Genomic DNA, 115,343 nt, shown 5'->3' on the forward strand with positions numbered 1-115,343 from the left:
TAGCCAAACAAAAAATAGAAGAAAGCGATAAAAGGTTTCGTAATACAGTAAGACAAGCTCCCGTTGGTATTACTATTTTACGTGGACCTGAATATGTGGTTGAAATGGCTAACGAAGCTTATCTCAAAATTGTTGATCGAACGGAAGAATCTTTTGTTGGGAGACCTTTGTATGATTCGCTTCCAGAAGTAAAAGAAACTGTTAGCGTTTTACTAGACAATGTTTTGAATACTGGAATTCCGTTTCACGGAATTGAAGTTCCTGTACCTTTAAACCGATATGGCAAAATCGAAACTTCTTATTTTGATTTTCTTTATCATCCGCTGAAAGAAGAAAACGGAACAATTTCAGGAATTTTGGTAACCGTTACCGAAGTAAGCGAAAAAGTTGAAGCCAGAAAAAAAATCGAACTTAACGAAGATCGTCTTAAAATTGTTGTTGAAGCCAGCGAATTGGGAACTTGGGAACTTAATGTAAAAACAGGACATCTCACCTATTCTGAAAGATATCTGGAAATCATTCACGGCTATACCGAAGAATCTTTGTTAACTCATCAAGAATTATTGGCGCATCTTCATCCTGATGATGTGCATCTTAGAAATGAAGGATATAAAGAAGCTTTAAAATCAGGTTTTTTAAATTACGAAGCTCGTGTAATTTGGAAAGATCAATCGATTCATTGGGTTGAAGCGAAAGGAAAAGTTTTTTATGATGAAAATAATGATCCATCAAAATTAATAGGAACAATTCGGGACATTACCGAAGAAAAAAAATACAACCAGAAAATAGAAGAAAGCGAAAAGAAATTGCGAAATCTTATTATGCAATCGCCTGTTCCAAAAGCCATTTTCCGCGGAAATGATTTTGTGATCGAAATGGCCAATTTTGTGCTTTTGAATAATATTTGGAAAAAAGAAGAAAGTGAAGTTCAAGGAAAAAAACTATTAGAAATATTCCCAGAACTTAACAATCAGAAATACGCACATTTATTAAAACAAGTTTACGAATCTGGAAATGTCTATTCTGAATCTGAATCTTTGCTTTTTATTGATAATAAAAAGTACGGTGATCAATACTACGTAGATTTTGAATTTGCACCACTCCGCGAAAGCGATAATTCGATTTCTGGAATTAGAATGACGCTTATTGATGTTACCGAAAAAGTCGAAGCCAGAAAAAAAATCGAAGAAAGCGAGAAAAGATTCCGTTTACTTACAGAAAGCATTCCGCAGTTAATCTGGGAAACTGATGCTGAAGGAAAAGCTCTTTTCACCTCTGGGAAATGGCTAGAATATACCGGAGTCGAACCTGGAATTGAAGGTTCTTGGCAAAAAATGATTCATCCAGATGATTTTGAAGAAAATGTAAAAATCTGGCAACATGCACTCGCAACCGGTGAAATGTATCGCTGCGATGTGAGAATGCGTAGAAAAGATGGATCTTACAGATGGCATACCGTTATTGGAGAACCTGTTTTTGGACTCGACAATAAAATCATAAAATGGGTCGGCGCTTTTACCGATATTCATACCGAAAAAGCTTTTACTCATGAACTTGAACAACAAGTTACAGCGAGAACTAGAGAGCTAATTCAGATTAACGAATCGCTTCGAAAAAGTGAAGAGCGTTATCATTTGATGGTAGAAGAAGTTCAAGAATATTCCATTCTATACTTAAATTCAAAAGGTATTGTAGAAAATTGGAATGTTGGAGCCGAAAAAATTAAAGGCTATAAAGCAGACGAAATTATCGGAAAATATTTTGGCATTTTTTATACTGCCGAAGATCAAAAACATAAATTGCCTGAAGAACTTTTAGAATTGGCAAGAGAAAAAGGAAAAGTAATTCACGAAGGCTGGCGTGCACGTAAAAACGGAAGTTTATTTTGGGCAAGCGTAGTTATTACCGCGGTTCATAATAAAAAAGGCGATGTTATTGGTTTTTCTAAAGTAACGCATGATTTAACCGAAAGAAAAAAAGCCGATGATAAATTAAAAATGAATGCACTAGAACTAGAGCAAAAAAACAATGAACTAGAAGAAATGAACAAAGAGCTTCAGTCATTTGCTTATATTTCGAGTCATGATTTGCAGGAACCGCTTCGAAAAATACAGACTTTTGCTTCGCAGATTATTGATAAAGAATCGGAAAATTTATCAGAAAACGGAAAAGATAAATTTAAACGAATGCAAAACGCTGCACAACGAATGCAGACTTTAATTAATGATTTATTGGCCTATTCTAGAACAAATAGTCAAGAACGTGTTTTTATAAAAACAGACCTCAGCCAAATTATTAAAGAAGTAAAAGAAGATTTAACCGAAGAATTAGAACAAAAAAGCGCCATAATTGAAATCGGACATACTTCTGAAGTTGATATTATTCCGTTCCAGTTTAAGCAATTGCTTTATAATTTGATTAGTAATTCGCTGAAATTTTCAAATCCTGATATTCCGATTATAATTAGAATCAAAAGCAAAATAGCATTAGGCCAAGATCTAGGGGAAGAAAAACTGATTGCAGCAAAAAAATATTGCCATATAGAAGTTTCGGATAACGGAATTGGTTTTGAATCCCAATACAACAAAAAGATATTCGAAGTGTTTCAGCGTCTACATGGTAGAGATCGCTACAATGGTACCGGAATCGGACTCGCAATTGTAAAAAAAATTGTAGAAAACCACAACGGAGTCATTACTGCTTCTGGCATTCACAACGAAGGAGCTTCTTTTGATATCTATATTCCTGTAAATTAAATTTATTTTATAAAAAAAAGGAAACTTCATTTAACGAGTTTCCTTTTTCCATTTCAAAACGAATTGAAATTATCTCAAACAAATTCTTATCTAGTATAAACAGTAATTACACCAGTTGTTTTATCTTTAATTTTAAGCTCTTTGTTAGTAAGGTTCATGATATCACTAGTTGAACTAATGTTTCCAACCGTAATAGTCAAATCGTTATGAGATCTTACATAAGTACCAGTAGTTTCTGTAAGAGCACAATCAGAACCGTTATAATCACCAATAACCGCTGCGTTACTTAATCTTAGATCCAAATAATCTTTATTACATCCTGCTGCATTCTGAGGTGCATCAATTAACACTTCTTTTCCATCAACAATTGTCCCAGTTTGGCTTAGACTATACTTCCCTTGAAGTGGAATTATTGTTTCTCCATCATTATCGTCGTTACTACAAGAAGTTACGAACATTCCCGCGCCTAAGGCTAATACGAATAATATGTTTCTATTTTTCATGTTTGTTTGTTTTTTATTAATTTAATTCAATAATGCTAAATTAAAAGTAAAAACCTACAAAAAATTTCATGATTTTAGGAATATATTACATAAATCGCATTTTTTAAACAATGTTTTTTTTTCTATTACAATGACTAATAATTAATGTATTTTAGATAAATATTAACAACCCATTAATTTTACAAAATGAAGAAACTATTACTATTTAGCATTTTTGCTCTATTAAATTTTGCAACGTACTCCTGCACTGCGGATGATAGTCAAACAAGCGAATCTAAAACAGAAATCAAAAAAAATACTTTGTCTGTGGATAATGCCAAAGCAAATATAGGACCGGATGATGATCCTATTACTGTGCCACCACCACCTAAAAAACCTTAAACTACAGTTGTCTAACCTAAATTTATTTTAAAGTGAAAAAATTACTTTTATTCAGTGGTATTGTATTGTTAAGTTTTGCAACTCATTCTTGCACTGCTGATGACACAGAAACAACAAGCGCAAAAACTAAAGTTGTAAAAGAAAAACCTATAACCGAAGCACAAGCAGATGGTCCTGGCGATGGCACTATTACGCCGCCGCCGCCAGAGGATAATTAATTTTATAACGCAATTTTAAAGGAAGTACCGAAAATGTACTTCCTTTCTTTTTTTATTAATTGCATTTTGGTCTATCAGACAGATATCGATTGATAATATATTGTGTAATTGGTTTTAAGAATCTTTGCGTGTTTTCTGGATAAGGCGCAGATTGATTATAGCATTCTATAGAGTTTCCAATCTTAATATAAAAAACTTTCGCTCTACCATTATCATCAAAAAAATCAGTTGTATCACATACTTCAATTTTTCTTAAATTAAAATATCTCGCATCATAATAAGTTTCGCAATAGCCATTATCAGATCTTGCTATTTTTTCATAATGATCGTTTGTCCATTGCATGCAATCTTTTTGTGACATGCTCAAGTAAATGATTATACTTAATACAGCAAGAAAAGCTGCAATTACAAAATATTTTTTCATTCCAGATTTTCCCACATCTTTCCCTCCAATCTTAACGGGAGTTGAAATATCTGATATCCCTATTGGAGTTGTTTCCCAGTCTTGATGTTTATCTTGTTCTAGTTCTCTAGTTTCATCTTGCTTTACTTCTTCATTTTTATCTTTTTCTACCTCATCATTTTTTAAACTAGGAGAATGTTCGTTTTCTATCTCAACAATTAAAGTGTTAGAAAAATTTTCATTTTCAGGAGTTCCGGTATCCCTTAACACTTCAATTAATCTTTTTTCGTCCTCATCAAGTTGTTTTCTATACTCGTTAAAAGGTCTTGGCTGAAGATCTACCAATATTGCAGCCAGTTGAATAGTGTCTTCAGCGGGATTCTCTGTTTTACCTAAAAGAAAACGCTTAACTGCTTCTAATTTATTCAGTTCATCCTCTCCAAACTGATTTTTCTTATCCTTATCAAATGGAAAATCAAAAAAAGATTTAAAAGCAATTAAGTCATCTTTATTACTATTTGCGTCAAATCTTTTGACGCACAAATTTCTAAGATTTGCTGATGTTGGAGAATTCAGATTATTAGAATATTCTCCATTTTTTTCTTCTTCATATTTAGCTTTAATAGCTTTTTTATAATCTTCAAAAGTAATGGTTGGCATAGGCATTTGAACTTTTTAAAACTTTATCTAAAGTACTTTACTCAACTTTTTGTGACTTTCTGGAACTTCTTCTGACTTTCAAGAAAAACATTCGACTTTCCTGACTTTCTGGTCAATACAGGCTCAAAACGGTTGTTACTTTGCCTCAACAAAATTAGTTATCGCTTTGATCTGCAGGTCAAAAGCAAATGTACAAAACTAGTTCATGTACCAAGTGTGGAAAACCGTAAGACGGATTTTATTCCGGGAAGTATAGATGAAAATCTTACGGTTCTACACACTTCACTTCCCAAACAAAATTTGGTATTGCCATTTAAAAACCAACCTGGAAAAAGATTTCAGGCAGCAATACCCCTTGTTCAACTTTTAAACTTTAAAAAAATGAAAACATTATATTTATGGGGAGCGTGCGCGCTATTGTCAACTACATTATTCTCTTGCTCTGCTGATGAATTAGAATCTTCAGAACAAAAAACTGAAATAAAAAAAGAAATTCCGACAGAGGGACAAGCAAGTGAACCCGATGGTCCCGGTGATGATCAAACTAATATTACGCCACCAAAAAAATAACAAATAAAATTTGTTGTTTTCAATAAATTGCTAAATTCGGGGAAAGTACGATTTATGTTACGATCCCCGTTTTTTTGTTTCTTTATTTTTCTCCTTTTAATTTCTTGTGAGGAGAAAACAAGCACATTAATCAAACCTGAGAAATCGAAAAAAGAAGCAAAACTTCTACAAGAAAAAGCGACAGATCAGTTCCTAAAGAGCAACTACAACAATGCTTTTTATCTTTTTAATAAATCAAAAATTGCTTTTGAATTTTATAAAGACAGTACAAATATTGTTTACAATTTAATTCGGATGGCAAACATCCAACAAATAAATGGCGATTATTATGGGAGCAAAGAAACCTTAACAGAGGCACTGCCTTATTCAAAAATTAACAATAGCTATATGTCGGCAATCAATAATTCCTTTGGAATTGCCGATAAAGAACTTTCTATTTACGATGATGCTATTTTTTACTACAATCAGGCTATAAAAGTTTCGCAAGAGCAAATCGACAAACAATCTCCTCTCAACAATATTGCTGTTGTTTATATTAAACAGAAAAAATATGATAAGGCTATTAAAATTCTAGAAGGAATTTTAGAAACAAAAGCATTCGATAATTTTATAAAAAGTAAGGCAAGAGTAATCGATAATCTTGGATTTGCTTATTATAAAAAAGGCTTAAACGAAAAAGGACTTCTACTAATGAATGAAAGTCTGGACTTAAGAAAAAAGAATGACGATGTTTATGGAAGCATAGAAAGTTATCTTCATCTCGCAGAATTTTATTCTCAAACTGATGTTCAAAAATCAAATGAAAAAGCAAAAAAAGCTTATGAAATTGCGACCCAACTCAATAGTGTTGATGAACGTTTAAAAGCACTCACCTTTCTAATTTCTAATGGATCTGAAGTAAAATATGGCAAAAAGTATATTGCAATAAATGACAGCATCATAAAGGTTAGAAACAATTTTAAAAATAAATTTGCCAAAATTAAATACGATTCTAAAAAGGAGAAAGACGAAAACCAAATACTGCGATTGGAAAAAGCCGAGACTTCTCTTGCACTGCAAAAAGCACAGTATCAGAAGATCTTTTTTATAATTGGCATTACATCGCTTTTTCTCTTATTGCTTTACTTGAGAAAGTTTTACGAGAACCGCAATCGAATTGAAAAAATAAAAACAGCCTACGACACCGAAACCAGAATTGCCAAAGATATTCATGATGAGCTGGCAAATGATGTTTTCAATACCATTACTTTTACACAAACTCAGTCTCTTGAAAATGAAAGCATTAAAGAAACTCTAATTCAAAAACTGGATCATATTTATTCGCGAGTTAGAGGAATTTCTAGAGAAAATAATAATGTAGACATTAAAACAAATTATGCGCTCAATTTAAAAGAAATGCTTTCTACCTATAATAATGAGCATACAAACATTATCATTAACAACATTGAAAAAGTAAATTGGGATTTAATTGACGAAATTAAAAAAGTTACCATTTATAGAGTTTTACAAGAATTAATGGTAAATATGAAAAAGCATAGTCAAGCTTCATTGGTTGTTGTAAAGTTTGACAGTAACGGAAAAACAATTTTTATAGACTATACAGATAACGGAAAAGGTTGCGAAAAATCAAAAATCGTAAAAAATGGTTTGCAAAATATGGAAAACCGTATTTTGTCTAGTAAAGGAACTATTACTTTTGACACTGAACCTGATAAAGGTTTTAAAGTAAAAATAACAATGCCTAAATAAAACCTATGTTTAAAAAAGTAATTATTGCCGAAGATTTTGAAGAATTCAATTTAGCTGTAAAACAAACTTTGAGTGATTTCGACATTGTCAATTTTCAACATGCAAAATATTGCGATGATGCTTTACTAAAAATAAGAAAAGCCATTCAGGATAATGAACCATACGATTTATTAATTAGTGATCTTTCGTTTAAAAAAGATCATCGCGAAGTAAAAATCGGCAGTGGTGACGAATTGATTCAAAAAGTTCGAGAATTGCAGCCTAACATTAAAATTATCGCTTACTCTGTTGAAGATAAAAGTGTTCGTATAAAATCTCTTTTCGAGGATTCTGAAATTAATGCTTTTGTACTAAAAGGCAGAAATAGTATCGAAGATCTCAAAAAAGCTATAAACATAATTTCGGCTTCTGATCAGAAATTTATTTCGTCCGAAGTTGCTTCTGCGCTACAAGAAAAAGGCAACTACGAAATAGATGATATTGATATTAAAATTCTAAAATATTTGTCTGATGGAACATCACAGGATGAGATTATAGAAATTTTTAAAAACAGCGATACAAAACCACATAGCAAAAGTGCTATGGAAAAAAGATTAGCAAAACTAAAAGACTTTTTTAAAGCAAATAATACAGTTCATCTTGTTTCGATTACAAAAGATATGGGAATAATTTAAATTTCTTTTTCTTCAATTATAAGCTCCTTTGGGAGCTTTTTTTATTTCCAAAATTTAAATTTTAAGGATTATGGATTTCCGTAAAATACTGGTTTTGTTTGGTTTTACTTTTGAATCGTAATCAATTTAAAATTAAAAAAATGAAAAAATTAGCTGTTTTATTTAGCCTATTCTTCCTAGTCTTAGGAGGAAGTATTGAAGCTCAAAGTGGTCATTACAAAAGCGGAAAAGGTAGTTCTCATAAAGGTGGGAAATACAAAAACTCAAGCACTAATAATCACTACAAAAAAAGAAAATAATTATTTCAGACTTCGATTGACATGAAAATTAAGGACTGGTCGAGAGAAGTTTCAACAATCAGAAAATTTCTAATCAACTAAACTTAAAAATTATGGGCTTTCGATTTCAAAAAAGAATCAAACTTGGAGGCGGACTCGGATTAAATGTAAGTAAATCTGGAATTTCTCCAAGTTTTAGAACGAAAATGGGAACTTTTAACAAAAATGGATATTCTACTAAAACAGGCATTCCTGGAGTACGATACCAAAATAACGGATGCCTTGTCCTATTTGTCTTCACAGGACTTCTCGCATTTTTAATCTATAACCTTAAATTTTAATTATTATGGGATATCGAAAAGGATATTACAGAAAAGACGGAACGTACGTTCAAGGACATTATGCCAATAACAGATCCAAATTTTCAAACAAAAATAACGGATGCATGCTTTTGGTTTTGGTTTTTATTGCCTTCAGTTCAATAATTTCTTGTTCAGATTCAGGAGATTCAACAGAGATAACTTCTGGTTCTAGTTCAGGATCCAGCTCAAATTCAAGTTCAAACTGCCCTACTAAAACCTGCGGTGATTTTAAAAGTCAAGCCGATGCTCAAAAAACTTTTGAAAGCTACAAAAAATGCTACAAAAATTTGGATGGAGATGGAAATGGAAAAGCTTGCGAACATTTAAAATAACTAAACAAAAAAACATGATAACACTAGAACTAAAAAGTCACTTTTTGAGATTATATCAAATGGCATTATCTGATGATCAATTTGATGTATTAGAACTTCAAATGCTGTATCATTTTGCAGACGAAAGAGGAATTCCAAAAGAAGAACTTGACAAGCTTTTTCTAAACCCAGTCCATACCGAATTTATTGTTCCAGAAACTTTAAATACCAAAATTGAGTATTTATACGATCTCACTAGAATTATTTGGGCAGATGGAAAAATTACAGATGATGAATTAAATATGTTGAGAAAATACTGCCGAAAATTTGATTTTCTAGAAGAAAACATTAATGATTTATCGGACTACTTCATTGACTGCGTACAGAAAAATATTGGAAAAGAAGAAATTATTAGTCAATTAAACGCTTAAATTATGAAACCACTAACACATTTATTTAGTTTAAAAAAATCTGAGAATTCTTCCTTCAAAGTTTTAGAAGAAAATGAAGAAGACAGAGAACAAATTAGAATTACATATTATCAGAGCGGTTTTGCCGCTTCTGTAAAAGCTACAGGAAAACCAATTGTTTTAAAGGCATGCCTGCAAAATTTATATATGAGTTTTGAAGATCAGTGCCGAAAACAAAAAATGGAACAAGATAGACTAAAACAACCATACCGAGAAGAACAGGAAAAAAACAGAACAGAGCTTAAAAAATCCGAAGCTGCTATTGGCATTTTTGAGAAAAAAGAACAAGACATAACTGAAAGTATTGATCAGATAAAAAGCGAAATTATTGAAGTAAAACGTAATCCTGATAAATACGGAATTGAAGAAGGAAAGGGGCTTAAAGCACAATTTTATATTGGACTTATCCTTCTTTTGCCTATTACACTATATGTTTTAGTCTTTTATATTTCGGCTTCTTATTCTGCATTTTTCAAAGAATTTTCAAATGATAGCTTAACTGCTGCGATTTTCGATGCCGATGCTTTTACAAATGCATTTAAAGCAAGCTGGCTAGAAGGGGTTTTAGTTACCACAATTCCGTTTGTCTTTATGGGGTTGGGATATGTAATTCATATGGTTCAAAAAGGAAAAGGGATAAAAAATATATTGAGACTTGTTTCGCTTTTTGCTATTACCTTTTTATTCGATTCTCTTTTGGCTTATATCATTGAGAAAAAGATCTACGAATTTAACAAGACAACAGAATCATCTCCATATAATTTAAACATTGCTTTGGGCGAACCTGAATTCTGGATGATCATTTTTGCTGGCTTTGTAGTTTACATTATCTGGGGACTTGTCTTTGATTTTGTAATGAAAGAATTTGAAAATATTGACAAAATCAGAGCTTTTATAAGAGGTAGAAAAGAAAACTTACTTAATCTAGAAAAACTTAAAACAGATAACTTAAATAAAATCAATGGTTTTAAAGAGCAAGTCGTGGCTATAAACGGAAAAATATCCGAATTGCAGTCTAAAATTGATGGTTTCGTATTTCCTGTAAAAGAATATCTTCATTATCACCATCAATATAAAGAAGGCTGGTTTCAGGCAATTGGCACCGAGTTAGCCTTACCCTACAAAGAAAAGGAAGAACTCTTGCAAAGCTGCGAACTTTACTCTGAGGAACATTTGAGAAAATTAAATTTAATTGATCCTGACTTTCAACATTTAGTATATTCTAAAAATTAATAACTATGAAAAATACTTTACATAAATCACTTCTATTCTTATTATTGATTTTAGTTTTTTCATGCAAAGAAGAAACTAAAAAAGAAGAAAAAGAAACCACTATTAAAACGTCTGTTTCAGAAAATTATAATATTAGCATACTTGTTGATTTATCTGATCGAATAAGCCTTAAAAAAAATCCAAATCCTTCAATGGAAATATATCAACGAGACTTAGGATATATTAAATCGATTTCTGAGGCTTTCACTGAGCATTTAAAATCAAAAAGAATGAGACAGATTGACGATAAAATGCAATTATTTTTTAATCCCGAACCTGAGAATGCAGAAATTAATTCCATTTCGAAAGACTTGAGAATTATTGTTACTAAAGACAACGCTTCAAAAGAGTTACTTAATTCTATTAATGACAACTATTCCTCAAAAACTACTGTTATTTATGAATCGGCAATTAAAGATGATAAATATATTGGCTCAGATATTTGGAATTTTTTCGACAGTAAAGTACAAGATCAATGTATTGACAAGAACTTCAGAAACATCTTAGTTATTTTAACCGATGGATATATGTTTTATGAAGGAAACCAAATCAAAGACGGCAATTTATCCAGTTATTTAACACCTCAACTTATTAAACAAAATGGCTTAAGTACAAATGGTTGGGAAAAAAAGTTTGAAAAAGGAAACTTTGGTTTCATTAAAATTAATGCCGACTTGTCTGATCTTGATGTCCTAGTTTTAGGAATAAATCCAAGTAAAAATAATCCTTTCGAAGAAAAAATAATAAAAGCTTATTGGACTAAATGGCTTTCTGAAATGAAAATAAAACATTTCGAAATTAAAAATGCCGACTTACCTTCTAATATGGATAAAATCATTAAAGATTTTATTTTAAAGAAAGAATAAAATATCAAACCAATATGCTTTAAAGAGGAACTTCATTGTCCTCTTTTTTGTGTTTAAATCCATCTCTAAGAAAACTTCTCTTCAAAATTTTACTCGATTACGGATTTCCATAAAATACTGGTTTTGTTTGGTTTTACTTTTGAATTACAAATCAATTTAATACTAATTAAAACTAAAAAATTATGGAATACAAGGTAGTACCATTCGTTGCATCAATCGATCCAAAAAAAGGAAATTCAAATCATGTTGCTGAGCAACTTGAAAACCTGATAAAAAATTTCACAAATCAAGGCTGGGAATATGTACGTTTGGAAAGCGTATCAACATTTGTTCATCCTGATAGTGGATGTTTTGGATTAGGTGCTAAACCAGGCTACACAACAAATAGTCAAATGGTTGTTTTTCAGAAAAAATGAAATATATCATCTTATTAATTATTAGATGCTACTGGCTTTTAATTCCTCAATCTAAAAGAAGAAAGTGCATTTTTAAAAAATCTTGTTCAAATTATGTTTTTGAAATAAGTCAAAAAGACGGATTTATAAAGGGAATAAAAGCATTTCAATTTAGATTCCAAAACTGTCGGGGAAACTTTTCAATTTTTAAGAACCCAATAGATAACAAAATTCAAATGATTCTTCCTTCTCAATTAATAATTGACAAAGAAGAAATAGCCGATAGACTTATTGACTAAACTAAAAATATGAGAGAAAAAAAGTCCTTTCGAAAATAATATTAAATAGTATTATCCGATGAGATGCTATCGCTTCATAAAACAGAAGTAAATCCCGTATAAGTACTCACTTTAAAGAATATAATTCTAAGTAGATTTATCGCAACTAACTAAATACCACATTGCCTATGCTAAAAAACTACTCCCTACTATTCTTATTTCTTTTTATATTTTCTTGTAAAAAAGCTGATGCTCCGCCTCCACTGCCGCAAGTAAATTCGTTCTACAAAAGTGCCGTTACAGCAGACGACCGCAAAACTATTACTGCAGAAGAAGCCAAAACGTATCATGTCAATACTGCATTTAAATACGAATACAGAACTGGACATCCGGGACATTATAAGTACAACTATCATGTAAAAGGAGTAAACATTCATGGCGATTCTGTTTTTGGAAACATTAATACAGAAGGAAAATATGGTGCTGGAATTCTAATAACAGATAGTATACCCGAGCTAGAAATTTCTACAGAATGGATTTCTCACGGAAAACTAAAAGCTCTCGATAAAAAAGGAAACGAATACAATCTAATTGTCAAATAAACTAATGAAATATACTTTACTCTTACTTTTTGTTTTTTGCACTTCTTTTTCTTCTATAGAAACAAACGTTTTTATTTGTGGACCTAGTGGTGCAAAAAAGTATCATTATAACGAAAATTGTCGCGGTTTAAGCTCCTGTAGTCATGGAGTTGTAAAAACATCTCTTAAACAAGCACAAGGTTTAGGATTGACACTTTGTGGGTGGGAAGATTAAAAACCTCCTCACCCACATATTTTAACTATTTGATAATAATCACTTTACAATAAATTCACATTAGTTTTATTAATTTGATATAAAACTAATCGTTATGAAACTTTTTAATCTAAAATTTCTAGTATCATTCAAAGAATGGCTTTTCTTGAGAGCAATGCAATCTTCTTTCCTACATTAATAAACAACTTAATTATAAAGGAAAATACGATTGAATGAATAAAGTCGAAAGCTCATTTCTGAATAAAAACCAATTTGGTGAAGATTTCTTGTGGGGTGTCTCAACTGCCGCTTTCCAAATTGAAGGTGCGCATGATTCGGACGGAAAAGGTTCTTCTATCTGGGATGTTTTTACTTCTCAAAAAGGAAAAATTAAAAACGGTCATCATGCCATAACCGCCTGCGATTTCTACAACTCTTATCAGGACGATATTAATCTAATTAAGGAACTTAATATTCCTAATTTTAGATTTTCTATCAGCTGGCCCAGAATTATGCCAACTGGTGTTCATCCTGTAAACCAAGCGGGAATCGATTATTACAATAAAATCATAGATTCGCTACTGGCTTCTGGAATCGAACCTTGGATAACTCTTTATCACTGGGATTTACCACATGATCTGGAAGTAAAAGGAGGTTGGACAAACCGAGAATCTGTTTCGTGGTTTAAAGATTATGTCGAAGTCTGTGTACAGTATTTTGGCGATCGTGTCAAAAACTGGATGGTCATTAACGAACCTTCCGTATTTACGGGAGCAGGTTATTTTTTAGGTATTCACGCGCCAGGCAAAAAAGGAATTACAAATTACCTAAAAGCCATGCATCATGTTACTTTGGCAACTGCAGCTGGAGCTAAAATAATTCGAGAGCGAATTTCGGATTCTAATATCGGAACTACATTTTCGTGCACGCATATCGAACCTGCAACAGAAAACACAAAAGATGTCGAAGCTGCTAAACGAGTAGATACTTTATTAAACCGAACTTTTATAGAACCTATTTTAGGATTAGGTTATCCGCAGAAAGATCTTCCAGTTCTTAAAAAACTTAATAATTACATTTTAGAAGGCGATTTAAATAATCTCGATTTCGATTTTGATTTTATTGGTTTGCAATGTTATACTCGTGAAGTTGTAAAATCGGCAATGCTGATTCCGTATATTGGTGCAGAATTAGTAAGTGCCGAAAAACGAAATGTAATTTCTACCGATATGGGTTGGGAAGTTTATCCGCCAGCAATGTATCATATTCTTAAAAAGTTTAATGAATATGACGGAATCAGAAAAATCATTGTAACTGAAAATGGCGCCGCTTTTCCGGATACTGTAAAAAATGGAAAAGTTCATGATATAAAACGGACACACTACATTCAGGATCATTTAGAACAGATTTTAAAAGCCAAACAAGACGGTTTAAATGTCGATGGTTATTTTGTCTGGACTCTAACTGATAATTTTGAATGGGCTGAAGGATACAATGCCAGATTTGGGTTGATTCATGTCGATTTCGAAACACAAAAACGTACTATTAAAAATTCAGGGTTGTGGTTTAAAGACTTTTTATCTTAAAACCTATTCTCAAAAAATAGAAAAAGCCTTTCGTACTAATAATTGCGAAAGGCTTTTTTATTTGAAATAAGATTATCTTTTAACGAAATCTATATTTATAATTCTGTTTTAAAATTCCAACATGAATCTTTCCATTGGTTTTTAAATGAGTCGTCATCATGATATATTTTTCTTCGGGATATTTCACCTCAAAATTAAAGGTTGTATCTCTTACTTTCACTTGAAGCAAATGTTTTCCTTCACTAGAGGTTGATAGTCCAACTGTTTCGTAAGTTGGCAATGCCTCTGTTGCTTTTAAATTAATATCTTGAACTTTCTCTTTATCCAGAAATACTTCCAGTTTTAAATTGTCCAATTTCATATCGGTTGGCTGTTCAAATGAGACAACATATTTTTTACAGCTTACGGTGCATAAAACGATTAATAGTAAGAGAAGCTTTTTCATAAATAATGTTTTTAACTGATACTAATAGATTCAAAATCTATTTTTAATTTTATAAATATAGATAATTTTATTGCAAATCGATTACTTAGAAAAGCAAGTTTTTCGGTCTTTGCAACTAGTTTTTACTCCATTAAAAATGGTCAAAAAAAATACACTTTTTTAGCTAAAAAAAGTGCTATTTCATTGATTTTTATTAGGTTTAACGGGATTTTTTTCTTATCTTTATAGTGTAAATAACAGTAAATATATGCCGAAAAACAGACTTTTTAACTACCAAAATTACACTTCACAAAACCATTCTTTTTCCCGCTTTACGCATTTTATTTTTCAAAATGCTTTTCCGTTTCATTTCGAAACAATTTTTTCTAATCTTTTTTCTGCACCAAGTATATGCAGGCTGAAGAAACTAGAGCAACTGCTCCAACCGCAATCGTAATTATTTTGCGAGGATATATTTTCTGAGCCAGTTTTTTAGAAAATAGATTCCTAAAATTCCATAAAAGATTTCCTTTTTGAGGAACTTCTTTCGACTCTTCATGTTCATTTTTCACTAAAACCATTTCTTCTATGCCATTATTATCGATTTCGCCCGTTACATTCTTAACGACACTTTTAGTTTGTTTTGCTTCTTCAATTCTACATTTTTCATTGAACTTTTTAAAAGGGCGCGGCTGAAAATCGACAATCACGGCGGCAAGATTTATCGCATCAATATTTGACGGATCCGTTTCTCCCTTAAAGAAAGTTTCAATTGGCCTAAACTTATCTTTTTGATCCTTAAACTTATTCTTTTGAGTATGATCAAAATCTAAGCACAATAAATTCCTAAAAACATTCAAATCGTCTTGGGTTGGTTTATCTTCAAATATAATCCAACACAAATCGCGGAGTTTTCCGCGCGAAGGGTTGTATAAAAAATCAAAATATTCGCCCTCTTTTTCGATCTCATATTTAATTTTAATCGCCTTTTTATATGCTTCTAATGTATTATTCATCTTACCTCTTTTAGGAACTTCTTTTGACTTTCTATTTTCATTTTTTAACTAAAACTTTTTATATGCCTTTATTTTCGAATTCTAGATTTAAATGCTTTTTCAGCACTTTCAATTTCTGTTCCAATTTCTATATTTTTTCTATATTTTTTTTTGCCGTTCAAACCAACTTTTGAACAACTTATTGCATCTATTATAATATAGAGATTCGATTAAAATTAAATAATAATTAACCCAAAAAAGGCCTTCTATTTTAGTTTTATTGGGAATTCTCGGGAATCTCAGGAAAACGCAGGAATTCCGGGAATCCCTTGTCAACAGTGATCTAAAAGTGCCTTTACTTTGCATCAGAAATTAGTTCAAGTTTTGTCTGCAGACTAAAACAAAAATATAAAACTAGTTCTAATTAACATTGTGGAAAACCGTAAGACCGAGTTTATTCGGGAAGTATAAATTACGTCTTACAGGTCTACACGATCTACTTCCCAAAACCAATTTTGGTATCGCATTCCAAGATCTGGATCAACTCCGGACAGCCATACCTATGTCTAATTTCTAAAATAAACTAAAATGAAAAAACTAATACTATTTATCGCTTTTGCGCTATTGTTCACGATATTTTCTTGTACTCCTGATGAGTATGAGGCACAACCAAAAAAGAAAATTGAAAAAGTTGGCACACCGTCAGCAGAGTATAATGAGGGTCCTGGTGACAAAGGAAATGGAAATCCGCCACCACCAGGTCCATAATAAAAAAAAGTTTTTAGTATCTAATTAATTACTATTTTCGGGGAAAGTAAATTTAAATGTTACGATCCCCGTTTTTTTATTGTATTATTTTGCTTTTGCTTTTTTCCTGCGAAGAAAAAAAGCCTGTTAATCCTGATAATGAATCTATTCGGAAAGAGGCACTCTTTTTACGGAACAAAGCCATTGAAAGTTTTGACAAACAAGATTTTAATACTTCGTATAATTTATACAATAAATCAAAGGCACTTTATGAAATCATAAAAGACAGTGCCAATATCTCATATATCCTTCTTAAAATCGCGGATATTCATCAGAGGAATGGAGATTATTATGGAAGCAAAGAAATTATAACCGAGGCATTACCGTATATAAAAAAAGGAGTTTATTCTGCGAGTGCAAATAATGCGTTAGGCATTGCAGACAAAGAACTTTCTCTTTATGACGATGCTATTTTTTACTACAAAAAAGCAGCAAATGAATATACAGATCTACTTTTAAAACAAGCACCTATACAAAATATTGCAGCTGTATATATTTATCAAAAAAAATATGACAAAGCAATTCCGATCTTGGACTCTCTTTTACAATCTCTTTCTAGTAAAGATTTAAAAGAGAAAGCTACACCATATGACAAGGCTATACTACTAGACAATTTAGGATATGCCTACTTTAAGAACGGAATAGATGATAAAAGTTTTCATTTAATGAAGGAAGGTCTGCAAATTAGACTTGATACTAAGGACACCTACGGAAGCATTGAAAGCTATCTCCATCTTGCTGATTATTATTCTAAACAAAACAAAACAAAATCAGACGAAAATGCTCTTTTAGCTTATAAAGCTTCTACACAACTGAATAGCATTGACGAAAGATTAGAAGCGCTTCAAATACTAATTTCAAATGATAATAGCCTTAACACGGCAAAATATATCCAAAAGTATTTTACGTTAAACGACAGCATTATTAAAGTTCGAAACAATTTTAAAAATAAGTCTGCCAAGATTAAATACGATGCAAAAAAAGAAAAAGACGAAAACGAAAAACTACGTTTAGAAAAAGCAGAAAATCAATTATCACTTCAAAAAGCCAAATATCTTAGAATTGTATTTGTAATTGTTTTTTTCTTTTTGGTGATTTTAATTGCAATTTTAATTCGCTATTATAAAAATAAAAATAAGGCAATCGAATTTAAAAGTTCGTACGACACCGAAACGAGAATTTCAAAAAAAATACATGATGAATTGGCAAATGATGTATTTCAAGTAATTGCTTTCGCCGAATCTCAACCATTGGCCAAAGAAAATACCAAAGAGAATCTTCTCCAGAAGTTAGATGATATTTACGGACGCGTTCGAGGAATTTCAAAAGAAAACAATAAGATCGAAACGGGCAAAGATTTTACCAAAAGCATCAAGGAAATGCTTTCTGCTTACAATACTACTGAAAGAAATATTATTGCTACAAACTTAGAAAGCGTAGAATGGGAAGATGTTGATGATATAAAGAAAATTACCATTGGGCGCGTTTTACAAGAATTAATGGTAAATATGAAGAAACACAGTAAGGCCTCTCTTGTTGTAATAAAATTTGAAAGTGATCCAAAATCAATTCTAATACGTTACACCGATAACGGAATTGGCTGTGAAAAAACGAAGATTTCTAAAAATGGTCTCCAAAATATGGAACACCGTATTCAGACCGTTAAAGGAACTATCGAATTTGAAACAGAACCCGAAAACGGATTTAAAGCTAAAATTGTCATTCCTAAATAAACAAAAGCCTTTCAGAATATTTCTGAAAGGCTTTTTCTTCAAAAAACAAGTAATTTTTAAATTACCTTGCGTTAAACTGCCTCTTTCAAAACAGCAACAGCTTCTTTCCAATTATTTACTCTCAAATAATTCTCTTTTTTGACATTATGAAATGCTGTAAACATAATAGGCTTACCCATGCAAAAATCTAAATTCTTTGGATGATCATCGATTAGATAATCAGTATTGATAATGGTTTTGCTTCCGCATAAAACGATATTTTGCCATTGAATAAAAGGAAAATGTTCTGCGAGCCATTCTATTTTTTCATTCAGCGAAAGCGGAAATTCTGTCGCCGCAGATACAATATAAATCTCAAAATTTTCCTGTAATAACTTTAAGCTTTCTACCGCATCATCTATTACTGGCAAGGTTCTAAAAAAATCTTTAGAGTTTAAAACACTGCGTACTTTCTCTCGGCCATAAAAAGCTTCTTCTTCTGTCAAACCTTGAATTTCTTCTCTTAAAATTGTTATTCCGAAATCTCTTTCGAAGTAAGTTATTAGGTGTGCTTCTACATCAGCAAGCACTCCGTCCATGTCGACTGCAATTGATTTCTTTTTCATTGTAAATTTATTTTGCCACTAAATTATGCAAAAATTGCAATAAACAGCAAAATATTGCAATTTTTTATTTATTTTTGCAATATAAAACCGCAAAACAAATGAGAAAGGAAGAACGACAGCAGACAATTTTAGAATATTTATCTAAAGAACATCGGGTAACTTCGGTAGAATTAAGTGAGTATTTGAGTGTTTCTGAAGACACAATTAGACGTGATCTAAAAGAACTTTCAGATCAAGGGCTTTTAAAAGCTGTGCGTGGTGGTGCGGTTGCTCCTTCTCCAATGCCTTTGCATTACAGAAAAAGAGAAAAACACGATCTTGAAAACAAAAAGATTATTGCAGAAAAAGCAATTTCTTATCTAAAAGATGGTCAAGTAGTTTTTATTGATGGAGGAACAACTTCTTTGGCTCTTGTAGCAAGTTTTCCACATGATTTAAAACTCACTGTTATAACAAACAGTTTTCCTGTTGCTGTTTTGGTTGAAGATTTGCCCAACATTGAATTGATTTTTGCCGGAGGAAAAATGTGTAAAACCTCTTTTACAACTTCGAGCATGGAATCACTAGATTTTTTTAGAAGTTTTAGAGCAGATGTTTGCATTTTGGGAACATGCGGTATCCATCATGAACGTGGTCTAACTGGAATTTTATACGACGATTCTCAAATCAAAAAAAATATGATTCAGAATTCGAATTTCATAATTGCTTTGGGTTCAAGTGAAAAAATCGATACCGGAGAAACTTATTTTGTTGCGCATTTAAAAGACATTGATGTTTTGGTAACTAATATTTCGCCTGACGAAGAAATATTAAAACCGTATAAAAAACAAGTAACGGTTCTTTAGCCAAAACAAAAAAAGCCTTTCAGGATTTTACTCCCAAAAGGCTTTTTTACTACAAATTAAGTGGCAATTTTATTTCCATCCACCGCCCAAGTCTCTGTAAACATGGACTGCAGCATTTAATTGTTCTTTTTTAGTATCGATTAATTCCAATTTAGCTTCTAATGCATCTCTCTGCGTCATTAAAACTTCGAAATAATCTACTCTTGCCGATTTAAACAAATCGTTTGAAACGTCAATAGAAGCATTTAAGGCATCAACTTGTTTTGATTTAAGATCGTAACCTTTTTGAAGATTCTCAATCTTAGACATTTGATTTGACACTTCTAAATAAGCATTTAAAACCGTACGATCGTAATTGTATAATGCTTGAATTTGTCTTGCATTTGCACTTGCAAACTCTGCTTTAATTGCATTTCTATTAATCAAAGGCGCAACAAGATCTCCTGCCAATGAGTACAATAGCGATTCTGGCATTGTAAACAAATAAGAAGGTTTGAAAGCATTTACCCCAATTGCAGCTGTAATATCCAAAGAAGGATAAAACTCAGCACGAGCTACTTTTACATCTAATTTTGCTGCTACTAATTCTAGTTCTGCTTGTTTTACATCTGGACGATTCTCTAACAATTGAGAAGGAATTCCAGAACTTACAGCCGCTGGTAAAAGACTTAAGAAATTAGTATTACTTGTTCTTTTAATTTCCTGCGGATATCTTCCAAGCAAAAAGTTGATCTTGTTTTCTGTTTCTTTTATCTGCTGTAAGATATCAAACTCCATACTTTGCGAAGTTAAAACCTCAGCTTCAAATTTCTTAACTCCAAGTTCTGTTGCTCTTGCAGCTTGTTTTTGAACTTTTACAATTTCTAAAGCATTAGTTTGCAATTTGATAGTTTGTTTTACAATATCTAATTGATTATCTAAAGCTAATAATTCATAATACGAATCGGCAACTTCGGCAATAAGGTTTGTAATAACAAAATTTTTACCTTCAACAGTAGCCAAATATCTATTTAAAGCTGCTTTTTTAGAATTGCGAAGTTTTTTCCAAATATCTACTTCCCAGTTTGCATAAGCGGCAATAGTAAAATCTCCAAGCGGATCTGGCATCTCTTTACCTGGTTTAATTTCAGTTGTAGCATCACCCGCTCCTTGACTTGTATATCTACCCACTTTTTCTACTCCAGCTCCAGCACGTAAACCTGCAGTTGGCAGTAAAAGTCCTTTTTTTACACGAATATCATTCTTTGCGATTTCTATTTCCTGTAAAGTAATATTTAGTTCTTGGTTATTTTTAAGAGCAGCATCAATTAAATCAACTAGATTCTGATCTTTAAAATAATCTTTCCAGTTTAATGCCGCTGTATTATTGTTTGCATCTTGTGTTTGAACAGTTGCACCAAACGAATCAGGAACTGGCGTACTTGTAGTTACTGCTGCTTCAGGTGCAGGGGTTTTACACCCTGCAACTGCTAGACATGCAGCTAATACAATACTATATTGATATGTTTTAACTTTATACATGATTGTTATCAATTTCTTCTGTTAATGGGTTTTCTTCTTCATGTTTTACCAATTTGTGTTTTTCGGCAATTTTAGCAAATATGAAATACAAGCCCGGAATTACAAAGACACCACAAATGGTTCCAATAAGCATACCTCCTGCCGCCGCAGTACCAATTGTTCTGTTACCTATTTTACCTGGACCAGTTGCAAATGCAAGCGGTAATAAACCAGCAATAAAGGCAAACGAAGTCATCAAAATTGGACGGAACCTTGCTTTTGCTCCTTCCATTGCTGCATCCAAAACAGATTTTCCTGCTGCATGTCTCTGGATCGCAAACTCGACAATCAACACGGCATTCTTACCTAATAAACCGATAAGCATTACCATGGCAACCTGAGCATAGATATTGTTTTCTAATCCTGTTAATTTCAATAAAAGGAAAGCTCCAAAAATACCCGCTGGTAAAGAAAGAATTACTGACAATGGCAAAATAAAACTTTCGTATTGAGCTGCTAATACCAAGTAAACGAATCCTAAACAGATTAAGAATACCCAAATAGCTTGATTACCTTGTGCCACCTCATCGGCAGAAATACCTGCCCAGTCAATGTCATATCCTCTCGGCAATTTTTCAGCAGCTACTTTCTGAATCACTTTAATAGCTGTACCAGAACTAAATCCTGGAGCTGGCGAACCACTAATTTGTGTTGAGGTATACATGTTATGACGTGTGATTTCTGAAAGTCCATACACTTTTTCTAATTTCATAAAAGCAGAATAAGGCACCATTTCATCACGGTCGTTTTTAACATACAATTTCAAGATATCATCTGGCTGTGCACGATATTCTGGCGAAGCCTGAACAATTACTTTATAGTTAATACCAAATTTAATAAAACTGATTTCGTAATTACTTCCCACAAGAGTTGACAGCGTATTCATGGCATTTTCAATAGAAACACCTTTTTGCTGTGCCAAGTCGTTATCAACTTTCATCATGTATTGAGGGAAACTAGAACTGTAGAAACTAAATACGTTTGACAATTCTGGCTGTTTGTTTAATTCAGCCACAAACTCATTATTTACCTGTTCCATTTTCTTGTAATCTACAGAACCTGTTTTATCTAGTAAGCGAAGTTCAAATCCTCCAGCAGCACCATATCCTGGTACAGCAGGCGGTTGGAAAAATTCGATATTAGCTCCTGTAATATCTTTACATTTTTCCTCCATTTCATGCATGATCTCCAAAACAGATTCTTTTCTGTCGCTCCAGTCTTTAAGGTTAACCAAACAAGTTCCAGAGTTAGATCCTGTACCTTCAGATAAAATCTCATAACCTGCCAATGAAGAAACCGATTTTACTCCATCAATATCTTCTGCAATTTTTTGAACTCGTTCTGCAATACTATTAGTTCTTTCTAAAGATGAACCTGGTGGTGTCTGAATTACAGCATAAAACATTCCTTGGTCCTCATTCGGAATAAAACCAGAAGGAACATTGCTACTAATGATCCATGTTCCAGCACAGAAACCTAAAAGCGCTACAATTGTAACCACTCTTCTGTCAACAATTTTACCTAATAGGTTTTGATATTTACCTTGTGCTAAATTGAATTTTTCGTTGAAAGCATCAATAAATCTATTTGCAGGAGTTTTCTTTTTAGGTACGCCGTGGTTATTTTTTAGCATCATCGCACAAAGTGCAGGCGTTAAAGTCAAGGCCACAATACCAGAAAGAATAATCGCAGTTGCCATAGTTACAGAGAATTGTCTGTAGAATACTCCAACAGGTCCCGACATGAACGCAACCGGAATAAATACTGCAGCCATTAAGAATGTAATTGCAATAATAGCTCCCGCAATCTCGTGCATGGCTTGTTTAGTTGCTTTAAATGGCGAGAGATGTTCTTCTTCCATCTTGGCGTGGACGGCCTCAATAACCACAATCGCATCATCGACCACGACCCCAATCGCTAATACAAGTGCGAATAGCGTAATTAAGTTCAACGAAATATCAAAAAACGTCATGAACACAAACGTTCCTACCAATGATACTGGAACCGCGATAGCCGGAATAACCGTAGAACGCCAGTCTCCTAAGAAAAGGAAAACTACTAAACCAACCAGAATAAATGCCTCAACAAGAGTGTGAATTACTTTTTCGATAGAAGCATCAAGGAATTTAGAAACGTCATATGAAATTTCGTAATCCATTCCTTTTGGAAATCTTTGTTTGATTTTTTCCAGTTTTGCTTTTACCTCTTCAATAACCTGATTCGCATTACTTCCAAATGATTGTTTTAATACGATTGCTGCTGATGGTTTTCCATTCAAATTAGAATAGATATCATACATCGAGCTTCCAAATTCAACTTTAGCAACATCTTTCAATCTTAAAAGCTCTCCATTTGGATTTGCTTTTACCACAATATTCTCATATTGCTCTTTTGTTGTATAACGCCCAGAATATTTCAATACATATTCGAATGCTTGAGAACGTTTACCAGAACTTTCACCCGTTTTACCAGGAGAAGCTTCCAAACTCTGACTTGATAATGCTTCCATTACCTCATCAGCAGAAATTTTATAAGCCAACATACGGTCCGGTTTTAACCAGATACGCATTGCATATTCACGTGTTCCTAAGATATCTCCAGAACCAATACCATTTACCCTTTTTAATTCAGAAAGTACGTTAATATCGGCATAGTTATACAAGAACTTCATGTCGGTATTTTTGTCTGTACTGTAAAGGTTCACGTACATCAACATACTCGGTACTTCTCGTGTAATTTTAATACCCTCACGAATTACCAAAGGAGGAAGTTTATTGGTAACAGAAGCCACACGGTTCTGAACGTTAATTGCAGCTTGGTTAGGATCTGTACCTAAGTTAAAAACTACTTTGATTGTTGCTTCACCATCGTTTCCGGCATCTGAAGCCATATATTTCATTCCCGGAACACCATTTAAGGCTCTTTCCAAAGGAATAACAACTGCCTTGATCATCAACTCACCGTTAGATCCAGGATAATCTGCCGTAACGTTAACCATTGGAGGTGAAATTGTCGGGAATTGTGTAATTGGTAAATTTAAAACCGACAATATCCCTAAAAAGACAATAATCAACGATATCACTATCGAAAGAACAGGTCTTTGAATAAATTTATTAAACATTTTTGTATATTTTAATGATTAAAACCCAGTAAACCTATTCTGCTTTTAAGCGTAAATTATTGATTACTTTGTTAGGAGATTGGTAATCGTATTTAATCTTGTCGTTTTCTTTTACTTTCTGAACACCTTCAAGTAAGATTTTATCATTCTCTGTAATACCGCTTCTGATTACATACAAATCAGGAATCTCTCCCGTAATAGTGATTTCTCTTGAGCTTACTTTATCATCTTTACCTATTACAAAAACATATTTTTTATCCTGTATTTCGTAAGTTGCTTTTTGTGGAATTATGATAGCATTCTTAAGAGGAACATTCATCTGAACTTGTCCTGTTTCTCCATTTCTAAGTAATTTTCCAGAATTAGGGAATCTTGCTCTGAAAGCAATATTTCCGGTTTCATTATTAAATTCACTTTCTATAACTTCAACATTTCCTTTCTCTTTGAAAATATCTCCATTAGCCAAAACTAAATTCACCTTATTATCAGCACGATCCTTTATATTCGTTTCATAGCTAATATATTCTGGTTCAGAAACATTGAAGTATGCAAACATCTGACTGTTGTCTGAAAGACTCGTCAACAATTCCCCTTCATCAATTAAACTTCCTAGTTTTAAAGGAATACGGTCAATTGTTCCATCAAATGGAGCTCTAATTTCTGTGAATGATAAATGTAATTTTGCTAGTGCCACTTCAGCTTTTGCAGATTGTAATTTTGCTTGAGCAACACTCAATTCGTTTTTAGAAACGATATTTTTATCAGCCAATAATTTTGAATTTTGCAATTCAATTTCTGCCGATTTTTGTTCAGCTTGTGCTTTAAGCAATTCAGACTGATACATGTTTGGCATAATTTTGAACAACAGCTGTCCTTTTTTTACAAATTGCCCTTCATCAACATATATATTTTGTAAAAAACCTTTTTCTTGGGCACGAAGTTCGATATTTCGAACTGATTTTATTTGTGAAACGTATTCTTTGGTAAATGAAGTATCAATTTTAACCGGATTAGTAACGGTAAATTTTTCAACTTCTTCTTTTTCTTCTTTTTTAGATGTACAGCTCGTTAAGCACACCAAGGCCATTAAGCCTGTGAACACAATGATTTTTTTCATGATTTAGTTTGGAAATTAAGCGATTGAATGCTTTGGAATGAAAATTCCTTTGGATGTTAAAATGCATCAGTCAGCCGTAGCCCAGACCTTAACTTTCATATAAGCAGAAGTAGAAAAATATACAACAGCAAGATACGCAGATCGTAACTCAGGTAACCGATGTATATTGTAAAATCAAATTCTTAGTACTCTCTGAGTAATGTAGATAGGATTTGAATGCCCAAAAACAGGCGTAGAAATTTTAAAACGATTTGAATCATTCGCTGCAGACTGATCTGAAAGTGCCAGATACAAAGCGTCTACCAAACTATACGAAGCAGTAAAATACTTATTCGTAAGTAAATTAATATCATCACCGCCTCCTAGAAGATCTTCTTCAAGATCGATATCAGCATCTTCAATTACAGAACTACCGCGATCTTGACTAGTGAACTTAACTCTATGTTTATGTTCAAAATTGTGATGATGTGAAAGTGTACTAGCATTAAGATATTGGCCTCCGCCGAACAGAAGCAAATTCATGAATACTAAAAATACTATTAACTTTCTCATTTGGGTGCGAAAGTAGTAAAAGAATTAAAACAAAAAAAGATTTTTTAAGAAGGTTTAACAATTACATAAAACGAAAACGTTTTCATTCGTTTAATATTTAGCAATATTCTAGTCTATTATCTTACAATTATTACCATATATTTAAAAACCAACTATTTAGAACTAAACTCAAAAAAGAATAATTTCCATAATTGTAAACTCTTGACCCGCTTTTTCAAAAGTTTTAAAAGTATTTTTCATTCCAAATTTCTCGTAAAATGCTTTTTTATTGGTTCTAGCATTGCACCAAACTTTTTTCAGTCCCTTCTTTTTCGCAAATTCCAGTATTTGTATTAAAAGCTCAGAGGCAATTCCTTTTCCCTGGTATTCTTCTAAAGTTGCGAGTTTTCTAAACTGCATTTCTTCTCCTTCAATAAAACATGAAACTATAGAAACTAATTTATTTTCTTCAAAAACTCCAAAATGAAATCCTAAATCATCTTCTTTAAGTTGGACAAATTCAAAAGGTTGATCTGGCCACATTACCTCGTGTCTTATCTGCCAAGTATCGGACGCGTTTATTGTTTTAATTTCCATATTTCTTAAATCTTCTCAAAAATAATTCATTTTGAATTGATTGTAAAAAAGCAAAGAAAAAATATTGATGTTGTTAATTTTCAAAACATTACAAAAAAATAAAACAGATAAATCATTCATTTTTAATCTATTATGCTTATTTTTATAGTACCAAAATCAAATAAACCCTGTTATGAAAAAATTCTTTTTAGTAGCATTTTTATGTATTTGTGCAAATGGATTTGCACAGTTAATACAAATCGGACCACAAATTTCGACAAATATTACTTCTGTTAATACCAAAAATTTCAGCTCCGACCATACTAATACAGGAATTGGCGCTGCAGCATTTGCTAGGTTAAATCTTGCACTTTTTTATGCTCAGGGAGAATTTGGATATGCTCAAACCAATTTTAGTGTTTATCAAGATGCCATTGGAGAAACCGAATTTAAACTTGCAGGAACAGATGCGTCATTAATTGCAGGGCTTAAAATTATTCCGCTTGGCAAATTGGGAAATGTAAGGCTTTTTGTTGGGTACAACTGGAAAAATTATTCTGATATAAGTAGAAGCAATAATCTCAATTCTGTAACATTCGAAAAAAACAATCACAGTATTCTTGGAGGCGTTGGGGTTGATGTCTGGAGATTGACTTTTGATTTAAGATATCTTGCGGGACTTAGTGATATTGACGCTTCTAGTAATGGCGAAATCAAAACTGGGGTTACAAATTTTTCGCTTGGATTTAAATTTCTATAAAAATGCCTCCAAATAGTATCTAACTTTTTGGAGGCAGTTCAAATAATTCTCTTTTTTATTTATTTCTAGATTTTAATGTAATAACTTTCTTCATTATTACCTTCAATCTTTTCTACTCTTTCTATTCTTTTAACAGCAACATTCACAACATGAAGCACATTTGCTCTTTCATCGATATTGCAATTCCAAATTGTTCCGTCTGAAAGTATAATTTCTGAAAATAATGAGACTGTATTATTTGAATCATTATAAATTAAGTTTTCTGTTTTTATCATTTTTTTTATTTTAGTCTTTTTGTCGACTTCAAAAAACAATATTGAATCTTCTTTAATTTCAATCACTTCATCAAATAAAGTTTCACCAGTAGAATCATCTAATGCAGATACCCAAACTGGCTGGTTTCCTGAACGTTTCCAAGTTCCAATTGCTTGATCTAAAATTTCCTTTCTTAAAACCTCACGTAATGTATCTACCATTTTCCCTGATTCTTGAGCGATCTCATTTTCAGGTTTAATTTTAGCTGCTAAAGAAAACAAATCGATAGCTTTTACAAAATCGGCTTTCTTATAGTAGGAAACAGCTAGTTCATATTTATTTTTTTGAAATGTTGCCTTTTGATCATTTTGTCCAAAAAACTGAAAGGTAGTTAGTAAAACAAGTAGGACAAATGTATTTTTCATGTTATTTTGTTTTTTTAGGGCATGCTAACATAATATATTTTACACAAATCCTTTTACGGTTTTCCGTATTTTTAATATTTATAATTATTTTAAATAAAAAATGCCACTTCATTAAAATAAAATGGCATTTTTAAACATATCGTTAAACTTCAACTAGTTTATTTAACATAAAAAATATTGTTTTCTGGAGTTGCATCCATGAAAATTCCTCCATCAAGTTCTATTTTTTCTATTTTTTTTGTGCTTTTCAAAACTATCTTCGCTATTTTCTCATTTTTTTCCCAAATAGCGGGTGTTTGATGTACAATTGCTTTCGATTTATCTGCATAAGTAATTACAACATCAAACGGAATTGCAAAGCCTCCAATATTTTCTACTGTTATAGTTTTCTTATCGGCAGAAAGGCCCTTTACTGCAATATCTAAATAATTGTTTGTAAAGAACCAATTATTGAAAAACCAATTTAAATTCTTTCCTGTTGCTGTATTAAATGAATTAAAGTAATCCCAAGGAATTGGATGTTTCCCGTTCCAAGTATCCATATAAAAATGAAGTGCTTTTTTAAACATATCATCTCCCAACATATCTTTCAAAGCTAAGTAAGATAGAGAAGCTTTACCATAAGAATTATTTCCATAACCAGCTCCAGAAACCTGAGTTGACATTGTTATAATAGGCTGATCTTGCTCTGCAGAACGATCCTTAATATAACTTTTTACTCTAAAATCTTGGTAAAATTTATCTGCTGCTTCTTTTCCATGCTCAGCAATTCCAATTAAATACTCAAAAGTTGTTGCCCAACCTTCATCCATAAATGCATAACGAGTTTCGTTAATTCCCATATAAAATGGAAAATAGGTATGAGCTACTTCATGGTCTTGAACTAATTGTGCAAAAACAGGATCATCCATCTGAGAATCATTACACATCATAGGATATTCCATATCTGCGAAACCTTGAAAAGCTGTCATTTTAGAAAACGGATACGGAACGCCTGGCCAATTGTTAGAAAACCAGTCTAAAGCATATTGGTTATTTTTTACTGAGTTTACAAAATCAGTTCCTTTAACATTATAGGCTGCCTGAATACTTGCACGACGATTTGTTTTCTTATCTACTACAACACTGCTAGCATCCCATAAATAGTGATCGCTTAAACCAAAGCAAACGTCAGAGATGTTTTTCGCTTCAAATTTCCAGATATTCCAATCGTATTGTTTCGTTACAACTCCGCTTTTCATTTCTTGCTCATTAGCTATATGCAAAATTTCATCTGTTGTGTATGATTTTTTTAAGCGTGAAGCAAATTCAGGTTGTAAAACCTCATCTGGATTTAACAAATCTCCTGTTGCATACACCACATAATTTTTAGGTGCTTTTACAGAAAAAATATAATCGTTGAAATCATTGTAAAATTCTTGACGGTCTGTATGCGCTAATCTATCCCATCCGTTATAATCATCAAAAACAGAAACGCGAGGATAACTGTAGGCTACAAAAAATGTTGTTTCGTCAATCTGCCCTTCTCTACCACTTTCTTTAGACAAAGGATAATTCCACTGAATATTAATAATTGTTTTTGAATTTGGTAAAATTGGTTTTTGCAATTTCACATTTCCAACAGTTCCCCAATTTTTAGCGTCTTCTTTGTAAACTTCATTTTCAATTTTTAATGAAGTGATCGTTAATCCATCGCTTAAAAAATCGTTGCTTACTTCACCACCTCTTGGAGAAGAAGGTTTATGCAGATTATTTACAAAACGGATCACTAAGTTTCTTAAAGTATCCTTGCTATTGTTTTCGTAAATAATACTTTCAGTCCCGCTGACTAATCTTGTTTTTGGATCAACTGAAATTTCCATATTATATTTTCCACGGTTCTGCCAATAGTTTGCACCAGGTTTTCCATCTTTAGAACGTGTGCCGTTCTCATAAGCTTTTTTCATGTTTCTAGGCATATAAAGCTCTTGTGCAAAGCTATTTTGGGCAAAAAAAACAAATGCTATTAATGCAAACTGCAAAAATTTCTTTTTCATAAGTGACTTTTGAATCTTTAAATTATTTCTTTTATAAGACTGCTGTTTTAAAACAATGTTACAAATTTAATTATTAATTGTGAATGGTGAATTGTAAGTTGTGAATTGTAAATGGTGAAATGTGAGATATAGAAAAACTTCATTTTATATTTTACATCAAACTTTTACAAAAAAAACTAAAATCTTAAAAACTTAGAATCCTTAAAAGAAAAAAAACTTAGAATCTTAGCGTCTTAGATCCTTAGAATCTCTAAAAAAAACCTTAGCCACTTTAAAAGAAAAACCGTCTATCACCAAAGGCAACAGACGGCATCTACAATTAATATATAACCTTGATGGCTACAAAATATAATCGGTATTAATAAAATTCGATTCTTTGCTGTTAAGCAATTCCTGCAGAATCTCATTATTATAATCGATATCTTTTGAAGCTACAAACGTACGAATTGAGAAAGAACGCAAAGCATCTGGAATACTCAAAGTTCCTACTGCAGAATCTTTTCTTCCTGTGAAAGGGAAAGCATCTGGCCCTCTTTGGCAAGAACTGTTGAGGTTTACTCTACAAACTAAATTAACCAAAGCATCAATTAGCGGTGCAAGCGTTTTAATATCTTTACCAAACAAACTTACTTGCTGTCCGTAATTTGATTCTGCCATATCTTTTAAAGGTTCTTTAATATCTTTAAACGAAAGTACAGGAACAACTGGTCCGAACTGCTCTTCGTGATACACGCGCATTTCTTTATTTACTGGATATAAAACTGCTGGAAAAATATAATTATCAGTATGTTTTCCTCCTTTTTCATTAATCACTTTAGCTCCTTTGTGAAGAGCATCATCAATTAATCCTTGAATATATTTTGGTTTATCTGTTTCTGGAAGTGGCGTTAATGAAACTCCTTTTTCCCACGGATTTCCGAAAAGTAAACTGTCTACTTTTTCAGCAAAACGTTTGTTGAATTCTTCCGAAATTGATTCGTGAACATACAACACTTTTAAAGCCGTACAACGCTGTCCGTTAAAAGATAAACTTCCTGTGATACATTCTTGAATAGCCAAATCTAAATCGGCATCTGGAAGAATAATCGCTGGATTTTTAGCTTCTAAACCTAAGATTAAACGCAATCTATTTTTGTTTGGATGCTGATCTTGTAAAGCAATCGCCGATTTACTGTTTCCAATTAATGCTAAAACATCAATTTTTCCAGATTTCATAATCGGAGAAGCCACTTCACGCCCTCTACCATAAACAATATTGATTACACCTTTTGGAAAACTGCTTCTGAAAGCCTCTAACAATGGCGAGATACATAAAACACCATGTTTAGCAGGCTTGAAGATTACTGTATTTCCCATAATCAAAGCTGGAATAAGCAATGAGAAAGTTTCATTTAAAGGATAATTATATGGTCCAAGACATAAAACCACTCCAAGAGGCCCACGGCGAATCATAGCATTTACGCCTTGCACTTTTTCAAAATGCGAACTGCGTCCGTTTAATTCTTTATAACTCGCAATAGTATCGTAAATATATTCTACTGTTCTGTCGAATTCTTTTTGTGAATCTCCAAGGTTTTTTCCAATTTCCCACATCAAAAGTTTTACTACTTCTTCGCGGGTTTCTTTCATTTGCTTCACAAATTTTTCCATGCATTTAATACGATCCACTACTTTCATAGTTGGCCATAAACCTTGCCCCATATCGTATGCATTGGTGGCAGCTTCGACAACTTCTGCTGCTTCTTTTTCTCCCATAAAAGGAATAGATCCTAATAAAGTAGGCGAATACTTTTCAGTTGAAGAAATAGTAGAAAACACAGGTGTGGTTTGCCCTGTCCATTGTTTCAATTCTCCATTTACAAGATAAGTATCTTGATTTATCAAACTTTTAATCTGATATTCTTCTGGTATAAAACTCATAATTTGGTTATTTAATGGTCTGGTAATTCATTTTCAAAAGAAAAAAGAGGCTTTTTTAGTGCCTCTTCTTCTTTTATGGTTGTACTGTTTCGCCTTCCCAATCCAGGATTCCTCCAAGCAGATTGTAGGCGTTTTCGATACCCAATTCGTTCATAATCTGACACGCTTTTGCGCTTCTAGCTCCAGAACGACAGTATACGTAATAATTTTTATTTTTGTCTAATTCTTCGATTTCATAGATAAATGCCTGCCCTTTATTGATATCAATATTTAGAGCATTCTCAATGTAGCCGTCATTAAATTCGTCTTCAGTTCTTACATCAAGTATAACTGCATTTTCGTCAGCTTCTAACTGAGCAACCCAATCTTCTTGTGATAAATTCATAATAAAATGTGTTTTTGTAAAATTACGACGTTTCTCTATATGAAAAACGTACCAAATGCGATTTCGATTATTATTCTCAGAAAACGTTTTAGAGAAAGTATTATAATCAGTGAATTACAAATTTAGTTACTATTTTTAAAAATTCAGCCTACAAAATCGATAGAAAATAGGATTTTTTCATTTTCATAAAATTAATCTTAAATCTAGTTTTCTGATAATTATTCCCACTTCAAACCATTATCTTTGCAAACAAATACATTTTTTAATTCGATTTTGACAAATATATTCGCCACGAATTACACGAATTGACACTAATTTATTTGTAAAAATTAATGCAATTGGTGGCAAAAAAAATCTACAATATGCAACATTCATTAAAAACCATTTTTCCTAATTTCTCTAATGAACTTATAGCTACAATAGAAGAAAATGGAAGTCTTCAGGATTTTAAAGCTGGAACCATTTTAATGCGTACCGGACAGTATATTAAAAATACTGTTTTGATCATTAAAGGAAAAATTAAAATCTATCGTGAAGGAGAAGATGGCGGAGAGTTTTTAATGTATTATCTACAACCTGGACAAGCTTGTGCCATTTCGATGATCTGTACTGCTAAAAGCGAAAAAAGCCAAATTATGGCAAAAGTCGTCGAAGATGTTACCGTAATGATGATTCCGTTGCAATTGATGGATAAATGGATGATGGAACACCGTTCTTGGTACGAATTTGTAATTGAAACTTATCGAAGCCGTTTTGAAGAAGTTCTCGAAGTCGTTGATAATATCGCTTTCCGTTCTATGGACGAAAGATTAGAATTCTACTTAAAACGTCATTCTGATGCTTGTGGTTGTTCTGAAGTAAATCTCTCACACCAAGAAATTGCAACCGAATTGAATACTTCACGAGAAGTCGTTTCCAGATTACTCAAAAAAATGGAACAGCGAGGTTTGGTCAAACTCAACCGAAACCAGATTGAGTTATTGAAATAGTTATTTTAGACACAGATTAAAAGGATTATTAGGATTTCTTTTTATTAAGAATAGAAAAATCCATCTAATCCTTTCAATCTGTGGCTAAAATATTTCCTGTTGTCAAGCTGAACGAAGTCGGAGTCTCGCAAAGCATTTCGACTTTGCTCAGCCTGACAAAATAATTCGTGAAAATTTGTGCAATTCGTGGCTAAAAAAAATCTTCTGTGATAAATGTTACTGTAGGTTTCTAATTTCCGAGGCAACTTTGCATTAAAATAAATGCAATGGAATATTTAGGATTTTTTGCCTCAATCATAATCGGAATCACACTTGGCTTAATTGGCGGTGGCGGTTCTATTTTGACTATTCCAATTTTAGTCTATTTATTTAAAGTTAATCCCGATCAGGCGACTTCTTATTCTCTATTCATTGTTGGCTTAACGTCTTTATTTGGAAGTTACAGCCATTATAAAATGGGAAATTTGAAACTGAAATCGGCTTTGTATTTTGCTATTCCTTCAATTGTTTCAATTTTAATTATACGCGAAGTTATATTTCCGCAAATTGCGGCAACGCTATTTTCTGTTGCTTCTTATACCGTTTCAAAAGATTTTCTGATTATGATTATCTTTTCGATTCTAATGATTACGGCAGCAATTTCGATGATTAAAAAAAATCAGCCCGAAATAAAATTAGCCGAACCCAATTATTCGCAATTGAGTTTGATTGGATTTTTGGTCGGAATCGTAACTGGATTTCTAGGCGCTGGTGGCGGATTTTTAATTATTCCTGCCTTGCTTTTTTTCGCCAATTTACCAATGAAGCAAGCGGTTGGAACCTCATTGTTAATCATTACTATTAATTCTTCACTTGGTTTTGCAGGCGATTTATACATCGGAACAACTATAAATTACACTTTCTTACTAAGCGTTTCTGCAATGGCCTTAATCGGAATGTTTGTTGGAAGCCAACTTTCTAAAAAAATTGATGGCGCAAAATTAAAACCGCTCTTTGGCTGGTTTGTTCTTGTAATGGGATTTTATATCATTGCTAAAGAAGTTTTTTTCTAATAGCAATCTTCAAAACTTTATTTAGTTTCACTTGTAGAGTAATCTTTGTCAAAGCATTAAACTTTGACAAAGATGAAACTAAAATATTCAAAGTTCTCCAAATTTATCTTTATAGCGTTCAAGCTCAATTTCGGTTCTATTAAGCAATTTTTCTAATAATTGGATTTTATCTTCATAAAGCTCTTTTAATACCGAAGTATTATCTGCATTAATTAAGATACTTCCATTATTATTACCTGTTATTTTTCCGTAATTACTAAAATATTTATCGTATTCAAAACTAATTATATCTTCTACACTCACATCTAGGATTCTTCCTATCTCGACCAATTTTTCATAACTCAAAGATGTTTTTCCTTTCTCAATTTTACTGTAACCCGCCTGAGTTACACCTAATCTTTCTGCCATGTATTCCTGAGTGTAATTTTTTAACTCTCTAATATTTCTAATTTTATTTTTTATTGTTGTGGCCATATCTTTTTCTGATTTGGGTCATGTATAGCTAAAAACAGCCTCCCGTTAAATCGTAACGGCATAACCATACATGTTTTGGGTATTCATAAAAACTACTTCATAATAAATTACGAACTAGCGTTTCGTTAATTTTTTCTTTTTGGTAATGAGGTAACCATATATCAAAGCCACCATTATGAAAAAAGTATCATAATGGAAAATATCAAATACAAACATCTCTGATTTTTTTAAGCGGTTCTCTTTACACTTCGTTCAAACTGAAGATCTAAATAAGCATCGATTTGCTTACCAACCAATTTGCGGTCTTTTAATGCAATTTTAGTTCGTATTTCATTTTTGTAAATATCTTTCACAAAAACAAAATATACGAACTCCGCCTTATTGCTAAATCTCGCAGCAATAATAAGTGCATAACACAAAATTGCAGGAATAATGTAATATAGATCCATTAAATTGGAAAATAACATACAATAATACGTTGCGGCGGTAACAGCTATAAAAGCACCGTTTTCAAGAAAATATTTTTTCTTTTTTTTAAGCAGTCCAAGTTCTTTAATTTCATCAAACTGATACTGCCAATTTTTAGATTTGTAACGAAATCTAACCTTGTCGGAAAAAATTGTTAAAGGCATAATAATTTAGTAGGTAAAAATAGATTTAAGCTTCTAGTAAAAATCAATTTCTAAAAATCTTTAGGGGGAAAAACTCTTAGATACGCAATATTAAGCATTAACCACTTTTTTTTCTTACAATTAACATTATAGAATATAACTATCAGTTGTAATTAAATCTTTCGTAAAAATTATCATACACTTTTAACTGCTAAAATATATTTATTCTTAGAAGGCAATAATTTGGGCGTTTTCTTCGGCCGGGCTATCCGCTTTAGTCCCGATTTAGAAAAACAAGGCTTTTTAGCCGTAGTTTTTGTTAATCGGGAGATACCGCTTCTATCCCTAACGCAGACTCAGGTAAAATGACGTTTTAGCCTTTAAAATTTTCAATGAATTGCCTCCAGCTTCAGCTGGAGGTAAACAAATGTATATATAAAAAGGGCTTTAGCCAAAACCGCAAAGTTTGGCTAAAGCCCAATTCAAACTCAAACAAAAAAACCTCCAGCTAAAGCTGGAGGCAATTGATATCTATCTTTATGTTTTCTATTACTTTTTAAGAAGTTTTTCTAAATATTCTACTTTTTCTTTTTCAGCCTTAACTAATTCTTTTTCAGCCTCAACCAAACGCTCATAAAGTTCAACCATTTTATCTAAAGGGTTAAAAGTAAAAATTGGTCCAGATGCACCTTGACCATTACTTGCGCTATTATCATAAAAATTATTAAAGAAATTGAAAACAGATTCTTCCGAAAAATTTTCAATTGCTTCAATAGTAACACCAAGTGCTTTTGCTATTTCAGTCAATTTTTCTTTATCAATTGTTTCGCTAGCTTCAATATTCGAAATAGTCTGCTGGCTTAAACCAATTGCAATTGCCAAAGCTTCTTGTTTCATTCCTTTAAGCTCTCTAATTCGGCTTATGTTTCGTCCTATATGTTTTGGTTTTGCTGTTGTGCTCATAATTCAAAGATATTTAAAATTCTTGAAAAATTATCTGATTGGTAAAAATACATATTTTTCTCACTATAAAATTAAATTGCCTCCAGCTTTAGCTGGAGGTAAACAAATGTATATAAAAAGGCTTTAGCCAAAATCGCAAAGTTTGGCTAAAGCCTTAATTCAAATTCAAACAAAAAACCTCCAGTTAAAGCTGGAGGCATTTGATTATATTTTCAAAATATTAATTCGTGAAAATTCGTGCAATTAGTGGCAAACAAAAAATCAATGTTCTCCATACCCAACATCATCCATTTTCCCACTGAAAACTCGATATTGAATAATAAAATAAATAATCACCAGAAACAAAGCAATAAAAAACCAGCTCAAACCAGCATTTAATCCGTATTCGTGAGCGGCGGTGTTATAAATCGTTAACGACGGATTCACTTTATTGGTTGAAGGCAAAACATTCGGAAAAATTGAAACTGCTGTCGAAGCAAATCCGCCAACTAAGAATAAAGTTGAAAAAATAAATCCGTGACCATCTTTTTTGAAAGAACGAACTTTAAACAATCCCGCAATTCCAACAAATGTCATTAAAGGGAAAAACCACAGAATCGGATTTTCAACGAAATTATGAAACGGTTTCGGTTCGATAAAGTGCCAAATTCCCAAAGAAATAAAGACCAAAATCAACAGAACAAAGTTCAGTCTAAAGATTACATTTTTCAATTTCGGATTCAGCGCCGAATTCGTTTTATAAATAATCCAGTTTGCACCGTGAATCGTTAATGCCACAACACTCACAATTCCTAAGAAAAGCGTAAACCAGTCAATAATTCCCAATTCATCTGCTTGCGGACTAAAAGTAGGATTCCATAAAGGCAAAAAGAAAAAATGCGCCTCTTGCGTAGAAACTCCATTTTGAACCATTCCTAGATTCACACCGCGAACGATGTTTCCTAAAGCAATTCCAAAGAAAAGAGCCAAAAGCAAACTTGCGATTCCGAAAGCTTTATCCCAAATGCTTTCCCACATGTGATTGTGAATTTGTCCGCGCATTTCCAATCCGATCGCGCGGAAAATCAAAAGCCATAAAATCATAATCAAAGGCAGATAAAATCCGCTGAAAGATGATGCATATAGAGTCGGAAAAGCAAAAAACAAAACGCCTCCCGCCGCAATCAACCATACTTCATTAGCATCCCAAAACGGACCAATGGCATTGGTAATTGCCTTTTTATCTTTTTCTGTATCAGCAAAAAATAAATGAATAATTCCTGCACCAAAATCGTAACCGTCTAAAACCAGATAAACGGCCAGAATTCCCATTAAAACTACGTACCAAAAAAATTCCATACTTATATTTTTTCTGTTGAAAGCTCCACATGACGAGGACCTTTATTGATAATTTTCCCAACTAAAAGTAAAAACAGCATTCCCAGTAAAAGGTATAAACCGATAAAACCAAGCAATGTAAACAAGGTATTTCCTGATGAAACCGTCGGTGAAGCTCCAGCAGCGGTTCGCAGTAAATTGTAAACCAACCAAGGCTGTCTTCCTAATTCTGCCGTGTACCAGCCTGTTGTATTGGCAATGTACGGAAACGGCATCATGAACATTAGAGACCATAAAATCCATTTGGTTTCGAATAATTTTCCTCTAATTAATTGAAAAAGCGAAAGCACCATCAATCCTATAAAAACTGTTCCCAGTCCAACCATAATATGATAGGCATAATACAATCCAGAAATATTGGTTGGGTGCAAGTCTTCTTCAAACTGATCTAAACCTTTTATTTCCTGATCCCAATTTCCATAAGTCAAGAAACTCAAAATATTTGGAACGGCGATTTTATTATCCAGTTTTTTATCTTTTACATCGGGCTGACCGATTAAGACAATTTCTGAACCTTTCTTTTCGGTATGAAAGATTCCTTCCATCGCAGCAAAAGTTACCGGTTGGTATTTCACTACATTTTTAGCCAATAAATCTCCTGTTGGAACAGCTACAATTATACTCGAAATCAATCCGAAGATTACTCCTGTTTTAAGGAATAATTTCCCGAAATCAACATTCTTTTTACTTAAAATATAGAAAGCTCCAATTCCAGCAACAACAAAAGAACTCGTTACTAAAGAAGCTGCTTGATTGTGTAAATACGAAGGCCAAAGCCAAGGATTTAAAAATAAAGCTTGAAAATTATTCAATACAAATTTTCCATTTTCTAAGATTTCGTAACCCACAGGATTCTGCATCCAAGAATGTGTAGCAATAATTAGGTAACCACTCGCCCACGAACCAATCATGATTAGCAATCCCGTTACAAAATGCCATTTATGTCCGAGTAGTTTTTCTCCGAACAAAAATAATCCAAGAAAAGAAGATTCTAAAAAGAACGAGAACATTCCCTCCATCGCCAGCGTCTGGCCAATAATTCCGCCCGTTAATTCGGAGAATTTTGCCCAGTTGGTTCCAAATTGAAACTCCATCGGAATTCCCGTTACAACGCCCATTGCAAAATTGAGGGCAAAGATTTTCATCCAGAAATGGGTGGCGTGATTGTATTGTTCGTCTTTAGTTTTGAGATATTTCCACTTGAAGTACACAATGATCAACGAAAGACCCATTGTAAGTTGCGGAAAAAGATAATGAAAAGTGATCGTGAAGGCAAATTGCATTCGATCATAAAAGAGCATTTCTTCCATAATGGTAATTTGTTTATGAAGTTCCACAAATTTAACCATTAGAACCCGAATTAACGCCCTTTAAAAAAAGTTTATCGTCTGATATTTGTTAAACTTTTCAACAATTTAAAGGGTAAAAATGACACTTCTCATTTTTTGAGTTACATCCAGTTTGTCATTTCGACGAAGGAGAAATCTTCACAAGAAGCTCGACAAAGATTTGACTTTCGTTACGGAGTTACTTACGAAGATTTCTCCTTCGTCGAAAGGACAAGATTGTGTATAAATTTACGTGATAAAACATAACCCGCGGTTCCAACCGCGGGAACACAATGCGTATCCGACACGTTTCCTGCGGTTGAAACCGCAGGCTATGTTTGATTTTGATTGCCTGACTTTTATTGGTTATTTTTCTAAAATCCCTTTTTCTACACTTTCATTAATCAAACCTTCGGCATAATTCCATAAAGATTCTGAACCATTTTTAATGACGCTTTTCTTTTCGTAAACTTTATCGTATTTCACGCCGAACTCTTTCCAAGTTCCGCCGTTGTTTGATGTGTTTTGCAACAAAGGCTCTAATCTATCCATAGATCTTGCAAATTTGGCTTCGTTGGTTTCTCCCGCTTCAAATTCTTCCCAAATAGCAATTAACTCTTTGGCTTGCTTTTCTGGCAGTAATCCAAAAATTCTATTTGCCGCTAAACGTTCTTCGTCTGTATTGTCATGACTTTTTACGGTATCATAAATAAAAACATCGCCTGCGTCAATTTCGACAATATCATGGATCAAAACCATTTTTACGACTTTCAAAACATCAATCGGTTCATTGGAATGTTCTGCCAAAACAATTGCCATTAAAGCCAAATGCCAGCTGTGTTCTGCATCATTTTCGCATCGGTCGCTATTGAACAATTTTGTCTTGCGCTGAATGTATTTTACTTTATCAATTTCTTTTATAAAAGCAATTTGATCTATTAAGTCCTGTGTGTTCATTTTCTTTTTTGTTTTAAAATGACATTCGTCATACGCAAAATTAAAGCTTAAAGCGTAATTGCTCAACTTAAAATTAAGTTATCTCAATCAAATATGCCAAACTCCACTTTTTTTTACATAAAAACCTAATTTCTGTAACATTAGTCACCTATTTTTTTAAAAAACAAAGTTACCTTTGTATCCCATCATTTTACAATACCTATCATGAAAATAGAACAAATTTACACCGGATGCCTTGCTCAAGGTGCATACTATATCACTTCAAATGGTGAAGCGGCCATTATTGATCCGCTTAGAGAAATTCAGCCTTATCTGGATCGTTTAGAGCGTGATGGCGTTAAACTAAAATATATTTTTGAAACGCATTTTCACGCCGATTTCGTTTCAGGTCACGTTGATTTAAGCAAAGAAACTGGAGCTCCAATTGTTTACGGACCAAATGCTGCCTGCGAATTTGACTGCATTTCTGCAAAAGACGGACAGGAATTTAAAATCGGAAAAATAACTATTAAAGTATTGCACACTCCAGGACATACTATGGAAAGCACTACTTTTTTACTGATTGATGAAAACGGAAAAGATCACGCCATTTTCTCTGGAGATACTTTGTTTATTGGTGATGTTGGACGTCCAGATTTAGCTCAAAAAGCGGCTGGAATGACACAAGATCAATTAGCTGGAATTTTATATCATTCGTTAAGAGATAAAATCATGACCTTGGCTGATGACGTTATTGTTTATCCAGCGCACGGTGCAGGAAGCGCCTGCGGAAAAAACATGAGCAAAGAAACTGTTTCTACTATTGGAAATCAAAAAGCGACCAATTATGCTTTGCGCGCTAATATGACTGAAGAAGAATTCATCAAAGAAGTAACTGACGGTTTATTGCCTCCTCCTGCCTATTTCAGCATGAATGTTGCGATGAACAAAGGTGGTTATGAAAGCTTTGAAACTGTTTTAAACAACGGAATGAAAGCTATAAACGTAAAAGATTTTGAAGCTGTAGCTGAAGAAACTGGCGCTTTAATTCTGGACACAAGAAGCGCAGCTGATTTCAGTAAAGGATTTATTCCTCAGTCTATTAATATTGGAATCAACGGTGATTTTGCTCCGTGGGTTGGAACTTTAATTGCCGATGTAAAACAGCCAATTATATTGGTTACTGCTGCTGGTATGGAAGAAGAAACTGTAACTCGTTTAAGCCGTGTAGGTTTTGATACGATTATCGGGCATTTGGAAGGCGGTTTTGAAGCTTGGCAAAATGCAGGTTTCGAAGTTGATACTGTAAACCGAATTACAGCAGAGCAATTTGCTAATGAATTTAAACTTGGCGAAGATAAAGTAATAGATATTCGTAAAGAAACAGAATACGAAGCAGAACATATTGACGATGCTTACAGCAAACCTCTCGCTTATATTAATGACTGGGTAAAAGACATTAATCCAAATGAGCATTTTTACTTGCATTGTGCAGGCGGTTACAGAAGTATGATTGCAGCTTCTATCCTTCAAGCAAGAGGATTTAGAAATTTCTCTGAGGTTGAAGGTGGTTTTGGGGCAATTTCTAAAACCAATGTTCCAAAATCAGATTTCGTCTGCCAAAGCAAAGTATTAAAATAATTAAAGGTTCTGAGTTGCTAAGATTCTAAGGTTCTAAGATTTTTGACCTTTGGGACTTAACAACTCAGAATCTAAAAAAACTTAGAACCTAAAAAAATATGCTAGAAATCATAAAAGAACCTTGGCCTTGGTACGTAGCAGGCCCTTTGATTGGATTAACTGTTCCAATTTTATTAATTATTGGGAATAAATCTTTCGGGATTAGTTCTTCACTTCGTCATATTTGTGCGGCTTGTATTCCCGCGAATATTTCATTTTTTAAATACGACTGGAAAAAAGAAAGCTGGAATTTATTCTTTGTTTTAGGAATATTTCTAGGCGGTTTTATCACTGCTCATTTTTTATCGAATCCAAATCCGATAGAGATTGCTCCTGAATTATCAGAGAAATTAGCAACTTACGGAATCACAGATCATAGTGGTTTGGTTCCTGCACAATTATTTTCTTGGGAAAGTTTACTAACGTTTCGCGGATTTATCATGATTGTTGTCGGCGGATTTTTAGTTGGCTTCGGAACTCGTTACGCTGGCGGATGCACAAGCGGACACGCGATTATGGGATTATCAAACTTACAATGGCCATCATTGGTAGCTACTATCTGTTTTATGATTGGTGGTTTTGTAATGGCACTTTTGATTTTACCATATATTCTTTCACTTTAAAATTTAGAAAATGAATTTAGAAAATAAAAATATAGACAGCGAAGGAATCAACGCAAGCCAGAAAAAAGAAACTGCATTGGGAAATCTTAAGTATTTAGTCGTTGGTATCTTTTTCGGAATTGTATTCGTAAAAGCAGAAATCATCAGCTGGTTTCGTATTCAAGAGATGTTCAATCTAGAGTCATTTCACATGTATGGCGTAATTGGATGCGCTGTCGTAGTTGGATTAATATCGGTACAATTGATTAAAAAATTCAACATCAAAACTCTTGATGGCGAAAAAATCGAAATCCAACCAAAGACTTTTAATAAAGGACAAATTTACGGTGGCTTATTATTCGGTTTCGGATGGGCTATTACTGGAGCTTGTCCAGGTCCGCTTTTTGCTCAAATTGGCACAGGCGCCACTGTAATTGTAGTTACTTTATTAAGTGCAATTGCTGGAACTTGGGTTTACGGTTTGATTAAAGATAAATTGCCTCATTAATTTTATATAGTAAACTAAAAAATGAATTCTACAGAACAGTTAGTATTACGAAAAGCAGTTCTTTCTGAAGTACCTGCAATTTGGGAAATACTGCAAGATGCAATTGAACAAAGACGATTAGACGGAAGCACGCAGTGGCAAGATGGTTATCCGAACGAACTTTCTATTAAAAATGATATCGAAAATGGTTATGGATATGTTTTTACAGAGGACGAATCCATTCTGGCTTATGCGGCTATTATTTTTGATAAAGAACCTGCTTACGAAAATATCGAAGGCAAATGGCTTACTGATGGCAATTATACTGTTGTGCATCGTGTAGCCGTTTCGAAATTGGCAAAAGGAAAAGGAATTGCAACCAAACTATTTGAGAGCATCGAAAGTTTATCTGTCGAAAATAAAATTTACAGTATAAAAGTAGACACAAACTTCGATAATACTCCGATGTTGAAAATTTTAGACAGACTAAAATATACGTATTGCGGAGAAGTCTATTTTAGAGGCTCTGCAAGAAAAGCATTTGAAAAACGATTGATCTAAATAAACAATATATAAAATTGATAACCCGACATGTTCTATGAATCTGTCGGGTTTGTTTTTGTTTAACGTTGCCTACCGAAAACCTGAAACTTGAAACTTGAAACCTGAAGCCTGAAGCCTGAAACTTTTTTCTTCATCAATTTTTAATTTCATTTCGTTAAGTTTGCTTTAAACAAAAAGTCCCGTAAAAGATATGAATCGCTCAGAGCAGTTACTAAAACTACAAAATACAGAAAATTGGGACATAATAATTATTGGTGGAGGTGCAAGCGGACTAGGAACTGCAATTGATGCGGTAAGTCGTGGGTATAAAACCGTTTTATTTGAAGCGGTAGATTTTGCAAAAGGAACTTCAAGCCGAAGCACTAAACTAGTTCATGGCGGAGTACGCTATTTGGCACAAGGAGACGTGCATTTAGTTAGAGAAGCATTAAAAGAACGAGGATTATTGGCACAAAACGCAAGTCATTTGGTAAAAAACCAATCTTTTATTATTCCGAATTATCATTGGTTAAGCGGTTACTTTTACACTATTGGACTAAAAATCTATGATCTTTTATCTGGGGGTTTAAGTTTGGGCAGTTCAAAATATCTTTCGAAAAAGAGAACTATTGAAATGCTTCCTAACGTAGAAGAAAATGGTTTGGTAAATGGCGTAATTTATCACGATGGACAATTTGATGATTCTCGTCTTGCTGTCAATCTTGCCCAAACTGCAGTAGAAAACGGAGCTTGTGTTTTAAATTATACTAAGGTTGTTAATTTATTAAAAGACAATAACAATCAAGTAATTGGAGTTCAGGTTCAGGATCAAGAAAGCGGAATTAAATATGATTTAAAAGGTTCTGCTATTATAAATGCTACAGGAGTTTTTACAAATGCTATTATGAAACTCAATGATAATGTTTATAAAAAATACATTGTCCCAAGCCAGGGAATTCATTTGGTTTTTGATAAATCATTTCTGCCTGGCGATCATGCCTTAATGATTCCGAAAACAAAAGACGGAAGAGTTTTATTTGCAGTTCCATGGCATAATCGAGTTGTAGTTGGCACGACTGATACTTTAATAAAAAAACAAAGTTTAGAACCAATTGCTTTAGAAAGCGAAATTCAATTTGTACTTGAAACAGCCCAGCGATTCCTTGCAAAAAAACCTGAAAGAAAAGATGTGTTAGCTGTTTTTGCAGGATTACGCCCTTTGGCAGCTCCAAAAGAAGAAGGTAAAAGCACTAAAGAAGTTTCTAGAAGCCATAAAATTATAGTTTCTGAAACTGGTCTCATTACCATTACAGGAGGAAAATGGACTACCTATCGAAAAATTGCTGAAGATATAATTGACAAAGCCATCAAAACAGGCAAATTACCAAAGAGAACCTGTACAACAGAACATCTTTCTATTCACGGAAGCCAACCTACCACTTCACTTGATAGAGAAAATCACCTCTATATATATGGTACAGATATTCCGAAAATAATCGAGTTGCAAGAAAGCGAACAGACATTAAAAGAAAAACTGCATTCTAATCACGAATTTACAATGGCAGAAGTCGTGTGGGCAATTCGTTACGAAATGGCAAGAACTGTTGATGATATACTGGCAAGAAGAGTTCGTTTATTATTCTTAGATGCTAGAGCTGCAATTGAAGTTTCGGAGAAAACAGCTAGAGTAATTGCCAAAGAATTGGGACATGATGAAGCTTGGATAAACAATGAAATTGCCAATTTCAAGCAAATTGCAAAAGGTTTTCTGCTCTCAGAATTCCAATAAATCATAAATCTAGTTGATTTTTAAGGTTTTACACTTTTAAAATATCTTACAAAAAGTCATTTGACTAATATTTAAAATCAAAACTTTCTTTTAGTTTTAAAAAATCATTAATATACAACATATCAATACGTTATATTAAAAAATTACTTTAATTTTAATATCGAAAACTATTCTTTTAGTTCTTTAAAAAAGCCTTTTTATTCATGTTAACAAAAAATTAACACAACATTTGTATATACAACTATTAAAAGTTATACATTTGTATATACAAATTATACACTTACGACTATGACAATTGAAGAGGTTATTAAGAGTACGGTTAAGATGGATAATGCGAAAAAAGTTATTCTGAATATCATGTACACGCAAAATGTGATTCAGGATCATTTCAACGAGTTGATCAAACCGTATGATTTATCTGGAGAACAGTATAATGTGTTACGTATATTAAGAGGACAAAAAGGAAAACCTGCTAATATGTGCGTGATACAAGAGAGAATGCTTGCTAAAACGAGCAACACAACACGTTTGGTAGATAAACTATTATTAAAGGATTTTGTAACGCGAAATGTCTGTCCTGATAATCGAAGAAAAATTGAAGTTTCGATTACACAAAAAGGATTAGATGTATTGAAAGAACTAGATCCAAAAGTAGATGAGCATGAGCAAACATTTGCAAATAATTTAAAACCAGAAGAATTGGTTTTCCTAAATCAACTATTAGAAAAATATAGAACCAACAAATAAAGTAATAAAAATATGAGCAATTTCTTAGACAATCAAAATTGGAGATACGCAGTTAAACAATATGATGCTTCAAAAAAGATATCAGAAGCTGATTTAAATACATTAAAAGAAGCGGTTAGATTAAGCGCTTCTTCATACGGATTACAACCTTACAAAGTAGTTATTGTTGAAAATCCAGAATTGAGAGAAAAATTAAAAGGTGCAGCTTGGGGGCAAACTCAAATTACTGATGCTTCTCACCTATTCATTTTTGCAAACGACTTAAGTCTTGATGCAGGTTCTGTTGACAAATACATCAGCAACATCAGTGAAGTAAGAGGTGTTCCTACAGAAGCTTTAGGCGGATTTAGCGATATGATGAAAAATGTAATTTCAAATTTATCTGAAGATGCAAAACACATCTGGACTGCAAAACAAACTTACTTAGCTTTGGGGAACTTATTAAATGCAGCTGCTGACTTAAAAATTGATGCAACACCAATGGAAGGTTTCAATGCGGCTCAATTTAATGAAATCTTAGGTTTCGATAAATTAGGCCTAAATGCTTCAGTTATTGCAACTGTAGGTTACAGACATGATGACGACAAATCTCAGCATCACAAAAAAGTTAGAAAATCACACGAAGAATTATTTATCACTCTATAATTATTTATTAATCAAATTCAAATTTTAATTTTAAAAACATGAAAAATTTAAAAACTATTGCAATAGCATTATTCGTAGCAGCAGCTGGAATCTCAGTAAACGCTCAAACTAAAAAAATCGACGTAAAAGCATCTACAATTAAATGGGTAGGTAAAAAAGTAACTGGAGAGCACTCTGGAACTGTAAACTTTAAAGAAGGTTCTTTAGTTTTCAAAGGAAAAAAATTAGCTGGTGGTAACTTTACAGTTGATATGACTTCATTAACTTCTACAGATTTAACTGGAGAATACCAAGGAAAATTAAACGGTCACTTAAAAGCTGACGATTTCTTCGGAACTGACAAATTCCCAACTTCAAAATTAGTTTTCAAAACTATCGGTGCAAAATCTGCTGACGTTTATACTGTAACTGCAGATTTAACTATCAAAGGAATTACTAAACCAGTAACTTTTGATATCACTGTAAAAGGAAACACTGCTACAACTGCTTTCAAAGTTGACAGAACTAAATACGATATTAAATACGGTTCAGGTAGCTTCTTCGACGGTTTAGGAGATAAAACTATCAATGACGAATTTGAATTGACAGTAGCTTTAAAATTCTAATATTTAGACCTTACTAATTCAGAAATACAGTAAACCCCGACAGTTTTAAACTTTCGGGGTTTATTTTTTTTAAACTTTTCAAAAACTTAACATTCTTAATAATAAAGTAACTCTTTCGTAATAAGTATCAGGACTTTGATTAACATACGGCTTCTATTTTTGGGACAATTAAAAAAAATCAAAAACTAGAAATTAAAATCATAGTTATGAAAACAAAACTACATATTGCATGCATACTCTTCATTATCAGCTTTTTCGCACAAGCTCAACAACAGCCAAAAGGAATCACTGGTACTTCAAACTGGATGACCAACTGGACGAGCTTTAGACCAGCTGCAAATGACTATGGCGAAGCAACCAATATAATTGCCGGAACAATCGATAAAGATACACGTTTAGTAAAACGTAATATTTATCATTTGGTTGGTGTTGTGTATGTTACAAACAATGCAACGTTAACTATCGAGCCAGGAACTGTTATACGTGGTGACGATAAAACATGCGGAACGCTTGTTATTACCAATGGAGCTAAAATTATGGCTGAAGGATTAGAAACTGACCCTATTATCTTTACATCAGAAAATGAAATAAACAATAGAAAACCAGGAGATTGGGGCGGAATTATAGTTTTAGGAAAAGCACCAATAAACTCATTAGGAGGTATTCATACTTTGCCTTTCGATTTAGATCCAACTTTAAATCATTATGGAGGGCAAGATCCAGAAGACAATTCAGGAACTCTAAAATATGTTAGAATCGAATATGCCGGAAGAAAATTAAGCGCTTCAAAAGAGTTAAACGGTCTTTCTCTTGCTGGTGTTGGAAGAAAAACAACTGTGAGCCACGTTCAAATTAGTTTTTCAAATGATGATTCTTTCGAATGTTATGGCGGAGATTTGAATTTAAGCAACTTGGTTTCATTCAGAACAACAGACGACGATTTTGATTTTACACAAGGAGCTCAAATTAATATTAGCAATAGTATTGCAATTCGCCATCCGTTTTCTTCAGATATTTCGGGTTCAAGATGTTTTGAGGCTGATTCTTACGAGAAAGTTGCGAATACAGACATGACTAAAAAAATGACTAAAATAAATGCAAACAACATTACTTTGGTTAATTTAGAGGAAAACAATCAAGGCTTGGTGAGAGAATCTGCTTACATCAAAGAAAATACCTTTTTCAACCTAACCAATAGTGTGGTTTCTGGATTTGCACCATTTATTTTGTTGGAAGGAAATATCGGAAATGGTGAAGCAAATTTATCAAAAATCACTTTTAAAAATATTGTAGCAAACAATTGTCAAGGTGAAATTGAAAGCGAATCTGGAAGCAATATTCCTGGCATAAAAAACTATTATGGAAACCCTGCTTACGGAATAGAATATACAAAATTGAAACTTAGTGAGCTGTTTGCACTTCCAAATATTAAAGGAAATCCAGATTTCAGATTAAATGTAAACAATACCATAGCAAGTGGAAATTAAGGAGTTATAGGAAGATTTGTGATTAAAATTTAACAAATTTCAGAAATTCGAAAAGATTTTTTTGGAATTTTATGTACTCTAATTAAAATTACATTTATATCTTTGTCACATCAAAATAAAGAAATGAGAACAATTTTAAACAATACTTGGTGGTGGAGCAATTTACGTCAGACGTCGTGAACGAAGCTTCCTATGGTATTGTAAGAAATATAAAAATATAAAGGGCTTGTCATCACGACAAGCCCTTTTTTTTTGATTCAATTGAAAACAAATTAACGAACAACATAAAACTATATATTTTGAAACCTTTTATTCTTAATACACATTACAAACAAATTCTGGCAGATACAGTAACGCCAGTAAGCATTTATTTTAAAATCAGAGATAAATTCCCAAATAGTTTATTACTAGAAAGTAGTGATTATCATGGAAATGATAACAGTTTCTCTTATATCTGCTGCAATCCTATCGCTACTATTAAAATCGAAAATGAGACAATCTCAAAAACTTTTCCTGACGGAACTTCTGAGAAAACTGTGATCGATGCTTCAACAAATATTCCTCAGGTAATTCAGGAATTTTCAAGCCAATTCAAATCAGAAAAAAACGATTTTAAATTCATCAACAACGGTTTATTTGGATACATTTCTTATGACGCTGTTCGTTATTTCGAGAAAGTATCTATTGCAAAAAAAGACAATGCAACTTCAATTCCAGATGTTTTTTATGCTGTTTATCAAAACATTATTGCAATTAACCACTTTAAAAATGAAGCTTATATTTTCTGCCACAGTTTAGACGGAAAAAATAATATTGCAGAAATCGAGCAATTATTGCAATCAAGAAATATTGCTTCTTATAAATTTTCTAAAGAAGGCGAAGGTTTCTCTAACTTGACTGATGAAGAATTTAAAGCAAATGTGGCTTTAGCCAAAAAACACTGCTATCGCGGAGATGTTTTTCAATTGGTTCTTTCTCGACGATTTACTCAAGGTTTCAAAGGAGATGAATTCAATGTATACAGAGCTTTAAGAAGCATTAACCCTTCTCCTTATTTATTCTTTTTTGATTACGGAGATTTCAAAATATTCGGTTCTTCACCAGAAGCACAAATTATCGTAAAAGATAGAAAAGCCGAAATTCATCCAATTGCGGGAACTTTCAAAAGAACTGGAAATGATGAGCGTGATGCACTTTTAGCTAAAGAACTTTCTGAAGATAAAAAAGAAAACAGTGAACACGTTATGCTGGTTGATTTAGCGAGAAACGATTTAAGTAGAAACGGACATGATGTAAATGTAGAAAAATACAGAGAAGTTCAGTTTTTCTCTCACGTAATTCACTTAGTTTCTAAAGTTACAGGACATTTACACGATAAAGCAACAACAATGCAAGTCGTAGCAGATACTTTTCCAGCAGGAACTTTAAGCGGAGCACCAAAACACAGAGCTATGCAATTAATTGAAGATTGCGAAAAGACAAATCGTAACTTCTATGGAGGCGCAATCGGAGTTATGGATTTTGACGGAAACTTTAATCATGCGATTATGATTCGAACTTTCCTTTCTAAAAATCACCAATTGCATTGTCAAGCAGGAGCTGGAATTGTAGCAAGTTCTGACGAAGAAAGTGAAATGCAAGAAGTTTACAATAAGTTGAGAGCCTTGAATACAGCGTTAGAAATGGCAGAACAGATTTAGTTTCAAGTTATTGAAACGTGAAACTTGAAACCTGAAACAATTAAAAACAAACCATAAAACCACAAACTATGAAAAAAGCAGTATCAATTTTAGTTTTAATCATTACCCTTAGTTCTTGCAATTCAGAAAAAAAACAAAACCCTATTGAAGGAACCTGGCGTCTTATATCAGCTGAAACGACAGAGAAAGATTCTACTTTTTCGACTTTCAATACAAAAACAAAAATGATTAAAATTATAAACGATACACATTTTGCTTTTTTTAATCATGATTTGAAAAATGGAAAAGATTCCACATCAGCATTGTTCTTTGGCGGAGGCGGAAAATATACTTTGAAAGATAGTATTTACACCGAAAATCTGGAGTTCTTCAACAACCGTGATTGGGAAAACAACAAATTTGAATTTGTAGTGAAAGTTCAAAACGACACCTTAATTCAAAAAGGAGTAGAAAAAGTAGAAAAATTAGGAGTAGATCGTATTATAGTAGAAAAATACGTTCGAGAAAAATAATAAAAAAATTAGTTGCCAGTCTCAGTCTCCGTTTTTAGTAAAAAACTTAGCATCTCAGAACCTTAGCAACTTAGCAACTTAAAAAAAAAATGAAAAAGATTTTAGTTATAGACAATTACGATAGTTTCACTTACAATTTAGTGCACTATTTAGAAGATTTAAACTGCGAAGTTACTGTTTACAGAAACGACGAATTTGATATTGATGAAATTGCATCTTTCGAAAAAATATTACTTTCTCCAGGACCTGGAATTCCAGATGAAGCTGGTTTGTTAAAAGCAGTAATCGAAAAATATAGTCCAACAAAAAGTATTCTTGGCGTTTGTTTAGGACAACAGGCAATTGGAGAAGTTTTTGGCGGAACACTTTCTAACCTTGATAAAGTATATCACGGAGTTGCAACAAACGTAAAAACTTTAGTAGACGACGAAATTTTATTTGAAGGTTTAGGAAACGAGTTCGAAGTTGGAAGATACCATTCGTGGGTAGTTGATAATAATTTACCCGAAGATTTAGAAGCAACTTCGGTAGATGAAAACGGACAAATTATGTCTTTACGTCACAAAAATTATGATGTAAGAGGCGTTCAATTTCACCCAGAAAGCGTTTTAACACCAAACGGAAAAAGGATTTTAGAGAATTGGATTAACAGCTAGTCAAAAGTTTTAAAGTCGAAAGTCATAAAGTCAAAAAAAGGTCTTTCGCTATTTTAAAACTAAAAAACACAAGAAAAAAAATGAATTACAAAGTCAAGGACTTTAAGGCCTTCGACTTTAGACTTTAAGACTAAATTTCAATGAAAACTATATTAAACAAATTAATCAACCACGAAGTGCTTTCTAAAGAAGAAGCAAAACAAGTATTGATTAATATTTCAAGCGGTCACTACAATCCAAGTCAGATTTCGGCATTTTTGACTGTTTTTATGATGCGCAGCATTACTATTGACGAACTTTCGGGCTTTCGCGAAGCTTTATTGGATTTATGCATTCGTGTCGATTTATCAGCTTACAACACAATCGATTTATGCGGAACGGGCGGTGACGGAAAAGACACTTTCAATATTTCAACTTTAGCCTCTTTTGTATCTGCAGGAGCAGGAATAAAAGTAGCAAAACATGGAAATTACGGAGTTTCATCTATTTCTGGATCAAGCAACGTAATGGAAAAAATGGGAATTAAATTCAGCAACGATCCATCATTTTTAGAAAAATGTATTGATCAGGCTGGAATCTGTGTCTTGCACGCTCCCCTATTCCACCCAGCAATGAAAAATGTTGGACCAATTAGAAAAGAATTGGCGGTAAAAACCTTCTTTAATATGTTAGGTCCAATGGTAAATCCAGCATTTCCACAGAATCAATTGGTTGGAGTTTTCAACTTAGAATTGGCGAGAATGTATGCGTATTTATATCAAAACACCAATACCAATTTCACGATCTTACATTCGCTTGACGGATATGATGAAATTTCATTGACTGGTCCAACAAAAACAATTTCTAACCACATGGAAGGAATGTTAAATCCAGAAGATTTTGGCGTTCGTCTTTTATCGCAAACAGAAATTGAAGGCGGAAAAACAATTGAAGAATCTGCTGCAATTTTCACGAATATCATTTCTGGAAAAGGAAACGAAGCTCAAAATAATGTAGTTTGTGCCAATGCTGCAATGGCAATTTCAACCGTTACCAAATGCTCTCCTAAAGAAGGTTTTGAAATAGCAAAAGAAAGTTTATTGTCAGGGAAAGGACATCAAGCATTAAAAAAATTACAAGAGTTAAGTAAATAAAATTTTGTTTCAAGTTTCAGGTTTCAAGTTATTTTGAACGTTCTACATCTTGAAACATGAAACATGAAACATGAAACAACACAACAATGAACATTTTAGATAAAATAATAATAGACAAAAAAAGAGAAGTGATTTTGAAGAAATCGATTATTCCGGTTTCACAATTGGAAGCTTCAGTATTTTTTGGAAAACAGACGATTTCTCTTAGTCAGAAATTAAAAGAAAGTAATTCTGGAATTATTGCAGAACACAAACGCCGTTCTCCTTCAAAATCAATCATCAACAATAATTTTACAGTTGAAGAAGTAGTTAAAGGTTATGAAACTGCTGGCGCATGCGGAATCTCCGTTTTAACTGACGGAAAATACTTTGGCGGTTCTCTAGACGATTTACTTCTGGCAAGAGCTTCAGTAAATATTCCGCTTTTACGAAAAGAATTTATTGTAGACGAATATCAGATTCTAGAAGCAAAAGCTCACGGAGCCGATTTAATTTTATTAATCGCTGCCGTTTTAACGCGTGAAGAAATTAAATCTTTATCTGAATTTGCAAAAAGTTTAGGTTTAGAAGTTCTTTTAGAAGTTCACAATCAAGAAGAATTAGAAAAATCAATTATGCCAACTTTAGATATGATTGGCGTAAACAATAGAAACCTAAAAACATTCGAAGTAAGTTTAGATTTCAGCAAAGAACTGGCATCTCAAATTCCAAACGATTTTGTAAAAGTTTCTGAAAGCGGTATTTCATCAATTGAAGCCATTCAAGAACTTAAACCATACGGTTACAAAGGTTTCCTAATTGGAGAAAACTTCATGAAAACTGATAATGCTGGATTAGCAGCGACGGAATTTATTAGTAAGATATAATTTTGGTTTGCCACAAATTACACAAATTTCCACTAATTAAATTCGTGCTAATCCGTGAAATTCGTGGCAACAATATAAGCGCAAAGCTTTGCGAACTTTTTCGCATTTTAAACACAATACAAAAACAAAAAACCTTAGCGCACTTTGCGTTAAAAAAACACAACGAAATGAAACTCAAAATATGCGGCATGAAATATCCAGAAAATATCCTCGAAGTAGGCGCGCTCCTACCCGATTATATGGGATTTATTTTCTGGGAAAAATCTGCTAGATATTGCAACGGGAATGTTCCCGAGTTGGTCAAAACAATCAAAAAAGTGGGTGTTTTTGTCAACCAAAGTCAGGAAGAAATTCTGGAAAAAGTTGAAAAATACAATTTGCAAGCAGTTCAATTACACGGAGAAGAATCAGTTGAATTTTGTTCAGCTTTAAAGGAAAAACTTCCAAAGAAAATTGAAATTATCAAAGTATTTTCGGCCGATGAAAATTTTGATTTTGAGATTATAAAGCCTTTTGAAAATGTCTGCGATTATTTTCTGTTTGACACAAAAGGAAAACTTCCAGGCGGAAATGGAACAACTTTCGACTGGAGCATATTAAAAAAATACAATTCGAAAAAGCCTTTCTTTTTGAGCGGTGGCATCGGAATGAATGAATTAAAAGCCATTGAAGAAATTTCAAAAACAAAATTACCTATTTACGCTGTTGATGTAAACAGTAAATTTGAAATCGAACCAGGGCTGAAAAATAAAAATCTATTTAGCAATTTCAAACGCAAATTTGATGTTGCCAACTTTTAAAATTTAAATAAAATGAGTTTTAACGTTAACGAAAAAGGATATTACGGAGAATTTGGAGGAGCTTATATTCCAGAAATGTTATATCCAAATGTAGAAGAATTACGTCAGAAGTATTTAAGTATAATGGATGAACCTGATTTTAAAGCAGAGTTCAATCAATTGCTTAAAGATTACGTTGGACGCCCAAGTCCGTTATATTTTGCAAGACGTTTGTCTGAGAAATACAACACCAAAGTTTATCTAAAAAGAGAAGACTTAAACCATACCGGAGCGCACAAAGTAAACAATACTATCGGACAAATTTTGCTTGCAAAACGTCTAGGCAAAAAAAGAATTATCGCCGAAACTGGAGCAGGACAACACGGTGTGGCAACAGCAACAGTTTGTGCTTTAATGGGAATTGAATGTATTGTTTATATGGGCGAAATTGACATCGCGCGTCAAGCACCTAACGTGGCTCGTATGAAAATGTTAGGCGCAGAAGTTCGTCCGGCACTTTCAGGTTCAAGAACTTTAAAAGATGCCACAAACGAAGCAATTCGTGACTGGATCAATAATCCTGTTGATACACATTATATTATTGGATCAGCAATTGGACCGCATCCTTACCCAGATATGGTAACTCGTTTTCAGAGTATCATTTCGGAAGAAATTAAATGGCAATTAAAAGAAAAAGAAGGACGCGAAAATCCTGATTATGTAGTAGCTTGTATTGGTGGCGGAAGTAATGCGGCAGGAACTTATTATCACTTTTTGCATGAGCCAGAGGTGGGTATTATCGCTGTTGAAGCAGCGGGAAAAGGTGTTGATAGCGGACATAGCGCAGCAACAAGCAAATTAGGAAAAGTGGGGGTTATTCACGGCTGTAAAACGCTTTTAATGCAAACTCCTGATGGACAAATTACTGAACCATATTCTATTTCGGCAGGATTAGATTATCCAGGAGTTGGACCTTTACATGCACATTTGGCGCAAACAGGAAGAGGTGAGTTTTTCTCTGTAACCGATGATGATGCAATGAATGCTGGGCTTCAATTGACAAAATTAGAAGGAATTATTCCTGCGATCGAAAGTGCACACGCTTTTGCAGTCTTAGATCAAAAGAAATTTAAACCTACAGATGTTGTTGTTATCAGTCTTTCTGGGCGTGGAGACAAAGATTTAGATAATTATATAGATTACTTTAAATTGTAATAAAAATTGTAATTTGGGCGTTCAAATCCCGATACTTATCAGGAGACTGTACGCTAACAAATAAAGAGAAAATCATAATTATGGAACTATTATTCTCATACGGAACATTAAGATCGAAACAAACTCAGATGCAGATTTTTAATAAAGTTTTAAGTGGAAGTCCAGATCAAATACTGGGTTTCAAACTTAAAAGTTTACAAATTGAAGAAGAATTTGGAATGGCAGATTATGTTGTTGCTGTACCAAGTGAAAATTTGGAGGACATTATACATGGTGTTGCTTTTGAAGTTTCTAATCCAGAATTGTTAAAAGTTGATCAATTCGAGTCTAATTCATACAAAAGAGTGCAAGTCAAACTTCAATCAGGAAGAACGGCTTGGGTATATACTGAAAATAAATAATTAAAAATGATTTTAGCGGCAGCGCAAACAAAACCAAAACGAGGAGATATATCTGCTAATTTACTGAATCATTATCAGCTTATTGAATTGGCTGCCGAAAACGGCGCTAATTTAATTGCGTTTCCAGAATTATCAATTACAGGCTACGAAAGAGAAAATGCAGAAGCATTGATCTTTACAGAAGACGATTATAGAATTGATCATTTAAAAGAATTATCGGTTAGAAATAACATTGTTATTATAGCTGGAGCACCAATTAAGATAGATTCGAAATTATATATTGGCGAATTTATTATAGCTCCAGACGATTCGGTTTCAATTTATACCAAACAGTTTTTGCATGAAGGCGAAGATGAATTCTTCGATTCGACATTCGATTTTAATCCGATGTTAACTATAGAAGATCAAAACATTTCTTTTGCAATTTGCGCTGATATTGACAATCCTTTGCATCCTGAAAATGCGGCCAAAAACGATACCGATATTTATGTAGCAAGCATTTTCTTTTCGCCAAACGGGATTCCAAATGCTTATAGAGATTTACAAAATTATGCTGAAAAACATAAAATGAATGTTTTAATGTCGAATTTCAGCGGAGAATCTTGGGGGTCGCCTTCGGCTGGACAAAGCGCTTTTTGGAATAATAAAGGCGAATTAATTGCGCAAATGAATGATTCTGATTCTGGATTATTATTGGTTGAAAAAAAAGGTGATGATTGGGAAAGCCAAATCATAAAATTTTAAAATATAATGCCACAGATTTCAAAGATTAGCAAAGATTTTTTCTCGCAGATCTAGCAGATTAATACAGATTTTTATTAAAAATATTTAAAAAAATCTTCGTAGATCAGCTTAAATCAATATAAATCTGCGTGAAATAATTTCAAGTAATCAATAATCCCGATAGCTATCGGAATTGGTCAAACAAAACTTAACATACCTAACAGGTTTTGAAAACCTTGTAGGAGAAAAATATACTAAAAATGAATAGAATAACTCAAAAATTACAAGAAGATAAAAAGATACTTTCGATCTATTTTTCTGCGGGATATCCGAACTTAAATGATACCGTGCAGATTATTCAGGATTTAGAAAAAAACGGAGTGGATTTAATCGAAATCGGACTTCCTTTTAGTGATCCTTTGGCAGACGGGCCAACCATTCAGGCGAGTTCTACGCAGGCGCTTCGTAACGGAATGACAACTCAAATCCTTTTCGATCAGCTGAAAAACATCCGCGAAAGCGTAAAAATTCCGTTGATTATTATGGGATATTTTAATCCGATGTTGCAATACGGCGTTGAAGCTTTTTGTGCAAAATGTGCCGAAATTGGAATTGACGGTTTAATTATTCCTGACCTTCCAGTTGATGTTTATGCAGATGAGTACAAAGCGATTTTTGAAAAATATGGTTTGATCAATGTCTTCTTAATTACGCCTCAAACTTCAGACGAACGTATTCGTTTTATTGATAGCGTTTCAAACGGATTTATCTATATGGTAAGTTCTGCAAGTGTCACAGGATCTCAATCTGTTTTTGGAAATACTCAGGAAACTTATTTCGAAAGAATTGCGGACATGAATTTGAAAAACCCTCAAATTGTTGGTTTCGGAATTTCGAATAAAGAAACTTTTAATCAGGCAACTAAATATGCTAAAGGTGCAATTATTGGAAGTGCTTTTATCAAACATTTAAGCGAAAGCGGAAGTGGGAAAATTGCTGAGTTTGTTGGAGAGATTCGATAAATAGATGTAAATTACGCGGTATTTTCAATCTTAGAAACCGTGTTATGCAGCAATATTCATTTGTAAAAGTATTCTTCATACTTATTATAAATTTAATGTTTTGTATGGTATATGCGCAAGAAAACAGAGCATTGCATATACCAACAAAACAAGACACTTTAAATGGTTCGATAACTCCTGAAAGAATCTGGTGGGACATTCAGCATTATGATCTTACTATAAAACCTGATTATAATAACAAAACGATATCAGGAAAAAATACAATTGAATATACTGTCGTTAACAAAAAACATTCTGATTTAATGCAGATTGATCTTGTTGTTCCTTTAAAAATTGACAGTGTTTTTCAGAAAGGAAAAAAGATCGATTATACTCAAAATGAAAACATCTGGTATATAAAACTGCCTAAAAAGCTACTTTCAAAGAAAAACAAACTAACTATTTATTATTCTGGAAAACCAACAGAGTCCATTAAACCGCCTTGGGATGGTGGTTTGGTTTGGGCAAAAGACTCTTTAAACCGTCCGTGGATTTCTGTGGCTTGCCAATATAAGGGTGCAAGTTTGTGGTTTCCTTGTAAAAATGCTCTCTATGATGAACCAGATAAAGGTGCAAGAATAAATATTATTGCTCCTAAAAATCTAATAGCTGTTTCAAATGGCCGTTTGACATCAAAAATTACAAATACAGATACTACTTCGACTTTTACATGGGAAGTTAAGAATCCTATAAATCATTACGGAATTACATTTTATATAGGCAATTATATCAATATCTCTGATACGTTTCAAGGCGAAAAAGGAAATTTGAGCATGGATTTTTGGGTACTTGAATACAATAAGGAAAAAGCACTAAATCATATGATTCCGGAAGTTAAACTAACAGTAAAATCTTTAGAGCATTGGTATGGACCTTATCCTTTTTATGAAGATGGTTTTAAGATGGTTGATGCCCCATATATAGGAATGGAACATCAAAGCGCCATTGCTTATGGCAGTTCATACAAAAAAGGCACAAATAAAAAAGGAGGCGATATTTCGAATACTGGCTGGGGCAAAAAAACAGATAAAATAATTGTTCACGAAATAGCGCACGAATGGTTTGGCAATACTGTTACTGCAAGTGACATTGCCGATCGATGGATTCAAGAAGGATTCGCTGGTTTAGCCGAAGAACTTGTTATAGCAGATATATGTGGAAAACAAGCTGGAAACGAATTCATGAACGGAAGATTTAGAACAATCGAAAATGATAAACCCATTATTGGCCGATATGGCATAAATGAAGATGGCAGCAATGATAATTATATTAAGGGCTGGGCCGTTATGCACATGATTAAAAACATAATAAATGATGATTCAAAATTTCGAAAAATAATTCGTGATCTCACTCATGAATTTCATAATAAAACGGTTACAAGTAATGAAATCGAATCATATTTAAATTCAAAATCAGGAATTAGCTTTACCTTTTTGTTTGATCAATATTTAAGGACAAATAAAGTTCCTATTTTAGAATTCAAATACAAAAATGAAGAATTGAGCTATCGTTATATTGACTGTATTGAAGAATTTTCTATGCCAATTAAAACTAATTGGACAGGAGAGAATTTTATATATCCTTCGACATTTTGGCAGTCAATAAAAGTAGAAAATAAAGACACTCTTCAGGAATTAAAAATAGATTTAAACTTTTATGTAACGCTTAAAAAAGTCGATTAATCCCAACAATGGAGCACTTTTTAATCCATAGACCTCGAAACCGTTTTATGTTAATATTATGTTAAAATAAAATTAAACAAGCGTTTAAATTAAACAACTGTTTAATTTTGCATCCGATTAGAAACACTATCATGTCAAACATCGAATTAAACGATAAAAAAATTCAGATTCTAAACGTCGCTGAAAAGCTTTTTTCTGAGAAAGGATTTGAGGGTACATCGATACGGGATATCTCCAAAGAGGCAAAAATTAATATTGCCATGGTGTCGTATTACTTTGGTTCAAAAGAAAGACTTCTGGAAGCTCTAATTTTCTACAAAACGGTTGATTTAAAATTACAACTTGAAAATTTATTGCAGGAAAATCTACAACCGCTTGAAAAAGTCAATAAATTAATCGAAATTTACATTAATAGAATTTGTCTTAACAAGGGGATTTACAGAGTTTTACATTTTGAACTTTACAATAAAAAAAGAGAAAAAAGCCTTCAAGCTTTTACAGAATTAAAAAAAGGAAACTTAAAATCTGTCGAAAGTATTATCAACCAAGGTCAAGCTCAAGGCGTTTTTAGAAAAGATATTAATATCCAACTTATAACACCGACGATTATTGGAACCTTTTTTCATTTCCACATGAATCGCTCTTTCTTCGAAGAATTATTGGATTTAAAAACAGATGAAATGTTTAACAATTACATTAAAAACGATCTTACAAAGCACATTCAACAAACTATAAAAGCGCTACTTGTTTATGAAAATTAGTCAATTAATGCTCTTTGGAGTTTTCTTCATCGGAATATCTTCAGCAGAAGCACAAGAAAAAACAAGTTTAACCTTGGGCGAGGCCGTACAAATGGCTTGGGAAAAGAGTAACGAAGTTACGCTTGCCAATACTAAGGTAAACACAAAACTATACGAGTTAAAAACCGTAAAAAACAATCAATACCCAGATCTTAAAATTTCTGGCCAATATCAGCGTCTTACCAAAGCGTCGATTGATATGCCAAATCAAGGCGAAAGCGCTTCTCTAGCTTCTCCTGACAGAGCTATGTTAGGAATGGCAAATTTAAGTTTACCGATTTTTGCTGGATTTAAAATTCAAAGCAGCATCGATGCATACGACAATTTGTACGAAGCTGAAAGTGCAAATGCTGCTAAAACAAAAGAAGATGTTGCTTTAAAAACAATCACTTATTATACGGCATTATACAAAGCGCAAAAAACTTTAGATGTTTTAAATGAAAACCAAAAAAGCGCAAAACAACGTGTCACTGATTTTACAGAGTTGGAGAAAAACGGAATCATTCCGAGAAATGATTTATTAAAAGCACAGTTGTTGGTTTCTAAAACACAATTATCTATTGATGAAGCCAATAATAACATTAATAATATCAATTACTACCTAACTACATTGCTTAAATTAGATCCTAGCGTAAAAATTCAGGTAAACGAAGAAGATTTCTTTAATTTAAAAACAAGCAATGCTCCAACATCTGATGCTATAGCATTAGAAAACAGAAAAGATTTGGAAGCAGTTAGATTACAAGGAAAAGCTTCTGAAGCAAATATTAAAATAGCAAAAGCAGGATATTACCCAGCGATTTCATTGCTTGGTGGTTACACGGCATTAGATCTAAAAGATATTATTACTGTAAAATATGCTATGAATTTCGGAATCGGATTATCTTATGATTTATCTGGAATTCTAAAAAACAATGTGCATGTTAAAGAAGCAGAAAGCAGAGCTCTTGAAGTAAAAAACACTGAAGCTATTATGACTGACAAGATTAAGGTTGAAGTTCAGAAATCTATTGAAGATTACGACTTAGCAATCAACCAAAGTGTTGTTTATGATGAAGCACTTCAGCAAGCTGCAGAAAATTACAGATTAGTTAAAGATAAATTTGACAACGGTTTATCTGACACTAATGATTTGGTAGAAGCGGATGTAGAACATTTAAACGCCAAAATTCAAACTGCTTTATCTAAAGCAACAATTATTCAAAAATATTACGAATTACTTTCAGTATCAGGACAATTATCACAATCATTCAATCTTTCTAAAATATAATCGATAGCTCTCATGGAAAAGAAAAAGACAAATAAAAAATTCATCATCATACTAACCGTAATGGTTTTATTGGGAGGAACTTACGGAATATCAAAATATTTACACGGTCAAGCTCACGAAGAAACAGACGATGCTCAGATCGAGAAAAAAATGAATCCAATTATCCCAAGAGTTTCAGGATATATTAGCAAAGTTTATGTGAAAGATAATGATTATGTAAAAAAAGGAGATACTTTATTTACTATCGATAAGAGAGATTACCAATTAAAGATTGATGAAGCTAATGCTGCATTATTAGGAGCTGAAGGTCAATACGAAGCTGCAAAAGCTGATATTGGAAGTGCTTATGCAAGTATTTCTGTTTCAGATGCTCAAATGAGATCTGCGAGCGGTTCTATCGAAAGTGCAAAAATTAGATTGAGACAGCTTACAAACGATTATAACCGTTACAATAACCTGTACAAAACTCATACTATTACAAAACAACAATATGAGCAGGCGTTAACAGCAAAAGAAGAAGCAGAAAACCAAGTACGAGTTTTAGAACAACAACAAAAAGCTACTTCTTACCAAAAATCTGTTATTCAGTCAAAATCTAAAGTTTCAGACAAACAAACAGAAGTTGCAGCGGCAAATATCAAAAAAGCAAAAACGATGCTTGATGTTGCTCACTTAAACCTTTCTTATACTGTAGTTACAGCTGCTATTGACGGTCAGGTTTCTAAAGTTGATATTCAGCCAGGACAATTGGTGCAGCCAGGACAATCTTTATTCTACATTATTAATAATAACGAAGCTTGGGTTGTGGCTAACTTCAAAGAAACACAATTAAACAAAATGGTTGTGGGACAAAAAGTAAGCTTAAAAGTTGATGCTTATCCAAACTATGAATTCAAAGGAACTGTAACATCATTTTCTCCTGCTACAGGATCTCGTTTTTCATTATTACCTCCTGATAACGCAACAGGAAACTTCGTAAAAACAATTCAAAGATTACCAGTAAAAATTAGTATAGACGAATCAAACGATCCTGAAAAAGTAAAACTTTTAAGACCAGGTATGAACGTTGACGTTGATGTACATTTGAAATAAGATAAATGGCAACAGCAGTACAAGACGACGATTTAGTAGAATACGGTTTCAGACGTGTTATCATTACGATTACAGCAGTGCTTTGTGCACTGTTGGAAATTGTAGATACAACGATTGTAAACGTAGCGCTGACAGACATGCGCGGAAGTCTTGGAGCTACCTTGACCGATGTGGCATGGGTAATTACAGCATACGCAATTGCGAATGTTATTGTAATTCCGATGACGAGCTGGCTATCACAGCAATTTGGAAGACGTAATTATTTTGTGGCTTCCATTATAATATTTACAGTCTGTTCTTTTTTGTGTGGTAACGCCACAAATATTTGGGAACTTGTAGCCTTCCGATTCGTACAAGGTATGGGTGGTGGAGCACTTCTAGTAACAGCCCAAACGATCATTACAGAAAGTTATCCTGTAGCAAAACGTGGAATGGCGCAAGCAATTTACGGAATGGGTGTAATTGTTGGTCCAACTTTAGGTCCGCCTTTGGGAGGATATTTAGTAGACAATTACTCTTGGCCTTATATTTTCTACATTAATATTCCGTTAGGAATTATCGCTACAATTTTGGCTTTAACATTCGTTAGAAGTCCGAAATATGGAGAAAAATTAAAAGCCAATCAGGTTGACTGGTGGGGAATAATCTTGTTGAGTACCTTTATTGGTTCTTTACAATTCGTTCTAGAACATGGGCAGCAAGACGATTGGTTTAACGATTCTTTAATCGTAACCTTAAGTGTTGTAACCGTTCTTGGATTGGTTTTATTTATATGGAGAGAGCTTACTTATAAATATCCAATCGTGAACTTAAGTGTTCTAAAAGATGGAAACTTAAGAATTGGAACCATAATGTGTTTTATTCTTGGTTTTGGTTTATACGGTTCAACATTGATTATCCCGATTTATACGCAATCTATTTTAGGATGGACTGCAACTGATGCAGGTTTATTATTAATTCCAGGATCTATTACAACAGCATTCATGATGCCATTTGTTGGAAATATGATTCAGAAAGGTGTACCACAAGGTTATATGGTTGGAGTAGGATTTTTGATTTTCTTCTTCTTTACCTTTATGATGTATAGCCGAATGACACCAGATACAGGAGTTGAACATATGTATTGGCCTTTAATTTTAAGAGGAATTGGTTTAGGATTACTTTTCGTGCCTATTACAACTCTTTCTCTTTCTACTTTAAAAGGAAAACAAATTGGTGAAGGAGCTGCATTTACAGGAATGATGCGTCAATTAGGCGGATCTTTTGGTATTGCAATTATTACTACTTTTATCACTCGTTTTAGCCAGTCTCATAGAGTAGATTTAATTAATAACCTAGATCCTGCTAAGTTTGACGTGCAGCAGCGCATTGCAGGAATGCAGCACGCATTTATGGCAAAAGGATATAGTGCGGATGTTGCCTTGAAAAAAGCGTATCAAGCCATAGAATATTCAGTAATGAAACAAAGTACTGTAATGGCTTATATGGACATCTTTCTTTATCTAGGAATTATGTTTTTATGTTGCATACCGATTATTCTCTTTATTAAAAAAGGGAAGAACAAAATTAGTGCAGCCGACGCAATGCATTAATGATAATAGATTTATAATACGCATAAACGCCGAATTCTTATTTGAATTCGGCGTTGTTTTTTATTCTTATTTACCAAAGAATTTATTTTAAAGAGACGTAAAAACTCAGAATCTTAGCAACTTAGAACCTTAGAATCTTTAAAAAAAGTTATCTTGTAAAAACTAAATGATTTCCCTTAGAAAGATTTGCGTCAAACTGATACCCTTCGTAATTAAAACCTTTTAAATCATCTATAGTTTCAGCATTAGTATCAATAATATAACGCACCATCATTCCCCTAGCCTTTTTGGCAAAGAAACTAATCATTTTTAGTTTTCCGTCTTTGTAATCTTTAAAATCTGGAGTAATTACAGGAACTTTCAGAGCTTTTACATCAACAGCCGAGAAATATTCATTACTGGCTAAATTCACAAATAATTCGCCTTTTTTCAATTCTTTGTTTAAAGCTTTTGTAACCGTTGGTTTCCAGAAATCATGTAAATTTTTAGATTCGCCAACGGGCATTTTAGTTCCCATTTCTAGACGGTAAGCTTGCATTAAATCAAGCGGTTTTAAAAGACCGTAAAGTCCAGATAAAATTCTTAATTTATCTTGCAGAACATCTAATTTTTCTAAGGGAATTGTATAAGCGTCTAAACCTGTATAAACATCTCCATCAAAAGTATAAACTGCAGGACGTGCATTTTCTGGAGTGAAAGGTGTTTTCCAATCCTGATTACGTTTCCAATTTAAATCGGCTAATTTGTCTGAGATTGACATTAGTTCTGATAATTCAGAAGGCTTTTTTGTTTTTACTACTTTATGAACCACTCTTGCTTCTTTTAAGAATGAAGGTTCTGTATATTGAGATGTTGGTAATTCTTTTTCGAAATTCAATGATTTCGCTGGAGATATAACAATTTTCATGTGTGCTTTTTTCTATGATTCAAAAATACAAATTGAATTTCTAAAAACAGATTATCGCAATTGATTTGTTTTATTGGGGTATAGATTTTTTTCTGCCATGAATTGCACGAATTTCCACGAATTATTCTTTTGCGCAAATTGTTATATTTTTTTGCCACAGATTAAAATGATTTACAAAGATTTTCTTAATCTATTACTATTTTTTCTGCCACGAATTGCACAAATTTTCACTAATTAAAAATCTTTTTTAATCCTTTTAATCTGTGGCAGAAAAATAAATTCGTGGAAATTCGTGCAATTCGTGGCAACCATTCTCATTTTAATAAAATTCTGCACGACAAAATGTGAAATTGTTCAAAAAAGTGAGCTCTAGATTATAATAGGCATTTTCTATGTTGTAAATTTGCATGCATTTCATTTCTTAGAAATTTGAAATTGCATTTTTACTCAATAATTAGTGAATTCGTGGCGATACAAACAAACTATAAAACTGCTTTACAAAACAAAATCTTCGATATTATTTCGAAAGCTTCTCAGGAATTAAAAGTTGACTCTTATGTAATCGGCGGATTTGTTCGTGATTTGCTTTTAAACCGAGGTTCTAAAAAAGACATTGATGTTGTTGCAGTTGGAAGCGGCATCGAATTGGCGCTTAAAGTTTCAGAGTTACTTCCGAACAAACCAAAAGTTCAGGTTTTTAAAACTTACGGAACTGCCATGCTTCGTTTTGAAGATACCGATATCGAGTTTGTAGGTGCACGAAAAGAATCTTATACTCGAGACAGTCGAAATCCAATTGTTGAAAATGGAACTTTGCAAGACGACCAAAATCGTCGTGATTTTACCATTAACGCATTGGCTTTATCATTAAACGAGAATAATTTTGGAGATCTTTTAGATCCGTTTGACGGATTAACCGATTTAGAAAACAAAACGATCAAAACGCCTTTGGATCCAGATATTACATATTCTGATGATCCTTTGCGAATGTTGCGTGCCATTCGTTTTGCAAATCAATTGAATTTTGAAATTGAAGAAAATTCACTAAATGCCATCACCAAAAATGCTGATCGCATCAAAATAATTTCTGGGGAGAGAATAGTTGATGAGTTAAACAAAATTCTCATGACCGATAAACCTTCAACAGGATTTTTACTTTTATACAAAACCGGACTTTTAGAACTAATCTTACCAGAATTAACAGCGTTGAATCAGGTAGAAGAAATTGAAGGCCATACACATAAAAATAATTTTTACCATACGTTGGAAGTTGTCGATAATATTTGCCCAAACACAGATGATGTTTGGCTTCGCTGGTCGGCACTACTTCATGATATTGGAAAGGCACCAACAAAACGTTTCACTAAAAAACAAGGATGGACTTTTCACGGTCATGAATTCTTAGGCGGAAAAATGGCTAAGAAAATCTTCGAACGTTTACATATGCCTTTAAACCATAAAATGAAATTCGTTCAGAAAATGGTTATTATGAGTTCGCGCCCGATTGTTTTGGCACAAGATATTGTAACCGACAGTGCTGTTCGCCGTTTGGTTTTTGATGCTGGCGAAGATGTAGAAAACTTAATGACTTTGTGCGAAGCGGATATCACAACCAAAAACCCATCGAAATTCAAGAAATATCATAAAAACTTTGAAATTGTCCGCAAGAAGATCGTTGAAGTAGAAGAGCGAGATCATGTACGTAATTTTCAACCACCAATTACGGGAGAAGAAATTATGGAAATATTCGACTTAAAACCTTCACGAGAAATCGGAATTTTAAAAGAAGCGGTGAAAGAAGCTATTTTAGAAGGTGATATTCCGAATGAATATCAAGCTGCTTATGATTTTGTGATTAAACGAGCTGAAAAATTAGGCTTAAAAAAAGTTGAGAAATAAGTATTATTTAATAAAATGAAAAAAGAGAATAAATCTGTAATCATTTGGTTACTATCGGGCTGTGTTTTATTGTTTTTAATGGTTGTCGTGGGCGGAATCACACGTTTAACTAATTCAGGTTTATCTATGACCGATTGGCATTTGGTAACCGATACCTTTCCACCTTTAACAGAAGCAAAATGGCAAGCTGCTTTTGACGAATATAAAAAGTTTCCTGAGTATCAGAAAATCAATATTCACAATGATTTTCAGTTAGCCGATTATAAATTCATCTATTTCTGGGAATGGTTTCACCGTTTTATCGGCCGTATTATTGGCTTGGTTTTCTTTGTACCGTTTGTTTACTTTTTAGCCAAAAAGAAATTAGATACTCCAACCATCAAAAAATGTATCGTTCTTTTGGCAATGGGAGCTTTCCAAGGATTTTTAGGTTGGTTTATGGTAAGGAGCGGATTAATTGACAATCCCGATGTAAGCCACTTTAGACTTTCTTTGCACTTAACTTTTGCTTTTATCACATTTGCATATACACTTTGGGTTGCGCTGGATTTGATTTATCCAGAAAGAAATATCAACAAGATTTTACCTCTTAGAAATATTGCGCGCTATGCTTTGGCAGCTCTTCTTATTCAGATTATTTACGGCGGATTTGTTGCTGGACTAAATGCCGGATTAATTCACAATCATTGGCCTTTAATGAGCGACGGAGAATTTATTCACGAATCGGTTTTTATTGAGCAGTCTTCTTTAATAAAAAACTTAATTGAAGGAAAAAGCGGTGTTCAGTTTGTACACAGAACTTTTGCTTATGTTGTCGTTGGTATTATTCTTTTCCTTTTCTTCAAAAGCAAAAAATACACACTTACTCATACTCAATCAAACGGAATCAAAACTTTAGTTGTTTTTGTTTTCATTCAGTTTTTATTGGGAGTTTTCACTTTATTATACAGTGTGCCTTTGGCTTTAGGATTAATTCACCAAATTATGGCGTTTTTCCTTTTGAGTGCTATGACATATACTTTACACCGATTAAGCAAATAAATCGAAATATATTTAAACATAAAAAAGAAGCTGTCTCACAAGGACAGCTTTTTTGTTGGAAGGAATATTATTTTTAAAATTTATTTTATGTGCAAAACCCCTGCGGGGTGAAATATTTATAGAATTACATTAAGACAAATAAAAAGAGCTCCGGAGGAGCGACATATATTTAGACTTTACAAAAATATGTCGCTCCTCCGGAGCTTTATGTTGTACACGTTTATCTTTTGCTATAAATATTTCGCTTCTCTGAAGCTTAAAAAAAGCTATCCTTTTGAGATAGCCTTTTTATTATGATATCGATTTTAATCCGAAAAAATTAAAATCTGATGAATTTCTATTTTTATTATTTGGATTTTTATCCCAACCAAGCTTTAAAATCCTGCACTTTTTCTCGGCTTACAATTACCTCATCATCTTTATAAGTTGGCAGAATAACTTTCAATCTCGAATTGGTATATACTTGAATTTCTTTGATTGCTTTTAACGGAACAATAAATTTTCTGCTTACGCGAAAGAAATCCTTTTTATCTAATTCCTGTTCCAGAATTTCTAAAGTCGAATCAATCAAATAATCTCGATTGTCGTAGGTATGAATATAAGTTCCTTTATTTTCGCTGAAAAAACATTCAATTTCTTCTGTAGTAATTACTTTTAAATGTTGTCCTATTTTAACCGTAAATCTCTTTTTATACGTTTTCTCAAAAGGATTTGAGAGCATTTGACGAATTTGCTCGAAATCTAACTGCATATTTGAAGATTCTGCCGTGGCTTTCGGAAGACGCGATTTATATTTTGAAACCGCCGTTTCGAGATCATCTTCGTCAATTGGTTTTAGAAGATAATCTATACTGTTTAATTTAAAAGCTTTTAAAGCGTACTCATCATAAGCTGTAGTAAAAATGATAGCGCTTTTGATATCTATTTTTTCAAAAATCTCAAAAGATAAACCGTCTGAAAGCTGGATATCCAAAAAAATTAGATCTGGATGCGGATTATTTTCAAACCACTGAACCGATTCCTCAACAGAGTGAAGCATTGTTTCTACGGTTACATCTAGCTTTTCAAGTTTTCTTTGCAGCAACCTCGCCGCTGGTTTTTCGTCTTCTATAATTAATGTGATCATTTACTATATTGTAAAAAATTGAAAAATATTAATTCAAATTTACTCCCATTTATTTTTATTTGCGGCATCTTTTTCCATGTATTTTTGGATTTTTCTTTTCTCCCAATCAGATCCAAAAAACCAGTCGGTACCAAAAACCGATAATGCGTGTGCTAATAGACCAATTCCCCAAAAAAACGCAGTTGAATAAGTATGCCATTCTGTTAAACCACTTAAATCCATTACCAGTAGACCAGCAGATTTATCTCGAGTCAAACTTGATACAATGATAATAATATTTACAATGATGAAAATTTTCAAATGCGAGTAAAATCTTTTAAGTCTTTTTACTCTTTTATAAGCAGCATTGTAATTTGGATCGTCTGCATACTCTCCAAAATGCTGTCTTGCGTAATCTTCATACATTTCTCTTCTAAAACGTCCCATAACTATATTTTAATTATTTCCACTTATTTTTATTCTGTTTTTCCTTCTCCATAAACTCTTTGATTTTTCTTTCTTCCCATTCTTTGCCCATTCCTGGAAAAACTTCAAAGACTTTTAATCCGTGAAAAACCACTCCTACTCCCCACCATAATAATGGCCAGAAAAACCATAGATATTGAGGCGATGTATAAAGATTTATAAAAATCAAAATTGCGTTTACAAATATATAAGCAACTAGATTTCCATAAAATCCTTTTAAATTTTCAACTTTTTTTCTTGCCTGAATATATCTTTCTTCTTCGCTTAAATTCGTTTCCATGATTATTCCCATTTTTGCTTTTTATATTTTTTTTCTAAGATACTTCTCAATTTACGCTCTTCCCATTCGTGCCCGAAAATTTTATACGAGGCAAACAAATCAATTGCAGAGCCTACTACAACAGCTGACCAAATAATTACAACAACCCAATTTAAATATCTAATTGGAAAAAATTGCAACGGAAGATCCGTATATTCTTTTAAAAGAAAAAGGATCATCGCAATGCCATAAACAAACAAGTGTTTGTAAAAATATTTTAACTGGATCACTTTTTTGGTTGCCAAGTCTTTCAAGATGGCTTCTTCCCGATCGTTATTCAAATTTGTTTCCATGATTACTTTCTAATCGTTGTTGGTTTTCTTTTTCTAGAATTTCTCTAATTTTTTTCTCTTCCCATTTCTTATTAAAAAAAGGCGGAAGACTAAAAACTTTCAGTCCGTGCAAGATTATTGCCATTCCCCAGCCCATTACAGACCAAATCCACCAAAGGTATCCTGGAGAAGTCATATAATTTACAACAATCACAATTGGATTACATAAAACGTACACGGTCAAATGCTCATAAAATCCTCTTATTTCTTTGACTCTTTTTTGAGCGTCATAATAACGATTTGCTTCTATGAAATCTTTTTCCATTATTTCCACGTTTTTTGCTTGTTATCTTTCTCTAAAATCTCTCGAATCTTTCTTTCTTCCCAATCAGAACTGTATCCAAAAACTTTAAAAGCATGCATGGCAACTCCAAATCCCCAGCCTAAAGCCGAAAACCAAAACCATTGAAATCCTGGTGAAAATTTTAGATTGATAAAAACCAAGAACGGAATCACACAGCAATACGAAATTATATTTCCGTAAAATCCTTTTAGTTCTTCTACACGTTTTTTGGCTCTATAATAAGCTTTTGCTTCGTCGGTATATTCTGCACTCATTTCCATAACTGCAATTTGTTTGGTTAAAATTGGAATCCTAACGGTGAAATTCTTTCCATCTTCTTCAATCTTCACTTTTCTATCCGTTATAATTCCGTATCTGTTTACAATATTCTGCAATCCGACACCTTGCCTGTCTTGCAAAACTTCTTTTTTCTGAAGATCATTCTGAATAGCCAGATAATCTTTATCAATAAAAATTCTAATATGAAGCGGTTTTTGCTCACTCACCACATTGTGCTTTACAGTATTCTCTAGCAAAAGCTGTAAAGAAAGCGGCACCACTTTGGCTTCTGGATTGATGTTTTCTGTTGGCAATTCGTAAAACAAACTATTTTCGAAACGCATTTTCAGAAGATTCATATAGGTTTTTGCAAACGACAACTCGTCTTCAACCGAAACCAATTCTTTGTCTTTCTGTTCTAAAACATATCGATAAATTTTAGATAATGAAGTAGTAAAACGCTGTGCATTATCTGGATTTTCCTCTATTAAAGAACTAAGAACATTTAAGCTGTTAAAAAGAAAATGCGGGTCGATCTGGTTTTTTAAGCTTTCAAATTTGGCATTTGCTGTTCCCGCAATAATCTTTTGTTGTGTTACTTTGTTTTCCTGATAGAGTTTATAAAAATTAAGTCCGTGAAAAAACAGTAGAACAATAAAAGTCATTACTGCAGATTCTATATAATTTTCAGCCTTTTCATTTGCTAAAAAACCAATAATTGTCTTATTCTCGATTATTACACTTGTAAACAAACGCAATACTCCAATTACGATCATCGACACTAAAAAAGAACTTGCAAAACCAATTAAAATTCTCTTTACTGAATATGGATTTTCTCTGAATACTCTATCTAAAAAATCAAAAAGAACGACATTTACGATATATAAAACCACACTGTAAAGCATGCAGTACAAGAAATAAATGTAAAGATTCTTGTTAAAGACTGCTGTTCCTAAAGAAGCAAACCGAATTAGAAAAGAGAACAAAAATACTATTCCTCCAACTAAGCATGCTTTTAACAAATTAGGTTTTAATATCATCATATTTATAATACTGAATTATTTACAAGTTTTTTGAATTTCTAAAGCTCTATCTAATCCCCATTTTGGAGAATAAGGTGTTGCTGGTTTAAAAGTATTAAAAAGTTCAATAGATTTATCAACTTGCGCGCATAAAGGTTTTGTATCTACTCCTGTCCATTTTGCACCACCTAATTGATAATCGGCTTCACCAAAAACCGCTCTCGGATTGGTAGGATCCAGCGCTTTTGCTTTCGCGTAAGCTTCCATTACTTTGCCAGAATATTTCATTCCGTTTGTCATCGGGTCAGCCACAACGTATCCTGTATAAATTAAGGCTTGCATAACATACAATTCTGAATTGGCTTGATCTTTTATCATTTCAAGATCTAAGGCGTCTTGCGCTTTTGTCAATAACAAATCGATTTTTGTTTTGTCTTTTTCTGTAAAAACAGCTGTCGCATTGATCATAGCAATATAATAATTTGGCAAATAGCTATTTTTTTCTGCCGCAGCAATTCTTTCGAATAAAGCCGAAGCTTCAGCATTTTTCCCTTCTTTCCAAAGTCCGAATGCTTTGTTCATTCCTTGTTCAAATTGTGTTTGAGCTGAACTTATTACTGCTACAAATAATGCAATTAAAGTGATGATTTTTTTCATTTTATAAGTTATTAATGGTTTGTTTATATGGATTAGTTATTTGTTTTATTTAGAATACAATTTCAATTTTTGAATCTTTGCTGACATTAAATTTAGCATCTTGATATGATGGAGGTCCCATAAATCCTTTTGCATTGTTTGAAGCTGCATATTCTTCTGATGGAGCTCCCATTGCATTTCTGTCAAGCTTTCCGTTGCTATTTTCATCATGATACGTTGAGATTGCATATTCTCCCGCTGGAAGATCATCAAAAGTTACAACCGCTTTATTGTCTTTAATTTCGGAAGCCAAACTTTTGTAAGTTGTTTTAAGGAAAGTTCCGTCTGAATTATATAATCCTACTTTCACGATTCCTATGTCATTTTTCAAACCTGAAACGGCAACAGTTAATTTTACATTTTGAGCAGACATTAAGCTGCAGATAAATAAAATAGTTATTGTAATAATTTTGGTCATGATTTCTATTTTTTTTAAGTTTCTAAGGTTCTGAGTTACTAAGGTTCTAAGTTTTGTTGTTGATGATTAAAACTCTTTTTTTTAGGTTCAAAGGTTCAGAGTTGCAAAGGCTCAGAGGTTTGTTTTTCTTAATACTAATATTTAAAAAACTTTGAACCTTTGTCACTTTGTTTCTTTGTCCCTTTTAATTTACACTTCAAAAGTATGCTGGTTTTTAGTCTTTTAAAATTAAATGATACTGAGTTGTTGATTTTTGATGATGAATTGTTTTTTTAAGTTGCTAAGGTTCTGAGGGACTAAGCTTCTAAGGTTTTTTCCTCAGAACCTTAGTAACTTAGCATCTTAGAACCTTTTTAAAGATTCTTCAATTGATTCTCATTCTTATTCTGGCTGATCGTCCAAAAGAAACCTACGAAGAAGAATCTGTCTGCTGTTGGAACCACGGCTTGTCTTTGATACACTCCACTTGCATCTGGATTTTTTGCATAATCGTATCCGAAAATATTTTGAGTTCCTAAAACATTAGAAACTGAGAAATAAAGGATCTTTTGTGTCGTTAATAAATATGCCCAGCTAAAGCTTAAACTATTGTACGATTTTGTTTTTCCGTTCATAAACTGCGTCTGGTTTGGGTCGTTGTACGGACGTCCTGAACTAAAACTGTTTGTTAAACTAACCTGAGATTTCCAATCTGTAATAAAATATTTTGCTACAACAGATAAGTTATGATTGGCAATAAAACTTGGAGTCGCCATGTTTGGAAAGTTTTTATACTGTCTTTCTGAATCGATATAAGAATATGAAATCCAATATTCTAAGTTTTTATGCAAATTGCTGTCTCTCCAAAACAAATCCAATCCTTTTGCGTAACCAGATCCATTATTATTGAAAACAGAATTGTACTGAATATCTCTTGTGTCGTATTGCACTAAATTGCTGTAATCTTTATAATAAGCCTCTGCTCTAAGTGTTTGCCCAGGTCTTGTAAACGTATAATTTAAAATATAATGACTTGCTTTTTCACTTTCGAATTGATGATATTTAGAAAATTTAATATAATCTACAACTGGTGTTTGAGAATAATCTCCATAAGCAAACGAGAACTGACTGTTTTTTGAAGCTTTATATCCTAATGAAGCTCTTGGCGCAATATTATTTTCGTTTAATAAACTGTTGTTTGAATATCTTAAACCAACTTTTAAGGCTAGTCTTTTAGAAAATAAAATATCACCTTCAGTATACGCTGCAAAAATGTTTGAATCATAACCATTTGTAACATTAAGCGAAATATTATCGGCTACGTTTTCATCGTATTTTGTAATGAAATAATCACTTCCGAAAGACAATTTAAAAAAGTTTGAAAATTTCTTGCTTAATTTCAGCTTCAGCTGAGCGGCATTTTCTTGGTTTTCGATTCCGGTAATATCATATTTCAGTTTGTTTTTGCTGTAACCGTAGCTCACTCCAGAAGTTATCTGCCAACCTGTTCCGAAACTTCCTTTGTAAGACGAATTCAAATAGAAGTTATTATTGTTCATATCAGTTCGAATCGGATTTTCGAAATTGACATTTTTCTGATTCAAATCAAATTTTTCAGAATCAAAAGAAGCATACAGCTTAAATATTCCGTTTGTGAAGTTATATCTGTAAACCGTCTCACCTCCAAGAGATTGGTACGGGTTGTTCCACTCTACGTTTTGCGGAATAACAGCTTGATAAGGTGCTAAATTCACATACATCATATTTACGCTAAGAGAACTTTTTTTGAATTTCTGAGTATTTCCTAAACTCAAACCAACCGTCATTAATCCGATATCCGTTTTATCATGATCTTCTTCGTCTTTTGTATTTAGAAGCAAAACACTCGATAAAGCTTCGCCATATTCTGCAGAATAACCTCCAGTAGAAAATGCAATTCCATTAAACAAGAAAGGAGAAAACCTGCTTCTTGTAGGCAAATTATTGGTTGTAGCACCATACGGTTGTGCAACACGAATTCCGTCAACAAAAGTTTGGGTTTCGCTTGCTTCACCTCCACGAACAAACAAACGTCCGTCTTCACCAACAGTTTGAGTTCCTGGTAAAGTCTGCAAAGCCGCCACTATATTTCCTGCAGAGCCTGCTGTCGTAACAATATCTAAAGGTTTTAAAACAGAAACTCTAGCTTTGTCTCCAGATTCTAAAGTTCCAGCTGTAATAACAACGGCATCCAAAGTATTAATGTTCTCTTTTAATTTTACTACTTGATCTTTATAATTAGCAACATCAATTTCTTGTTTGTAGGTCTCAAAAAGTAGAAAACTTACCACTAAAAATTTATTTCCAGTTTCTGTAGTTTCAAAAGAAAATTCTCCTGTTTCAGAACTTGTTGCTCCATCGTAAGTTCCGTCAATATAAATATTAGCGCCAGCAACAGGTTTTCCTTTTGGATCTACTACTTTTCCAGAAATAGTATTTTGAGCAAAAATTAAAGCTGTAAAAAATAAAAAGCTTATTGTAAAAAATAATTTGGTTTTCATGTCATCTTTGGTTTTTGATGAAGCAAATGTATTTTAACAATTCATGTTAAAAAATATATAATAACCCAATTGTAGATTTTCGAGGATGAGTTGTAAAATACTAATTTGTATCTTAGTAACGTGTTTCTAAAAACTATTAACTATGTCAGAAAGTAAAAGAGTTTCGAATTTATATCAATCCATTTATAATGGAAATCCATGGCTTGAAGTAACCTTAGCAGATACTTTAAAAGATGTAACTGCAGCTCAGGCTTATAAAAAAATCAATCCTAACTTAAACACGATTTGGGAAATTGTCAATCACCTAATACAATGGAGAAGAAACATATTAAAGCGTGTTCAAGGAGAAATAATTACAACTCCCGATCATAATTATTTTGTGCCAATTTTAGATTCATCTGAGCCCGCTTGGGAACAATCACTGCAAAGTCTGGCAAAATCTCAGGAATTATGGAGTGCTTGCCTGAATGATTTTAATGATGAGGATTTCGAGAAAATAGATTTAAATAATAATCACAATTTTTATGAAGATATTCACGGAATCATTCAACATGACGTTTATCATTTGGGGCAGATTGTTATTTTGAAGAAATTGCTTTAAAAATTCATAATCATGAAAAAGCCACTTTTAATTTTTGTTTTTTTAGTAATGAGTGCAATCGGGTTTTCACAAGAATCCGAAGTTAAATATGATGAAGCTCTAGCCAAATCTCTCCATGCCGACGAATACGGAATGAAGAAATATGTTTTTTGTCTTCTAAAATCCGGAAGTAATACAACAGCTTCTAAAGAAGAAACCAAAAAACTTTTTGAAGGACACATGGAAAATATTGGCAAATTGGCCAAAGAAGGAAAACTCGCTGTTGCAGGACCTTTCATGAAAAATGATCGAAATTATCGTGGCATTTATATTTTTAATGTCGAAACGGTGGAAGAAGCAAAAGCGCTTGTTGCCACTGATCCAGCAATAAAAGCCAATTTACTTGAAGCCGAATTAACGCCTTGGTACTGCACCGCAGCTTTGCAGGAAATTCCGAAAATGCATGAAAAAATTGCCAAGACGAAAATGTAAAATATGAAAACAGAAAAAGAAAAAATGATCTCTGGCGAATATTATAATGCCTTTGATCCCGAATTAGTAAAAGGACGCCGTGCGGCAAAAAACCTTTTACACAGCTTAAATGTAAAAGAATATCGAGTTACCAAAAAAGCAAAAGAGATTCTAAAAGAATTAATTCCAAATGCTGGAGCCGGTCTTTATATTGAACCTCCTTTTCATTGTGATTACGGTTACAATATTTTTGCTGGCGAAAATGTTTATTTTAATGTGAATTGTGTGGTTTTAGACTGTGCGCCAGTAAATATTGGCTCAAATGTATTTATTGCGCCAAATGTTCAGATTTATACTGCATCACATCCGCTTGACGCTGAGTTGAGAAAAACGCTTGAAAACGCATATCCCGTTACAATTGGCGACGATTGCTGGATTGGCGGAAATTCGGTTATCTGCCCAGGAGTAACAATCGGAAAAGGCTGTGTTATTGGAGCCGGATCTGTGGTTACAAAAGATATTCCAGATAATTCGCTTGCTGTTGGAAATCCAGCAAAAGTTATTCGAAAATTAAATCAAGAACCTGAATCTAAAAAATAATGCTTACCCTTAACAAAGTTCATCATATTGCCATTTTATGCTCTGATTACGAAAAATCGAAATATTTCTATACTCAGATTTTAGGTTTAACCATTATTCGTGAAATTTACCGCGAAGAACGCCAATCTTATAAATTGGATTTGGCTTTGAATGGCTCTTATGTTGTGGAGTTATTTTCATTTCCAAATCCGCCGCAAAGACCTTCAAGACCTGAGGCGGTCGGTTTAAGACATTTGGCTTTTGAAGTCATTAATCTAGAAGAAACGATTGCTTTTTTGACTTCAAAAAATATAGAATCCGAACCAATCAGAATTGATGAAACAACTGAAAAACGTTTCACTTTTATTGCTGATCCAGATTTGTTGCCGATTGAGTTTTATGAGAGATAAGCTTTTGCCTCAAAGGCACTAAGACGCAAAGTTTTTTTATTTAAGACAACGATTAAACAGGCAGTTTGTCATTTCGACGAAGGAGAAATCTCCGTGAGAAGCTCTACAAAGATTGGCGATTTTGATTGGGGAGTTACTTGCGGAGATTTCTCCTTCGTCGAAATGACAAAAAATGAGAGAAATCTTTACGTCTTAGCGCCTTTGTGGCACGACCATGAATCGAAAGAATTTTCCTGTTTATATCGATTTTAACACACTAAAATGAATATTTCCTAGAAAAAACCGAATTTGATACTTAATTTTGTAATCCGCAGAAAAAAATGCGATTCTCAAACTTATAATGATGAACAAAACGGCGCAAATCAAAAAAAATCATCAATTAATCAAACTCCGAAAATTAGTTATTGTTTCTATTTTAATTGGCTTTCTTTCTGCCTTTCTCGGAATTTCACTAAAAAAAATAACCGAATATTACGAAGAAATCTTCTTTCACGAAGTCTCGGTTCATCCAATATTTTATATTGTTTTCCCTGTTTTTGGATTATCAGTGATTTATTTTCTTAGACAATATCTTTTTAAGAAAAAAGAAAACAAAGGAATCAAAGAAGTTTTTGAAAGCACTGCATCAAAATCTAAAAATCTGCCTTCTTATAAAATTCCATCTCACTTCATAAACGGATTATTAACCGTTATTTTTGGAGGTTCTACAGGAATTGAAGTTTCTACCGTTGTAGCAACAGCAACTATTGGTTCTGTAGCACACGAAAAAGAAAATGTTTTCCGTCAATACAAAACAGAACTTATCTGCGCGGGAGTTGCGGCGGGAGTTACAGCACTTTTCAGCAGCCCAATTGCAGGAGTTTTATTTGCTTTCGAAGTAATTTCTAGAAAAGTAACTCGAGCATTTATCATTTCAAATGTAATTGCGGTTTCGATAGCATTTGGTTTACTAACGATTTTAAAAGAAGAACCTTTATTTGCAGTTTCCATCACAACATGGAATTTAAAAGCGATTCCGTATTTCATTCTTTTAGGAATTTTAGCGGGAATGAATTCTGTTTATCTGACACGTTGTGTGTTATTCTTCAAATCTCAATTTGGAAAAATCGATACGCATTATTACAAAATCATTTTAGGATCTGCTGTTTTAAGTATTTCATTATTCTTTTTTCCTCAATTATACGGAGAAGGTTATCATGCCATCAAAGGAATTTTTGGCCCTTCATCTCAACTTCCGCTAACCATTACATTGGCTTTAACATTTATCGGAATATTGGTTCTAAAACCAATTGTAACTTCAATTACATTGGCTTCTGGCGGTGACGGAGGTGTTTTTGCGCCAAGTTTATTCATCGGAGCATTTTTAGGATTATTGTTGGCTTCTATCTTAAACAGCTTTTTTCATGTAAATGTAATTCCAGTTAACTTTATGATTATCGGAATGGCTGCGGTTCTAAGCGCCAGTATTCATGCGCCTTTTACAGCTATTTTTCTGGTTTGCGGTTTAACAAACGATTATACTTTGTTTTTGCCAATCATGGTTGTTTGCCTGATTTCAAAATACACGGCAAAAATGATTTATCCGTACACCGTATACAGTTATTCTCCAAGTTTAATTAAATAAAACTGTAATCTACAAGATTTACAAAGCAATAAAAAACAATATACGGCAAAGTATATTTAAAAGCATAACGAGTAAAATATAATACCACAATAATGCCAACTGAAAAAATAAAAAGAAGCTACCGCAAAACACGTTACATTCTTTATAAAGAAACTTTAATCGATTATAAAGAGCATTTTTGGTCCTTTTTAGGTTCGTTTGTCGGAATTGGGATTCTTTCTTATCTCGATGCTTCACAATTTGCAGGAAGTGATGTGCTCTTTTTAATTGGTTCTTTTGGTGCGTCGAGTGTTTTGATTTATGGAATTATACAAAGTCCGTTTTCACAGCCGAGAAATCTAGTGGGCGGACATCTTATTTCGGCTTTTATTGGAGTTACCATCAATAAATTGGTTCCAGACATTGTTTGGATTTCGGCTCCGCTGGCTGTTTCTCTATCTATAATTTTTATGCAGATTACCAAAACACTTCACCCGCCAGGTGGTGCAACGGCATTAATTGCAGTAACGGGCTCTGCTCAAATAAAAGGTTTAGGCTATATGTATGTGATTTCTCCCGTATTAACAGGCGTTTCGATCTTACTTATAACTGCTTTGATTTTTAATAATATGACTTCAAGCAGAACTTACCCAAGTCACAGCACTTATCATAAGCATTATCATAAAATTAGAAAAAGACTGGCGAGAAAATAATTTTCGCTCTTCTCCTGCAAGGTTTTCAAAACCTTGTAGGCATAAACTTCAGCATTAATAAGGCCTACGAGGTTTTGAAAACCTCGCAGGATCACAAAACAATTAAAACACAGAAAAACAAGAGACTAAAATCTTTTCAACAAATCGTAATTCGTGATTCGAATTTCGTTTTTTATATTTTACCTTTGACCTCTCAATAAAAACAAAGATTATGGTTTATAAATTTAGAGTTATTCTAGACGCCGAAGAAGATATTTTTAGAGACATTGCTATTCTTGAGGAAGATACACTTGAGGATTTACACAATGCAATCTTCAATGCTTTTGGCTTTGACGGATCAGAAGTGGCTTCATTTTATACTTGTGATGACACTTGGAATCAGGAAGATGAAATTCCGCTTTTTGATACGGGAGATGTTCCTGGCGAAATAAGAACCATGAACGATTATCCGTTATCTAGTATCTTAGACAAAGAAAACACAAAGATTATCTACGTTTACGATTTCATCAGTATGTGGACATTCTTAGTTGAATTAGCTGCAGTCGAAGATGAAACTGTAGGGGCAACTTACCCTGAAACTTTATTCTCTCACGGTGAAATGCCAGACGAAGCTCACGAAAAAAACTTCGAAGCTGATGACATGCACGATGATATCTACGGAGAATTTGAAGACGACCTAGACGAAGACGATCTTGACATGTTCGAAGGAGACGACAGCTTCGAAGATTATGGATTTGAGGAGAATTGGAATTAGTTTTTTTAAGGTTCTAAGGTTCTGAGACGCTAAGGTTCTAAGGTTTTATTTTTGAAAGTTTTTTCTTATTTTTAATTCTTCGAATTAAAAATATTGAGCATGAGCAATTTTAGAACTTTATTGGTTTGGCAGAAATCTATGACCTTGATTACCAAAATTTATTCCCTAACAAACAAATTTCCCAAAGAAGAAGTCTTCGGATTAACTTCACAAATTAGACGCAGTTCAATTTCTATTCCGAGTAATATTGCAGAAGGATTTGGCAGAGAAAGCGATAAAGAACTTTTACGTTTTTTAAACATTTCTGTAGGATCATTATTCGAAATGCAGACTCAGTTAGAAATTGCTAAAAATATATCTTATTTAAAAGAAGACGATTTTAACAAATTATACGAGGACAGCCGCGAAGTAGAAAGAATGTTAGTTTCTTTTATTAAAAAAATAAAAGAAAGAAACTAAACCTTAGTACCTTAGCTTCTCAGAACCTCAGAACCTTACACACATGATAAATCTTTTCAACACCCACATCGACACGCTGTCAATACACCGCGTAGGAAACAAAAGCCGTAACGAAGCAATTTTTTTATCGGAGCAGCCATTTAATTTAAATGACGAGATTGTTCCTTTGATAAAAGAATTCTTTTTTAAGCCTTTTAGAGAAAAAGAAGAAAACTATTATCAGTTTGCACACGAAGTGGACTTGGATTACAACGACATGTTTAAATATGCAACTGAGATTTTCGCTAATCCGTCAAATGTACATGAGGTTTCTAAAAACATCACAAAACATTTATACGAGCAGTCAAATCACCCGCACATTAAAAACGGAGAGGTTTATGTGACTTATTTAACAAATCTAAGTATCGATAATAATGTTGTTGATGCAATCGGTATTTTTAAAAGCGAATTACAAGCAGATTTTTTACAGTTTGAAGAAAACGGAAGCAACCTTGAAATGATTTTACAGCAAGGAATTAACTTGAGTAAACTAGACAAAGGATGCTTAATCTTCAACTATAAAAAAGAAGAAGGATACAAAATCTTAACTGTAGACAGCAACCGTTATGATGCACGCTACTGGTTAGAGCACTTTTTATCTGTTGATGCCTTTGAAGATGAAAATTTCATCACTAAAAAATATTTAAAGTTCTGTCAAAACTTCGCAAAAGATGTTGTTTTGCCAGCAGAAGACAAGAAAGAGGAAGTAATGTTTATGAACCGATCTGTGAATTATTTCGCTAAAAATGATCAGTTTGAAGAGCAGAATTTCTTGAATGAAGTAATTGACAACCCTGATTTGATCCCTGAATTTAAAAACTATAAAGTTGATAAAGGAGAAAAATACAGCATCGAAGATGTTACCTCATTCCCTATTGCCAACGCAGCAGTTTCTGACGCTAGAAAATCGATTAAAAACGTTATTAATTTGGATACTCACATTCAGATTAAAATGGATTTTATTAATCCTGAAAGTGCAGAAAAGTTTGTTGAGAAAGGCTGGGATGAAGAAAAACAAATGTATTACTACTTAGTTTACTTCAACAAAGAAGAGAAAAACTAAGGGTTTTCATTTTCTATTACTTACTTATTAATACAGAAAACGGCAGTTACATTTGTAATTGCCGTTTTTTTATTGTCTAAATTTTAATGTTACAAAACCGAAAATACGGCTTTTAAAATATCATCATAAACTTGTTTGTTTCTTTCTCCAGCGCGAGCCAAAACTCGAATTCCGGAGTAATTATTAAAGATAAATCGCGCCAAAACTTTTGCATCCAACTGTTTGGAAATATCTCCTGCCTCCTGCCCTTTTTTAACGGCATTTGTAAAAACTTCTTCCATAGTTTGGCTATTGTTTTTTACAATTTTGGCAATTTCTTCATCATGCATTGCTAGTTCTACAGAAGAATTAACCATAAAACAGCCTTTTGTAATTCGGTCTTCTAAACTTTCGAGCACAGCTTGCTTAAAAATAACCTGCAAAGTTTCTTTGACATTCTCAGATTTTTCTAAAAGTTCTTTGACGGCATCTTGTGCCTGCTCCTGATAACGTTTTAAGGACTTTGTAAACAATTGCTGCTTATCTCCAAAAGTATCATACAAACTAGAACGGCTCAAATCTAAATGCGTCACCAAATCTTGAGCAGAAGTTCCGTTGTAACCTTTGTGCCAAAAAATTTCGATTGCTTTATCCAAAGCCTGATCTTCATTAAATTCTTTCGTTCTAGCCATGACATTCAAATTAAATTCATTTACAAAGATACAAAAATACGGAACAATCGTTCCTGAATTGATCAAAAAAATTATAGTACGGTATTTACGATAAGTCCACCATCAACCACAATTTCAGATCCAGTAATAAATGAAGCATCATCTGAAGCTAAGAAACTAACTGTTTTTGCAACTTCAGCAGCTTGTCCAAAACGTTTTAATAAAATTTTCTCTCCCAAAGCAGATCCTAAACCTTCTACTTCTTCTTTTTCTAAACCAACTTTTCCATACAATGGTGTTTCGATTGGACCAGGAGAAACCGCATTTACTCTAATTTTTCTTGAAGCCAATTCAACAGCAAAAACTTTATTTAAAGATAATACAGCTGCTTTACTTGCGGCATAAACACTAGAATTAGGCATTCCGACATGAGCATTTACTGAAGTATTAAAGATAATTGAACCGCCATCCTTTAAAATTGGCAACACTTTTTGAACTGTAAAATACACTCCTTTTACGTTGACATTCATAATACTGTCATAATGATCTTCTGAAGCTGAATCTAGCGGTGCAAAAGCTGCAATTCCAGCATTCAAGAATAAAATATCAACTTTACCAAATTTTGATTTTACTTCTTCAACCAAGTTGTCAATTGATTTTAAATCTGATTGATCGGCTACAATTCCAGTAACATTCAATTCTTTTTCCGCTTTTGCCAAAGCTTCTTTGTTTCTTCCTGTTACAATTACTTTTGCCCCTTTTGCTGCTAAATCTGCTGCGGCTGCGTATCCAATTCCACTGTTTCCACCTGTCACGATTGCTACTTTGTTTTCTAAATTTTTCATTTTATTTATTATTTAAGTTATTGATTATTCAATTATTATGATACAAAGATATAATAACGGAACGATCATTCCGTTATTATTAAAGTTAATTTTATGTTAAAATATTTAACTTAGAATAGAAACGCCCGTCAAATAAGGAATTATCTATAGAATGATAAACGAAAGAAATCGCAAAATGAGGCTGATTCTTAATTTATGCTTAATTTTGCATTAAAAAATAACTCAGATGGATATTCAATTTTTCAAAGAAAGTCCTTTTACCACTATAATTTCATTTCACAAGCTAATTGAATCTTTTGAAGAAATTGCACAGTCAGACGTTGATTACAGATCCAACTATGCTAAAGCAATTTTAGAACAAATTGAATTAATTCCGGAACTAAGGACTGGAATCCAGGATTATTCGGTTATCAAAAACAATGAAGCTTTAATTAAAAACATATTAGCCGATTTATTTCCGACTGCATTGACGCACAATGAAATAAAAGCGGTGACGATTCCATTTCAAAACATCTCCTTTAATTATACAGAGCGTTTCAAAAAAATCCTCAAAAATGCAGGTGACGAATTTTATATGGAAATTCGTGATTTTAGCGAGCATCAATTCTATATCAATAACTGCTGTTTAATTTTAAGCAGTTATTACAAACAGCATATCGATTTCAATCAGCCATTTTTCTATGACATTCCAGATGAAAATGGTATTGAAAAGCATTATCGTATTTTATACAATGCTGATTTTATGGAAATTATTCCGACTGAAAACGCTGTTCCTTTAACTCAGGAAGATATCGATCAACTACTAGATAATTACAACGATATTAATCTATGGAAATCCAAGTTTCCAAAAGGAAGCTGGATTTTAAGAGGTTTCGGAATTGTTTCTCTATTTGATGCCACAACAGAAAGTGCTATTTCAATTTTGAAAAGCAGTTTATTAAAACCTGGCCCAAAAACAGTTGCCACAGATCAGGAAGTTTCTAATATTTTTCAGTCGATTTTTAATCTCCCAAATTTAAAAGTAGGATTTATTATCTATAATCCTGAGGAAGAGAAATTTATGCGACCTGCAAAATACGAGAATCAGATGAAGAGCTTTCTGCTTTCTGCTGATCAGGAAGTAGATTGCAAGAATGCTTTTTTTGGATGTTCTTTCGAAAATTTATTAGACAATAAAGAACCTTTTGTAATATCTAATGTTAGCAAATTCACAGAAGAATCAACAAACAAACGACTTGGCGAACATTTACTTACTCAAGGTATTCAGAGTTGCATCTTTGCTCCTGTAATTAAAAGCGGGCATTTATTGGGCGTTGTTGAACTGGTTTCAGAAAATCCAAGAGATTTAAACAGTGTAAATGCTACAAAATTAGATTTGGTTCTGCCGTATTTAACCGATACTATTGATCGTTATAATACCGATATGCAACATCAGATTGAAGCGATTATTCAGCGAGAATATACTACGATTCACCCAAGCGTATATTGGAAATTCAAAAGAGAATCTCAGAACTATTTTCAAAATATGAATCATACCAAAGATTATATTTTTAAAGAAATTGTCTTTAAAAATGTATATCCGCTGTATGGACAAATTGATATTAAAGGCTCTTCTGAACATCGTAATGAAACGGTAAAAATTGATTTGAAAAGTCAATTGACAGCTCTTATGGAAATCTTTGATAATCAAGAAGAAAACTCAAATTTAGTTCTTCTTGAACAAAGAAAATTTGAATTGGAATCGCTTCGAAGCGAATTGGATTATCCATTAAAAGCAGATACCGAACAGCATATACAACGTTATATCGAAGAAGAAATTCATCCGATACTGAAAAATACCAAAAGTAATGCTAAATCTGAAAAGTTAGAGCAATTATACTTTGATAGTCTAGACGAAAAAACTGGAATGTTTTATCAGGAAAGAAAGAAATTTGACAATGCCATGTCGATCATCAATAAAAGATTGGCAACGGTTTTGGATAGAAAACAAGTTGAAGCACAACAGATTTATCCGCATTATTATGAGCGTTTTAAAACGGATGGCGTTGAACACAATTTGTATATTGGAGCTTCAATTTCTCCAACAAAACCGTTCGATATTATGTATCTGCATAATCTTCGTCTGTGGCAATTACAAACTTTATGCGAAATGGAATTGGAACACCATGAACTTAAAGAATCTCTTCCATACGAATTAGATGTTACTTCTTTAATTCTCGTTTTCAGTTCTGCACTTTCTATCCGTTTCAGAATGGATGAAAAACGTTTTGATGTAGACGGAACTTATAATGCAAGATATGAAGTTGTTAAAAAACGAATTGACAAATCGCATATTAAAGGAACAAACGAAAGAATTACCGAGAAAGAGAAAATTACAATTGTGTATTCTCAAAATAGTGAAGAAGCAGAATATTTAAAATATATTAAATATTTACAACACAAGAAAATTCTTGAACCTTCTATTGAACAATTTGAAGTCGAAGATCTTCAGGGAGTTTCTGGTTTGAGAGCAATTCGTGTCAAAGTAATCAACAATAGTTCAAACCCAGGAATTAAGAAAATAACTTATCAGGATTTATTAGATGAGCTCAACTAAATAGTTGAGCTTATTTTTAGAAAAACTTTGTCAAAGTTTGAAACTTTGACAAAGTTAATTAGCTTTAAATAGACTTAAAAGCAATTACAAACGCAATTACTGTTATGATAATTCCGAACATAAAAAAGTTATAGGCAATTCGGAGTAAATTATATTTTCGTTGTAAAACCAATCCTAGATAATACAAATCTTTGATCATCGTTGAATACAGATAATCACGATCTTTCATCATTTCGTTCATTGCCCAATCATAATCTTCGAGAGGCATTTTGTAGAAATTTCCAAAAAACATCAGATTCACTTTTTTAGCTTCAACATCGTCTCGAGTAAAAAATCCAGAAGTTACTTTTGGACGTGTCGAAAGAATCGCAAAAATAATCGTGATCACACTAGACATCAGCATAATAAATGTTGGAACAACCAAATGCGCATTTTTGGGACTATCTAATTTTGGAATAATAGACGATAATGCAATGGAAATGATAATCGCATTTACAGACAATAAAATATTGGCCTTACTATCTGCAATTCCGCTCAAACGAGTATGATTTCCAAGCGTAACACGAAATAAAGTATCGATTCCACGATCTGGTTTTTCGGTTTTATCCTTCTTTTTATCTTCTTCTAGTGCGGCAGCGGCTTTCAATTCTTGTTTATTGATCTTTTTCTGAATCATTAATAGATTTTTTTCTTTCAGAGGTTGCCATTTTCTTAAAGCATAATCGGTATAAAAGCGATGTTTATTCAATAAAAAATTTAAGTTTTCTCTTGTCCATTCCGCGTTAGAGAAACTAACTATTCCAGCATTTTTTAATTCCAGACGAAGCAATTCGCAAGTTGTAGCATATTCAGCTCCCATTAAATGGGCGTAATCTGCATCACGGATAATTTTCTCTAAATGCGTTTTAGGTTCATATTCTTTAACTGTAGCCAGAATTAAACTAGAAACTAAAGCAATAAATTCTTCCGATTTTCCTTTTTCGCGCAAAAAGTTGGCAGCTATTTCAGTGCTTTTCTTTTCATGATTTTCATATCCTTCAATATATCCCGTGTCGTGAAACCATGCTGCAACCAAAAGAGCTTCCTTATCCTCACCTTCTACATCTTCTTTTTTGCAAAGTTCTTTTACCGCAGTAACCACGGTAAAAGTATGATTAAAATTATGGTAAGAATATAAATTAGAAAGTTTATCTTTGAGTAAATTACCGACAAAATCTTCGGATTGTTCTATTAGATTCATAAAGAATATTTTTATACCACTAAATTATGAAATTGTTTTTGGATAATCATTTTATTGCTAAGATTAAAAATTACTCTTTGGCAATTATGGCCCTATTCATCGTTTATTCTTGTGCAACGCGCAAACCTCAATACGGAAAAAATGTTAGTGCCACTGAAACAGAAAACGCTACAGATACGATACAAATTGCACATACTTTTTTTCTTGTTGGAGATGCTGGAAATGCCGATGAAGAGCAAGCACAGCAAACACTGGAGCTTTTACATCAAAAGTTAAAAAAAGCGAGCAAAAAATCGACGCTTCTTTTTTTAGGCGACAATATTTATCCGAAAGGTTTTCCTGGCAACAAACATCCTGAAGACAAAGCCTTAGCAGAAACCAAACTGACCAATCAATTAAAATTAACCAAAGACTTTAAAGGAAAAACAATTGTAATTCCTGGAAATCATGACTGGTACAGTGGCATTAAAGGTTTGGAACGTCAGGCCGATTTTGTTACAAAATATTTAAACGATAAAAAAAGTTTTCTTCCGAGAAAATCATGCCCTATTGAAACTGTAAAAATTGACAGCACTACAGCTTTGATAGTTGTTGATAGTGAATGGTTTCTAGAAAATTGGAACGATCATCCGACTATAAATGACAATTGCGAAATTAAAACCAGAGAAGCTTTTTTTGAAGAACTTGAAGGTCAATTGAACAAAAATCAAGAAAAAACAGTTGTCTTAGCAATTCACCATCCGTTACTAAGCAATGGAACACATGGCGGTCAATTTTCGTTAGAAAAACAATTATTCCCTTTAGAACAAAAAATTCCTCTTCCTGTAATTGGCTCATTCATCAATTTATTGCGAAAAACATCTGGCGTTAGTCCGCAGGACATTCAAAACAAGCAATACACAATTTATGCAAAAAGAATTAAAACACTTTTGCAAAAACAGAAAAATGTAATAGTTGTTTCTGGACACGACCATAACCTTCAATATATAAGCAAAGAAAATATTCAGCAGATTATTAGTGGCGCAGGATCAAAATCGGAAGCCGCAAGAGCCATCAGTCCTTATGATTTTTCGTATGGAGGAAATGGTTATGCTACATTGACTATGTATAAAAGTGGCGATGCTAAAGTTTCTTATTATGGAAATGAAAACAACAAAGAGAAACTTCTTTTTGAGCGTGAAATAATAAAAGCCAAAGAAATCAACTGGGCTTCAGATATTCCAAATAATTTTCCTGCAAAAGTCACTACTTCGATTTATTCACCAAAAATGACTCAAAAAGGTGCGTTTCACAGATTTTTATTTGGCCAGCATTATAGAAAATATTACAGTCTTCCTATTGAAGCTACAACGGCAACTGTAGATACATTAAAAGGAGGTTTAAAACCAATTCGTGAAGGTGGCGGACATCAATCGGTTTCATTAAGAATGGCAGATCCTCAAGGGCGTGAGTTTATCATGCGCGCAATGAAAAAAAGCGCAACAGTGTTTTTACAATCAGTTGCTTTTAAAGACCAATACGTGGTAAATGATTTCGAGAAAACATATGCCGAAGATTTCTTATTTGATTTTTACACCACTTCTCATCCTTATGCTTCTTTTGTTATTGGCGAAATGTCTGATCAAATTGGTTTAAGACATACGAATCCTATTTTATATTATATCCCGAAGCAAAATGGTTTGGGAGAATTTAATGCAAGCTTTGGAGATCAATTATATATGGTCGAAGAAAGACCTGCTGATAATCATTTGGATGGAAAAAATTTCGGAAAACCAAGCAACATCATCGGAACTGACGATATGATGCTAAATCTTCATAAAGATGAAAAATATGTGGTTGATGAAAAAGAATATATAAAAGCTCGTTTATTTGACATTCTTATAGGAGATTGGGACAGACATAGTGATCAATGGCGTTGGGCTGAATATAAAGAAGATGGAAAAGTAATTTATAGACCAATTCCGAGAGATCGTGACCAAGCTTTTGTAAAATATGATGGTGCTTTGCTTTCACTTTTAATGAACATGCCTCCACTTCGTCATATGCGATCTTTTAAAGGTGACAGGATCAATGTGAAATGGCTTGGCAGAGAACCTTATCCAATGGATTTGGCTTTTCTAAGAACTGCTGAAGAAAAAGAATGGGTGGAACAGGCCAAATATATTCAAGAAAACTTAACTGATGCAGATATTGATGAGGCTTTTAAAAACATGCCAAAAGAGGTTCAGGATGGAACAGTCGATGAAATCAAAGCAAAATTAAAAAGAAGAAAAAAAGATCTTCAAAAGTATGCTCGTGAATATTCTGATGTTTTAAACAGAACTGTGATGATTGCCGGAACAGACAAGAAAGATAAGTTTGTTTTGAATCATAATGTAAAAAAGGGGATTGAAATTCAGGTTTTCAGAATTAAAAAAGAAGGCGATGAATTGCTTTATACCAAAAATGTAACCGACGACAAAACCAAAAATCTTTGGATTTATGGATTAGATGATAATGATGTTTTTGAAGTAAAAGGAAATGAGAAATCAAACATAAAAATTCGTTTGCTTGGTGGCCAAAACAATGATACTTACAATATTGAAAACGGAAGAAAGGTTATTGTTTACGATTTCAAATCAAAAGAAAATACTTATAATCTAGATTCTAAAACACAAACGCAGTTAACAGACGATTACGATGTTAATTTATATAACTACGAAAAACCTAAATACAATGTAATTGCGGGACTTCCAAACATTGGTTATAATCCTGATGATGGCGTAAAAATGGGAGTCAACGTAAATTATACGGTAAATAATTTCAAACAGAATCCGTACACGCAAAAGCATATTTTTAATGCATTTTACTATTTTGCTACTGGCGGTTTAGAGTTTAATTATGCGGCACATTTCCCTGGTTTATTAGGAAAATGGGTTATTGATGTGGAGTCATTGTATACGACTCCAAACTTTGCCATGAATTATTTTGGTTATGGAAATGAGTCGCAGTATAATGATGATTTAGGAATGGATTACAATCGTGTCCGTATTAGAAAATTTAACGCTTCGGGTGCCATTCGCCATGTTGGAAGATATGGAAGCGAGTTTAGCGTTCAACCAATCTTCCAGAGAATGACAGTTGAAGATACCGAAAACAGATACATTAATATTCCCGGCATTGTAAATCCAGATGTATTTGACAGTCAGAATTACGGAAGTTTAAAAGTAAAATATCAGTTTAAAAATTCAGATTTTGCGGCAAAACCAACTTTAGGAATGGCTTTTATGATTGCGGCGACTTGGACAGCTAATTTAGATGACACCAAGAAAAATTTCCCTACTCTAGAAAGCTTCTTAGGATTTACTCATAAAATTGATCATAACGGAAAATTAATATTGGCCACTTACGTTAAAGGAAAAGCTATTTTCAACAATAATTATGAATTCTACCAAGGTGCTTCTCTAGGCGGAGATACAGATTTACGCGGATATAGAAATGAACGTTTCTTAGGAAGTTCTTATTTTTCTCAAAGTTCTGATTTGCGTTTAAGCATTGGAAAAATCCGTAAAACTATTGTTCCTTTTACGTACGGAATTTTAGGTGGTTTCGACTACGGAAGGGTTTGGCTTGATGGTGAAGAATCAAGAAAATGGCATCAAGATTACGGCGGCGGACTTTGGCTAAATGCCATAAATGTTATTACAGCGAGAATCTCTTATTTCAAATCTCCTGATGAAATTGGAAGATTAATTTTTGGAGCAGCTTACAGCTTCTAGCTGTAGGTTCAAAGTTGCAAAGGCTCAAAGTAACAAAGTTTTTTTAGCCACGAATTACACTAATTTACACTAATTTTTATTTAAATATAATTCGTGAAAATTACTGTAATTCGTGGCTGATTTTTTTGACTTAGTATCTTAGCATCTCAGAATCTTAGAGTTTAAATTCATAGAGTTTCCCTCCTATTTTATTTGTTTTTTCGTCGGCGATTAACAAAGTATTATTATCTTTAAAAACAATCGCTTCTTTTTGCGAAAAGTGATTTAGATTTAATTCTGTTTGTTTTCCTGTGTGGAATAAATCTGCTTTAAAATCTTTAAACAAAAGCACTTTGTCATGACTTAATAAGGCTACTTTTTTTCCATCTGGACTAATTGAAGCACTTGTCAGCACGCAATGATTATAATTGTTGCATGTTTTAAATTCTCCAATCTTTACTGCTTTCTGAGTTCCTGCGGCATTTTTGATTTTGTAGATAAACGCAGTTCCGTCAAAACCTTTACTTCTGTTTTTAGTAAAAAGATAGAAATAACCGTTTTGTTCAAAAAAACCTTCAACATCATAGAACATTTCTTTTTTCTTTGGTGGAAATTCTGTTTGTTCTGGATATGAGAATGAGATTTTATATTCGGCTTTAGCCACATCATTATTCAATTGATTTTTTGCTACTTTATAAATGCATAAATCACGTCTTTCGTTATCATTATTTCCAAAATCTCCAATGTAGATATTTCCATTTTTATCTTTTGTAATATCTTCCCAATCAACATTTGTTGCATTTGAGATTGTGATTGTTTTAGCTATTTTACCTTTAGAATCAATTGCATAAATGGCGTTTTTGTTTCCGCTATCTTCTAAAGTGTAGAGAATATTGCTTTCTGGAAAATAAGTAATTCCCGAAACTTCTTTCAATTTTTTAGGTAGCGAATAAAGTTCTTTTAAATCAGAGCCAGATTGTTTCTGGCAAGCTAGTAAAGCAATTGAGCAAATAACTAAAAAAGATTTTTTCATAATATTTTTTTTATTTTGCCACAGATTAAAAGAATTATAATGATTTCAAAATCTTTTTAATCTGTGAATCCCGATAACTATCGGGAGTGGCTAAAACTTTAAACTAAGTTAGTATTTTTAAAATTACGTGTAATAAATTCAAACGCAGCGTGCATCACATGCCCCATTGATTTTGCGTTTTTAAATTTCATATCATTCGTATAACGATACAATTCCATTTTCAATTGTGTCAAATGCTCTTGCGTTGAAATGGTATCGTGGCACATAATATTCAACAATTTTTTGATTCTCGTTTCGGCAGAATGAATACGTTTCGCCAAAATAGCTCTTTCTTCATCTTTATACTGAATAATAGAACGTTCTTCTAATTTCTCTTTGATCAATTGAATCATTGGAAAATTTTCCTTGAAAAACTGCGGACGATATACTTTAAAATTTCCCTCGTAACATTGCTGATCAAAATCGATCGGACGAATTTTATAGACTACTTGATCAAAATCGTGAATTGGGACAATTACGTAATTATAAGCACGCATGTCTCCCAAAAGGCGAATCATACAGCGTTCGTTAAACTTGACGAACTCTTTGGCAATTTGCGCCTTTTCCATTTCACTGCATTGGTCTAGCAACGTATCCATAAAAACATCGCCTGGAATTCCGATAATATGCTCCTCTATCAGAGTATCTTTATAAACTAGAAAGTTGATTTTATCTGGCGAAAGAATGTCTTCCAATTCTAATCCATAAATACGCGAAGCATCTGCTTTTTTGATGTAAAAATGAACATAGTTATCATTGAGAATATTTCGAACTTTAATTCTAAAAGGTTTCGAATTCCCGAAAGTACAATAATCAATAGCATCGACATTCAGGTATTGAATGATTTCGCTATTTCCATCAGAATGCAGCAGCGAATAGATTTTCTTTAGATTTAAATCAATTTCACTGCGCTCAAATTCTCCATAATATACTCGAATCCAAAGTGTATCGTTATCATGTTTATCATAAACATTTATAGAACCCGAAAAACGGAGCAAGTCATCATAAAACACAGAAACTTTAGATATACGTTCGTATCGTTCTAAGTAACTTAAAAGTGGCTGTGTTAAAGGGTAAGACGGTTTTTTTAAAACCATTAAAGGCTCGCTCATTTTGAATATCTTTATTACAAATTTACGTCAATACGATTTAAAGTTAGAATTTAAAGTAACAAAAATCAACTTGACTCGTCATACTAAAAACTAAAACCAGAAAAATTTGGAAACCATATTAACCATTGAGAATTTAAGTAAAAGATACGGGCGAATTCAGGCTTTGAAAAATGTATCTTTTCAAATACAAAAAGGTCGCGTTTATGGCATTCTAGGGCCAAACGGCAGCGGAAAATCGACTACATTAGGAATTGTTTTGAGTGTTGTCAACAAGTCGTCTGGCAATTATAGCTGGTTTGATGGCAAAGTAGAAACACATGAGGCTTTAAAAAAGGTTGGTGCTATTATAGAAAGACCAAATTTTTATCCGTACATGACGGCCGAACAAAACCTAAAACTGGTTTGCAAAATCAAAAACATCAATTATTCTAAAGTTAACGAAAAACTAGAATTAGTTGGTTTGAGTGAAAGAAAAGACAGCAAGTTCAGTACTTTTTCTTTAGGAATGAAACAGCGTTTGGCCATTGCATCAGCACTTTTAAACGATCCCGAAATTTTAATTCTAGACGAACCAACCAACGGATTAGATCCACAAGGAATTCATCAAATTCGAGATATCATAAAAAAAATTGCATCTCACGGAACGACAATTTTATTGGCTTCTCATTTATTGGACGAAGTAGAGAAAGTGTGCTCGCAAGTAATTGTTTTAAGAAAAGGCGAAGTTTTATATTCTGGACCTGTTGACGGAATGTCTTCAAACGAAGGCTTCTTTGAACTACAAGCCAATGACAATTTAATTCTAAAAACTGCTTTACAGGAACATCCTGTTGTAGATAGAATTGCTGAAGAAGACGGAAAAGTTTTAGTTTATATAAAATCTGATTTATCGGCTTCAGACTTAAATCAGTTTTTGTTTTCTAAAAACATTGTTTTAAGCCATTTAGTAAAACGTAAAAACAGTTTAGAATCACAATTTTTAGAGTTAACCAAAAACGCCATCGCCCAAAAAAACTAAACCATGAAAAGACTTCTTTCTATAGAATTACAAAAAATCTGGATGAACAAAGCCAGCCGATTATTAACTTTGACCTATTTCATATTACTTTCTTTTATAGCATTAATTGCTGTTATAAAATTTGATATTGGTCCTTTTAAATTTCATTTGGCAGAAATGGGAATCTTTAATTTTCCGTTTATCTGGCATTTTAACACCTATGTTGCTGCTTGGTTAAAATTCTTTTTAGCTATTGTAATCGTTTCAATGATGGCAAATGAGTATAGCTACGGAACTTTAAAACAGAACTTAATTGATGGTCTGAGCAAAAAAGAATTTATCTTATCTAAATTCTTAACTGTAGTTTTATTTGCTTTTGCCTCTACCGTTTTTGTTTTTATCATGAGTTTAATTTTAGGATTATGCTTTTCTTCTTATACCGAATTCGGAATTATTTTTAGTGAGTTAGATTATCTTTTAGCCTTCTTTGTAAAACTAACCGCATTCTTTTCTTTCTGTTTATTTTTAGGAATCTTGGTAAAACGCTCTGCTTTTGCACTTGGTTTTCTTCTCGTTTGGAACATATTAGAAGCAATCATAAGAGGTTTTTTAGCTTTTAAAGTTTTCCCAAATAGTGATACAGATAAAAAGATTACACAGTTTTTACCCTTAGAATCAATGTCTAATTTGATTGTTAATCCTGGCCCAAGATTATCAGTAGTAAAAAATATTGGTTCGCAAATCGGAATTGCAACAGACGCTGATTTTAGCGTACATTATTCTGCTATTTTAATTGTTTTAGTCTGGACTTTTGTATTCATATATTTTTCTTACAAATTATTAAAAAATAGAGATTTGTAGTATATTTGTTACTATGAGTCAAATAAGAGTTTTTCTAATTCTAATTTTGTGCTGTTTTTGCTATAAAATCAGGGCACAGGATATTTCTGTAAATGATACAGCTACTCCAACAGATTTAATCCAGAATGTTTTAATAAATAGTTCTTGTGTTGATGTCGAAAGTGTAAACGCATCAGGAAACCCTACTCCAAATCAACAAAGTTATGGTTCTTTTACAGCTGGCTCAAATTTTCCTTTTCCTAGTGGAATAGTTTTAAGTACTTCTCCCAGTAAAAATGCTGAAGGTCCTTTTAACCAACAAGGTTCTAAAGGCACTCAAGTAAGAACTTGGAATGGTGATGCAGATCTTAATACTGCTTTAGGAATTAACAACAGTACACAAGCAACAGTTTTAGAATTTGATTTTATAGCACTTACCAACTCTATTAGCTTTAATTATATTTTTGCTTCGAATGAATATCAGAATAATTTTCCCTGTATATATTCTGACGGATTTGCTTTCTTAATTAAAGAAGCTGGAAGCAGTGATAATTATAAAAACCTTGCTGTTTTACCCAATACCACTACTGCGGTTTCGGCTACAACAGTACACCCAAAAATTGAAACCATAAATGGCAGTGGCGGAGAACCATTAGTTGGCTGTGAAGCAATAAACGAAAACTATTTCAATGGCTATAATACAGCTGCAAGTCCTATTAATTATGCTGGCCAAACTGTGGTGATGAATGCTTCAACAGATGTAATTCCAAACAAAAAATATCATCTAAAATTGGTTGTTGCCGATGATGTCACCCGACAATACAATTCGGCAGTTTTTATTGAGGCAGGCAGTTTTGTAACTAAAATAAATTTTGGAGAAGATAGAACTGTAGCAAATAGCAATCCCGTTTGTTATGGAGAAAACTTTTCTTTAGATACCCATTTAAGCGCAACAACATACACTTTTAAATGGTATAAAAAAGACGCTTCTAATACTTATGTCGAAATTCCTGGCGCACTATCTCCATCTTATACTGTGCCATCATCTGGGGCATATAAAGTAGAAGCTACAATGAACAATACAGCATGTGTTTCTGTTGGAGAAATCACGGTTGAATTTTCTGCTCAAATCCCGTCAACAAATACTTCTTTATTACAATGTGATGATGATACAGATGGGGTTACAGTTTTTGATCTAACTAAAGCTGCTAATATTGTAAAAAACAATGATTCTCAAATTACCAATCAAGGCTATTACGAAACTTTGCCAGATGCAAAGGCAAAAACAAATCCAATTTTAAATCCGCAACGATATACTAACAAGTCATCAAATCAAATTGTTTTTGCACTACTAGAAAACACTTATGGTTGTAATACTACAGCCGAAATCACTCTAAATGTTTCTAATTCTGTCATTCCTAATCAGAACCCAATAGAAACCTGTGATGGAGATGATACTCAAGACGGTTTATATCAATTTGATTTAAGCGCAGAAGTAACTCCTCAAATTTTATCAGGTTTACCTGCAGGATTGCTAATTAATTATTTCTTGACTTCTGCAGATGCAATTACAGAAACTAATCCGTTGCCAAATATTTTTAAAAATACAACTCCAAATAGCCAAACGATTTATGCACGTGCTGCAAACGGCCCTAATTGTTACGATATAACTCCTATAGAATTAATTGTTCACACATTTGATCCTCCTAATTTTGAAGATGAAGCTCGTTATTTATGTAAAGGAGATGATATGACCTTAAGTGTAGATTCTAGTTTTAGCAGTTATATGTGGTCTAATGGAAGTACCACAAATTCTATAGTAATTAATAGTCCTGGAGACTATTCTGTAACTGTAAAAGATGCAAATGGCTGCGAAAAAACTAAAAAATTCAAAATAATTTTATCTGAACCAGCCACAATTACCGGAGCAGACGTAAAGGATTTTTCTGGAAATGACAATACTGTTGAGATCCAGTATACAGGCGCAGGGAATTATGAGTTCTCTCTTGATGGAAAAGTCTATCAGGACAGTTCCATTTTCACACAAGTAACTCCAGGTGTTTATAATGCGATTGCTAGAGATAAAAATGGCTGTGGTTTGTCAAGTTCATTTTTAATATATGTATTAGATTATCCGCGTTTCTTTACCCCAAACGGAGATGGATATAATGATTTATGGGTAATTAAAAATATTGATCAAATGCCAGATTTTACGATTTCAATTTTTGATCGCTATGGAAAATTGCTAAAACAAATGAATCAAAATGGCACTGGATGGAACGGAATTTTTAATGGTAGAGAAATGCCTTCTGATGATTACTGGTTTACCCTTCTTTTTGTAAATGGAAAAAATGTCAAAGGACACTTTAGTTTAAAGAGATAATCTCAATATTTTAACTTAATTCCAAATATTCGTTTAAAAATAATATCTGTAAAAAGTTAAAAACATCTATTTTGTATTAAATTTACTTCAAAATAAAGAAGATGAATTTATGTAAAAAATTACTTGTTTTATTCTTATTCTGCTCAAATCTTTATGCGCAAAACGATTGCAAAGATGCACTTATTGTTTGTGGAAATTCTGGTTTTAAAGGCCTAACTATTAATGGCCCGGGAAACATTAACGAAATAAAACCAGAAAATAGTTGCGGTACTACAGAAAGCAACAGTATATGGTTAAAAATCCTGATCAAAACTTCTGGCACTTTAGGTTTTATAATTACTCCTGAAAGCTCAGATCTCAAAGAAGATTTCGATTTTTTTGTATTTGGCCCTAATGCCAAATGTTCTTCTTTATCTTCTCCCATTAGATGTTCAACAACAAATCCTCAAATGGCACATCTTACTAATAATCAAACTGGAATTGATGGCAACCACTATGATACGTTTGAAGGTCCTGCAGCTTTAGGCGATGGATATTTAAAATGGCTGAATGTTAACGAAGGAGAAAGCTATTTTGTAGTTGTCGATCGTCCAATTGGTTCAAGTAATTTTTCATTGCAATGGCTTGGAAATGCGACTTTTTATGATGCTCCAACAATCAATATAAGTTCACCAAACGAACTTAATATGACCAATTCTGATTTTAGTGCGAGTATGTCATCAACTTTTGACTTAACAGTAAATTCTCCAAAAATAATAGGATCTCAAACCGATATAAAAGTGACATATCACAATACTTCAAATGATGCAATTATTAATATCAATCCCATAGAAAATCCGACCGCTTACAAAAACACCACAAGCCAAGAAACGATTTTTGTTAGAGCCACCAATACCACAACACAATGTTACAATGTAACTTCTTTTACAATCAAGGTAAATGATAAAATTGATTTTCCAAAAAACAAAGTTGAAACTTGTGATGAAAATGATGTAGATCCATATGACGGAAAAACCGTTGTAAATCTTAATCAAGTTTCTAAAATAGTTTTTGACAATGCAGACATTTCTAGTCTAACTATAAAATACTATTTATCTCAAAACGATGCCGATAATAATATAAACGAACTGCCAAATCAATTCAGCAATAGCATTCCTTTTGAACAAACTATATACATTAAAGCCTTTAGCAGCACAATAAGCGCATCTGTTGCTCCAATTAAACTTGTCGTAAATCCTCTGCCACAAAAAGTTACTACTTCTCTTGTACAATGTGATACAGGCGAAAATGCATCTGGATTAGTTCTATTTAATTTGAACGAAGCAAATGCTTCTCTATCTAATAACGATTCTAATCTTGAAACTTCGTTTTTTAACACCAATACAGATGCTTTAAACAATCAAAATCAATTAAATCCAGTTTATACAAATACTAGCAATCCTCAAACTCTATATGTCAGAGTTCGAAATTTAAAAACAAACTGTACCAGCATATCTAATCTTATTTTAAAAACTAATGTTATTTCGGTGCAAACTCACACACTGAATTTAGTATGTGATGAGGATGGAAATGAGGATGGAATACATCTTTTTGACCTAACAAATGCTAATGTCACGGTTTCAAACAATCAGAACTTAAAATATTATCCAACCGAAAATGACGCTTTACTAGAACAAAATTCTATTGAGAACCCTCTAAAATATGAAAACAAAATACCATACAATGATTTTGCCTTTGCAAGGATTGAAGAAGGAAACACTTGTTTCGGAATTAGCAAAATTAAACTTGAAGTAGCAAAATTGCCTAGTCTTGAAACTGATACTTCGACAAATGTTTGCGACAACGATTCTTCTTTTTATGCAAAATTAGATGCAGGAGTTACTAATGATAATGCTTTAAATGATTTCTCCTATATATGGAAAAAAGGTGGTAGTGAAATACCTGATCAAACTAATTCTACATTAAACGTTAATACTATTGGAACTTATACTGTTACTGTAACAAACAAAAATAACTGTTCTAAAACAAGAAAATTCGAAGTCGTTTCTTCTAATATTGCGACTATAAAAGATATTGAAATTATAGATCTACAAATTGACGATTCTAATAAAGTTACAGTAAATGTAACTGGAAACGGAGATTATGAATATAGCCTAAATGCACCAAACGGTCCTTTTCAAGATTCGAATATATTTGAAAATGTAAAATCTGGAATTCATGATGTCTATATAAATGACAAGAAAAAGTGCGGCACAATTAATAAAACAATTGCAGTAATTGGAGTGCCCCACTATTTTACACCAAATAACGATGGCCACAATGATTATTGGAATATAGCGGGATTAAACAAAAACGAGTATAAAGATTCTAAAGTTTACATCTATGATCGTTATGGAAAATTAATAAAACAATTAACCGTATTTGATATAGGTTGGGATGGAACTTTTCAAGGCAGTCCGCTCCCTTCAGATGATTATTGGTACCTCTTAAAACTTAGCAATCATAGAGAAGCAAAAGGACATTTTAGTTTGAAACGGTAAATTTAAAAATTACGCCCCTAAAATCCCGAATTCCAGCTTTCCAAAACAACTCAATTCCATCATAAAAAAATCCCAAACTCCAGAATTGGAATTTGGGATTTTTATATTGAAAATTAATCTAATTAGATTTTGTATCTCTTTCTATCTGTTTCGCTTAAGTAAATTTTTCTTAAACGTAAAGATTTTGGAGTAACTTCAACATACTCATCTTTTTGAATGTACTCTAAAGCTTCTTCTAATGAGAATTTGATAGCTGGAATAATTCTAGCTTTATCATCAGCTCCTGAAGAACGTACGTTAGAAAGTTTTTTCGTTTTAGTAACGTTAACTGTCATATCGTCGCTACGAGTATTTTCTCCAATTACCTGACCTTCATAGATATCTTCGTTAGGATCAACAAAGAATTTACCACGATCTTGTAATTTATCGATAGAGTAAGGAATTGCTTTTCCGTTTTCCATAGAGATTAATGAACCGTTGTTACGTCCAGGAATTTCTCCTTTGTATGGTTCGTATCCGATGAAACGGTGCGCCATAATAGCTTCACCAGCAGTAGCAGTAAGCAATTGATTTCTTAATCCGATAATTCCACGAGATGGAATGTTGAATTTAATAATCATACGCTCTCCTTTACCTTCCATAGAAAGCATTTCTCCTTTACGGATAGTAACGAATTCAACCGCTCTACCTGAAAGATTTTCTGGTAAATCGATAGTTAATTCCTCAATTGGCTCACATTTCACTCCATCAACTTCTTTGATGATAACTTGTGGCTGACCAATTTGAAGCTCATATCCTTCTCTTCTCATTGTTTCAATAAGAACAGATAAGTGAAGTACACCACGACCAAATACCATGAATTTATCAGCAGAATCAGTTTCTCCAACTTTCATCGCTAAGTTTTTCTCAAGCTCTTTTGTTAATCTTTCACGAATATGTCTAGAAGTAACGAATTTACCTTCTTTACCAAAGAAAGGAGAATCGTTAATTGTAAACAACATACTCATTGTTGGCTCATCAATAGCAATTGTTTGTAAAGCTTCTGGATTTTCAAAATCAGCAATAGTATCACCAATTTCAAAACCTTCAATACCTACAACAGCACAAATATCACCAGCAACTACTTCTTCTACTTTTCTACGGCCTAAACCTTCAAAAGTGTGTAATTCTTTAATTCTAGATTTGATGATTTTTCCATCTCTTTTTACCAAAGAAATTGGCATACCTTCTTTTAAAGTACCTCTTTCAAGACGTCCGATAGCGATACGACCTGTAAATGAAGAGAAATCTAAAGAAGTAATCAACATTTGCGGAGTTCCTTCAGAAACTTTTGGAGCAGGAACATTAGCAATAACCATGTCTAATAAAGGCTCAATGTTTTGTGTTTGATTTTTCCAATCATCAGACATCCAGTTGTTTTTAGCAGAACCATAAACCGCTGGGAAATCTAACTGCTCTTCAGTAGCTCCTAATTCGAACATTAGATCAAAAACTTTCTCGTGAACTTCTTCTGGAGTACAGTTTTCTTTATCTACTTTATTGATAACCACGCAAGGTTTCAATCCTAAATCAATCGCTTTTTGTAAAACGAAACGAGTTTGCGGCATTGGTCCTTCAAAAGCATCAACTAGTAAACATACACCATCGGCCATGTTCAATACACGTTCAACTTCACCTCCAAAATCGGCGTGGCCTGGAGTATCGATAATATTGATTTTTGTTCCTTTATATTGAACAGAAACGTTTTTAGAAGTAATTGTAATACCTCTCTCACGCTCTAAATCATTATTATCTAAGATTAAATCACCTGTGTTTTCGTTCTCACGAAATAACTGACAGTGATACATAATTTTATCAACCAAAGTTGTTTTACCGTGATCGACGTGGGCAATAATTGCAATGTTTCTAATAGATTCCATCTGTGATTTTTAATGGGCGCAAAGGTACACTTTATTTTTTAAAAAAAAATGTTTCTATCATAGTTTGCGTATATACAATCAATTAGTTAATACAAAACGCAAAAATATCGGCTTCAAAATGACATTAACATACGTTTAGTTATAGTTAAATTAACTATATTTGAAGTGATGAAAAGTAAAACTCTCCAAATTACTCTTATTTATACAATCATCTCGATAATTATGGCGACCATATGTCATAAATTACTCACAACCTACTTTTCTTCTTCTGAATATCAATATTTATTTTTAATAAAAGACATTATATTCATTCTAATCACAGGACTAGTTTTTAGTTTTATACTTTCAAAGAACGAAAAAAGAAACATAACCATCTTTGAAAAGTTAAACAAAACCAACGAAGAAATAAAAGAATCGAATGAGAAATATGACATTGTAGCAAAAGCAACAAGCGATACTATTTGGGACTGGAAAATTCAAGAGGACAGTATTAATTGGAACAAAGGAATTGAAGGTGTTTTTGGTTATGACCCACAAGAAGTAGGCAAAACTTCTAAATGGTGGTTTGACAAAATTCATCCGGAAGATAGTATCCGAATGTCAATAAAATTATATTCTTTCATAGAACAAAAAACAGAAAAATGGCAAGACCAATACCGTTTTAGATGTGCAGACGGAACATATAAGTACGTTTTGGATCGAGGTTTTTTATTAAAAGATGAAAACGGAAGAGCCATTAGAATGATTGGTGCAATCCAAGATATCACGAAACAAAAAGAAGAAGAGCAACGATTAAAGCTTTTAGAAACTGTAATTACTCAATCTAAAGATTCTATTTTAATTACCGAAGCCAATTCTTCTGACGGGAAAATACCAAAAATAGTTTATGTAAATCCTGCATTTTCTCAAATGTCTGGCTACCAGTCAAACGAAATTATCGGAAAATCGCCAAATATTTTCAAAGGACCAAAATCAGATTCAGACGAATTAAAAAAGCTTTTAAGGGCCATAAAAAACAAAGAGGAATGCTTGATCGAAACTATTACTTACACAAAAAGTAAAGAAGAATATTGGGTACGCTTTTCTATGATTCCTATTTTCAATAACGAAGGAATGATCTCGCACTGGATTTCGATTCAAAGAGATATTACTGACGAGAAAAAACTAGAAACAGAAAAAGAACATCTTATTCGAGAATTAACGCAAAACAATAAAGACTTAAAACAATTCTCTTATATCACATCTCATAACCTTAGAGCACCGCTTTCTAATTTAATCGGGCTATTAAACCTTATAGAAGACATTCCGATAGAAAATGAAGAACTACAAGAAATACTAGCAGGATTTACAAAATCGACTCATTTGTTAAATGAAACCATAAATGATTTAGTAAAAGTTATCATCATTAAAGACAACCCTTCAATGCAGAAAGAGGAGGTTTCTTTAAAAGAAGTTTTTGAAAATGTATTTAGCCAGCTTTCTTTTCAAATTGAATTACACAAACCAATAATCAAATTGAAATTCGACAAAGTTCCAGAACTTATTACAAACAAAGCTTACATTGAAAGTATTTTATTAAACCTGTTAACGAATTCCATCAAATACAAATCGGAAAATAGAAAACTAAAAATTTCTATTACAGCAGAACAAATAGAGCATAGAACAATCCTAACCTTTAAAGACAACGGAATAGGCATTGATTTGGAAAGAAATCGCGATAAAGTATTTGGACTTTATCAAAGATTCCACAATTACCCAGATAGTAAAGGATTAGGACTATATCTTGTAAAATCACAGGTGGAGACAATGGGAGGAACAATCTCTATCGACAGTGAAGTCAATAAAGGAACTACATTTACAATAACATTTAAAAATTAATTATTATGCTTGAGCAGATTTTATGCATCGATGATGACCCTATCACATTGATGCTATGCAAAAAAGTAATTTCAAAATCTTCATTTTCACATGAAGTTATTACAGCTCAAAACGGCGAAGAAGCCCTTCATCATTTCAACATCTTAAAATACACCAACGACAAAGCAAGAAAAAGGCCTGAATTAATTTTTTTAGATTTAAATATGCCTATTATGGGAGGATGGGAATTTTTAGATCACTTCACTTCTCCAGATTATATAGAATTCAATACTGTTCCTGTAATTGTACTATCCTCAACTATTGACCCTGAAGACCTTGCCAAAGCAAAAAAATATCCAATTATAATAGACTTTCTTTCTAAACCAATTACACAGCCCATGCTGGAATATCTTAAAAAGAAGATTGATTTATAAAGAAAGACACATAACACTCTAAATTTAAAAATCTAAACTCCAATTTTACAAAGATTGGAATTTAGATTTTTTTATTCTTAATTTCTATGTTCTTAAAATTAGAAACAAAAAAAGTCCTCTAAGAAGAGGACTTTTATATATCTAACAAATTGTATTAATTACAATTTAGCAACGTGTTTCGTTAATTTAGACTTCAAGTTAGAAGCTTTATTATCGTGAATGATGTTCTTTTTAGCTAATTTATCAATCATAGAAATTACAGTTGATAATTTTGCAGTAGCATCAGCTTTATCAGTAGCTAGTCTTAACGCTTTAATAGCATTACGAGTAGTTTTATGCTGATATCTGTTAAGAACTCTTCTTTTTTCGTTACTTCTGATTCTTTTTAATGCTGACTTATGATTTGCCATTTTCTTTTAATTTTAGATGTAATAATTATTATAAATACTAGTTAAAAAAGAAAAACCTCCCACAATCGTATAACAATCACTTTGGTTTTAACTAATAAAACAAAAACCGAGACACCAATTTTTGTTTTACAAAACTTATTTACAACTAATTTGTAGTCCGTAGGGGAATCGAACCCCTGTTACCAGGATGAAAACCTGGCGTCCTAACCCCTAGACGAACGGACCAATATTCTCCTAAGTTGGAAACTTTTCAATATGTAATATAACTTGTAGTCCGTGGGGGAATCGAACCCCCCTTACCAGGATGAAAACCTGGCGTCCTAACCGATAGACGAACGGACCGCGCTTCTGTATTGCGGATGCAAAGATACATCTATTTTTTATTTGCGCAATACCTAATGCAAAAAAATCTATATTTTTTTAATAAGCCTTAGCAAAAAGCACTCTTTTAGAAGAAGGTTTCCCAGTAAACACGCAGGTTCCAGCCTCTTCTACAGCATCTAAAGGAATACAACGAATCGTCGCTTTTGTCAATTCTTTTATCTTCTCTTCTGTCTCTGCAGTTCCATCCCAGTGAGCAGACAAAAAGCCTCCTTTACCTTCTAAAACTTCTTTAAATTCCTCAAAACTATTTACTTCCGTAATATGAGTATTGCGATAATCTAACGCTTTTGTAAATAAGTCAACTTGAATCTGTTCTAAAAGATTATTTACGTGCTCAACAATTTTTTCGCTAGCAACAACTTCTTTTGTCAAATTATCACGTCTTGCCACCTCAAAAGTTCCATTTTCCAAATCTTTAGGACCAACAGCAATTCGAACAGGAACTCCTTTTAATTCCCATTCTGCAAATTTAAATCCTGGTTTTTGCGTTGTTCTGTCATCAAACTTAACAGTGATTTTTAATTTTCTCAGTTTAGCCGTTAAATCCTTAACAGCTTCAGTAATTTGAGCCAATTGTTCATCTGTCTTATATATAGGAACAATAACTACTTGAATTGGAGCCAAATTTGGAGGCAATACCAATCCTTGATCATCAGAATGTGTCATGATCAATGCACCCATCAAACGAGTAGACACTCCCCAAGAAGTTCCCCAAACGTGTTCTTGTTTTCCTTCTGCATTAGCAAACTTAACATCGAATGCTTTTGCAAAGTTCTGACCCAAGAAGTGAGATGTACCGGCTTGTAATGCTTTTCCATCTTGCATCAATGCCTCAATACAATATGTCTCATCTGCTCCAGCAAAACGCTCTGTTTCAGTTTTAAAACCTTTCACAACTGGAATTGCCATAAAACTCTCGGCAAAATCAGCATAAACGTTCATCATTTTTTCTGATTCCTCTATTGCTTCTGCTTTTGTAGCGTGAGCCGTATGCCCTTCTTGCCATAAAAACTCTGCAGTTCTCAAGAACAAACGCGTACGCATTTCCCAACGAACCACATTTGCCCATTGATTGATTAATAAAGGTAAATCTCTATAAGATTGCACCCATCCTTTATATGTAGACCAAATAATAGCTTCACTTGTTGGACGAACGATAAGCTCCTCCTCTAATCTTGCATTCGGATCAACCATTAATTTACCAGGTCTTTCCTCGTCATTTTTCAATCTGTAATGCGTTACAACTGCGCATTCTTTAGCAAATCCTTCTGCATTCTTCTCCTCCGCCTCAAACATGCTTTTCGGTACAAACAAAGGAAAATAAGCGTTTTGATGTCCAGTTTCTTTGAACATGCGATCTAACTCGGCTTGCATTTTTTCCCAAATAGCATACCCGTATGGTTTTATCACCATACATCCTCTAACTCCTGAATTTTCAGCTAGATCTGCTTTTACAACCAGTTCGTTATACCATTTTGAATAATCTTCTGATCTTGTAGTAAGGTTCTTACTCATATTATATATTTTGGCACAAATTTTGTTTTATACAATTTTAACTAAATAGTTTGACAAAACTAACTAATTTTGTAATGTGCAACAATAAAAAACACCACAGATATGAAAACTTACCTTTCACTCCGCCAAAACTCTAATCATTTTTACTTAATTGGATTATTGAGTTTATTGCTAGCATCGTGTGGTTCTTACCAAAATTCCTCTTATTATGATAATGATGGAGTTTATGGTGGTACATCTGTTAAATATGTAACAAATGGAACAAACAACCAATACAAAGAGTATTTCAGATCATTGCAAGACGACAATCAGCCAACTGAAATATTTACTGACGTTGATAATTACACCAATTATTCAGACAGCACTCAAACTGCCTCTGTAGGAAGTTATCCTGCATGGGGAAGCAGCAGTTCTGATGTTTCTGTAAACTTTTACACTACTCCATCATGGTCATTCGGATTTGGATGGGGTTATCCTTATTATGGCTACGGTTACGGATGGGGCTACCCTTATTATGGTTGGGGATATCCAGGATGGGGCTACCCAGGTTGGGGTTATCCAGGTTGGGGATACCCATACTACGGTTATGGATATAATTACTCTTACAACTACGGAAGAAGAGGTTCTGCAGCTTATTATGGAGACAGAAACTATGCTTACAACAGAAACTACAGCACTGGTAGAGGATATACAACTGGTAGAGGATATACAACCGACAGAAACTACACGACTAATAGAGGAAATTATACAACAAACAGAACTTACACTACAAATAGATCTAACGGCTATACCGACTTCAGAAGTTCAAACATGAACGGAAGAACAACTAGTCCTACATTTACAAACAGAAGATCATATAGCAATGGTTCTGACTACAACAGCACTTACAGTAACGGAAGATCTTATAATAACGGAAATACTTCTACAAATAGAACCTATACACCAAGCAACAACAGTGGCTCATCTAGAAGCTACACACCTAGCAATAGCGGATCTTCAAGAAGCTACGCTCCTAGTGGTGGCGGTGGCGGATCTAGATCATACAGCGGCGGTGGCGGCGGTGGAGGAATGAGATCTGGCGGCGGTGGCGGTGGAGGAAGAAGATAATTTTTCCTCAACCCTCTGAATTTCTAACTAAAACTCATCAAAATGAAAAAAATATTTTTCCTATTTATAACAGGACTAACTGTCAGCGCGTCATACTCACAAGAAGTTTCAGATGCTTTGCGATATTCTCAAGAAAATCTTACAGGTACCGCTCGTTACAGAGCAATGAGCGGTGCTTTTGGAGCAGTTGGAGGAGATATCTCTGCGTTGAGCGTTAACCCTGCTGGGTCTGCAATTTTTAACAGTAATCAAGTTGGAGTTTCCTTTAGCAATCAGAATATCAAAAACAATTCTGACTACTTCGGCACTCAGACTTCAGATAAAAAAAATTCTTTTATTCTAAATCAAGCTGGTGGTGTTTTTGTATTTAAAAACCACAATCCTAATGTGGGATGGAATAAAATTACAATTGGAGCAACTTACGAGAACACAAACAATTTCAACAATCAACTTTTCTCCGCTGGGACAAACCCTACAAATTCAGTTGGAGCTTATTTCTTAGATTACGCAAATTATAGCAATGGAGGCGCTCCTGTTCCTCAGGAATTTGTTACTTTACAGCCAAACGAAACAGTATCTGATTTATATCGATATTTAGGATCCAATTTTCCAAATGTCCAATATCCAAACCTAAGTGGATTTTCTGCACAACAAGCATTATTAGGAAATCTAGGACGCGTTATAGGCATTGATGAAGCAAACAATCCTAACAGCACGTATTCCACAAATGTTCCTAATGGAGGAAATTATTATCAGGAAAACGAAATTTACACTAGAGGTTACAATAGCAAAGTAAGCTTCAATATCGCAACGTCTTACAAAGACCGACTATATTTAGGAGCAAATTTAAATGTTCATATTACAGATTATAGAAGATCTACAAGTTTCTATGAGGACAATGATAATCCATTACAACCTAAGGAAACTATATCAAATTTAAGATTCAATAATGATTTATACACTTACGGAAATGGATTTTCTTTCCAGCTTGGAGCAATAGGTAAAGTAACGGATAATTTTAGACTTGGAATAGCTTACGAATCAAACACATGGTACGAACTTTATGATGAACTTTCACAAAGTTTATACACAACAAGACAAGCTACAGGTGGACCAATTGTAAGTGCTAATGTGAATCCTAATATAGTAAATGTATACGAATCTTACACTTTACAAACACCTGACAAATGGACTTTTAGCGCTGCATACATATTTGGTAAATCCGGATTATTAAGCATTGATTATGGTATCAGAAACTATGGAAACACCAAGTTCAAACCAACTAGCGCAGGCTTTGGCGGTATAAACAATGAAATAGATAACACTCTATCTAGTACTGGCGAACTTCGTATTGGCGCTGAATACAAAATAAAGCAATTAAGTTTAAGAGGCGGATACCGCTATGAAGGAAGTCCTTATAAAAATGGAATTACAGTTGGCGAGTTAAACAGTTATTCTGCTGGTTTAGGTTATAATTTCGGCTCTACAAAATTGGATGTAGCTTACTCTTATTTAGAGAGAGATTCAAATCAAGGTTTCTTTACAAGAGGATTCACAGATGGAGCCAACATTACTTCTAAATTAAACAATGTCACTATGACCTTATTATTTGAATTGTAATTAAAAATCAAAATAGATGATTGAAAATTTCCGTTTGGCAAACCAAACGGATTTTTTTTTAAGCTATATCTTACAATATTGTTTTGTTTTGTAATATTAATCATATATATTAGCAGCTAACCTAATTATACTATTATGAAACAAGTACTTCACAATCCGTTAATCATCTTACTACTATTAGTCAACTTCAATCTGTATTCACAAGTTACAATCACAACAAACAATCTAAAAGTAGATAACAAACCTATAAGTAATAATACTATTTCATTCAATTCTAATGAAAGTGTTTATGTTTCACTAAACATACATTTACAAACATCTAATAGCTCAATAAATAATATTTTTGGTAATCTTTTTCTTTATTACCAAAAAAATGCAGAAGATAGTCCAACACAAATTGGTTTTCAATCAGTAACATTCTATCTTAACACTTACTACATGAACGATACACCTTTTAACATAACTCTTTTGAAAGGAGGTTTTTTTCAAAGTGGAGGCATACTGTATGCAGAATATAAAAGTAATGACAACAAAACATATCAATCTAACAAAATAACCATAACTGGCGGCTCACTTCCTTCTTCACCACCAGTAATTACACCTACAAATGAAGCCATTCCAACGCAGAATTTAAAGTACAGTGAAAACTTCCCAATTGTAAACTCCAAGATATTTTTAGCCGAAGAAACACCAACATTTATTGACATTGAAGTTCAGTCAAAAAAAGAAGGTGATCACACAAGTATTGGCATATCATTAGACGAAATGATCGGAAATAAAATCAACAAAACGATTCTTTTAAAAAGTATCTGGATAGATTCTGATAATAATTTTCACCTCTTGAAAGATATTCAAATTGACCCCTCTAAATTAAATTTCACCCAATACACTTATACTTTAAAAGCAAAGATGCAACATTACAGAACAACAACAAATCCACAGCTACTTTCATCCAAAACTGACTTCGTCTCCAAAGACAATAGTAAAGTAACTATTTTATTATCGAGGCCCATCCAATACAATACAATTTCAGAAAGTCAATCAATATCGCCAGGAGAAACAGCCAAACCCTTAATAGGAGCAGTTGCAAAAATTAGCTTAGACAAAACAGGACTCAGAAATACAGTTGATATCACAAAATATCAATGGCAACAACGAGTTAGCAATAATAATTGGACTAATATTCTAGGTGCAACTTCACAAAACTACACTCCATCAAATATTTTCACGGAAACTACTTCTTTTAGAAGAATAGCAATCAGCAACGAAGGACTTCCAAATTTTAGCGAATACATATCAATATCGACCATACCTGCACCAAACAACAATATTTGCTGCGACCAAAATCTTACTTACAACTCTAGTCAGCCATCTACTTTTACTGGAAATGACTTAGGAAATTCTGTTTTATATCAATGGCAAGTTTCTCAAAATTCCACATCATGGGTCGGCATACCTGATTCAAACAGACAAAATCTTAACTATTCCTTCTCTTATACTGCAAGTAGAGGAAACGAAAGCGCCCAGTTTAGAAGGTTGATCATTCAGAACGATGCAATAATTAGCACAAGTAACAAAATAAATGTCATCAGAAGCACAAGTACAGACCCATCAATCCCTCTTCCACCGCCTACAGAAATAGATGCAGGCGGAAGAAGAACGAGTACCCTTACTACAGAATCAAACGAATTCGACACAAACAAATTAATGATTTACCCAAATCCAACTACAGATAACGTATATATAGATGGTTTTGTAAACATAGAACTCTTAAACTTATACGATTCTTATGGGGCGAAAATAAATATAGATAAGAATCAAAAATCCACAAATTTAATTGAGATAAACACTTCAAAATTGCAACCTGGCATCTACATTTTAAAAATTGATAATACAACTTATTCAAAAACTATAATAAAAAACTAAAAAACATTTTAACATTAGAAAATTTCCGTCAGACCAAAATCTGGCGGATTTTTTTTATCCTTCCGAAAAAACCTTCATTTTAAATTCAACTCAAAAAATACAAGCAACCAAACCCGTTAACTTCACAAAAAACAGCTAAAACAAACTGCAAACTAGTGTGGTTTGAATAAAAAAAGTGTAATTTTGCACTCCAATTTATAAAAGTATGAGAACCAAGTCTTTAAAAAAGAACAAAATTAACGTAATCACTCTTGGGTGTTCAAAAAATGTTTATGACAGTGAAGTCCTTATGGGCCAGCTGCGTGCAAATGGTAAAGATGTTGAACACGAAGCACCTGCAGAAAAAGAAGGAAACATTATTGTAATTAATACTTGCGGATTTATTGATAATGCAAAAGCAGAATCGGTAAACATGATTTTGGAATATGCAGATAAAAAAGACAAAGGGCTTGTTGATAAAGTTTTCGTAACAGGATGTTTATCTGAACGTTACAGACCAGATTTAGAAAAAGAAATTCCGAATGTTGACCAATATTTTGGAACTACAGAATTACCTCAACTATTAAAAGCTCTTGGAGCCGATTATAAACACGAGTTACTTGGAGAACGTTTAACTACAACTCCTAAAAATTATGCTTATTTAAAAATTGCTGAAGGATGCGATAGACCTTGCAGTTTTTGCGCCATTCCTTTAATGAGAGGTTCTCACGTTTCTCAGCCAATTGAAAAATTAGTTAAAGAAGCTCAAGGCTTAGCTAAAAACGGAGTTAAAGAATTAATCTTAATTGCTCAAGACTTAACTTATTATGGCCTTGATCTTTATAAAAAGAGAAATCTTGCTGAATTACTGGAAGCTTTGGTAAAAGTAGAAGGAATTGAATGGATTCGTTTACACTACGCCTTCCCTACTGGTTTCCCTATGGATGTTTTGGAAGTAATGAAACGCGAACCTAAAATCTGCAACTACATTGATATTCCGTTACAGCATATTTCTGACTCAATTTTGAAATCAATGCGTCGCGGTACAACTCAGGCTAAAACAACTCAATTATTAAAAGATTTCCGTGCTGCTGTTCCTGGAATGGCAATTAGAACTACTTTAATTGTTGGTTATCCAGGTGAAACTCAAGAAGATTTTGAAATTTTGAAAGATTTTGTTCAAGAAATGAAATTTGACAGAATGGGATGTTTTGCTTATTCTCACGAAGAAAATACTCATGCCTATTTATTAGAAGATGATGTTCCTGATGATGTAAAACAAGCAAGAGCAAATGAAATCATGGAACTTCAATCGCAAATTTCTTGGGACTTGAATCAAGAAAAAGTAGGTAAAGTTTACAAATGCATTATTGACAGAAAAGAAGGCGCGCATTTTGTAGGACGTACAGAGTTTGATAGTCCAGATGTTGACAACGAAGTTCTAATTGATGCTTCTAAGCATTATGTTAAAACTGGTGAATTTGTTAATATAAAAATAATTGAAGCAACAGAATTTGATTTATACGGAGAACCTGCTTAAATTTACGCTGAACAATTGTTAAATCACAGATAAAAATACTTTTATGAAACGCTTTCAAATCTTATTTATTTTAGTTTTTGGCCTTTTAAGCTTTACTGCTTCTGCCCAATATGGTGGATACAACAATGGTTATGGTAATGGTTATGGCGGCGGCTACGGAAGAGGCGGCGGAATGGGTATGGATAGAAGTATGATGGCTGGACAACAACAAAGCACACCAAGCAAGCCTAAAGAAACTCCTCCAGAAGAAATTGCGGCAATAATCATGGATCAAATGAAACCTCAAGTAAATCTAGATGAGTTGCAAGCAATTGCTATTTCAAATGTTTTGGCAGAAAGCATAAGAGAGCAAGGTATTTTATTGAAAAATGAAAGCAGCAGTCAAGACCAAAAAATTGAGCAGATTAAAGCTTTAAAAGAAAGCACTGATAAAAAAATCTCTGCTTTTTTAAATCCTGATCAAATTGAAAAATACAAAACTTTCATGGACAATTTTAAAGACATGAAAAAATCTAAATCTAAATCTAAGAAGAAAAAAGATAAAGATTCTAAAGAAGATGCCGAACAAGTAAAAGACGCCCCAGATACGAAAATTTCAGAATAATCGTTATTAACTTATAAAACAACGAATTATGACAAAAAAACATTTTTGTTATCTGATTTTAGCTATTATAATCAGCTCTTGTTCTACAAATCCGTACAAGAATACTGAAAAGGCTTACGATCAGCAGCTGAAAACTTTAGAAAACCAGATTACAAGCAAAGAAGCAAAATCAATTCCTGCTGTTCCGCCTTTAGCAATTGACACTTCTTATGCGCAACAACTGGGAATTGTGAAAGACACTTTATCTAAAACAGGTTCTACTTATTTGGTAAACGGAATAAACACAGAATGGGTTGGTACAGTAAATTTTAATTTAAGAAAACCAAGTTTTGTTATTATTCATCACACTGCGCAAGATTCGCTGCAACAGACGATTAACACTTTTACAAAAACCAAAACTCAAGTAAGCGCCCACTACATCATTTCTGAAAACGGAAAAGTAGTACAGATGCTTAATGATTATCTAAGAGCATGGCATGCTGGAAATTCGACTTGGGGAAAAACAACAGATTTAAACTCTTGTTCTATTGGTATCGAATTAGATAATAACGGCTTTAAACCTTTTACTGAAGCGCAAATTAATAGTTTGCTCGCTTTATTGACCAAATTGAAAAAGGATTATAACATTCCGACTCAAAACTTTTTAGGTCATGCTGATATTGCACCTGGAAGAAAGCAGGATCCGAGCGCTCTATTTCCTTGGAAAATATTAGCCGAAAAAGGATTTGGAATTTGGCCAGATGAAGTCTTAGAACCTGCACCATTTGATTTTAAAATTGAACCAGCACTGAGAATAATAGGCTATAACACCAAAAATTTAACTGCGGCTATTCAAGCATTTAAACTACATTATATTCAAACTGACGCAACTTCAGTTTTAGATAGAAAAACAATCGATACGATTTATTCGATATATAAAAAACAGGTTCAATAAAGAATCTCAATCAATTAAAATAAAAAAAAGCGTTTCTATTAATTTAGGAACGCTTTTTTTTCGGGCATGTTGAGTAATACTAAGAAAGAAGGCAGAGACACGAGATTTAAAACCTCAAAACTAGAAACCTCAAACCTCAAACCTTAAACTTGAAACAAATAAAAAAGCTGCCAAAACATTAGAATGTTTCGACAGCTCCAAAAAAAAAAAAAAATATCAATCTTTATCTCTAGAAAGAGTATGTTGTCGCAATTAAGGCGTAGAAACTACCCCCTGTTGGCAATGCATTTTTATCTAAAAAGATGTCTTCAGAAGCTGCATCATATCTTAGCTCAGGAATTATTGTCAATTTTCCAACTTTGTAGTTTAAAGAAACTGTGTTTGCAAATACATTTGATCCTGCTAAAGTTCCTAAACTTGGAGCAGCATCTTTAGCATCAAAATACTCCATTCTATAAGCCAAAAGCAATGCAGGATTGAAAGAATAAGTAGCATATCCTACCACAGAAAACCAATCTCCGTCTAAATTACTGTCAAAATCATTTGTAGTTTTAGCATAAGTTGCATTCAACCCAAGTGAAAAACTATCTGTAATTGTTTTAGATGCTGTTAAATCAAATTGTGTTTTATTTTCATCTGAAACTGGAATTGTACTTCCTGGAATTGGATTTGTACTTCCTGTTGTAAAATTCAAATAAGCACTTCC

The 115,343-nt window shown here is 33.1% G+C and carries 111 protein-coding genes and 2 tRNA genes (2 of these 113 cut by a window edge); 72 read left to right on the forward strand and 41 right to left on the reverse strand.

Going from position 1 to position 115,343, the window contains the following annotated elements; all coding sequences use genetic code 11:
* Positions 1-2,756: the 3' portion of a PAS domain S-box protein gene (locus tag JC605_RS12910; RefSeq protein ID WP_198856586.1), read on the forward strand. 1,264 nt of this gene lie to the left of the window's left edge; 2,756 of the gene's 4,020 nt are visible here — the last part of the coding sequence; the start codon falls outside the window, past its left edge; its stop codon occupies positions 2,754-2,756.
* 86 nt (positions 2,757-2,842) lie between these two features.
* On the opposite strand, the gene JC605_RS12915 is transcribed toward JC605_RS12910, so the two are convergent.
* Positions 2,843-3,259, reverse strand: coding sequence for a lipocalin family protein (locus JC605_RS12915; protein WP_198856587.1), 417 nt, complete (start codon positions 3,257-3,259; stop codon positions 2,843-2,845).
* A gap of 186 nt (positions 3,260-3,445) precedes the next feature.
* Between JC605_RS12915 and JC605_RS12920 the strand changes: the two genes are divergently transcribed.
* A complete protein-coding gene (locus tag JC605_RS12920) occupies positions 3,446-3,640 on the forward strand; it encodes a hypothetical protein (protein ID WP_198856588.1) in 195 nt (64 codons plus the stop codon).
* A gap of 32 nt (positions 3,641-3,672) precedes the next feature.
* Complete coding sequence (locus JC605_RS12925) at positions 3,673-3,858, forward strand: hypothetical protein (protein ID WP_198856589.1); 186 nt, start codon at positions 3,673-3,675, stop codon at positions 3,856-3,858.
* A gap of 55 nt (positions 3,859-3,913) precedes the next feature.
* On the opposite strand, the gene JC605_RS12930 is transcribed toward JC605_RS12925, so the two are convergent.
* Positions 3,914-4,921 (reverse strand): hypothetical protein, encoded by a 1,008-nt coding sequence (locus JC605_RS12930; protein ID WP_198856590.1) that lies wholly within the window; start codon positions 4,919-4,921, stop codon positions 3,914-3,916.
* A gap of 216 nt (positions 4,922-5,137) precedes the next feature.
* Here JC605_RS12930 and JC605_RS23720 point away from each other — a divergent pair, with 216 nt between their 5' ends.
* The 14 genes from JC605_RS23720 to JC605_RS13000 all read left to right on the forward strand — a co-directional run bounded on the left by JC605_RS23720 (position 5,138) and on the right by JC605_RS13000 (position 14,527).
* Positions 5,138-5,491, forward strand: coding sequence for a hypothetical protein (locus JC605_RS23720; protein ID WP_233074099.1), 354 nt, complete (start codon positions 5,138-5,140; stop codon positions 5,489-5,491).
* Between the two features lie 294 nt (positions 5,492-5,785).
* Entirely contained in the window at positions 5,786-7,240 is a 1,455-nt protein-coding gene (locus JC605_RS12940; protein WP_370569054.1) for an ATP-binding protein, read from the forward strand.
* Positions 7,241-7,245: 5 nt separating this feature from the next.
* Positions 7,246-7,914, forward strand: a complete 669-nt coding sequence (locus tag JC605_RS12945; protein ID WP_198856592.1) for a response regulator — start codon at positions 7,246-7,248, stop codon at positions 7,912-7,914.
* 140 nt (positions 7,915-8,054) lie between these two features.
* Entirely contained in the window at positions 8,055-8,213 is a 159-nt protein-coding gene (locus JC605_RS12950; RefSeq protein ID WP_198856593.1) for a hypothetical protein, read from the forward strand.
* Between the two features lie 92 nt (positions 8,214-8,305).
* The gene (locus tag JC605_RS12955; RefSeq protein WP_198856594.1) at positions 8,306-8,533 is read left to right on the forward strand and encodes a DUF4236 domain-containing protein; all 228 of its coding nucleotides are present in this window, start codon (positions 8,306-8,308) and stop codon (positions 8,531-8,533) included.
* A gap of 5 nt (positions 8,534-8,538) precedes the next feature.
* On the forward strand, positions 8,539-8,886 hold the full coding sequence (locus JC605_RS12960) for an excalibur calcium-binding domain-containing protein (protein WP_233074101.1): 348 nt from the start codon (positions 8,539-8,541) through the stop codon (positions 8,884-8,886).
* A 14-nt stretch (positions 8,887-8,900) separates the two neighbouring features.
* Positions 8,901-9,296 (forward strand): TerB family tellurite resistance protein, encoded by a 396-nt coding sequence (locus tag JC605_RS12965; RefSeq protein ID WP_198856595.1) that lies wholly within the window; start codon positions 8,901-8,903, stop codon positions 9,294-9,296.
* 3 nt (positions 9,297-9,299) lie between these two features.
* Positions 9,300-10,568, forward strand: coding sequence for an ABC transporter permease (locus tag JC605_RS12970; RefSeq protein WP_198856596.1), 1,269 nt, complete (start codon positions 9,300-9,302; stop codon positions 10,566-10,568).
* A 5-nt stretch (positions 10,569-10,573) separates the two neighbouring features.
* Positions 10,574-11,473 (forward strand): hypothetical protein, encoded by a 900-nt coding sequence (locus JC605_RS12975; RefSeq protein ID WP_198856597.1) that lies wholly within the window; start codon positions 10,574-10,576, stop codon positions 11,471-11,473.
* Positions 11,474-11,655: 182 nt separating this feature from the next.
* The gene (locus JC605_RS12980; protein ID WP_198856598.1) at positions 11,656-11,889 is read left to right on the forward strand and encodes a hypothetical protein; all 234 of its coding nucleotides are present in this window, start codon (positions 11,656-11,658) and stop codon (positions 11,887-11,889) included.
* A complete protein-coding gene (gene yidD, locus JC605_RS12985) occupies positions 11,886-12,167 on the forward strand; it encodes a membrane protein insertion efficiency factor YidD (protein ID WP_198856599.1) in 282 nt (93 codons plus the stop codon). The genes JC605_RS12980 and yidD overlap by 4 nt, the downstream gene beginning before the upstream one ends.
* A gap of 167 nt (positions 12,168-12,334) precedes the next feature.
* A complete protein-coding gene (locus tag JC605_RS12990) occupies positions 12,335-12,748 on the forward strand; it encodes a hypothetical protein (RefSeq protein WP_198856600.1) in 414 nt (137 codons plus the stop codon).
* Between the two features lie 4 nt (positions 12,749-12,752).
* A complete protein-coding gene (locus JC605_RS12995) occupies positions 12,753-12,962 on the forward strand; it encodes a hypothetical protein (protein ID WP_198856601.1) in 210 nt (69 codons plus the stop codon).
* A 212-nt stretch (positions 12,963-13,174) separates the two neighbouring features.
* Positions 13,175-14,527 (forward strand): GH1 family beta-glucosidase, encoded by a 1,353-nt coding sequence (locus JC605_RS13000; RefSeq protein ID WP_198856602.1) that lies wholly within the window; start codon positions 13,175-13,177, stop codon positions 14,525-14,527.
* A 79-nt stretch (positions 14,528-14,606) separates the two neighbouring features.
* Here JC605_RS13000 and JC605_RS13005 read toward each other — a convergent pair whose 3' ends face one another.
* Positions 14,607-14,972, reverse strand: coding sequence for a hypothetical protein (locus JC605_RS13005; protein WP_198856603.1), 366 nt, complete (start codon positions 14,970-14,972; stop codon positions 14,607-14,609).
* Positions 14,973-15,337: 365 nt separating this feature from the next.
* On the reverse strand, positions 15,338-15,967 hold the full coding sequence (locus JC605_RS13010; protein ID WP_198856604.1) for a hypothetical protein: 630 nt from the start codon (positions 15,965-15,967) through the stop codon (positions 15,338-15,340).
* A gap of 567 nt (positions 15,968-16,534) precedes the next feature.
* Between JC605_RS13010 and JC605_RS13015 the strand changes: the two genes are divergently transcribed.
* Together JC605_RS13015 and JC605_RS13020 are read left to right on the forward strand one after the other, a co-directional pair.
* Positions 16,535-16,714 (forward strand): hypothetical protein, encoded by a 180-nt coding sequence (locus JC605_RS13015; RefSeq protein ID WP_198856605.1) that lies wholly within the window; start codon positions 16,535-16,537, stop codon positions 16,712-16,714.
* Between the two features lie 89 nt (positions 16,715-16,803).
* The gene (locus tag JC605_RS13020; protein ID WP_370569055.1) at positions 16,804-18,486 is read left to right on the forward strand and encodes an ATP-binding protein; all 1,683 of its coding nucleotides are present in this window, start codon (positions 16,804-16,806) and stop codon (positions 18,484-18,486) included.
* Positions 18,487-18,557: 71 nt separating this feature from the next.
* On the opposite strand, the gene JC605_RS13025 is transcribed toward JC605_RS13020, so the two are convergent.
* Positions 18,558-19,091, reverse strand: coding sequence for a 5'(3')-deoxyribonucleotidase (locus JC605_RS13025; protein WP_198856607.1), 534 nt, complete (start codon positions 19,089-19,091; stop codon positions 18,558-18,560).
* 98 nt (positions 19,092-19,189) lie between these two features.
* On the opposite strand from JC605_RS13025, the gene JC605_RS13030 reads away from it, so the two are divergent.
* Positions 19,190-19,936: a DeoR/GlpR family DNA-binding transcription regulator gene (locus tag JC605_RS13030; protein WP_198856608.1), complete on the forward strand. Its 747-nt coding sequence runs from the start codon at positions 19,190-19,192 to the stop codon at positions 19,934-19,936.
* A gap of 69 nt (positions 19,937-20,005) precedes the next feature.
* On the opposite strand, the gene JC605_RS13035 is transcribed toward JC605_RS13030, so the two are convergent.
* The 5 genes from JC605_RS13035 to JC605_RS13055 form a co-directional block, all read right to left on the reverse strand.
* The gene (locus JC605_RS13035; protein WP_198856609.1) at positions 20,006-21,457 is read right to left on the reverse strand and encodes a TolC family protein; all 1,452 of its coding nucleotides are present in this window, start codon (positions 21,455-21,457) and stop codon (positions 20,006-20,008) included.
* Positions 21,450-24,617, reverse strand: coding sequence for an efflux RND transporter permease subunit (locus JC605_RS13040; RefSeq protein ID WP_198856610.1), 3,168 nt, complete (start codon positions 24,615-24,617; stop codon positions 21,450-21,452). Before JC605_RS13040 ends, JC605_RS13035 begins: the two co-directional genes overlap by 8 nt.
* A 34-nt stretch (positions 24,618-24,651) precedes the next feature.
* Positions 24,652-25,734, reverse strand: a complete 1,083-nt coding sequence (locus JC605_RS13045; RefSeq protein ID WP_198856611.1) for an efflux RND transporter periplasmic adaptor subunit — start codon at positions 25,732-25,734, stop codon at positions 24,652-24,654.
* Between the two features lie 174 nt (positions 25,735-25,908).
* A complete protein-coding gene (locus JC605_RS13050) occupies positions 25,909-26,286 on the reverse strand; it encodes a hypothetical protein (protein WP_198856612.1) in 378 nt (125 codons plus the stop codon).
* A 168-nt stretch (positions 26,287-26,454) separates the two neighbouring features.
* A complete protein-coding gene (locus JC605_RS13055) occupies positions 26,455-26,862 on the reverse strand; it encodes a GNAT family N-acetyltransferase (protein ID WP_198856613.1) in 408 nt (135 codons plus the stop codon).
* A 172-nt stretch (positions 26,863-27,034) separates the two neighbouring features.
* Here JC605_RS13055 and JC605_RS13060 point away from each other — a divergent pair, with 172 nt between their 5' ends.
* Positions 27,035-27,601: an outer membrane beta-barrel protein gene (locus tag JC605_RS13060; RefSeq protein WP_198856614.1), complete on the forward strand. Its 567-nt coding sequence runs from the start codon at positions 27,035-27,037 to the stop codon at positions 27,599-27,601.
* A gap of 65 nt (positions 27,602-27,666) precedes the next feature.
* Here the strand turns inward: JC605_RS13060 and JC605_RS13065 are convergent, their stop codons facing one another.
* From JC605_RS13065 to JC605_RS13080, 4 genes are all read right to left on the reverse strand, one after another.
* Positions 27,667-28,281, reverse strand: a complete 615-nt coding sequence (locus tag JC605_RS13065) for a tetratricopeptide repeat protein (RefSeq protein WP_198856615.1) — start codon at positions 28,279-28,281, stop codon at positions 27,667-27,669.
* A 158-nt stretch (positions 28,282-28,439) separates the two neighbouring features.
* Entirely contained in the window at positions 28,440-30,317 is a 1,878-nt protein-coding gene (locus tag JC605_RS13070) for a M1 family metallopeptidase (protein ID WP_198856616.1), read from the reverse strand.
* Between the two features lie 339 nt (positions 30,318-30,656).
* Positions 30,657-32,237, reverse strand: a complete 1,581-nt coding sequence (locus JC605_RS13075) for an NADP-dependent glyceraldehyde-3-phosphate dehydrogenase (protein WP_198856617.1) — start codon at positions 32,235-32,237, stop codon at positions 30,657-30,659.
* 73 nt (positions 32,238-32,310) lie between these two features.
* A complete protein-coding gene (locus JC605_RS13080; RefSeq protein ID WP_095929060.1) occupies positions 32,311-32,622 on the reverse strand; it encodes a rhodanese-like domain-containing protein in 312 nt (103 codons plus the stop codon).
* A gap of 362 nt (positions 32,623-32,984) precedes the next feature.
* Between JC605_RS13080 and JC605_RS13085 the strand changes: the two genes are divergently transcribed.
* Positions 32,985-33,611 (forward strand): Crp/Fnr family transcriptional regulator, encoded by a 627-nt coding sequence (locus JC605_RS13085; RefSeq protein WP_198856618.1) that lies wholly within the window; start codon positions 32,985-32,987, stop codon positions 33,609-33,611.
* Positions 33,612-33,877: 266 nt separating this feature from the next.
* Positions 33,878-34,663, forward strand: coding sequence for a sulfite exporter TauE/SafE family protein (locus tag JC605_RS13090; protein WP_198856619.1), 786 nt, complete (start codon positions 33,878-33,880; stop codon positions 34,661-34,663).
* An 87-nt stretch (positions 34,664-34,750) separates the two neighbouring features.
* Here JC605_RS13090 and JC605_RS13095 read toward each other — a convergent pair whose 3' ends face one another.
* The 6 genes from JC605_RS13095 to JC605_RS13120 all read right to left on the reverse strand — a co-directional run bounded on the left by JC605_RS13095 (position 34,751) and on the right by JC605_RS13120 (position 40,373).
* Positions 34,751-35,137: a helix-turn-helix transcriptional regulator gene (locus tag JC605_RS13095; RefSeq protein ID WP_198856620.1), complete on the reverse strand. Its 387-nt coding sequence runs from the start codon at positions 35,135-35,137 to the stop codon at positions 34,751-34,753.
* Between the two features lie 227 nt (positions 35,138-35,364).
* Positions 35,365-35,769 (reverse strand): hypothetical protein, encoded by a 405-nt coding sequence (locus JC605_RS13100; RefSeq protein WP_198856621.1) that lies wholly within the window; start codon positions 35,767-35,769, stop codon positions 35,365-35,367.
* A 528-nt stretch (positions 35,770-36,297) separates the two neighbouring features.
* Complete coding sequence (locus JC605_RS13105) at positions 36,298-36,711, reverse strand: helix-turn-helix domain-containing protein (protein WP_198856622.1); 414 nt, start codon at positions 36,709-36,711, stop codon at positions 36,298-36,300.
* A gap of 261 nt (positions 36,712-36,972) precedes the next feature.
* Positions 36,973-38,049: a cytochrome d ubiquinol oxidase subunit II gene (cydB, locus tag JC605_RS13110; protein WP_198856623.1), complete on the reverse strand. Its 1,077-nt coding sequence runs from the start codon at positions 38,047-38,049 to the stop codon at positions 36,973-36,975.
* A gap of 2 nt (positions 38,050-38,051) precedes the next feature.
* A complete protein-coding gene (locus JC605_RS13115; RefSeq protein ID WP_198856711.1) occupies positions 38,052-39,398 on the reverse strand; it encodes a cytochrome ubiquinol oxidase subunit I in 1,347 nt (448 codons plus the stop codon).
* Between the two features lie 384 nt (positions 39,399-39,782).
* Positions 39,783-40,373, reverse strand: a complete 591-nt coding sequence (locus JC605_RS13120) for an HD family hydrolase (protein ID WP_198856624.1) — start codon at positions 40,371-40,373, stop codon at positions 39,783-39,785.
* 204 nt (positions 40,374-40,577) lie between these two features.
* On the opposite strand from JC605_RS13120, the gene JC605_RS13125 reads away from it, so the two are divergent.
* From JC605_RS13125 to JC605_RS13240, 24 genes are all read left to right on the forward strand, one after another.
* A complete protein-coding gene (locus tag JC605_RS13125) occupies positions 40,578-41,993 on the forward strand; it encodes a rhodanese-like domain-containing protein (RefSeq protein ID WP_198856625.1) in 1,416 nt (471 codons plus the stop codon).
* 98 nt (positions 41,994-42,091) lie between these two features.
* A complete protein-coding gene (locus tag JC605_RS13130; RefSeq protein ID WP_198856626.1) occupies positions 42,092-42,655 on the forward strand; it encodes a YeeE/YedE family protein in 564 nt (187 codons plus the stop codon).
* Between the two features lie 10 nt (positions 42,656-42,665).
* Entirely contained in the window at positions 42,666-43,142 is a 477-nt protein-coding gene (locus JC605_RS13135) for a DUF6691 family protein (protein ID WP_198856627.1), read from the forward strand.
* A gap of 21 nt (positions 43,143-43,163) precedes the next feature.
* Positions 43,164-43,682 carry a GNAT family N-acetyltransferase gene (locus tag JC605_RS13140; protein ID WP_198856628.1) on the forward strand — a complete coding sequence of 173 codons (519 nt, stop codon included), beginning with the start codon at positions 43,164-43,166 and terminating at the stop codon, positions 43,680-43,682.
* 193 nt (positions 43,683-43,875) lie between these two features.
* Positions 43,876-45,453: a glycerol-3-phosphate dehydrogenase/oxidase gene (locus JC605_RS13145; protein ID WP_198856629.1), complete on the forward strand. Its 1,578-nt coding sequence runs from the start codon at positions 43,876-43,878 to the stop codon at positions 45,451-45,453.
* A 288-nt stretch (positions 45,454-45,741) separates the two neighbouring features.
* Positions 45,742-46,200 (forward strand): MarR family winged helix-turn-helix transcriptional regulator, encoded by a 459-nt coding sequence (locus JC605_RS13150; protein WP_198856630.1) that lies wholly within the window; start codon positions 45,742-45,744, stop codon positions 46,198-46,200.
* A 12-nt stretch (positions 46,201-46,212) separates the two neighbouring features.
* The gene (locus tag JC605_RS13155; RefSeq protein ID WP_198856631.1) at positions 46,213-46,845 is read left to right on the forward strand and encodes an NAD(P)H-dependent oxidoreductase; all 633 of its coding nucleotides are present in this window, start codon (positions 46,213-46,215) and stop codon (positions 46,843-46,845) included.
* Positions 46,846-46,883: 38 nt separating this feature from the next.
* Complete coding sequence (locus JC605_RS13160; protein WP_198856632.1) at positions 46,884-47,450, forward strand: YceI family protein; 567 nt, start codon at positions 46,884-46,886, stop codon at positions 47,448-47,450.
* A gap of 206 nt (positions 47,451-47,656) precedes the next feature.
* Positions 47,657-48,937 (forward strand): hypothetical protein, encoded by a 1,281-nt coding sequence (locus JC605_RS13165; RefSeq protein WP_198856633.1) that lies wholly within the window; start codon positions 47,657-47,659, stop codon positions 48,935-48,937.
* A 299-nt stretch (positions 48,938-49,236) separates the two neighbouring features.
* Positions 49,237-50,637 carry an anthranilate synthase component I family protein gene (locus JC605_RS13170; protein WP_198856634.1) on the forward strand — a complete coding sequence of 467 codons (1,401 nt, stop codon included), beginning with the start codon at positions 49,237-49,239 and terminating at the stop codon, positions 50,635-50,637.
* Between the two features lie 68 nt (positions 50,638-50,705).
* Positions 50,706-51,149 (forward strand): hypothetical protein, encoded by a 444-nt coding sequence (locus JC605_RS13175; protein ID WP_198856635.1) that lies wholly within the window; start codon positions 50,706-50,708, stop codon positions 51,147-51,149.
* Positions 51,150-51,238: 89 nt separating this feature from the next.
* Positions 51,239-51,805: an aminodeoxychorismate/anthranilate synthase component II gene (locus JC605_RS13180; RefSeq protein WP_198856636.1), complete on the forward strand. Its 567-nt coding sequence runs from the start codon at positions 51,239-51,241 to the stop codon at positions 51,803-51,805.
* A gap of 140 nt (positions 51,806-51,945) precedes the next feature.
* Entirely contained in the window at positions 51,946-52,938 is a 993-nt protein-coding gene (gene trpD / locus JC605_RS13185; RefSeq protein WP_198856637.1) for an anthranilate phosphoribosyltransferase, read from the forward strand.
* Between the two features lie 86 nt (positions 52,939-53,024).
* A complete protein-coding gene (gene trpC / locus JC605_RS13190) occupies positions 53,025-53,804 on the forward strand; it encodes an indole-3-glycerol phosphate synthase TrpC (RefSeq protein WP_198856638.1) in 780 nt (259 codons plus the stop codon).
* A gap of 167 nt (positions 53,805-53,971) precedes the next feature.
* Positions 53,972-54,604: a phosphoribosylanthranilate isomerase gene (locus tag JC605_RS13195; RefSeq protein WP_198856639.1), complete on the forward strand. Its 633-nt coding sequence runs from the start codon at positions 53,972-53,974 to the stop codon at positions 54,602-54,604.
* 12 nt (positions 54,605-54,616) lie between these two features.
* Positions 54,617-55,798 (forward strand): tryptophan synthase subunit beta, encoded by a 1,182-nt coding sequence (gene trpB / locus JC605_RS13200; protein WP_198856640.1) that lies wholly within the window; start codon positions 54,617-54,619, stop codon positions 55,796-55,798.
* 80 nt (positions 55,799-55,878) lie between these two features.
* Positions 55,879-56,199, forward strand: coding sequence for a gamma-glutamylcyclotransferase family protein (locus JC605_RS13205; protein WP_198856641.1), 321 nt, complete (start codon positions 55,879-55,881; stop codon positions 56,197-56,199).
* 6 nt (positions 56,200-56,205) lie between these two features.
* On the forward strand, positions 56,206-56,943 hold the full coding sequence (locus JC605_RS13210) for a carbon-nitrogen hydrolase family protein (RefSeq protein WP_198856642.1): 738 nt from the start codon (positions 56,206-56,208) through the stop codon (positions 56,941-56,943).
* A 239-nt stretch (positions 56,944-57,182) separates the two neighbouring features.
* The gene (gene trpA / locus JC605_RS13215; RefSeq protein ID WP_198856643.1) at positions 57,183-57,944 is read left to right on the forward strand and encodes a tryptophan synthase subunit alpha; all 762 of its coding nucleotides are present in this window, start codon (positions 57,183-57,185) and stop codon (positions 57,942-57,944) included.
* A gap of 44 nt (positions 57,945-57,988) precedes the next feature.
* Positions 57,989-59,665, forward strand: coding sequence for a M1 family metallopeptidase (locus tag JC605_RS13220; protein WP_198856644.1), 1,677 nt, complete (start codon positions 57,989-57,991; stop codon positions 59,663-59,665).
* 131 nt (positions 59,666-59,796) lie between these two features.
* Positions 59,797-60,426 carry a TetR/AcrR family transcriptional regulator gene (locus tag JC605_RS13225; RefSeq protein ID WP_198856645.1) on the forward strand — a complete coding sequence of 210 codons (630 nt, stop codon included), beginning with the start codon at positions 59,797-59,799 and terminating at the stop codon, positions 60,424-60,426.
* Positions 60,416-61,735, forward strand: coding sequence for a TolC family protein (locus JC605_RS13230; protein WP_198856646.1), 1,320 nt, complete (start codon positions 60,416-60,418; stop codon positions 61,733-61,735). The genes JC605_RS13225 and JC605_RS13230 overlap by 11 nt, the downstream gene beginning before the upstream one ends.
* A 12-nt stretch (positions 61,736-61,747) precedes the next feature.
* A complete protein-coding gene (locus JC605_RS13235; RefSeq protein ID WP_198856647.1) occupies positions 61,748-62,827 on the forward strand; it encodes an HlyD family secretion protein in 1,080 nt (359 codons plus the stop codon).
* Positions 62,828-62,832: 5 nt separating this feature from the next.
* Positions 62,833-64,419 carry an MDR family MFS transporter gene (locus tag JC605_RS13240; RefSeq protein WP_198856648.1) on the forward strand — a complete coding sequence of 529 codons (1,587 nt, stop codon included), beginning with the start codon at positions 62,833-62,835 and terminating at the stop codon, positions 64,417-64,419.
* Positions 64,420-64,567: 148 nt separating this feature from the next.
* On the opposite strand, the gene yaaA is transcribed toward JC605_RS13240, so the two are convergent.
* Positions 64,568-65,326: a peroxide stress protein YaaA gene (gene yaaA / locus JC605_RS13245; protein ID WP_198856649.1), complete on the reverse strand. Its 759-nt coding sequence runs from the start codon at positions 65,324-65,326 to the stop codon at positions 64,568-64,570.
* 465 nt (positions 65,327-65,791) lie between these two features.
* Here yaaA and JC605_RS13250 point away from each other — a divergent pair, with 465 nt between their 5' ends.
* Positions 65,792-67,225, forward strand: coding sequence for an HD domain-containing protein (locus tag JC605_RS13250; protein WP_198856650.1), 1,434 nt, complete (start codon positions 65,792-65,794; stop codon positions 67,223-67,225).
* Positions 67,226-67,240: 15 nt separating this feature from the next.
* The gene (locus JC605_RS13255) at positions 67,241-68,266 is read left to right on the forward strand and encodes a COX15/CtaA family protein (protein ID WP_198856651.1); all 1,026 of its coding nucleotides are present in this window, start codon (positions 67,241-67,243) and stop codon (positions 68,264-68,266) included.
* Positions 68,267-68,624: 358 nt separating this feature from the next.
* On the opposite strand, the gene JC605_RS13260 is transcribed toward JC605_RS13255, so the two are convergent.
* From JC605_RS13260 to JC605_RS13300, 9 genes are all read right to left on the reverse strand, one after another.
* Positions 68,625-69,392, reverse strand: a complete 768-nt coding sequence (locus JC605_RS13260; RefSeq protein ID WP_198856652.1) for a LytTR family DNA-binding domain-containing protein — start codon at positions 69,390-69,392, stop codon at positions 68,625-68,627.
* A gap of 39 nt (positions 69,393-69,431) precedes the next feature.
* Positions 69,432-69,818 carry a 2TM domain-containing protein gene (locus JC605_RS13265; protein ID WP_198856653.1) on the reverse strand — a complete coding sequence of 129 codons (387 nt, stop codon included), beginning with the start codon at positions 69,816-69,818 and terminating at the stop codon, positions 69,432-69,434.
* Between the two features lie 13 nt (positions 69,819-69,831).
* Entirely contained in the window at positions 69,832-70,137 is a 306-nt protein-coding gene (locus JC605_RS13270) for a 2TM domain-containing protein (protein ID WP_233074104.1), read from the reverse strand.
* A 2-nt stretch (positions 70,138-70,139) separates the two neighbouring features.
* Complete coding sequence (locus JC605_RS13275; protein WP_198856655.1) at positions 70,140-70,469, reverse strand: 2TM domain-containing protein; 330 nt, start codon at positions 70,467-70,469, stop codon at positions 70,140-70,142.
* Positions 70,450-70,773: a 2TM domain-containing protein gene (locus JC605_RS13280; RefSeq protein ID WP_198856656.1), complete on the reverse strand. Its 324-nt coding sequence runs from the start codon at positions 70,771-70,773 to the stop codon at positions 70,450-70,452. Before JC605_RS13280 ends, JC605_RS13275 begins: the two co-directional genes overlap by 20 nt.
* Positions 70,773-72,110 (reverse strand): 2TM domain-containing protein, encoded by a 1,338-nt coding sequence (locus JC605_RS13285; RefSeq protein ID WP_198856712.1) that lies wholly within the window; start codon positions 72,108-72,110, stop codon positions 70,773-70,775. The genes JC605_RS13280 and JC605_RS13285 overlap by 1 nt, the downstream gene beginning before the upstream one ends.
* A gap of 18 nt (positions 72,111-72,128) precedes the next feature.
* The gene (locus JC605_RS13290) at positions 72,129-72,749 is read right to left on the reverse strand and encodes a hypothetical protein (protein WP_198856657.1); all 621 of its coding nucleotides are present in this window, start codon (positions 72,747-72,749) and stop codon (positions 72,129-72,131) included.
* A gap of 49 nt (positions 72,750-72,798) precedes the next feature.
* Positions 72,799-73,206 carry a DUF2141 domain-containing protein gene (locus tag JC605_RS13295; protein ID WP_198856658.1) on the reverse strand — a complete coding sequence of 136 codons (408 nt, stop codon included), beginning with the start codon at positions 73,204-73,206 and terminating at the stop codon, positions 72,799-72,801.
* A 353-nt stretch (positions 73,207-73,559) separates the two neighbouring features.
* Positions 73,560-75,725, reverse strand: coding sequence for a TonB-dependent receptor (locus JC605_RS13300; protein ID WP_198856659.1), 2,166 nt, complete (start codon positions 75,723-75,725; stop codon positions 73,560-73,562).
* A gap of 142 nt (positions 75,726-75,867) precedes the next feature.
* Here JC605_RS13300 and JC605_RS13305 point away from each other — a divergent pair, with 142 nt between their 5' ends.
* The 9 genes from JC605_RS13305 to JC605_RS13345 all read left to right on the forward strand — a co-directional run bounded on the left by JC605_RS13305 (position 75,868) and on the right by JC605_RS13345 (position 82,396).
* On the forward strand, positions 75,868-76,326 hold the full coding sequence (locus JC605_RS13305; RefSeq protein WP_198856660.1) for a DinB family protein: 459 nt from the start codon (positions 75,868-75,870) through the stop codon (positions 76,324-76,326).
* Between the two features lie 12 nt (positions 76,327-76,338).
* Positions 76,339-76,797: a YciI family protein gene (locus JC605_RS13310; RefSeq protein ID WP_198856661.1), complete on the forward strand. Its 459-nt coding sequence runs from the start codon at positions 76,339-76,341 to the stop codon at positions 76,795-76,797.
* A gap of 3 nt (positions 76,798-76,800) precedes the next feature.
* Positions 76,801-77,376 carry a sugar O-acetyltransferase gene (locus JC605_RS13315; protein ID WP_177212461.1) on the forward strand — a complete coding sequence of 192 codons (576 nt, stop codon included), beginning with the start codon at positions 76,801-76,803 and terminating at the stop codon, positions 77,374-77,376.
* Positions 77,376-77,765 carry a VOC family protein gene (locus tag JC605_RS13320; protein ID WP_111363319.1) on the forward strand — a complete coding sequence of 130 codons (390 nt, stop codon included), beginning with the start codon at positions 77,376-77,378 and terminating at the stop codon, positions 77,763-77,765. The genes JC605_RS13315 and JC605_RS13320 overlap by 1 nt, the downstream gene beginning before the upstream one ends.
* Before the next feature lie 340 nt (positions 77,766-78,105).
* The gene (locus JC605_RS13325; protein WP_233074105.1) at positions 78,106-79,389 is read left to right on the forward strand and encodes a chloride channel protein; all 1,284 of its coding nucleotides are present in this window, start codon (positions 78,106-78,108) and stop codon (positions 79,387-79,389) included.
* 92 nt (positions 79,390-79,481) lie between these two features.
* A complete protein-coding gene (locus JC605_RS13330) occupies positions 79,482-80,081 on the forward strand; it encodes an HPP family protein (protein WP_198856662.1) in 600 nt (199 codons plus the stop codon).
* A 211-nt stretch (positions 80,082-80,292) separates the two neighbouring features.
* Positions 80,293-80,835 (forward strand): hypothetical protein, encoded by a 543-nt coding sequence (locus JC605_RS13335; RefSeq protein WP_198856663.1) that lies wholly within the window; start codon positions 80,293-80,295, stop codon positions 80,833-80,835.
* Positions 80,836-80,934: 99 nt separating this feature from the next.
* The gene (locus tag JC605_RS13340) at positions 80,935-81,294 is read left to right on the forward strand and encodes a four helix bundle protein (RefSeq protein ID WP_198856664.1); all 360 of its coding nucleotides are present in this window, start codon (positions 80,935-80,937) and stop codon (positions 81,292-81,294) included.
* A gap of 43 nt (positions 81,295-81,337) precedes the next feature.
* Positions 81,338-82,396, forward strand: a complete 1,059-nt coding sequence (locus JC605_RS13345) for a nucleoid-associated protein (RefSeq protein WP_198856665.1) — start codon at positions 81,338-81,340, stop codon at positions 82,394-82,396.
* Between the two features lie 89 nt (positions 82,397-82,485).
* Here JC605_RS13345 and JC605_RS13350 read toward each other — a convergent pair whose 3' ends face one another.
* Complete coding sequence (locus tag JC605_RS13350; protein WP_198856666.1) at positions 82,486-83,067, reverse strand: TetR/AcrR family transcriptional regulator; 582 nt, start codon at positions 83,065-83,067, stop codon at positions 82,486-82,488.
* A gap of 71 nt (positions 83,068-83,138) precedes the next feature.
* Positions 83,139-83,891, reverse strand: coding sequence for an SDR family oxidoreductase (locus tag JC605_RS13355; protein WP_198856667.1), 753 nt, complete (start codon positions 83,889-83,891; stop codon positions 83,139-83,141).
* A gap of 226 nt (positions 83,892-84,117) precedes the next feature.
* Between JC605_RS13355 and JC605_RS13360 the strand changes: the two genes are divergently transcribed.
* On the forward strand, positions 84,118-86,487 hold the full coding sequence (locus JC605_RS13360; RefSeq protein ID WP_198856668.1) for a GAF domain-containing protein: 2,370 nt from the start codon (positions 84,118-84,120) through the stop codon (positions 86,485-86,487).
* A gap of 64 nt (positions 86,488-86,551) precedes the next feature.
* Here JC605_RS13360 and JC605_RS13365 read toward each other — a convergent pair whose 3' ends face one another.
* A complete protein-coding gene (locus tag JC605_RS13365) occupies positions 86,552-87,727 on the reverse strand; it encodes a Pycsar system effector family protein (protein WP_198856669.1) in 1,176 nt (391 codons plus the stop codon).
* A gap of 26 nt (positions 87,728-87,753) precedes the next feature.
* Between JC605_RS13365 and JC605_RS13370 the strand changes: the two genes are divergently transcribed.
* The gene (locus JC605_RS13370; protein WP_198856670.1) at positions 87,754-91,485 is read left to right on the forward strand and encodes a metallophosphoesterase; all 3,732 of its coding nucleotides are present in this window, start codon (positions 87,754-87,756) and stop codon (positions 91,483-91,485) included.
* Between the two features lie 154 nt (positions 91,486-91,639).
* Here the strand turns inward: JC605_RS13370 and JC605_RS13375 are convergent, their stop codons facing one another.
* Positions 91,640-92,497: an SdiA-regulated domain-containing protein gene (locus JC605_RS13375; RefSeq protein ID WP_198856671.1), complete on the reverse strand. Its 858-nt coding sequence runs from the start codon at positions 92,495-92,497 to the stop codon at positions 91,640-91,642.
* Positions 92,498-92,595: 98 nt separating this feature from the next.
* Entirely contained in the window at positions 92,596-93,648 is a 1,053-nt protein-coding gene (locus JC605_RS13380) for a hypothetical protein (RefSeq protein WP_198856672.1), read from the reverse strand.
* Between the two features lie 106 nt (positions 93,649-93,754).
* Here JC605_RS13380 and JC605_RS13385 point away from each other — a divergent pair, with 106 nt between their 5' ends.
* From JC605_RS13385 to JC605_RS13400, 4 genes are all read left to right on the forward strand, one after another.
* Positions 93,755-94,666, forward strand: a complete 912-nt coding sequence (locus tag JC605_RS13385; protein ID WP_198856673.1) for an ABC transporter ATP-binding protein — start codon at positions 93,755-93,757, stop codon at positions 94,664-94,666.
* Positions 94,667-94,669: 3 nt separating this feature from the next.
* Positions 94,670-95,506: an ABC transporter permease gene (locus JC605_RS13390; protein ID WP_198856674.1), complete on the forward strand. Its 837-nt coding sequence runs from the start codon at positions 94,670-94,672 to the stop codon at positions 95,504-95,506.
* Positions 95,507-95,519: 13 nt separating this feature from the next.
* Positions 95,520-97,868, forward strand: coding sequence for a choice-of-anchor L domain-containing protein (locus JC605_RS13395; protein WP_198856675.1), 2,349 nt, complete (start codon positions 95,520-95,522; stop codon positions 97,866-97,868).
* A 101-nt stretch (positions 97,869-97,969) separates the two neighbouring features.
* Positions 97,970-100,408 carry a T9SS type B sorting domain-containing protein gene (locus JC605_RS13400; RefSeq protein ID WP_198856676.1) on the forward strand — a complete coding sequence of 813 codons (2,439 nt, stop codon included), beginning with the start codon at positions 97,970-97,972 and terminating at the stop codon, positions 100,406-100,408.
* 122 nt (positions 100,409-100,530) lie between these two features.
* Here the strand turns inward: JC605_RS13400 and typA are convergent, their stop codons facing one another.
* The gene (typA, locus tag JC605_RS13405; RefSeq protein WP_198856677.1) at positions 100,531-102,327 is read right to left on the reverse strand and encodes a translational GTPase TypA; all 1,797 of its coding nucleotides are present in this window, start codon (positions 102,325-102,327) and stop codon (positions 100,531-100,533) included.
* 168 nt (positions 102,328-102,495) lie between these two features.
* Here typA and JC605_RS13410 point away from each other — a divergent pair, with 168 nt between their 5' ends.
* Positions 102,496-104,205, forward strand: coding sequence for a PAS domain-containing protein (locus JC605_RS13410; RefSeq protein WP_198856678.1), 1,710 nt, complete (start codon positions 102,496-102,498; stop codon positions 104,203-104,205).
* Positions 104,206-104,210: 5 nt separating this feature from the next.
* Positions 104,211-104,618, forward strand: coding sequence for a response regulator (locus tag JC605_RS13415; protein WP_198856679.1), 408 nt, complete (start codon positions 104,211-104,213; stop codon positions 104,616-104,618).
* 158 nt (positions 104,619-104,776) lie between these two features.
* Here JC605_RS13415 and rpsT read toward each other — a convergent pair whose 3' ends face one another.
* The 4 genes from rpsT to proS form a co-directional block, all read right to left on the reverse strand.
* On the reverse strand, positions 104,777-105,028 hold the full coding sequence (gene rpsT, locus JC605_RS13420) for a 30S ribosomal protein S20 (RefSeq protein ID WP_073417115.1): 252 nt from the start codon (positions 105,026-105,028) through the stop codon (positions 104,777-104,779).
* Between the two features lie 153 nt (positions 105,029-105,181).
* Positions 105,182-105,253: transfer RNA gene (locus JC605_RS13425), tRNA-Glu, on the reverse strand.
* A 45-nt stretch (positions 105,254-105,298) separates the two neighbouring features.
* Positions 105,299-105,370 (reverse strand) — tRNA-Glu (locus JC605_RS13430).
* A 78-nt stretch (positions 105,371-105,448) separates the two neighbouring features.
* Positions 105,449-106,927, reverse strand: coding sequence for a proline--tRNA ligase (gene proS, locus JC605_RS13435; RefSeq protein WP_198856680.1), 1,479 nt, complete (start codon positions 106,925-106,927; stop codon positions 105,449-105,451).
* A gap of 102 nt (positions 106,928-107,029) precedes the next feature.
* Here proS and JC605_RS13440 point away from each other — a divergent pair, with 102 nt between their 5' ends.
* From JC605_RS13440 to JC605_RS13465, 6 genes are all read left to right on the forward strand, one after another.
* A complete protein-coding gene (locus JC605_RS13440) occupies positions 107,030-108,034 on the forward strand; it encodes a hypothetical protein (protein ID WP_198856681.1) in 1,005 nt (334 codons plus the stop codon).
* A gap of 42 nt (positions 108,035-108,076) precedes the next feature.
* Positions 108,077-109,654: an OmpP1/FadL family transporter gene (locus JC605_RS13445; protein WP_198856682.1), complete on the forward strand. Its 1,578-nt coding sequence runs from the start codon at positions 108,077-108,079 to the stop codon at positions 109,652-109,654.
* Positions 109,655-109,789: 135 nt separating this feature from the next.
* Complete coding sequence (locus JC605_RS13450; protein ID WP_198856683.1) at positions 109,790-111,580, forward strand: T9SS type A sorting domain-containing protein; 1,791 nt, start codon at positions 109,790-109,792, stop codon at positions 111,578-111,580.
* Positions 111,581-111,785: 205 nt separating this feature from the next.
* Entirely contained in the window at positions 111,786-113,099 is a 1,314-nt protein-coding gene (rimO, locus tag JC605_RS13455) for a 30S ribosomal protein S12 methylthiotransferase RimO (RefSeq protein WP_198856684.1), read from the forward strand.
* Between the two features lie 43 nt (positions 113,100-113,142).
* Entirely contained in the window at positions 113,143-113,703 is a 561-nt protein-coding gene (locus JC605_RS13460; RefSeq protein ID WP_198856685.1) for a hypothetical protein, read from the forward strand.
* A 28-nt stretch (positions 113,704-113,731) separates the two neighbouring features.
* A complete protein-coding gene (locus JC605_RS13465) occupies positions 113,732-114,637 on the forward strand; it encodes an N-acetylmuramoyl-L-alanine amidase (protein ID WP_198856686.1) in 906 nt (301 codons plus the stop codon).
* A 229-nt stretch (positions 114,638-114,866) separates the two neighbouring features.
* Here the strand turns inward: JC605_RS13465 and JC605_RS13470 are convergent, their stop codons facing one another.
* Positions 114,867-115,343, reverse strand: the end of a protein-coding gene (locus tag JC605_RS13470) for an outer membrane beta-barrel protein (RefSeq protein WP_198856687.1). It continues 612 nt past the right edge of the window; only the last 477 of its 1,089 coding nucleotides appear in the window; the start codon falls outside the window, past its right edge; the stop codon is at positions 114,867-114,869.

The sequence above is a fragment of the Flavobacterium sp. IB48 genome (assembly GCF_016405855.1).
Classification (GTDB): domain Bacteria; phylum Bacteroidota; class Bacteroidia; order Flavobacteriales; family Flavobacteriaceae; genus Flavobacterium; species Flavobacterium ginsengisoli.

Coding starts and splice junctions, on each gene's coding strand:
- JC605_RS12915 (WP_198856587.1), bottom strand. CDS start 3,259: ATGAAAAATAGAAACATATTATTCGTATTAGCCTTAGGCGCGGGAATG.
- JC605_RS12920 (WP_198856588.1), top strand. CDS start 3,446: ATGAAGAAACTATTACTATTTAGCATTTTTGCTCTATTAAATTTTGCA.
- JC605_RS12930 (WP_198856590.1), bottom strand. CDS start 4,921: ATGCCAACCATTACTTTTGAAGATTATAAAAAAGCTATTAAAGCTAAA.
- JC605_RS12940 (WP_370569054.1), top strand. CDS start 5,786: ATGGCAAACATCCAACAAATAAATGGCGATTATTATGGGAGCAAAGAA.
- JC605_RS12945 (WP_198856592.1), top strand. CDS start 7,246: ATGTTTAAAAAAGTAATTATTGCCGAAGATTTTGAAGAATTCAATTTA.
- JC605_RS12950 (WP_198856593.1), top strand. CDS start 8,055: ATGAAAAAATTAGCTGTTTTATTTAGCCTATTCTTCCTAGTCTTAGGA.
- JC605_RS12955 (WP_198856594.1), top strand. CDS start 8,306: ATGGGCTTTCGATTTCAAAAAAGAATCAAACTTGGAGGCGGACTCGGA.
- JC605_RS12960 (WP_233074101.1), top strand. CDS start 8,539: ATGGGATATCGAAAAGGATATTACAGAAAAGACGGAACGTACGTTCAA.
- JC605_RS12965 (WP_198856595.1), top strand. CDS start 8,901: ATGATAACACTAGAACTAAAAAGTCACTTTTTGAGATTATATCAAATG.
- JC605_RS12970 (WP_198856596.1), top strand. CDS start 9,300: ATGAAACCACTAACACATTTATTTAGTTTAAAAAAATCTGAGAATTCT.
- JC605_RS12975 (WP_198856597.1), top strand. CDS start 10,574: ATGAAAAATACTTTACATAAATCACTTCTATTCTTATTATTGATTTTA.
- JC605_RS12980 (WP_198856598.1), top strand. CDS start 11,656: ATGGAATACAAGGTAGTACCATTCGTTGCATCAATCGATCCAAAAAAA.
- yidD (WP_198856599.1), top strand. CDS start 11,886: ATGAAATATATCATCTTATTAATTATTAGATGCTACTGGCTTTTAATT.
- JC605_RS12990 (WP_198856600.1), top strand. CDS start 12,335: ATGCTAAAAAACTACTCCCTACTATTCTTATTTCTTTTTATATTTTCT.
- JC605_RS12995 (WP_198856601.1), top strand. CDS start 12,753: ATGAAATATACTTTACTCTTACTTTTTGTTTTTTGCACTTCTTTTTCT.
- JC605_RS13000 (WP_198856602.1), top strand. CDS start 13,175: ATGAATAAAGTCGAAAGCTCATTTCTGAATAAAAACCAATTTGGTGAA.
- JC605_RS13005 (WP_198856603.1), bottom strand. CDS start 14,972: ATGAAAAAGCTTCTCTTACTATTAATCGTTTTATGCACCGTAAGCTGT.
- JC605_RS13010 (WP_198856604.1), bottom strand. CDS start 15,967: ATGAATAATACATTAGAAGCATATAAAAAGGCGATTAAAATTAAATAT.
- JC605_RS13015 (WP_198856605.1), top strand. CDS start 16,535: ATGAAAAAACTAATACTATTTATCGCTTTTGCGCTATTGTTCACGATA.
- JC605_RS13025 (WP_198856607.1), bottom strand. CDS start 19,091: ATGAAAAAGAAATCAATTGCAGTCGACATGGACGGAGTGCTTGCTGAT.
- JC605_RS13030 (WP_198856608.1), top strand. CDS start 19,190: ATGAGAAAGGAAGAACGACAGCAGACAATTTTAGAATATTTATCTAAA.
- JC605_RS13035 (WP_198856609.1), bottom strand. CDS start 21,457: ATGTATAAAGTTAAAACATATCAATATAGTATTGTATTAGCTGCATGT.
- JC605_RS13040 (WP_198856610.1), bottom strand. CDS start 24,617: ATGTTTAATAAATTTATTCAAAGACCTGTTCTTTCGATAGTGATATCG.
- JC605_RS13045 (WP_198856611.1), bottom strand. CDS start 25,734: ATGAAAAAAATCATTGTGTTCACAGGCTTAATGGCCTTGGTGTGCTTA.
- JC605_RS13050 (WP_198856612.1), bottom strand. CDS start 26,286: ATGAGAAAGTTAATAGTATTTTTAGTATTCATGAATTTGCTTCTGTTC.
- JC605_RS13055 (WP_198856613.1), bottom strand. CDS start 26,862: ATGGAAATTAAAACAATAAACGCGTCCGATACTTGGCAGATAAGACAC.
- JC605_RS13060 (WP_198856614.1), top strand. CDS start 27,035: ATGAAAAAATTCTTTTTAGTAGCATTTTTATGTATTTGTGCAAATGGA.
- JC605_RS13065 (WP_198856615.1), bottom strand. CDS start 28,281: ATGAAAAATACATTTGTCCTACTTGTTTTACTAACTACCTTTCAGTTT.
- JC605_RS13070 (WP_198856616.1), bottom strand. CDS start 30,317: ATGAAAAAGAAATTTTTGCAGTTTGCATTAATAGCATTTGTTTTTTTT.
- JC605_RS13075 (WP_198856617.1), bottom strand. CDS start 32,237: ATGAGTTTTATACCAGAAGAATATCAGATTAAAAGTTTGATAAATCAA.
- JC605_RS13080 (WP_095929060.1), bottom strand. CDS start 32,622: ATGAATTTATCACAAGAAGATTGGGTTGCTCAGTTAGAAGCTGACGAA.
- JC605_RS13085 (WP_198856618.1), top strand. CDS start 32,985: ATGCAACATTCATTAAAAACCATTTTTCCTAATTTCTCTAATGAACTT.
- JC605_RS13090 (WP_198856619.1), top strand. CDS start 33,878: ATGGAATATTTAGGATTTTTTGCCTCAATCATAATCGGAATCACACTT.
- JC605_RS13095 (WP_198856620.1), bottom strand. CDS start 35,137: ATGGCCACAACAATAAAAAATAAAATTAGAAATATTAGAGAGTTAAAA.
- JC605_RS13100 (WP_198856621.1), bottom strand. CDS start 35,769: ATGCCTTTAACAATTTTTTCCGACAAGGTTAGATTTCGTTACAAATCT.
- JC605_RS13105 (WP_198856622.1), bottom strand. CDS start 36,711: ATGAGCACAACAGCAAAACCAAAACATATAGGACGAAACATAAGCCGA.
- cydB (WP_198856623.1), bottom strand. CDS start 38,049: ATGGAATTTTTTTGGTACGTAGTTTTAATGGGAATTCTGGCCGTTTAT.
- JC605_RS13115 (WP_198856711.1), bottom strand. CDS start 39,398: ATGGAAGAAATGCTCTTTTATGATCGAATGCAATTTGCCTTCACGATC.
- JC605_RS13120 (WP_198856624.1), bottom strand. CDS start 40,373: ATGAACACACAGGACTTAATAGATCAAATTGCTTTTATAAAAGAAATT.
- JC605_RS13125 (WP_198856625.1), top strand. CDS start 40,578: ATGAAAATAGAACAAATTTACACCGGATGCCTTGCTCAAGGTGCATAC.
- JC605_RS13130 (WP_198856626.1), top strand. CDS start 42,092: ATGCTAGAAATCATAAAAGAACCTTGGCCTTGGTACGTAGCAGGCCCT.
- JC605_RS13135 (WP_198856627.1), top strand. CDS start 42,666: ATGAATTTAGAAAATAAAAATATAGACAGCGAAGGAATCAACGCAAGC.
- JC605_RS13140 (WP_198856628.1), top strand. CDS start 43,164: ATGAATTCTACAGAACAGTTAGTATTACGAAAAGCAGTTCTTTCTGAA.
- JC605_RS13145 (WP_198856629.1), top strand. CDS start 43,876: ATGAATCGCTCAGAGCAGTTACTAAAACTACAAAATACAGAAAATTGG.
- JC605_RS13150 (WP_198856630.1), top strand. CDS start 45,742: ATGACAATTGAAGAGGTTATTAAGAGTACGGTTAAGATGGATAATGCG.
- JC605_RS13155 (WP_198856631.1), top strand. CDS start 46,213: ATGAGCAATTTCTTAGACAATCAAAATTGGAGATACGCAGTTAAACAA.
- JC605_RS13160 (WP_198856632.1), top strand. CDS start 46,884: ATGAAAAATTTAAAAACTATTGCAATAGCATTATTCGTAGCAGCAGCT.
- JC605_RS13165 (WP_198856633.1), top strand. CDS start 47,657: ATGAAAACAAAACTACATATTGCATGCATACTCTTCATTATCAGCTTT.
- JC605_RS13175 (WP_198856635.1), top strand. CDS start 50,706: ATGAAAAAAGCAGTATCAATTTTAGTTTTAATCATTACCCTTAGTTCT.
- JC605_RS13180 (WP_198856636.1), top strand. CDS start 51,239: ATGAAAAAGATTTTAGTTATAGACAATTACGATAGTTTCACTTACAAT.
- trpD (WP_198856637.1), top strand. CDS start 51,946: ATGAAAACTATATTAAACAAATTAATCAACCACGAAGTGCTTTCTAAA.
- trpC (WP_198856638.1), top strand. CDS start 53,025: ATGAACATTTTAGATAAAATAATAATAGACAAAAAAAGAGAAGTGATT.
- JC605_RS13195 (WP_198856639.1), top strand. CDS start 53,972: ATGAAACTCAAAATATGCGGCATGAAATATCCAGAAAATATCCTCGAA.
- trpB (WP_198856640.1), top strand. CDS start 54,617: ATGAGTTTTAACGTTAACGAAAAAGGATATTACGGAGAATTTGGAGGA.
- JC605_RS13205 (WP_198856641.1), top strand. CDS start 55,879: ATGGAACTATTATTCTCATACGGAACATTAAGATCGAAACAAACTCAG.
- JC605_RS13210 (WP_198856642.1), top strand. CDS start 56,206: ATGATTTTAGCGGCAGCGCAAACAAAACCAAAACGAGGAGATATATCT.
- trpA (WP_198856643.1), top strand. CDS start 57,183: ATGAATAGAATAACTCAAAAATTACAAGAAGATAAAAAGATACTTTCG.
- JC605_RS13220 (WP_198856644.1), top strand. CDS start 57,989: ATGCAGCAATATTCATTTGTAAAAGTATTCTTCATACTTATTATAAAT.
- JC605_RS13225 (WP_198856645.1), top strand. CDS start 59,797: ATGTCAAACATCGAATTAAACGATAAAAAAATTCAGATTCTAAACGTC.
- JC605_RS13230 (WP_198856646.1), top strand. CDS start 60,416: ATGAAAATTAGTCAATTAATGCTCTTTGGAGTTTTCTTCATCGGAATA.
- JC605_RS13235 (WP_198856647.1), top strand. CDS start 61,748: ATGGAAAAGAAAAAGACAAATAAAAAATTCATCATCATACTAACCGTA.
- JC605_RS13240 (WP_198856648.1), top strand. CDS start 62,833: ATGGCAACAGCAGTACAAGACGACGATTTAGTAGAATACGGTTTCAGA.
- yaaA (WP_198856649.1), bottom strand. CDS start 65,326: ATGAAAATTGTTATATCTCCAGCGAAATCATTGAATTTCGAAAAAGAA.
- JC605_RS13255 (WP_198856651.1), top strand. CDS start 67,241: ATGAAAAAAGAGAATAAATCTGTAATCATTTGGTTACTATCGGGCTGT.
- JC605_RS13260 (WP_198856652.1), bottom strand. CDS start 69,392: ATGATCACATTAATTATAGAAGACGAAAAACCAGCGGCGAGGTTGCTG.
- JC605_RS13265 (WP_198856653.1), bottom strand. CDS start 69,818: ATGGGACGTTTTAGAAGAGAAATGTATGAAGATTACGCAAGACAGCAT.
- JC605_RS13270 (WP_233074104.1), bottom strand. CDS start 70,137: ATGGAAACGAATTTAAGCGAAGAAGAAAGATATATTCAGGCAAGAAAA.
- JC605_RS13275 (WP_198856655.1), bottom strand. CDS start 70,469: ATGGAAACAAATTTGAATAACGATCGGGAAGAAGCCATCTTGAAAGAC.
- JC605_RS13280 (WP_198856656.1), bottom strand. CDS start 70,773: ATGGAAAAAGATTTCATAGAAGCAAATCGTTATTATGACGCTCAAAAA.
- JC605_RS13285 (WP_198856712.1), bottom strand. CDS start 72,110: ATGATATTAAAACCTAATTTGTTAAAAGCATGCTTAGTTGGAGGAATA.
- JC605_RS13290 (WP_198856657.1), bottom strand. CDS start 72,749: ATGAAAAAAATCATCACTTTAATTGCATTATTTGTAGCAGTAATAAGT.
- JC605_RS13295 (WP_198856658.1), bottom strand. CDS start 73,206: ATGACCAAAATTATTACAATAACTATTTTATTTATCTGCAGCTTAATG.
- JC605_RS13300 (WP_198856659.1), bottom strand. CDS start 75,725: ATGAAAACCAAATTATTTTTTACAATAAGCTTTTTATTTTTTACAGCT.
- JC605_RS13305 (WP_198856660.1), top strand. CDS start 75,868: ATGTCAGAAAGTAAAAGAGTTTCGAATTTATATCAATCCATTTATAAT.
- JC605_RS13310 (WP_198856661.1), top strand. CDS start 76,339: ATGAAAAAGCCACTTTTAATTTTTGTTTTTTTAGTAATGAGTGCAATC.
- JC605_RS13315 (WP_177212461.1), top strand. CDS start 76,801: ATGAAAACAGAAAAAGAAAAAATGATCTCTGGCGAATATTATAATGCC.
- JC605_RS13320 (WP_111363319.1), top strand. CDS start 77,376: ATGCTTACCCTTAACAAAGTTCATCATATTGCCATTTTATGCTCTGAT.
- JC605_RS13325 (WP_233074105.1), top strand. CDS start 78,106: ATGATGAACAAAACGGCGCAAATCAAAAAAAATCATCAATTAATCAAA.
- JC605_RS13330 (WP_198856662.1), top strand. CDS start 79,482: ATGCCAACTGAAAAAATAAAAAGAAGCTACCGCAAAACACGTTACATT.
- JC605_RS13335 (WP_198856663.1), top strand. CDS start 80,293: ATGGTTTATAAATTTAGAGTTATTCTAGACGCCGAAGAAGATATTTTT.
- JC605_RS13340 (WP_198856664.1), top strand. CDS start 80,935: ATGAGCAATTTTAGAACTTTATTGGTTTGGCAGAAATCTATGACCTTG.
- JC605_RS13345 (WP_198856665.1), top strand. CDS start 81,338: ATGATAAATCTTTTCAACACCCACATCGACACGCTGTCAATACACCGC.
- JC605_RS13350 (WP_198856666.1), bottom strand. CDS start 83,067: ATGGCTAGAACGAAAGAATTTAATGAAGATCAGGCTTTGGATAAAGCA.
- JC605_RS13355 (WP_198856667.1), bottom strand. CDS start 83,891: ATGAAAAATTTAGAAAACAAAGTAGCAATCGTGACAGGTGGAAACAGT.
- JC605_RS13360 (WP_198856668.1), top strand. CDS start 84,118: ATGGATATTCAATTTTTCAAAGAAAGTCCTTTTACCACTATAATTTCA.
- JC605_RS13365 (WP_198856669.1), bottom strand. CDS start 87,727: ATGAATCTAATAGAACAATCCGAAGATTTTGTCGGTAATTTACTCAAA.
- JC605_RS13370 (WP_198856670.1), top strand. CDS start 87,754: ATGAAATTGTTTTTGGATAATCATTTTATTGCTAAGATTAAAAATTAC.
- JC605_RS13375 (WP_198856671.1), bottom strand. CDS start 92,497: ATGAAAAAATCTTTTTTAGTTATTTGCTCAATTGCTTTACTAGCTTGC.
- JC605_RS13380 (WP_198856672.1), bottom strand. CDS start 93,648: ATGAGCGAGCCTTTAATGGTTTTAAAAAAACCGTCTTACCCTTTAACA.
- JC605_RS13390 (WP_198856674.1), top strand. CDS start 94,670: ATGAAAAGACTTCTTTCTATAGAATTACAAAAAATCTGGATGAACAAA.
- JC605_RS13395 (WP_198856675.1), top strand. CDS start 95,520: ATGAGTCAAATAAGAGTTTTTCTAATTCTAATTTTGTGCTGTTTTTGC.
- JC605_RS13400 (WP_198856676.1), top strand. CDS start 97,970: ATGAATTTATGTAAAAAATTACTTGTTTTATTCTTATTCTGCTCAAAT.
- typA (WP_198856677.1), bottom strand. CDS start 102,327: ATGGAATCTATTAGAAACATTGCAATTATTGCCCACGTCGATCACGGT.
- JC605_RS13410 (WP_198856678.1), top strand. CDS start 102,496: ATGAAAAGTAAAACTCTCCAAATTACTCTTATTTATACAATCATCTCG.
- JC605_RS13415 (WP_198856679.1), top strand. CDS start 104,211: ATGCTTGAGCAGATTTTATGCATCGATGATGACCCTATCACATTGATG.
- rpsT (WP_073417115.1), bottom strand. CDS start 105,028: ATGGCAAATCATAAGTCAGCATTAAAAAGAATCAGAAGTAACGAAAAA.
- proS (WP_198856680.1), bottom strand. CDS start 106,927: ATGAGTAAGAACCTTACTACAAGATCAGAAGATTATTCAAAATGGTAT.
- JC605_RS13440 (WP_198856681.1), top strand. CDS start 107,030: ATGAAAACTTACCTTTCACTCCGCCAAAACTCTAATCATTTTTACTTA.
- JC605_RS13445 (WP_198856682.1), top strand. CDS start 108,077: ATGAAAAAAATATTTTTCCTATTTATAACAGGACTAACTGTCAGCGCG.
- JC605_RS13450 (WP_198856683.1), top strand. CDS start 109,790: ATGAAACAAGTACTTCACAATCCGTTAATCATCTTACTACTATTAGTC.
- rimO (WP_198856684.1), top strand. CDS start 111,786: ATGAGAACCAAGTCTTTAAAAAAGAACAAAATTAACGTAATCACTCTT.
- JC605_RS13460 (WP_198856685.1), top strand. CDS start 113,143: ATGAAACGCTTTCAAATCTTATTTATTTTAGTTTTTGGCCTTTTAAGC.
- JC605_RS13465 (WP_198856686.1), top strand. CDS start 113,732: ATGACAAAAAAACATTTTTGTTATCTGATTTTAGCTATTATAATCAGC.